Origin of the sequence: [Mycobacterium] stephanolepidis (assembly GCF_002356335.1) — a bacterium.
In the GTDB taxonomy this organism is placed as follows: domain Bacteria; phylum Actinomycetota; class Actinomycetes; order Mycobacteriales; family Mycobacteriaceae; genus Mycobacterium; species Mycobacterium stephanolepidis.
Genome location: NZ_AP018165.1, coordinates 2,802,338 through 2,917,680, shown reverse-complemented (window position 1 = coordinate 2,917,680; position 115,343 = coordinate 2,802,338). Strand labels below are relative to the sequence as shown.

General features: G+C 64.2%; 104 protein-coding genes, 4 tRNA genes and 5 pseudogenes (2 of these 113 running past the window's edge). 66 read left to right on the top strand and 47 right to left on the bottom strand.

Going from position 1 to position 115,343, the window contains the following annotated elements; genetic code table 11:
- From MSTE_RS14430 to MSTE_RS14420, 3 genes and pseudogenes are all read right to left on the bottom strand, one after another.
- Positions 1-872 (bottom strand): annotated as a pseudogene (locus tag MSTE_RS14430) (hypothetical protein); its annotated part reaches 1,177 nt to the left of the window's first position; the annotation flags it as partial.
- A 160-nt stretch (positions 873-1,032) separates the two neighbouring features.
- On the bottom strand, positions 1,033-1,602 hold the full coding sequence (locus tag MSTE_RS14425; RefSeq protein WP_096502194.1) for a GNAT family N-acetyltransferase: 570 nt from the start codon (positions 1,600-1,602) through the stop codon (positions 1,033-1,035).
- A gap of 37 nt (positions 1,603-1,639) precedes the next feature.
- The gene (locus MSTE_RS14420) at positions 1,640-3,142 is read right to left on the bottom strand and encodes an MFS transporter (protein WP_096502192.1); all 1,503 of its coding nucleotides are present in this window, start codon (positions 3,140-3,142) and stop codon (positions 1,640-1,642) included.
- A 107-nt stretch (positions 3,143-3,249) separates the two neighbouring features.
- On the opposite strand from MSTE_RS14420, the gene MSTE_RS14415 reads away from it, so the two are divergent.
- Positions 3,250-3,918, top strand: a complete 669-nt coding sequence (locus tag MSTE_RS14415) for a TetR/AcrR family transcriptional regulator (RefSeq protein ID WP_096502190.1) — start codon at positions 3,250-3,252, stop codon at positions 3,916-3,918.
- Here MSTE_RS14415 and MSTE_RS14410 read toward each other — a convergent pair.
- From MSTE_RS14410 to MSTE_RS14395, 4 genes are all read right to left on the bottom strand, one after another.
- A complete protein-coding gene (locus tag MSTE_RS14410) occupies positions 3,913-4,281 on the bottom strand; it encodes a GatB/YqeY domain-containing protein (protein WP_096502188.1) in 369 nt (122 codons plus the stop codon). The genes MSTE_RS14415 and MSTE_RS14410 overlap by 6 nt on opposite strands.
- A 64-nt stretch (positions 4,282-4,345) precedes the next feature.
- Positions 4,346-4,729, bottom strand: coding sequence for a hypothetical protein (locus MSTE_RS14405; RefSeq protein ID WP_096502186.1), 384 nt, complete (start codon positions 4,727-4,729; stop codon positions 4,346-4,348).
- A gap of 15 nt (positions 4,730-4,744) precedes the next feature.
- Positions 4,745-5,824 carry a M48 family metallopeptidase gene (locus MSTE_RS14400; RefSeq protein WP_162291431.1) on the bottom strand — a complete coding sequence of 360 codons (1,080 nt, stop codon included), beginning with the start codon at positions 5,822-5,824 and terminating at the stop codon, positions 4,745-4,747.
- A gap of 174 nt (positions 5,825-5,998) precedes the next feature.
- Positions 5,999-6,508, bottom strand: a complete 510-nt coding sequence (locus MSTE_RS14395) for an SMI1/KNR4 family protein (protein ID WP_193442096.1) — start codon at positions 6,506-6,508, stop codon at positions 5,999-6,001.
- Between the two features lie 284 nt (positions 6,509-6,792).
- On the opposite strand from MSTE_RS14395, the gene MSTE_RS14390 reads away from it, so the two are divergent.
- The 5 genes from MSTE_RS14390 (at position 6,793) to MSTE_RS14370 (ending at position 22,869) form a co-directional block, all read left to right on the top strand.
- Positions 6,793-7,707, top strand: a complete 915-nt coding sequence (locus MSTE_RS14390; RefSeq protein ID WP_096505895.1) for an SDR family NAD(P)-dependent oxidoreductase — start codon at positions 6,793-6,795, stop codon at positions 7,705-7,707.
- Between the two features lie 29 nt (positions 7,708-7,736).
- Positions 7,737-9,317, top strand: coding sequence for a DHA2 family efflux MFS transporter permease subunit (locus tag MSTE_RS14385; protein ID WP_096502182.1), 1,581 nt, complete (start codon positions 7,737-7,739; stop codon positions 9,315-9,317).
- Between the two features lie 181 nt (positions 9,318-9,498).
- Positions 9,499-10,437 carry a methionyl-tRNA formyltransferase gene (locus MSTE_RS14380; protein WP_096502180.1) on the top strand — a complete coding sequence of 313 codons (939 nt, stop codon included), beginning with the start codon at positions 9,499-9,501 and terminating at the stop codon, positions 10,435-10,437.
- 79 nt (positions 10,438-10,516) lie between these two features.
- Positions 10,517-10,726: an MbtH family protein gene (locus tag MSTE_RS14375; protein WP_096502178.1), complete on the top strand. Its 210-nt coding sequence runs from the start codon at positions 10,517-10,519 to the stop codon at positions 10,724-10,726.
- 89 nt (positions 10,727-10,815) lie between these two features.
- Positions 10,816-22,869, top strand: coding sequence for a non-ribosomal peptide synthetase (locus MSTE_RS14370; protein ID WP_096502176.1), 12,054 nt, complete (start codon positions 10,816-10,818; stop codon positions 22,867-22,869).
- Here the strand turns inward: MSTE_RS14370 and MSTE_RS14365 are convergent.
- The 7 genes from MSTE_RS14365 to dctA form a co-directional block, all read right to left on the bottom strand.
- On the bottom strand, positions 22,866-23,822 hold the full coding sequence (locus MSTE_RS14365) for an alpha/beta fold hydrolase (RefSeq protein ID WP_096502174.1): 957 nt from the start codon (positions 23,820-23,822) through the stop codon (positions 22,866-22,868). The two genes, MSTE_RS14370 and MSTE_RS14365, sit on opposite strands and share 4 nt — an antisense overlap.
- Positions 23,823-25,300: 1,478 nt before the next feature.
- Positions 25,301-25,687, bottom strand: a complete 387-nt coding sequence (locus MSTE_RS14360; protein WP_231896888.1) for a YbaB/EbfC family nucleoid-associated protein — start codon at positions 25,685-25,687, stop codon at positions 25,301-25,303.
- 14 nt (positions 25,688-25,701) lie between these two features.
- The gene (locus MSTE_RS14355; RefSeq protein ID WP_231896887.1) at positions 25,702-26,208 is read right to left on the bottom strand and encodes a hypothetical protein; all 507 of its coding nucleotides are present in this window, start codon (positions 26,206-26,208) and stop codon (positions 25,702-25,704) included.
- Entirely contained in the window at positions 26,205-27,539 is a 1,335-nt protein-coding gene (locus MSTE_RS14350; protein ID WP_096502170.1) for a hypothetical protein, read from the bottom strand. The genes MSTE_RS14355 and MSTE_RS14350 overlap by 4 nt, the downstream gene beginning before the upstream one ends.
- Positions 27,540-27,894: 355 nt before the next feature.
- Positions 27,895-28,911 (bottom strand): allantoicase, encoded by a 1,017-nt coding sequence (gene alc, locus MSTE_RS14340; protein WP_096502166.1) that lies wholly within the window; start codon positions 28,909-28,911, stop codon positions 27,895-27,897.
- Positions 28,908-30,185 carry a DUF6986 family protein gene (locus tag MSTE_RS14335; RefSeq protein WP_162291429.1) on the bottom strand — a complete coding sequence of 426 codons (1,278 nt, stop codon included), beginning with the start codon at positions 30,183-30,185 and terminating at the stop codon, positions 28,908-28,910. The genes alc and MSTE_RS14335 overlap by 4 nt, the downstream gene beginning before the upstream one ends.
- A 25-nt stretch (positions 30,186-30,210) precedes the next feature.
- On the bottom strand, positions 30,211-31,572 hold the full coding sequence (gene dctA / locus MSTE_RS14330) for a C4-dicarboxylate transporter DctA (protein ID WP_096502164.1): 1,362 nt from the start codon (positions 31,570-31,572) through the stop codon (positions 30,211-30,213).
- A gap of 92 nt (positions 31,573-31,664) precedes the next feature.
- Between dctA and MSTE_RS14325 the strand changes: the two genes are divergently transcribed.
- Positions 31,665-32,231 carry a nucleotidyltransferase family protein gene (locus MSTE_RS14325; RefSeq protein ID WP_096502162.1) on the top strand — a complete coding sequence of 189 codons (567 nt, stop codon included), beginning with the start codon at positions 31,665-31,667 and terminating at the stop codon, positions 32,229-32,231.
- Here MSTE_RS14325 and MSTE_RS14320 read toward each other — a convergent pair.
- Positions 32,219-33,901 carry an NCS1 family nucleobase:cation symporter-1 gene (locus MSTE_RS14320; protein WP_162291428.1) on the bottom strand — a complete coding sequence of 561 codons (1,683 nt, stop codon included), beginning with the start codon at positions 33,899-33,901 and terminating at the stop codon, positions 32,219-32,221. The two genes, MSTE_RS14325 and MSTE_RS14320, sit on opposite strands and share 13 nt — an antisense overlap.
- Before the next feature lies 1 nt (position 33,902).
- On the opposite strand from MSTE_RS14320, the gene puuE reads away from it, so the two are divergent.
- Entirely contained in the window at positions 33,903-34,868 is a 966-nt protein-coding gene (gene puuE, locus MSTE_RS14315; protein WP_096502160.1) for an allantoinase PuuE, read from the top strand.
- Here puuE and MSTE_RS14310 read toward each other — a convergent pair.
- On the bottom strand, positions 34,823-35,563 hold the full coding sequence (locus tag MSTE_RS14310) for an aspartate/glutamate racemase family protein (RefSeq protein ID WP_096502158.1): 741 nt from the start codon (positions 35,561-35,563) through the stop codon (positions 34,823-34,825). The two genes, puuE and MSTE_RS14310, sit on opposite strands and share 46 nt — an antisense overlap.
- Before the next feature lie 157 nt (positions 35,564-35,720).
- Here MSTE_RS14310 and MSTE_RS14305 point away from each other — a divergent pair, with 157 nt between their 5' ends.
- The 5 genes from MSTE_RS14305 (at position 35,721) to pucL (ending at position 40,279) form a co-directional block, all read left to right on the top strand.
- On the top strand, positions 35,721-36,431 hold the full coding sequence (locus MSTE_RS14305; protein ID WP_096505889.1) for a GntR family transcriptional regulator: 711 nt from the start codon (positions 35,721-35,723) through the stop codon (positions 36,429-36,431).
- A 121-nt stretch (positions 36,432-36,552) separates the two neighbouring features.
- Positions 36,553-38,505: a solute carrier family 23 protein gene (locus tag MSTE_RS14300; RefSeq protein ID WP_096502156.1), complete on the top strand. Its 1,953-nt coding sequence runs from the start codon at positions 36,553-36,555 to the stop codon at positions 38,503-38,505.
- A complete protein-coding gene (uraD, locus tag MSTE_RS14295; RefSeq protein WP_096502154.1) occupies positions 38,492-39,034 on the top strand; it encodes a 2-oxo-4-hydroxy-4-carboxy-5-ureidoimidazoline decarboxylase in 543 nt (180 codons plus the stop codon). Before MSTE_RS14300 ends, uraD begins: the two co-directional genes overlap by 14 nt.
- Positions 39,031-39,354, top strand: coding sequence for a hydroxyisourate hydrolase (gene uraH / locus MSTE_RS14290; protein WP_096502152.1), 324 nt, complete (start codon positions 39,031-39,033; stop codon positions 39,352-39,354). Before uraD ends, uraH begins: the two co-directional genes overlap by 4 nt.
- A gap of 16 nt (positions 39,355-39,370) precedes the next feature.
- Positions 39,371-40,279, top strand: a complete 909-nt coding sequence (gene pucL, locus MSTE_RS14285) for a factor-independent urate hydroxylase (RefSeq protein WP_096502150.1) — start codon at positions 39,371-39,373, stop codon at positions 40,277-40,279.
- On the opposite strand, the gene MSTE_RS14280 is transcribed toward pucL, so the two are convergent.
- Complete coding sequence (locus MSTE_RS14280; RefSeq protein WP_096502148.1) at positions 40,276-41,685, bottom strand: amidohydrolase family protein; 1,410 nt, start codon at positions 41,683-41,685, stop codon at positions 40,276-40,278. The two genes, pucL and MSTE_RS14280, sit on opposite strands and share 4 nt — an antisense overlap.
- A gap of 77 nt (positions 41,686-41,762) precedes the next feature.
- On the opposite strand from MSTE_RS14280, the gene MSTE_RS14275 reads away from it, so the two are divergent.
- The 4 genes from MSTE_RS14275 to MSTE_RS14260 are packed head-to-tail and all read left to right on the top strand — an operon-like array spanning position 41,763 to position 47,705.
- Complete coding sequence (locus MSTE_RS14275) at positions 41,763-43,118, top strand: 8-oxoguanine deaminase (RefSeq protein WP_162291648.1); 1,356 nt, start codon at positions 41,763-41,765, stop codon at positions 43,116-43,118.
- On the top strand, positions 43,118-43,930 hold the full coding sequence (locus MSTE_RS14270; RefSeq protein WP_096502144.1) for an FAD binding domain-containing protein: 813 nt from the start codon (positions 43,118-43,120) through the stop codon (positions 43,928-43,930). The genes MSTE_RS14275 and MSTE_RS14270 overlap by 1 nt, the downstream gene beginning before the upstream one ends.
- Positions 43,927-46,635: a molybdopterin-dependent oxidoreductase gene (locus MSTE_RS14265; RefSeq protein ID WP_096502142.1), complete on the top strand. Its 2,709-nt coding sequence runs from the start codon at positions 43,927-43,929 to the stop codon at positions 46,633-46,635. The genes MSTE_RS14270 and MSTE_RS14265 overlap by 4 nt, the downstream gene beginning before the upstream one ends.
- Positions 46,632-47,705 (top strand): XdhC family protein, encoded by a 1,074-nt coding sequence (locus tag MSTE_RS14260; RefSeq protein WP_096502140.1) that lies wholly within the window; start codon positions 46,632-46,634, stop codon positions 47,703-47,705. The genes MSTE_RS14265 and MSTE_RS14260 overlap by 4 nt, the downstream gene beginning before the upstream one ends.
- Before the next feature lie 10 nt (positions 47,706-47,715).
- On the opposite strand, the gene MSTE_RS14255 is transcribed toward MSTE_RS14260, so the two are convergent.
- Both MSTE_RS14255 and MSTE_RS14250 read right to left on the bottom strand, forming a co-directional pair.
- Positions 47,716-48,606, bottom strand: coding sequence for an aldo/keto reductase (locus tag MSTE_RS14255; RefSeq protein ID WP_096502138.1), 891 nt, complete (start codon positions 48,604-48,606; stop codon positions 47,716-47,718).
- Positions 48,607-48,869: 263 nt separating this feature from the next.
- Complete coding sequence (locus tag MSTE_RS14250) at positions 48,870-49,595, bottom strand: sensor domain-containing protein (protein WP_157997690.1); 726 nt, start codon at positions 49,593-49,595, stop codon at positions 48,870-48,872.
- Positions 49,596-49,833: 238 nt separating this feature from the next.
- On the opposite strand from MSTE_RS14250, the gene MSTE_RS14245 reads away from it, so the two are divergent.
- Complete coding sequence (locus tag MSTE_RS14245; protein ID WP_096502134.1) at positions 49,834-50,076, top strand: three-helix bundle dimerization domain-containing protein; 243 nt, start codon at positions 49,834-49,836, stop codon at positions 50,074-50,076.
- Here the strand turns inward: MSTE_RS14245 and MSTE_RS14240 are convergent.
- The 4 genes from MSTE_RS14240 to MSTE_RS14225 all read right to left on the bottom strand — a co-directional run bounded on the left by MSTE_RS14240 (position 50,057) and on the right by MSTE_RS14225 (position 50,695).
- A complete protein-coding gene (locus MSTE_RS14240) occupies positions 50,057-50,299 on the bottom strand; it encodes a hypothetical protein (RefSeq protein WP_231896886.1) in 243 nt (80 codons plus the stop codon). The two genes, MSTE_RS14245 and MSTE_RS14240, sit on opposite strands and share 20 nt — an antisense overlap.
- Positions 50,300-50,438: 139 nt before the next feature.
- A tRNA-Val gene (locus MSTE_RS14235) sits at positions 50,439-50,513 on the bottom strand.
- Positions 50,514-50,522: 9 nt separating this feature from the next.
- Positions 50,523-50,596 (bottom strand) — tRNA-Cys (locus MSTE_RS14230).
- Between the two features lie 26 nt (positions 50,597-50,622).
- Positions 50,623-50,695 (bottom strand) — tRNA-Gly (locus MSTE_RS14225).
- A 169-nt stretch (positions 50,696-50,864) separates the two neighbouring features.
- On the opposite strand from MSTE_RS14225, the gene MSTE_RS14220 reads away from it, so the two are divergent.
- Positions 50,865-50,939: transfer RNA gene (locus MSTE_RS14220), tRNA-Val, on the top strand.
- A 230-nt stretch (positions 50,940-51,169) separates the two neighbouring features.
- On the opposite strand, the gene MSTE_RS14215 is transcribed toward MSTE_RS14220, so the two are convergent.
- Positions 51,170-51,544 (bottom strand): hypothetical protein, encoded by a 375-nt coding sequence (locus MSTE_RS14215; protein ID WP_096502132.1) that lies wholly within the window; start codon positions 51,542-51,544, stop codon positions 51,170-51,172.
- Positions 51,545-51,686: 142 nt separating this feature from the next.
- Between MSTE_RS14215 and MSTE_RS14210 the strand changes: the two genes are divergently transcribed.
- Both MSTE_RS14210 and MSTE_RS14205 read left to right on the top strand, forming a co-directional pair.
- Positions 51,687-51,851 (top strand): hypothetical protein, encoded by a 165-nt coding sequence (locus MSTE_RS14210; RefSeq protein WP_157997689.1) that lies wholly within the window; start codon positions 51,687-51,689, stop codon positions 51,849-51,851.
- Positions 51,852-51,985: 134 nt separating this feature from the next.
- Positions 51,986-53,170: a geranylgeranyl reductase family protein gene (locus tag MSTE_RS14205; protein WP_096502128.1), complete on the top strand. Its 1,185-nt coding sequence runs from the start codon at positions 51,986-51,988 to the stop codon at positions 53,168-53,170.
- Between the two features lie 825 nt (positions 53,171-53,995).
- On the opposite strand, the gene MSTE_RS14200 is transcribed toward MSTE_RS14205, so the two are convergent.
- Both MSTE_RS14200 and MSTE_RS14195 read right to left on the bottom strand, forming a co-directional pair.
- Positions 53,996-55,042: an alpha/beta fold hydrolase gene (locus MSTE_RS14200; RefSeq protein WP_096502126.1), complete on the bottom strand. Its 1,047-nt coding sequence runs from the start codon at positions 55,040-55,042 to the stop codon at positions 53,996-53,998.
- A gap of 297 nt (positions 55,043-55,339) precedes the next feature.
- A complete protein-coding gene (locus MSTE_RS14195; RefSeq protein WP_096505885.1) occupies positions 55,340-55,759 on the bottom strand; it encodes a very short patch repair endonuclease in 420 nt (139 codons plus the stop codon).
- Between the two features lie 120 nt (positions 55,760-55,879).
- Between MSTE_RS14195 and MSTE_RS14190 the strand changes: the two genes are divergently transcribed.
- From MSTE_RS14190 to MSTE_RS14180, 3 genes are all read left to right on the top strand, one after another.
- Positions 55,880-56,968 (top strand): DNA cytosine methyltransferase, encoded by a 1,089-nt coding sequence (locus tag MSTE_RS14190; protein WP_096502124.1) that lies wholly within the window; start codon positions 55,880-55,882, stop codon positions 56,966-56,968.
- 35 nt (positions 56,969-57,003) lie between these two features.
- Entirely contained in the window at positions 57,004-58,116 is a 1,113-nt protein-coding gene (locus MSTE_RS14185) for a NaeI family type II restriction endonuclease (protein WP_231896884.1), read from the top strand.
- A 297-nt stretch (positions 58,117-58,413) separates the two neighbouring features.
- The gene (locus MSTE_RS14180; RefSeq protein ID WP_096502122.1) at positions 58,414-59,538 is read left to right on the top strand and encodes a GGDEF domain-containing protein; all 1,125 of its coding nucleotides are present in this window, start codon (positions 58,414-58,416) and stop codon (positions 59,536-59,538) included.
- Positions 59,539-59,548: 10 nt separating this feature from the next.
- Here the strand turns inward: MSTE_RS14180 and MSTE_RS14175 are convergent, their stop codons facing one another.
- The gene (locus MSTE_RS14175; RefSeq protein WP_096502120.1) at positions 59,549-60,178 is read right to left on the bottom strand and encodes a TetR/AcrR family transcriptional regulator; all 630 of its coding nucleotides are present in this window, start codon (positions 60,176-60,178) and stop codon (positions 59,549-59,551) included.
- A 253-nt stretch (positions 60,179-60,431) separates the two neighbouring features.
- Here MSTE_RS14175 and MSTE_RS14170 point away from each other — a divergent pair, with 253 nt between their 5' ends.
- The 7 genes from MSTE_RS14170 (at position 60,432) to MSTE_RS14140 (ending at position 67,176) form a co-directional block, all read left to right on the top strand.
- A complete protein-coding gene (locus tag MSTE_RS14170) occupies positions 60,432-61,247 on the top strand; it encodes a class II aldolase/adducin family protein (RefSeq protein WP_096505881.1) in 816 nt (271 codons plus the stop codon).
- Positions 61,248-61,272: 25 nt separating this feature from the next.
- The gene (locus MSTE_RS14165; protein WP_096502118.1) at positions 61,273-62,316 is read left to right on the top strand and encodes a dipeptidase; all 1,044 of its coding nucleotides are present in this window, start codon (positions 61,273-61,275) and stop codon (positions 62,314-62,316) included.
- A gap of 33 nt (positions 62,317-62,349) precedes the next feature.
- Positions 62,350-62,742 (top strand): RidA family protein, encoded by a 393-nt coding sequence (locus MSTE_RS14160; RefSeq protein ID WP_096502116.1) that lies wholly within the window; start codon positions 62,350-62,352, stop codon positions 62,740-62,742.
- Positions 62,743-62,744: 2 nt separating this feature from the next.
- Entirely contained in the window at positions 62,745-63,614 is an 870-nt protein-coding gene (locus MSTE_RS14155; RefSeq protein WP_096502114.1) for an MBL fold metallo-hydrolase, read from the top strand.
- Positions 63,611-64,624, top strand: a complete 1,014-nt coding sequence (locus MSTE_RS14150) for a 2-dehydropantoate 2-reductase (RefSeq protein WP_096502112.1) — start codon at positions 63,611-63,613, stop codon at positions 64,622-64,624. Before MSTE_RS14155 ends, MSTE_RS14150 begins: the two co-directional genes overlap by 4 nt.
- Positions 64,625-64,717: 93 nt before the next feature.
- Entirely contained in the window at positions 64,718-65,809 is a 1,092-nt protein-coding gene (locus MSTE_RS14145; protein ID WP_096505879.1) for a phenazine antibiotic biosynthesis protein, read from the top strand.
- A 2-nt stretch (positions 65,810-65,811) separates the two neighbouring features.
- Positions 65,812-67,176 carry an aldehyde dehydrogenase family protein gene (locus MSTE_RS14140; protein ID WP_096502110.1) on the top strand — a complete coding sequence of 455 codons (1,365 nt, stop codon included), beginning with the start codon at positions 65,812-65,814 and terminating at the stop codon, positions 67,174-67,176.
- Between the two features lie 2 nt (positions 67,177-67,178).
- Here the strand turns inward: MSTE_RS14140 and MSTE_RS14135 are convergent, their stop codons facing one another.
- The 3 genes from MSTE_RS14135 to MSTE_RS14125 all read right to left on the bottom strand — a co-directional run bounded on the left by MSTE_RS14135 (position 67,179) and on the right by MSTE_RS14125 (position 68,763).
- The gene (locus MSTE_RS14135; protein WP_096502108.1) at positions 67,179-67,610 is read right to left on the bottom strand and encodes a PPOX class F420-dependent oxidoreductase; all 432 of its coding nucleotides are present in this window, start codon (positions 67,608-67,610) and stop codon (positions 67,179-67,181) included.
- A gap of 109 nt (positions 67,611-67,719) precedes the next feature.
- A complete protein-coding gene (locus MSTE_RS14130; RefSeq protein WP_096502106.1) occupies positions 67,720-68,031 on the bottom strand; it encodes a hypothetical protein in 312 nt (103 codons plus the stop codon).
- Positions 68,032-68,265: 234 nt separating this feature from the next.
- Positions 68,266-68,763, bottom strand: coding sequence for a DUF1990 family protein (locus MSTE_RS14125; RefSeq protein ID WP_162291427.1), 498 nt, complete (start codon positions 68,761-68,763; stop codon positions 68,266-68,268).
- Between the two features lie 19 nt (positions 68,764-68,782).
- On the opposite strand from MSTE_RS14125, the gene MSTE_RS14120 reads away from it, so the two are divergent.
- Positions 68,783-69,412, top strand: coding sequence for a PaaI family thioesterase (locus MSTE_RS14120; protein WP_096502104.1), 630 nt, complete (start codon positions 68,783-68,785; stop codon positions 69,410-69,412).
- Entirely contained in the window at positions 69,409-69,822 is a 414-nt protein-coding gene (locus tag MSTE_RS14115; RefSeq protein WP_096502102.1) for a TIGR02611 family protein, read from the top strand. The genes MSTE_RS14120 and MSTE_RS14115 overlap by 4 nt, the downstream gene beginning before the upstream one ends.
- Here MSTE_RS14115 and MSTE_RS14110 read toward each other — a convergent pair.
- Positions 69,805-70,539, bottom strand: a complete 735-nt coding sequence (locus MSTE_RS14110; protein ID WP_096505875.1) for a DJ-1/PfpI family protein — start codon at positions 70,537-70,539, stop codon at positions 69,805-69,807. The genes MSTE_RS14115 and MSTE_RS14110 overlap by 18 nt on opposite strands.
- Positions 70,540-70,632: 93 nt before the next feature.
- Here MSTE_RS14110 and MSTE_RS14105 point away from each other — a divergent pair, with 93 nt between their 5' ends.
- The 10 genes from MSTE_RS14105 (at position 70,633) to pdxT (ending at position 80,588) form a co-directional block, all read left to right on the top strand.
- Positions 70,633-71,643, top strand: a complete 1,011-nt coding sequence (locus tag MSTE_RS14105; protein WP_096502100.1) for a GlxA family transcriptional regulator — start codon at positions 70,633-70,635, stop codon at positions 71,641-71,643.
- Positions 71,644-71,735: 92 nt separating this feature from the next.
- Positions 71,736-73,790, top strand: coding sequence for a threonine--tRNA ligase (gene thrS / locus MSTE_RS14100; protein WP_096502098.1), 2,055 nt, complete (start codon positions 71,736-71,738; stop codon positions 73,788-73,790).
- Complete coding sequence (locus MSTE_RS14095) at positions 73,783-74,331, top strand: HIT family protein (protein WP_096502096.1); 549 nt, start codon at positions 73,783-73,785, stop codon at positions 74,329-74,331. Before thrS ends, MSTE_RS14095 begins: the two co-directional genes overlap by 8 nt.
- Positions 74,328-74,990 (top strand): phosphatidylinositol phosphate synthase, encoded by a 663-nt coding sequence (gene pgsA, locus MSTE_RS14090; RefSeq protein ID WP_064409017.1) that lies wholly within the window; start codon positions 74,328-74,330, stop codon positions 74,988-74,990. The genes MSTE_RS14095 and pgsA overlap by 4 nt, the downstream gene beginning before the upstream one ends.
- Entirely contained in the window at positions 74,987-76,000 is a 1,014-nt protein-coding gene (locus MSTE_RS14085; protein WP_096502094.1) for a phosphatidylinositol mannoside acyltransferase, read from the top strand. Before pgsA ends, MSTE_RS14085 begins: the two co-directional genes overlap by 4 nt.
- Entirely contained in the window at positions 76,000-77,127 is a 1,128-nt protein-coding gene (locus MSTE_RS14080; RefSeq protein ID WP_096502092.1) for a glycosyltransferase family 4 protein, read from the top strand. Before MSTE_RS14085 ends, MSTE_RS14080 begins: the two co-directional genes overlap by 1 nt.
- Complete coding sequence (locus MSTE_RS14075; protein WP_096502090.1) at positions 77,124-78,146, top strand: NUDIX hydrolase; 1,023 nt, start codon at positions 77,124-77,126, stop codon at positions 78,144-78,146. Before MSTE_RS14080 ends, MSTE_RS14075 begins: the two co-directional genes overlap by 4 nt.
- 85 nt (positions 78,147-78,231) lie before the next feature.
- On the top strand, positions 78,232-79,146 hold the full coding sequence (pdxS, locus tag MSTE_RS14070; RefSeq protein WP_030093622.1) for a pyridoxal 5'-phosphate synthase lyase subunit PdxS: 915 nt from the start codon (positions 78,232-78,234) through the stop codon (positions 79,144-79,146).
- 9 nt (positions 79,147-79,155) lie between these two features.
- Complete coding sequence (locus MSTE_RS14065; RefSeq protein ID WP_096502088.1) at positions 79,156-80,010, top strand: acyl-CoA thioesterase; 855 nt, start codon at positions 79,156-79,158, stop codon at positions 80,008-80,010.
- A gap of 8 nt (positions 80,011-80,018) precedes the next feature.
- Positions 80,019-80,588, top strand: a complete 570-nt coding sequence (gene pdxT / locus MSTE_RS14060) for a pyridoxal 5'-phosphate synthase glutaminase subunit PdxT (RefSeq protein WP_162291647.1) — start codon at positions 80,019-80,021, stop codon at positions 80,586-80,588.
- Between the two features lie 74 nt (positions 80,589-80,662).
- On the opposite strand, the gene MSTE_RS14055 is transcribed toward pdxT, so the two are convergent.
- Positions 80,663-81,190, bottom strand: coding sequence for a hypothetical protein (locus MSTE_RS14055; RefSeq protein ID WP_096502084.1), 528 nt, complete (start codon positions 81,188-81,190; stop codon positions 80,663-80,665).
- Positions 81,191-81,269: 79 nt separating this feature from the next.
- Between MSTE_RS14055 and MSTE_RS14050 the strand changes: the two genes are divergently transcribed.
- On the top strand, positions 81,270-82,025 hold the full coding sequence (locus MSTE_RS14050; RefSeq protein WP_096502082.1) for a YebC/PmpR family DNA-binding transcriptional regulator: 756 nt from the start codon (positions 81,270-81,272) through the stop codon (positions 82,023-82,025).
- Positions 82,026-82,052: 27 nt separating this feature from the next.
- On the opposite strand, the gene MSTE_RS14045 is transcribed toward MSTE_RS14050, so the two are convergent.
- Positions 82,053-82,646 carry a phosphatase PAP2 family protein gene (locus tag MSTE_RS14045; RefSeq protein ID WP_231896883.1) on the bottom strand — a complete coding sequence of 198 codons (594 nt, stop codon included), beginning with the start codon at positions 82,644-82,646 and terminating at the stop codon, positions 82,053-82,055.
- A gap of 171 nt (positions 82,647-82,817) precedes the next feature.
- Here MSTE_RS14045 and MSTE_RS14040 point away from each other — a divergent pair.
- Positions 82,818-83,279: pseudogene (locus tag MSTE_RS14040) on the top strand (methyltransferase family protein); the annotation flags it as partial.
- A gap of 89 nt (positions 83,280-83,368) precedes the next feature.
- On the opposite strand, the gene MSTE_RS14035 reads toward MSTE_RS14040, so the two are convergent.
- A complete protein-coding gene (locus MSTE_RS14035) occupies positions 83,369-83,941 on the bottom strand; it encodes a TetR/AcrR family transcriptional regulator (protein WP_096502078.1) in 573 nt (190 codons plus the stop codon).
- A gap of 120 nt (positions 83,942-84,061) precedes the next feature.
- Here MSTE_RS14035 and ruvC point away from each other — a divergent pair, with 120 nt between their 5' ends.
- The 9 genes from ruvC to MSTE_RS13990 all read left to right on the top strand — a co-directional run bounded on the left by ruvC (position 84,062) and on the right by MSTE_RS13990 (position 94,453).
- Complete coding sequence (ruvC, locus tag MSTE_RS14030; RefSeq protein WP_044103943.1) at positions 84,062-84,619, top strand: crossover junction endodeoxyribonuclease RuvC; 558 nt, start codon at positions 84,062-84,064, stop codon at positions 84,617-84,619.
- Positions 84,616-85,215 carry a Holliday junction branch migration protein RuvA gene (ruvA, locus tag MSTE_RS14025; protein WP_096502074.1) on the top strand — a complete coding sequence of 200 codons (600 nt, stop codon included), beginning with the start codon at positions 84,616-84,618 and terminating at the stop codon, positions 85,213-85,215. Before ruvC ends, ruvA begins: the two co-directional genes overlap by 4 nt.
- A complete protein-coding gene (gene ruvB, locus MSTE_RS14020) occupies positions 85,212-86,282 on the top strand; it encodes a Holliday junction branch migration DNA helicase RuvB (protein ID WP_096502072.1) in 1,071 nt (356 codons plus the stop codon). The genes ruvA and ruvB overlap by 4 nt, the downstream gene beginning before the upstream one ends.
- A 149-nt stretch (positions 86,283-86,431) precedes the next feature.
- On the top strand, positions 86,432-86,770 hold the full coding sequence (gene yajC / locus MSTE_RS14015) for a preprotein translocase subunit YajC (RefSeq protein ID WP_096502070.1): 339 nt from the start codon (positions 86,432-86,434) through the stop codon (positions 86,768-86,770).
- Positions 86,771-86,837: 67 nt separating this feature from the next.
- Positions 86,838-88,598 carry a protein translocase subunit SecD gene (gene secD, locus MSTE_RS14010; RefSeq protein WP_096502068.1) on the top strand — a complete coding sequence of 587 codons (1,761 nt, stop codon included), beginning with the start codon at positions 86,838-86,840 and terminating at the stop codon, positions 88,596-88,598.
- Between the two features lie 17 nt (positions 88,599-88,615).
- Complete coding sequence (gene secF, locus MSTE_RS14005; protein WP_193442094.1) at positions 88,616-89,851, top strand: protein translocase subunit SecF; 1,236 nt, start codon at positions 88,616-88,618, stop codon at positions 89,849-89,851.
- Positions 89,851-91,527: an ABC transporter substrate-binding protein gene (locus MSTE_RS14000; protein ID WP_096502064.1), complete on the top strand. Its 1,677-nt coding sequence runs from the start codon at positions 89,851-89,853 to the stop codon at positions 91,525-91,527. Before secF ends, MSTE_RS14000 begins: the two co-directional genes overlap by 1 nt.
- Positions 91,524-92,057 carry an adenine phosphoribosyltransferase gene (locus tag MSTE_RS13995; RefSeq protein ID WP_408645794.1) on the top strand — a complete coding sequence of 178 codons (534 nt, stop codon included), beginning with the start codon at positions 91,524-91,526 and terminating at the stop codon, positions 92,055-92,057. Before MSTE_RS14000 ends, MSTE_RS13995 begins: the two co-directional genes overlap by 4 nt.
- 29 nt (positions 92,058-92,086) lie before the next feature.
- Complete coding sequence (locus MSTE_RS13990) at positions 92,087-94,453, top strand: RelA/SpoT family protein (RefSeq protein WP_096502060.1); 2,367 nt, start codon at positions 92,087-92,089, stop codon at positions 94,451-94,453.
- Positions 94,454-94,478: 25 nt separating this feature from the next.
- On the opposite strand, the gene blaMAB is transcribed toward MSTE_RS13990, so the two are convergent.
- Entirely contained in the window at positions 94,479-95,348 is an 870-nt protein-coding gene (gene blaMAB, locus MSTE_RS13985) for an MAB family class A beta-lactamase (protein WP_096502059.1), read from the bottom strand.
- Position 95,349: 1 nt separating this feature from the next.
- Complete coding sequence (locus tag MSTE_RS13980) at positions 95,350-96,270, bottom strand: peptidylprolyl isomerase (protein WP_096502057.1); 921 nt, start codon at positions 96,268-96,270, stop codon at positions 95,350-95,352.
- A 101-nt stretch (positions 96,271-96,371) separates the two neighbouring features.
- Between MSTE_RS13980 and MSTE_RS13975 the strand changes: the two genes are divergently transcribed.
- Genes MSTE_RS13975 through MSTE_RS13965 form a run of 3 tightly spaced genes read left to right on the top strand, consistent with a single transcriptional unit; the run spans position 96,372 to position 98,742 of the window.
- A complete protein-coding gene (locus tag MSTE_RS13975) occupies positions 96,372-97,040 on the top strand; it encodes an MBL fold metallo-hydrolase (RefSeq protein WP_096502056.1) in 669 nt (222 codons plus the stop codon).
- On the top strand, positions 97,040-98,314 hold the full coding sequence (gene hisS / locus MSTE_RS13970; protein WP_096502055.1) for a histidine--tRNA ligase: 1,275 nt from the start codon (positions 97,040-97,042) through the stop codon (positions 98,312-98,314). The genes MSTE_RS13975 and hisS overlap by 1 nt, the downstream gene beginning before the upstream one ends.
- A gap of 5 nt (positions 98,315-98,319) precedes the next feature.
- Complete coding sequence (locus tag MSTE_RS13965; RefSeq protein ID WP_162291646.1) at positions 98,320-98,742, top strand: hypothetical protein; 423 nt, start codon at positions 98,320-98,322, stop codon at positions 98,740-98,742.
- Between the two features lie 4 nt (positions 98,743-98,746).
- Here MSTE_RS13965 and MSTE_RS25325 read toward each other — a convergent pair whose 3' ends face one another.
- Entirely contained in the window at positions 98,747-99,007 is a 261-nt protein-coding gene (locus MSTE_RS25325) for a hypothetical protein (RefSeq protein ID WP_193442025.1), read from the bottom strand.
- A 61-nt stretch (positions 99,008-99,068) separates the two neighbouring features.
- Here MSTE_RS25325 and MSTE_RS25320 point away from each other — a divergent pair, with 61 nt between their 5' ends.
- The 3 genes and pseudogenes from MSTE_RS25320 (at position 99,069) to MSTE_RS25540 (ending at position 100,890) form a co-directional block, all read left to right on the top strand.
- On the top strand, positions 99,069-99,215 hold the full coding sequence (locus MSTE_RS25320) for a hypothetical protein (protein ID WP_193442024.1): 147 nt from the start codon (positions 99,069-99,071) through the stop codon (positions 99,213-99,215).
- A 146-nt stretch (positions 99,216-99,361) separates the two neighbouring features.
- A pseudogene (locus tag MSTE_RS13955) lies at positions 99,362-100,427 on the top strand (IS630 family transposase).
- Positions 100,354-100,890, top strand: a complete 537-nt coding sequence (locus tag MSTE_RS25540; protein ID WP_269458213.1) for a transketolase family protein — start codon at positions 100,354-100,356, stop codon at positions 100,888-100,890. The pseudogene MSTE_RS13955 and the gene MSTE_RS25540 overlap by 74 nt, the downstream one beginning before the upstream one ends.
- Positions 100,891-101,365: 475 nt before the next feature.
- On the opposite strand, the gene MSTE_RS13945 is transcribed toward MSTE_RS25540, so the two are convergent.
- The 4 genes from MSTE_RS13945 to MSTE_RS13930 all read right to left on the bottom strand — a co-directional run bounded on the left by MSTE_RS13945 (position 101,366) and on the right by MSTE_RS13930 (position 104,802).
- On the bottom strand, positions 101,366-102,244 hold the full coding sequence (locus MSTE_RS13945; RefSeq protein WP_096502050.1) for a haloalkane dehalogenase: 879 nt from the start codon (positions 102,242-102,244) through the stop codon (positions 101,366-101,368).
- Positions 102,245-102,593: 349 nt separating this feature from the next.
- Positions 102,594-103,397 (bottom strand): alpha/beta hydrolase, encoded by an 804-nt coding sequence (locus MSTE_RS25880; protein WP_408645793.1) that lies wholly within the window; start codon positions 103,395-103,397, stop codon positions 102,594-102,596.
- On the bottom strand, positions 103,394-104,266 hold the full coding sequence (locus MSTE_RS13935; RefSeq protein WP_096502048.1) for an alpha/beta fold hydrolase: 873 nt from the start codon (positions 104,264-104,266) through the stop codon (positions 103,394-103,396). Before MSTE_RS13935 ends, MSTE_RS25880 begins: the two co-directional genes overlap by 4 nt.
- Positions 104,263-104,802: a peroxiredoxin-like family protein gene (locus MSTE_RS13930; RefSeq protein WP_331712796.1), complete on the bottom strand. Its 540-nt coding sequence runs from the start codon at positions 104,800-104,802 to the stop codon at positions 104,263-104,265. The genes MSTE_RS13935 and MSTE_RS13930 overlap by 4 nt, the downstream gene beginning before the upstream one ends.
- Positions 104,803-104,871: 69 nt before the next feature.
- On the opposite strand from MSTE_RS13930, the gene MSTE_RS13925 reads away from it, so the two are divergent.
- Together MSTE_RS13925 and MSTE_RS25535 are read left to right on the top strand one after the other, a co-directional pair.
- Entirely contained in the window at positions 104,872-105,489 is a 618-nt protein-coding gene (locus tag MSTE_RS13925; RefSeq protein ID WP_096502046.1) for a TetR/AcrR family transcriptional regulator, read from the top strand.
- A 218-nt stretch (positions 105,490-105,707) separates the two neighbouring features.
- Positions 105,708-105,842: pseudogene (locus MSTE_RS25535) on the top strand (alcohol dehydrogenase); the annotation flags it as partial.
- Here the strand turns inward: MSTE_RS25535 and MSTE_RS13915 are convergent.
- Together MSTE_RS13915 and MSTE_RS13910 are read right to left on the bottom strand one after the other, a co-directional pair.
- Positions 105,839-106,189 (bottom strand): gamma-glutamylcyclotransferase family protein, encoded by a 351-nt coding sequence (locus MSTE_RS13915; RefSeq protein WP_096505869.1) that lies wholly within the window; start codon positions 106,187-106,189, stop codon positions 105,839-105,841. The pseudogene MSTE_RS25535 and the gene MSTE_RS13915 sit on opposite strands and share 4 nt — an antisense overlap.
- Before the next feature lie 43 nt (positions 106,190-106,232).
- Positions 106,233-106,656 (bottom strand): annotated as a pseudogene (locus MSTE_RS13910) (VOC family protein).
- Positions 106,657-106,734: 78 nt separating this feature from the next.
- Here MSTE_RS13910 and MSTE_RS13905 point away from each other — a divergent pair.
- Positions 106,735-107,742 carry an Rv2578c family radical SAM protein gene (locus tag MSTE_RS13905; RefSeq protein WP_096502044.1) on the top strand — a complete coding sequence of 336 codons (1,008 nt, stop codon included), beginning with the start codon at positions 106,735-106,737 and terminating at the stop codon, positions 107,740-107,742.
- A gap of 24 nt (positions 107,743-107,766) precedes the next feature.
- Here the strand turns inward: MSTE_RS13905 and ypfJ are convergent, their stop codons facing one another.
- Positions 107,767-108,654, bottom strand: coding sequence for a KPN_02809 family neutral zinc metallopeptidase (gene ypfJ / locus MSTE_RS13900; RefSeq protein ID WP_046253938.1), 888 nt, complete (start codon positions 108,652-108,654; stop codon positions 107,767-107,769).
- A gap of 111 nt (positions 108,655-108,765) precedes the next feature.
- Here ypfJ and MSTE_RS13895 point away from each other — a divergent pair, with 111 nt between their 5' ends.
- The 3 genes from MSTE_RS13895 (at position 108,766) to MSTE_RS13885 (ending at position 113,141) form a co-directional block, all read left to right on the top strand.
- Positions 108,766-110,316, top strand: coding sequence for a carboxylesterase/lipase family protein (locus tag MSTE_RS13895; RefSeq protein ID WP_231896881.1), 1,551 nt, complete (start codon positions 108,766-108,768; stop codon positions 110,314-110,316).
- A 102-nt stretch (positions 110,317-110,418) separates the two neighbouring features.
- A complete protein-coding gene (gene aspS, locus MSTE_RS13890) occupies positions 110,419-112,227 on the top strand; it encodes an aspartate--tRNA ligase (RefSeq protein ID WP_096502040.1) in 1,809 nt (602 codons plus the stop codon).
- A 5-nt stretch (positions 112,228-112,232) separates the two neighbouring features.
- Positions 112,233-113,141: a DUF389 domain-containing protein gene (locus MSTE_RS13885; RefSeq protein WP_096502038.1), complete on the top strand. Its 909-nt coding sequence runs from the start codon at positions 112,233-112,235 to the stop codon at positions 113,139-113,141.
- On the opposite strand, the gene MSTE_RS13880 is transcribed toward MSTE_RS13885, so the two are convergent.
- The 3 genes in view from MSTE_RS13880 to MSTE_RS13870 are tightly spaced (at most 11 nt apart) and all read right to left on the bottom strand, a layout consistent with a single transcriptional unit that may run on beyond the window.
- Positions 113,138-113,815, bottom strand: a complete 678-nt coding sequence (locus tag MSTE_RS13880; RefSeq protein WP_096502036.1) for a haloacid dehalogenase type II — start codon at positions 113,813-113,815, stop codon at positions 113,138-113,140. The genes MSTE_RS13885 and MSTE_RS13880 overlap by 4 nt on opposite strands.
- Positions 113,816-113,826: 11 nt before the next feature.
- On the bottom strand, positions 113,827-114,543 hold the full coding sequence (locus MSTE_RS13875) for a TIGR03943 family putative permease subunit (RefSeq protein WP_096502034.1): 717 nt from the start codon (positions 114,541-114,543) through the stop codon (positions 113,827-113,829).
- Positions 114,540-115,343 carry the 3' portion of a permease gene (locus tag MSTE_RS13870; protein WP_096502032.1) on the bottom strand. Its footprint extends 186 nt past the window's final position, so 804 of the gene's 990 nt are visible here — the last part of the coding sequence; the start codon falls outside the window, past its right edge; the stop codon is at positions 114,540-114,542. Before MSTE_RS13870 ends, MSTE_RS13875 begins: the two co-directional genes overlap by 4 nt.

Genomic DNA, 115,343 nt, shown 5'->3' with positions numbered 1-115,343 from the left:
GATCGGTCATAGCCCCAGCGGTCATAGCCCCACCGGTCATAACCCCACCGGTCGAACCCCATGAAGTCGTATCCGTATCGGTTGAAACCGGATAGGCCCCAGTTGAACCAGTCCAGGACGTTGTATCCGTACAGCAGTGACCACGACGGGTCGTAGCCGCCCAGATCGAGCAGGTTGGGCGTCAGCGGTGGGGCGAGCGGAGCCGGCCAGTCGGCGACGGGATCGACCGGAATCCCGGGCGGCGGCGGAGCCGAGTAAGCCTGCGGCGCATTGGCGACAGGTGCGCTAGCTGCGGCCGCATATCCCCAACTCGGCGGCGGTGATGCCGGTGCGGCGGGTCCCACATTGGCAGCCAGGTTCGCGTCGGTATTCACTTCCGGAGGCGCGGGCAATGCGGGAAGCTGCTGGGCCTGTTCAGGGGTGTACTGACGTAGCTGCTGAGTCAGTTGCAGATAAAGGTTCTGCAGCGTGGTGCGCTCGTTGGAGGCGGAGATGAATTCCAATCCCTGTTTGGCCTCGTTGAGCGAGGTTCGGGCCTCGGTGAGCTGATCGGGGGAGGGTTGCTTGCCGGTGCTCAGGATGTCCTGAGCGTTCTTGAGTGGGGAGACCACGGCACGTATCGCGACGTCCTGGGAGTGGCCGGCGAAGACGGTTTTGTTCAATGCCCACAGCGAATCGCCGGGTTCGGCACCGTAGGCCGCGCCCAGAAGTACCGCGACCAGCAGGCCGATCAGCGTCCCGAAGGCCGCCCCGCGCAGCTGCGGTTCGCCGGGCACGTACTTGCCCCACCGGTCGGCCGGTTCGGGATTTTCCTCGGGGTTCTCCCAAGCCCGCATCGCCGTGTCCTCGACGGGAGGCGGAACAATCGTCATGTCAACCCTCTGCACTACCGGCGCCCCTGCCACGTCGGGCGGGGACAACTATCAGCACTAATAGATACCGAACTCTAGGTATTCCATCGCCAGGGTAGTCATGGTCGTTACCGATTCTCAGTAGTCCTGCATGTCTGCCGTCAGCGATGTTGGGACGCAATCAGTCTCGGTACATCGCCCACAGTGTCGGGCCGTCGGCCACCGGTTTGATCTCATCGACCACCGTGAAGCCGAAGCGTTCGTACAGCGGGTTGTTGCGGATGTTCGAGCTCTCCAGATATGCGGGTCCCTCGATCTGGTCGATCTGGTGTTTGAGAAGTTCGGACCCAATGCCCTTGCCGGGGATGGCGGCGCCGATGGTCGCCAGATACCAGTGCGGGTGTGTGGGCCGGACCGCGGCAGCGGCACGCGCCAGGGCAACGCCACGCACCACACCCAGCCGGATCGCTCCGAGGAGCAGCGGGATGGCCCGCATCCGCTGTGCGGCGGGCGGCTCCCAGCTCGGAGGATCCCAATGTGCGGCTCCGACCGCTACGCCGTCCTCGTAGAGCAGGTACTCGCCTTGGCCGGAGCCGTGCAGCGTCAGCGAGATGCCACGGAAGGTGGCCACGTCTCGTCGGGGGTCGGAGTTCACCCATCGGACCACGGGATCCTCTGCGAACGCCGTCGCGATCACGCGGTGGGCAACGGCTTCATTGGTGGAGTCGATGTCTCGGATCTCGCGGGTCATATGTGTTCTACGAGCCCGGGGCGCCGAAGGTTCCCGATCAGGTGTCGGTGTGACGCATCACGAGGGCGGCCGCCAGCGCGGTGGCGACCAGGAGCAGTGTCGACATCCCGGCGACCGCATGGATTCCGTCGGTCCATCCGGTTCTGGCGAGCTCGGCCGCGGCGGCACCAGCCTCGCCGCCGAGATCCTTGGCGTGCGCCATCGCCTGCCCGAGTGTCTCGTGCACGTGGGTGCGTGCGGCGAATATCGCCGAGGCGAGGGCGCCGAACAGCGCGAGCCCGAAGGCAGTCCCGAGCTCGAAGCTCATCTCCGAGATGCCCGTGGCCTGCCCGGCGCGCTCGGTCGGGGCGGCATTGAGCGCCACCGCGGAGACGAAGGTGAACATGACGCCGGCTCCGGCACCGACGATCACCGTTGCCGCGATGTAGACGCCGACCGGCCCATGTGGGCCCAGCGCGAGCAGTACCGCATTGCCCACGGCCATGGCCAGCAGAGACGTCACGAATGTCCAGCGCTCGCCGAGCAGCCGCTCGATGCGTGCGGCGTCCATCGAGAAGTAGGCGACGGTCAGTGCCATCGGCAGTCCCAGGAACGCGGCGGCCAGCACGTCGAAACCGAGCACGGACTGCAGGTAGAGCCCGGTGAGGTAGGTAGACGCACCGAAGGTGGCCATCGCGGCGATGGTGCCGACGATCGCCACGGTGAAGGTCCGATTGCGGAACAAGTCGAGTGCCAACAGCGGATGAGGATTCCGCATCTGCTGGCGGACGAATACCGCGAGGGTCAGTACGCCGATCGCTCCGGTGATCGCCACCGCAGGCGAGAAGCCATGTGTGGCCATGGCTTTCACGGCATAGACAAAGGTCATGATGCCGACCATGGACAACGCGACGCCGGCGAGATCGAACGGCTCCAGGACCGGGTTTCGGTATTCGGGGATGAGCGCGTTCGCGGTGAGCAGCAGCACGATCAGCACCGGGACGTTGATGAGGAACACCGAGCCCCACCAGTAGTGGTGCAACAGCATGCCGCCGATGACGGGGCCGACCGCCGCGCCGAAGGAGAAGGCTGCGGCCCAGATGCCGACCGCGAGGGCCTTCTGGCGAGCATTGGGGAACATGACACCGATAAGCGCCAGGCTGGCAGGCAGCAGGGTGGCTCCACCGATGCCCATCAGCGCGCGGGCCGCGATCAGGGTCAGTGGTGTGGGTGCGAACGCCGCGATCACCGATGCGAGGCCGAAAAGCGTCGCCCCCCACAGCATGAGGCGCCGACGCCCCCACCGGTCACCCAGATTGCCCATGGTGATCAGCAGGCCGGCGAGTAGGAATCCGTACACGTCCAGGATCCAGAGCTGTTCGGCCGCGGTCGGGTTGAGTGACTCGGACAGCCGTGGCATCGCCAGGAACAGCACCGAGACATCCATGGAGACCAGGAACACGGGCAGTAGCAGGGTGGCGAGCCCGAACCAGGTACGGCGTCCAGCGCGGGCGCCTTCGGGCGTCGCGTTTTCGGTCGCTGTGCTCTTGCAGCTGGTCATGGGGTATCGCTCCGGATGATATTTGTGTGCGTACGGCGTACGCAGTAGACTGGGTACACTGTACGCAAATTGGCGAAGGTGGTCAATCGAGTTATGACAGGAGCGCTGTGACCGATCCGCGTCTGACGCTGGAATCGATTGTTGCCAAGGCCATTACGATTGCCGATTCGGATGGCTTGGCCGGTGTCTCCATGCGCAAGATCGCCGATGCCCTCGGGGTGGGAGCGATGTCGCTGTACCGTCACGTGGCCGACAAGGATGCGCTACTGGTCGAGATGACCGCTGAGGTCACCCGGCGGTTCGCCTACCCCCAAGAGATGATGGGCGACCCGGACTGGCGTACGCGGGTACGCGTCGCCGTCGAGTACGACTTCAATCTGTACAGCACTCACCCCTGGGTGCTGTTGGCGTACGCGGTGCCGCGCAACGGCATGCAACCCGAGACCCTGGTGTGCTTCGACTGGTTACTGGAGACCTTCAGCCACCTCGGGGTACCCGTGCCCGAGGCGGCGGAGTTGGCGTTTCAGGTGTGGAGCTATTCGCAGGGTGTCGGCCTGGGTGCGGTCGGCGGGCAGCTCGTCTCCCCGGGCGCACGTACGGACTTTTCGGGTTTGTCGGAACTGATCGATGGCAACGTCGGTGTACCGGAGTCCCCGCGACTGGCCGCGCTGGTGGGGGTGGGTGACCTGCCGCAGGTGACCAATCCGCGCGAGGTGATCGTCAAGGGTGTCGAGATCCTGTGCGACGGCATTGCCCGGCGCTACGCGTCGCTATAGATAGCCGGCGATGATCGCCGCTTCCTCACGCAGCTGCGCCGCTGCCTGGGCCTGGCCGAGCACGTCGTAGCGTGCGGCCTCGGTGGCCCGATCGTCGATCTGCGCGCGCAGAATCGCGCGAACATCCGTGGGGGAGAGCACTCGACGGGCCGCTTCCGCTGATCCGAGACCGCTTGCCGCACCGGCGATATGAGTGGTGTCCCGCACTGTCTGGGCCGTGTCGTCCACCGACTCGGCGTTGTCGATCGCGGCGATCGCCGTCCGTAGTGCGCTGACGGTCCGGCTGTTGCGGGTCTTCATCGCTACGGAGAGATCTGCGCGCATGGTTGAGCGCAGCACGTAGGGGTCGTGGAACGATGTCATGGGATCTGGAGCCTATGGAGGATGATCGGCATCGGCCACCGAATATCCGACGGTGCCACTGTGGTCAGGCGAGGCCGACGCCGTCCTCGTACTCCACGATGTCGACTGTCGAGACCGCGCCGTCGGGCATCGCGAGGATCCATCGTTCACCCGAATCGGTGCTGGGATCCTCGATGTCGAAGAGCACCCGCTGGCGCAGTTCACGAGCGATGGCCTGTGCCACCGCCTCGTGGGACCGGGTCACCGGCACGTCGGGCGCCGCGATGATGCACAGCCCCATCCTGAATCCTTCTGTGTATTCGGTGATCTGAACATATCCCTGCGGATCATCGATGGTGTGGCCGTCTGACTCCAGTGCACATCCGCTTGCCCTGGTGCAGGCCGCCAGCACCGCCGCATCGGAGGTGGCCCGCTCCACGAAAAAGTTCATGTAGTTCGGGTCGTTCACGGTTGGTGCCCGAGGTCAGGCGTCGCCATCGCGTGGCTCATCGTCGGAGTTGTTGCGCCACTGCGAAAATCGGCGGCGCACGTCGCTGGCGACATCGTTGACCCCTTGCCCGACGACGTTCACGACGCCATCGAGGGTGGACCCGAAGTTACGCAGTGCGGAGATCAGCGGATCGGCCGACGAATCGAAATTGTCTTTGTATGATCTTGCCGCGGAACGGAAATCAGAGCCCAAATCGGACTGTGCGTCGTCTTCGCGCCGCGGGTAGTTGCCGCCGAGTATCGCGCCATATTCGCCGCGGTCGATCCACTTGGTCAGTTCGGCGGCCCGCAGCACCGAGAAGGGGTGCGATTGCAATTCCAAATTGAGCAATTTGAGCACGCCGTCACGCATGTCCCCGGTGCGCTCGTACTCGGCGGCCTGCGCCAGGAAGCGCTGCGTATCCATCTCGTCGAGGCGTGACCCGCCGGCCAGCTTCATCTCCACGCGGATCGCGGTATCCACGTCTTGCCCGCAGAGCATTCCGGCGCGGTCGCCGGAGAGCTCGGACTTGCGCTGCCATTCCATGAGCGCGGCGACGACGGCGCGCAGCGCCCACCCGCCGATCGGCATCCAGCCGAGATTCCCGGCCAGCCGCATCAGGTGCAGCAGCATTGTGCGATACACGGCATGCCCGGACAGTGCGTGCCCGAGTTCGTGGCCGACGACGAAGCGCAGCTCCTGTTCATTCATTAGGTCCAGTAGGCCGGAGGTGAGCACGATGAATGGTCGGTCCATCCCGATGGTGAACGCGTTGGCGTACGGCCCTTGAATGACGTACAGCTCGGGGATTTCGGGGGCGTCGAGGACGCGGGCGCAATCATTGAGGGTGTCATTGAGCGAGCTGAACTGACGATCGTCGACGCGGATGGCGGTGGCCAGGTACATCAGCCGATGCTGGCGTTCGCGCAACAGTGTGGCCAGCGCCTTGAGGACGGTGTCGAAGCCCTTGAGGCTGCGTAATGTTTGCAGAGCGGCCCGGTCTGCAGGGTGTTCCCAGGCGCGGGTGCTGATTCCGGGAAACTCGATATAGGTGCGGGTGGGCAGATCGGACATGATATTCAACCTATCTGGTTACCTTATTGAGCGCGTGGATCCGGCGAAATCAGGATATGCGGCAGCTGTTAGCGGATGCCGTGCAGGCAACGCCGGCGCCGATGTCATGTGTCCCCCCGGAAGTGCTTCTTGTCAGGTCAGACGATTGTGCATTCGTTTTGGTTCCCGCCAGGGCTATCCGTTCTTGCTCCGCAGCTCCTTCTGGTACCACTCCGACTTGCTCCTCACCGCGTCCATCAACGTCGGGTACTGGCCGATCCCGTTGGGACCGTCACCGCCGAGCTCGAAGACGGTGCCGGGTTCATCACTGAAGTACGAGTGGGCAACGGCGATGGTCATGACGTAATCGTCCTCGGTGCCGAGGACGGGAATCAGTTGGTTGAAGGAGTGGGCGCCGAAGTATTCGGGAGTCAGCGACGCGCCCTCGATGTACGCCTTCATGCCCTCCCAGTTCTTCGAGCCGGGCATCGAGTCCGCGAATGAGAACAAGTCATCGAAGCCGCAGAAGGAGCGCAGGCCGTCGGAGACCTGGAGCAGCTCCCGGTGATCGGCGTCGAGGTACAGGCCCCGCTGGCGTTCCTGTACGCGGATGTCTTTGCGTGTTGCCGGCTGGAGCGGGCCGGGAAGGTCGTACACAGGGTCCTTCTCGTGCAGGGCCTTCTGCTGGTCGGCGAGCATCGCCACGAGTGAGGACCATTGGTCGTGCCGGGCTGAGCTACTGGGGGACACGCACGCACACAGGAGTGCCGTGAGGAGAAAGACTGTCGCGCTGAATCGCATACGACCCCTAGGGCTGGCACCTATCGGAAACGATAGCAAACAGTACGACGGTGAGATGCCCAAACTGGCCAGGCGAACGTCATGTTGACAACAGGTGATGTCAACACCATCATTGCCATGGTTCGAGACGCCGCGGTCCTTCGGCGTAACGCGAAACAGTCAGCAGCACACGAATTATGGGAGACCCGATGCGGGCCGTCAGGCACATGATCAATGTTCTTACGAAGCCGGTCAGGGTCAGCTACCTGTGGACTCCCTCGCTGGCCGAGCGTGTGAGCGGCCGGACGGTATTGATCACCGGCGCCTCCAGCGGGATCGGGCGGCGACTGGCAGAGAGGGTCGCAGAGGCCGGGGCGATCGCGATCGTCACCGCACGCCGGGCCGACGAGCTCGACGACGTCGTGCGGGGAATCACGGCGCGAGGCGGAACCGCGCACGCCGTTTCCGGTGACTTGTCGACCGGTGACGGCGCGGCAGCGGTGGCCACCGAGGTACTCGAACGCTTTGGGGCGCCGGATATCTTGGTGCTGAACGCGGGGCGGTCGATCATGCGGTCGTTCGCGGAGTCCGAGCATCGGCTGCACGACTACGAGCGGACGGTGGCGATCAACTACCTCGGCGGTGTGGGCTTGGTGCTGCGCCTGATGCCGGGTATGCGCGCCCGTGGCTCGGGGCATATCGTGCACAGCTCGTCGATCGGTGTGCTGGGTAACCTCCCCGAATTCTCCGCCTATGTCGGATCGAAGGCAGCGATGGACGCGGTGCTGCGTATCGCGGACATCGAAAGCCGAGCCGACGGAGTTCGGGTCACTAACGTGCACCTACCGCTTGTCACGACGGACATGATCGCCCCGACCGACTGGAGCCAATACGCGTCGCTGACTTTGGAGGAGGGCGTCGACATGGTCGTCGATGCGATCAGACGGCAGAGTCGTGAGGTCAACAACCCCCTGGGCATGTTGTACCGGGATTCGTACCGAATCCTCCCCGGGATCGTCAGCCGAGTGCAGAGCGATTACTACCGTTGGTATTCCGGCCGTGGCAGGGGTGCGGATACCGCTGCGGAAGTGGTGTCGGGCCGGTTGGTGGTAGACCCCAACTGAGTCCTTCGCGTCGATATACTCGCCGACTTATGGACAGCGTGCCTACGACCCTCTCGGTGCCGAGCGGGCCTGCTGAGCGGCCGGGTGTGGACACGCCCGCCCACCCCGACAAGCTGGACGCCTCGTTACTCCGGATCGCCGGCATATGCGGTCTGGCCGGTGTGATGGCCTTCTTGGACAGCACGGCCGTCACCGTTGCCCAACGCACGTTCGTCGCCCAATTCGGGGCCAGTCAGGCCATGGTCTCCTGGACCATCGCCGGTTACATGCTTGCTTTCGCGACGGTGATTCCGATGAGCGGTTGGGCAGCCGACAGGTACGGCACCAAGCGACTGTTCCTGGGCGCGGTCCTGGTCTTCACGATTGGCTCGCTGTTGTGCGCAGTAGCGCCGAACATATTGCTGCTCATCGTCTTCCGTGTAATTCAGGGTATTGGCGGCGGCATGTTGATGCCCCTGAGCTTCATGATCCTGACCCAAGAGGCGGGCCCGAAGCGCCTTGGCCGTGTTGTCGCGATAGGGGCGATTCCCTTCTTGCTGGGCCCGATCGGTGGGCCGATCCTGGGTGGATGGCTGATCGGCATCTATGGCTGGGAATGGATCTTCCTGATCAATCTGCCGATTGGATTGAGTGCATTTCTCTTGGCGGCGCTTATGTTCCCGAAAGATCGTCCCGAGCCTTCCGAGAAACTCGACGTCATCGGCGCGCTGTTGCTCTCACCCGGGGTGGCCGCGTTGCTTGCCGGCATGTTGGCGATACCCGGGCGCGACAGCCTCGCCGACCTGCATGTCCTGCTACCCATAACTATCGGCGCTGCATTGATTTTCGCCTTCGTAGTGCACACCAGGAACCGTGCGTCCTACCCGCTCATCGACCTGGGGCTGTTCGAGAACCCGGTGGTCCGATGGGCCAATATCACCCAGTTCGCCTTCGCCGCCACGTTTGTCGGGGCCGGACTGCTCGTGCCGAGTTACTTTCAGGTGGCGCTGCATCAGACACCGATGCAGTCCGGGATGTCCATGGTGGCCATGGGAATCGGTCTCGTACTGACCGTGCCTCTGGCGGGGGTGTTCATGGACAAGCGTGGCCCGGGCACGATCGTCTTGATCGGGCTGCCCCTGATCGCGGTGGGCCTGGGGGTATTCACGTACGGCGTCGCGCAGCCCGCGGGCCACTCGGAGATATTGCTGATCGGATTACTGATCATGGGGATGGGTGTCGGCTGCACATCGACACCGCTTTCGGCGGCGTGTGTCCAGTCGCTGGCACCGGCGCGAGTAGCGCGCGGTACCACGCTGCTGAGCGTCAACGACCAAGTAGGGGGCTCGGTTGGGGCCGCGTTGATGGCAATGCTGCTGACCAATCAATTCAATCGCGCTGGAGGTGGAATCGAGCGGGATCCGCTGGCGGTATCGGGTAGTGAAACCGGTAGCCGTGGAATAGCGGGTGGCTCGCCGATGAACTCGCATTCAGATTTTGCGGGTGATGCATCTCAATTGCTCTTGCACGCGTACACAACGGTATTTCTCGTGGCTGTCGCATTAGCGGTAGTCACTGTTATCCCGGCGATTTTTCTACCGCGGGCAGTGGTGGTAAATATCAACCCCTGAGGTGTGTGGCGCTTCTTGTTCACCCGCGGGTAATTGGGCGGCCGGCGACGGGGTGTTAGGGTCCTTGCGCGGCTTAGGGAAGGCTTGCATAACCTGAGAAAACCCTTAAGCTGATCTGCCAGTGGTGTTCAATTGTGGGCTCAAGCCCCTGACCAGCGCTTAAGAGCTAAGGGGTCGTGTAATGCGCGTCGTGTCGTTTGGGTATCAGGTCTGGGGTTACCGGACTTTGCAGGCGTTGATCGATCTGGGGCATGAGGTGGTGCTTGCGGTTACGCATCCTTCCTGTGAGGAAGCGTATAAGGCGATTTGGTCGGCGCCGGTTGATGAGCTTGCGCGTGAGCACGGTATTCCGGTGCATTTGGCGACGCGGGTGGATGCTGAAACCATTGAATTGGTCAAGGGTGTCGAGCCCGATGTCATTGTGGTCAATAGTTGGTATAACCGGATGCCGGTGGAGCTCTATGATTTTCCGCGGCATGGCACGTTGAATTTCCATGATTCGTTGTTGCCGAAATTCACTGGGTTTTCGCCTGTTTTGTGGTCGTTGATCAGTGGTGAGTCCGAGTTCGGGTTGACGGTGCATCGTATGGATAGCGGTTTGGATACCGGTGACATTTTGGTGCAGCATTCGCTGCCGATCGGTCCGGCTGATACGGGTACCGAGTTGGTGTTGCGGGGGATGGATCTGATTCCGGGGGTTTTGGCTGAGGCGTTGGGTGCGTTGGAATCTGGTGAGGCGTTGTGGCGTCCGCAGAACAAGGCGGAGCGAACGTATTGCCATAAGCGTTCTGAGCGTGACAGCGCGATCGATTGGAGTTGGCCGGCCGAGGATCTGGAGCGGTTTGTGCGGGCGCTATCGGATCCGTATCCGCGGGCGTTCACGTTCTATGACGGTGCGCGTATCGAGGTTTTGGAGGCGCGGATTTCCGAGGCGCGTTATGGCGGTACGCCGGGGCGGGTGATCGTGCAGGAAGAAGGCGGAGTGGTGGTGTGTGGCTCTGATGCCTACCGCGTGGGTAATCGTGGGCTGGTGATCACCCGTATCCGAGACGCGGACGGCAACGAGCGCAGCGGCCACGAGTACTTCCGACGCGGGGGATATCTCAACAGCCACAACTAATCTCGAGGCGATAGAACCGGTGCTGCTCGGCAGGCTCGCAGCGCCGTCGCGTTTCAGATCGTGATGATGAGGAAAATCGATGCAAACCAACCCCTTTGACGATGACAATGGCAGTTTTCTCGTTCTGGTCAACGACCAGGAGCAGCACAGCCTGTGGCCATCATTCGCCGATGCACCGGCGGGCTGGCGCGTGGTCTACGGAGACGCGGGCCGCGCGGCATGTCTTGAATACATCGACCAACATTGGCCCGACATCCGGCCGAAGGACCTGCGCCAACGACTCGCGTAGAGGACGTGTTCGCCCAGCGCGACAAGTCATCTCAACGCTGACATTTCAGACGCCAGTATGCAGGCCCAAGTAGGGAGTTCGTCGTCCTCATGCTCAATTACGGAACGCAGCCAGAAGTTCTCGGACCCCTGACAGCCGCGCAACTGTCGATTTGGGTTGCCCAACAACTGCGGCCCGAGGTTCCCTACAACTTTGCCGGATTTGTCACGATCGACCACGACGTGGACGCCGAAAGGCTCATGGTCGCCTGCGAATCGATGGCCGCGCGATTCGGCACACCCTGTGCCCGGCTGTCCCTCGAGGACGGCGAACCGGTCTTCGTCATCGACCGTTCGTTCCCGCAGACCATGCACTGCATCGATCTACGTGCCGAGCCCGATGCTGTCGCTGCCGCTCGCCGGTGGATGGACGACGAATACCGCCGGCCCATCGACTTGCTCGGTGAACGGCTCACGCACTTCACCTTATTGCGGATTGCCGACGATCTGTCGTACTTCTACATGCGTACCCATCACGTTCTCCTGGATGGGTACGCCACCAACAATCTGCTGAGGCATGTCGCAGATGTGTACTCGGGATCGGTGGCGCCGGAGACCGATGTCGATTTCTCGGAGTTCTCCGTGATTCGCGACGCCGACCAGAAGTATCAGCAGTCCGCGCGCAGCGATGCGGATTTCGAGTACTGGAAGAAGGTCTTAGCCGAGCCCGTGGAGACGGCTGACCTTGCGGGCATGGAGCGTGTGGTCACGCCGCGCCACCCCCAGGTGCGCGATTTGGTCTGCGACGAGCTGTTGTCGCAGAACGGATTTGGCCAGATCGAGGTGGCCAGAGTCATCGCAACACTGGCCACCTTCATCGCGAAAACGACGGGACGCCGAAATGTGTCGCTGTCGCTGCCGGTATCGGGGCGCACGACGGCGGCGCTGAAAAGATGCGGCGGCATGGTGTCGAACCTGGTGCCCCTGTCCGTCACCGTCGATGCCGCGGACACCATCGGAGCGCTCGACGACCAGGTCGCCAGAGCCGTCGTGGGCGCGTTGCGGCACCAACAGTTCCGGCGCTGGCCGGAGCTGGTGGCCGATGCGGGTCGCCGCGACACCAACATCGAGTTCGGTCAGGTCATCAACGTCTTCGATTTCGCCGATGTGTTCTTCTTCGGGCCGTCGGAGGCGGTGGTCAATGTGCTGACCACCTTCCCGGTCCAGGACATCGCGATCAACATCTATCCGCGACCGGGTGGTGGCACCTCACGCATCCAGTTCGCGTGGAACCCCGACAGGTACACGACCGCCGAGATCGACAGGCACATAACCCGTTTGGAATCACTCCTGGCGCGTCTGCTGGGTGCCGACCCCACGGTGGTGGTGGGTGAGCTGCCGCTGCTGGATCGGCGGGAGCACGATCTGGTGCTGTCACAGTGGTCTGGCGCGGGAGTGCAGACACCGGTTGGGGTGGCGCCGCAATTGCTGGCCGCGACAGCGGCCGGCAGCCCGGATGCAGTGGCCGTGGTCGACGGCGCCCGGGAGCTGACCTACCGCGAACTCGATGAATGGTCGACGCGGTGGGCGCGGGTGTTGATCGAGAACGGGGTCGGCCCGGAACGTGCGGTGGGCGTGGCGATGGATCGCTGCGCCGAGCTGGTGGTGGCGTGGTGGGCCGTGGCCAAGACCGGCGGCGTATACGTGCCGGTGGACGGCGCTCATCCGGTCGAGCGGATCGCCACGGTGCTGGATTCGGTGGCAGCGGTGTGCGTTGTGACCCGCGGCACCGAAGAGGTTTCCTGGGCCGGCGCGCGCCCCGTGCTGCGTATCGATGGCTACGACGTGTCCGGGCAATCGTCCGAACCCATCACCGATGCCGATCGGTCAGCGGCGCTGCGGGCCGAGAACACCGCATACGTAATTTTCACATCGGGCTCCACCGGTACCCCCAAGGGCGTGGCCGTTGGTCACGCGGGGTTGCCGGGAGTTGCTGCAGCACAACGCGATCTACTCAAATTGGACGGCGATGCGCGGGTGCTGATGGTGGCCTCGCCGACATTCGACGCCTCGGTCTTCGAGATGGTGTGGGCAGTGAGTGCGGGGGCAGCGCTGGTGGTGACACCGCGCGACGTCTACGCCGCAGACGCATTGACCGAGTTTTTACAGACTCAGCACGTCACCGCCGCGGTGTTGACCCCGACGGTGTTGTCATCGCTGGACCGGACGCGGTTGGCGGCGGTACGTACGGTGGTCACCGCAGGTGAGGACTGCCCGCGTGAGCTGGGGGACGCGTGGGCACCTGATCGGCGGTTGATCAACGCGTACGGCCCCAGCGAGGCGACCATCTGGGCAACCTCTGCACCGACGACAGCCGGGCAGCCCGTGGGTATCGGTGCCCCGATTCCGGGCATGCAAACCTTGGTGCTGGACGCGGGGCTGAACCCGGCGCCCATCGGCGTGGTGGGCGAACTGTATCTAGCCGGTCCGGCACTCGCATCCGGTTACGTGGGCCGCGCGGTGTTGACGGCGGAACGGTTCGTGGCCAACCCGTACGGTCCGACCGGGCAGCGGATGTATCGCACGGGGGACCTGGTGCGCTGGAACGCCGATGGCGCGCTGCAGTACATGGGCCGCGCCGACGAGCAGGTCAAGATCCGCGGTAACCGCATCGAACTCGGCGAAGTACAAGCAGCACTCGCCGATGTACACGGCGTGGAGCAGGCCGTGGTGACTGTTCGCCAGGACCGTCCCGGCGATCGGCGCCTCGTGGGCTACGTCACCGGTGCCATCGATCCCGCCCAGGCCCGGGCGGCGCTCGGTGATCGGTTGCCGGCCTACATGATTCCGTCTGCGATCATCGTCCTGGACGCGCTTCCGCTCAGCCCCAACGGCAAGCTCGACATCCGGGCACTACCGGCGCCCGAACTCGCGGCCGGCGCGTACCGAGCACCATCAGACGAGGTAGAGCAGACGCTCGCCGCCATCTACGCACAGGTCCTCGGGCTCCCGCGGGTCGGCGTGGACGATTCGTTCTTCGACCTCGGCGGGGACAGCATCATGTCGATGCAGGTGGTGTCGCGGGCGCGCGCTGTCGGGGTGCTGTGCCGACCGCGCGATGTCTTCGTCGAGCAGACCGTGGCACGGCTGGCCCGCGTGGCCGCCCTGGTCACCGGCGATGAGGATGCGGCCGATGACGGGGTGGGCGAGGTGCTCGCGACGCCGGTCATGCGATGGCTGCAGGGCGTGCAGGGCGAAACCGGCCACTTCAATCAGACAATGGTCGTGTCGGTCCCGGCCGCGGTGACCGAAGCCGATGTGACGGTGGTGCTGCAAGCGCTACTGGACCACCACGCGATGTTGCGGCTGCGTGCCGAGGACACCGGTGCGGATGAGTGGTCATTGACAGTCCCTGAGGCGGGGGCGGTGGACGCGCGGGACTGCCTGCGGTCCGTGGATGTGTTGTCCGACGAGGCATTGTTGCAGGCTCGGACCCGACTGAATCCGGCCACCGGGACGATGCTGAGCGCACTGTGGGTGCGCTCCACAGCGCAGCTGGCATTGGTTGTACACCACCTCGCCGTGGACGGAGTGTCCTGGCGAATACTGCTGGAAGACATCAACATCGGCTGGGCTCAGCATCAGGCCGGGCAACCGGTGGCCTTACCGTCGACCGGTACCTCCTTCGCCCGGTGGGCGGCGCTGATGGATCAGCACGCGCGTACTTCCGAGGTGGCCGGGCATGCCGAGGCGTGGACGCGGGTGCAGACGACCCCTGCGCTGCTGCCCGCCGTGCAGCCCGAGGTGGACACCTACGCCACCGCCCACATGATGTCGGTGTCTGTGGATGCCGACACCACCCGCATCTTGCTGGGTGAGGCCCCTGCGGCGTTCCACGCCGGGGTGGGCGACATCCTGTTGATCGCGTTCGGGCTGGCAGTCGCGCAGCTCACGGGTAACACCGGAGCGCCGGTCGGTATCGACGTGGAAGGCCATGGGCGCCAGGAGGACTTGGGTCCGGGCGTGACCGCGCCGGTGGATCTGTCGCGCACGGTCGGGTGGTTCACCAGTAAGTACCCGGTGGCCCTTGGCCTCGGCAGGCTGGACTGGGCGCAGGTGAGCGCCGGCGACCCCGCGTTGGGTGCGGTGATCAAGGAGGCCAAGGAGCAGCTGCGTGCGCTGCCCGACGGCATCACCTACGGTCTGCTGCGATACGTGAACCCCGAGGTGGATCTCGCTGGGGGAGAGCCGGTTATCGGGTTCAACTACCTGGGGCGGCTGGGCGGTGTCGGCGATCAGAGCGGCGAGTTGTGGCTGCCGAGCCCAGACGCTGTCGCCGCGGCCGCGGTGACAGCTGCCGTGCCGCTGGCATTGGCCCATACCGTGACCCTGAACGCTGGCGTCTGGGAAACGGGCACCGGCACCGAGCCTCGTCTGCAGGCCAACTGGACCTGGGCGTCCTCGATGGACGATGCGCAGATCGGCCGGTTGAGCCAGCTCTGGATCGAGGCACTCACAGGTATCTGCGCACATGTGCGTTGCGGCGGAGGGGGATTGACGCCGACAGATATCCTGCCCGCATCCCTCACTCAACATCAGATCGACGAGCTGGAGCGCCAGCACCGAGTTGTCGATGTGCTGCCGCTGACGCCGCTGCAGCAGGGGCTGCTCTTCCATGCCACCGCCCATGCCAACAGCGATGATGTGTATGCGGTGCAACTGGAGCTCACTCTTGCGGGTGCGCTCGATGCGCAGGGGCTGCGCGACGCGGTGGATACGGTCATCGCCCGACATCCCAACCTCGCGTCCCGCTTCCACCCACAGTTCGATCCGCCGGTGCAGAGCATCCCCGCCGATCCTGAAACACCTTGGCAGTACATAGAACTCGGCGGCATCGATATCGACGACCAGATCGAGCAGGTGTGTGCGGCCGAACGCGCAGCGGTCTGCGATCTGACCAGCCCGCCCCTGTTCCGGGTGGCGTTGATCCGGATCGGACACGACCAACACCGCTTTGTGCTCACCAGCCACCACAGTGTGCTCGACGGTTGGTCGTTGCCCATCCTGTTGCAAGAGGTCTTCGCGACTCTGGGCGGGCACGCGCTGCCGCCGGCCGTCCCGTACCGCAGGTTCGTGACATGGCTGACCGAACAGGATCATGACGCCGTGCTCGCCGCTTGGCAGGACGCGCTGGCCGGGTTCGAGACACCCGCGCTGGTGGGCCCGTCGCACAAGCTGGGATCGGGGCGCCGCGAGACTCAATCACTGCGACTGTCCGAGCCGGCCACGCGCGCACTGACCGACCTCGCCCGCACATATCACACCACCGTCAACACTGTCCTGCAGGCTGGCTGGGCGCAGCTGCTGGTCTGGTTGACCGGCCAGCACGACGTGGCATTCGGGGCCGCCGTCTCCGGCCGTCCTGCCGAGGTGGCAGGCGCGGAATCGATGGTGGGCCTGTTGATCAACACGGTCCCGGTGCGCGCACGCATTACCGCCACCACTACCACGGCCGGGCTGCTGGAGCAGCTGCAGAGCCTGTCGAATCGCACCCTGGACCACCAACACGTCGCGCTTCCCGAGATTCACCGCGTCACCAGGCAGGACCAGCTCTTCGACACCTTGTTCGTCTACGAGAATTACCCGATCGACCCGGCGGCATTCGAGACAATCATGGGGACAGGCGAATTGGCCATCGCGGGGTTCTCCAGCCGGGAAGCCACCCACTACCCGCTGGCACTACAGGTGACACCCGGTCGGGAACTGGCGCTGACCATCGAACATGACACCGAAGTGTTCGATGCCGAGAGCGCCGAGGTCTTGGTTCGTCGACTCGAACTCGTCTTGGCGGCAATGGCCGCCGATCCATCGCAGAGATTGTCCGCGGTGGACGTGCTGGGAGCCGACGAGCGTGAACGTCTGGACGCGATGGGCAACCGGGCGGTGCTGCTCCGCCCGGCGACGGGGACGTCGATTCCGGCGTTGTTCGCGGGACAGGTGGCGCGGACCTCCGATGCGGCCGCGCTGACCTGCAGGGGTCGGTCGTGGACATACGGTGAGGTTGATCGGGACTCGAATCGACTGGCGCACTATCTGATTGGGTTGGGTGCCGGCCCGGGCCGATGCGTGGCGGTGATGTTCCCGCGCTCGGCACAGGGCATCATCGCGATCTTGGCGGTGCTCAAGACCGGGGCGGCATACGTGCCGATTGACCCGGCGGTGCCCGATGCCCGGATCGATTTCGTGATCGGTGATGCGGGGCCGGTGGCCGTGGTCACGACCGCCGAACTGGCGAGCCGATTCGCGGCACAGAATGTCGTGGTTGTGGACGTCGATGACCCGGTGATCGGCGATCAGTCCGACGCGTCTCTGCCGTCTCCTGCCTCTGACGATGTTGCGCATGTCATCTACACCTCGGGCACCACGGGTATTCCCAAGGGAGTGGCGATAACTCACCACAACGTGACGCAGTTGTTGGAGTCGTTGCACGTCGGTTTGCCGTCGGGGCCGGGGCAGGTGTGGTCTCAGTGGTACTCATACGCCTTTGACGCCTCGGTGGAGGAGATCTGGGGTGCGCTGTTCCACGGTTCGCGGCTACTGGTCATACCGGAGTCGATTGGTCCGGATGAGTTCCAGGCCTTGCTGATTGACGAACATGTCACCGTGCTGCACCAGACCCCGTCGGCGGTGTCGGCGTTGTCCGTGGAGGCGCTCGATTCGGTGGCACTGGTGGTGGCCGCCGAGGCATGTTCGGCCGAGTTGGTGGATCGTTGGGCACCGGGGCGTGTGATGACGAACGCCTACGGGCCTACCGAGACCACGATGTGCGTCACGGTCAGCAAGCCGTTGGCCGCGGGCTCTGGGACGCCGACGATCGGTGGCCCGGTGCCCGGAGCCGCACTGTTTGTGCTCGATGCCTGGCTGCGGCCGGTGCCGGTCGGTGTGGTCGGCGAGTTGTATGTGTCCGGGCTCGGTCTTGGACTCGGTTATGTGAGCCGCTCGTCGTTGACCGCTTCGCGGTTTGTGGCGTGCCCATTCGGCGGCCCGGGCCAGCGTATGTACCGCACGGGTGATGTGGTGCGGTGGCGTGCCGATGGAAACCTGCAGTACGTGGGCCGCGCTGATGCGCAAGTCAAGATCCGCGGCTATCGCATCGAACTCGGCGAGATCCAGGCGGCCCTTGCCGACGTCGTAGGTGTCGACCAGGCGGTGGTGATTGTGCGCGAGGATCGGCCGGGCGATAAGCGTCTGGTCGGTTACGTCACCGAGTCGGTAGCCGGACTGGTCGATACCGCCGGCGCGCGTGTGGTGCTGGGTGAGCGCCTGCCGCCGTACATGGTGCCGGCCGCGATCGTGGCGGTAGACGCCTTGCCGTTGACAGTCAATGGAAAACTCGACACCCGCGCCCTGCCGGAGCCGCAGTATCAGGAAACCCAATACCGGGCCCCGTCGAATGCGGTCGAGGAGATCCTGGCCGATATCTATGCGCACGTGCTCGGTCTGGTACGCGTGGGCGTCGACGATTCGTTCTTCGATCTGGGCGGGGACTCCCTGTCCGCCATGCGTTTGATCGCGGCTGTCAACAAGTCGATGAACACGCACCTGACCGTGCGCGCCCTTTTCGACACCCCCACGATCGCCCAGCTGGCTCCGGGCCTGCGCACCGAATCGGACGGCCGCGCGCCATTGGTGTCCATGCCGCGGCCCGCGGTCGTTCCACTGTCGTTCTCGCAGCGGCGGTTGTGGTTCCTTGACCAATTGCACGGTGCCTCATCGGTGTACAACATGGCGGTCGCGCTGCGACTGAGCGGGCAGCTGGACCTGGATGCATTGGGCGCGGCATTGTCCGATGTGGTGAGCCGCCACGAGTCGCTGCGTACCGTGTTCCGCGATGAGGAGGGCGTGCCGTACCAGCAGGTGCTGCCACCCGAGAGCGTGGAATTCGGCTGGGATGTCATCGATGCCAGCACGTGGCTGCCCGCCCAGCTGGACGACGCGATTGGCGCCGCGGCGTGCCACACGTTCGATCTCGCAGCCGAGATACCGCTGTACGCACAGCTTTTCACGGAGTCCGACGACGAGCACGTGCTCGTGGCCACGGTGCATCACATCGCCGCCGACGGCTGGTCGGTGGCGCCGCTCATGCGCGATCTGACCGTGGCCTACGCCAGCCGGTGTGGGGGACATGCGCCCGACTGGGCACCGCTGCCGGTGCAGTATGCCGATTACACGCTGTGGCAACGGGATCAGCTGGGCGATCTCGACGACAGCGGGAGCGCCATCGCCACCCAGGTCGCCTATTGGCAGGATGCGCTGGCCGGGATGCCCGAACATCTTTCGCTGCCCACCGACCGGCCCTACCCGGCGGTCGCCGATTACCGCGGCGCCAGTGTGGATCTGGACTGGCCGGAGCAGCTGCAGCAGGGAGTGCGTGCGTTGGCACGTGCGCATGGAGCGACCAGCTTCATGGTGATCCAGGCGGCGCTGGCGGTGCTGCTGTCGAAGATCGGCGCCACCTCCGATGTGGCGGTGGGGTTCGCGGTCGCCGGGCGTGATGAGCCGGCGCTCGACGAGCTGGTCGGTTTCTTCGTCAACACGTTGGTGCTGCGGGTCGATGCAGGCGGCGATCCCACGTTCGCGGATCTCCTGACTCAGGTCCGCGCTCGCAGCCTGGGTGCGCTCGAACACCAGGATGTGCCCTTCGAGGTGCTGGTGGAGCGGCTCAACCCCATCCGGTCCCGCAGTAGTCATCCACTTGTTCAGGTCGGGTTGACCTGGCAGAACCTTCCCGGGCAGGATGCCGCCGCATTGTCGCTGGGCGATCTGCGGATCACGCAGATACCGGTGCACACCAACACCGCTCGGATGGACCTGACGTTCTCCCTGGGCGAGCGTTTCACCGAGACCGGTGCACCCGCCGGGATCGGCGGCGCGGTCGAGTTCCGTACCGATGTGTTCGATGTCGAGAATGTGCAGTCGCTGATGGCGCGGCTGCGGCGGGTGCTTGAGGCTGTCGCCGCAGATCCTTCGCAGCGGTTGTCGGCGGTGGATGTGCTCGATGCCGCCGAAAGTGCCCGGCTCGATGAGCTGGGCAACCGCGCGGTGCTCTCTGCTCCGGTAACACCGACGTCGATACCGGAATTGTTTGCAGCGCAGGTGGTTCGCAATCCAGAGGCGATCGCGATGAGATGCGGGCAGCGGTCGTGGACCTATCGCGAGCTCGATGATGAATCGAGTCGTTTGGCGCACCTGCTCGTTGAGCACGGTGCGGGACCGGGTCAGTGCGTGGCGTTGCTTTCTGAACGCCGTGGTGAGGCGATCGTCGCCATTCTGTCGGTACTGAAGAGCGGGGCGGCGTATCTGCCGATCGCTCCGGCGGTTCCCGACTCGCGCATCGAATTCATGATCAACGATGCCGGTCCGATCGCCGCGATAACCAGTGCGGCACTGCGTTCACGCCTGGATGGGTACATGCTGCCGATCATCGATGTCGGCGACTCCGCGATGAGCACCCAGGCCGGCACCGCCTTGGCGGGGCCGGCTCCCGATGACATCGCGCACATTGTGTACACCTCGGGTACTACCGGTATTCCCAAGGGAGTGGCGACAACTCACCACAACGTGACACAAGTGCTGGGGTATGAGCATCTCGGTGTGCCGTCGGGGCCGGGGCAGGTGTGGTCTCAGTGGTACTCGTATGCCTTCGATGCCTCGGTGGAAGAGATCTGGGGTCCACTGCTGCACGGCGGAAGCCTCGTGGTGGTACCCGAATCGTTGGTCCCGGAAGACTTCCAGGAGTTCCTGGTCTCGGAGCGTGTCACCGTCTTGCATCAAACCCCGTCCGCGGCGGCAGCGCTGTCGCCGGAGGCGCTGAAGGGCATGGCTCTGGTGGTGGCTGCCGAGGCATGCTCGGCGGAGATGGTGGACCGGTGGGCACCCGGACGGTTGATGGTCAATGCCTACGGCCCCACCGAGTCCACACTGTGTGTGACGGTGAGTCCGCCGCTGGCCGCCGGCTCGGGCACACCGGCTATCGGTGTGCCGGTGGCGGGCGCGGCGCTGTTTGTGCTGGACAACTCGATGCGACGGGTTCCGATAGGGGTGGTCGGGGAGCTGTACATCGCGGGCCACGGGCTCGGGGCCGGATATCTGCACCGGTCCGGGCTGACGGCATCGCGTTTTGTGGCATGCCCATTCGCGGGCCAAGAAGGACTCCGCATGTATCGCACCGGGGATTTGGTGCGGTGGGGTACCGATGGGCAACTGCACTACATGGGGCGTGCCGATGATCAGGTGAAGATCCGCGGTTATCGCATCGAGCTCGGCGAGATCCAGACCGCGCTGGCCGATCTCGAGGGCATCGAGCAGGCAGTGGTGATCGTGCGTGAGGACCGCCCGGGCGATAAGCGACTTGTCGGATACGTCACCGGGACCGTCGAGCCGGCCCAGGCACGAGCCGCGCTGGCCGAACGGATACCGGCCTACATGGTCCCCGCGGCGATCGTGGTTATCGACGCTTTGCCGTTGACAGTCAACGGCAAGCTCGACACCCGTGCGTTGCCGGAGCCGCAGTATCAGGAAACCCAGTACCGGGCCCCGTCCAATCCGGTCGAGGAAGCCCTGGCCGGCCTGTATGCCGACGTGCTCGGTCTGGAACGGGTGGGCGTGGACGACTCGTTCTTCGATCTGGGCGGCGACTCCCTGTCGGCCATGCGCCTGATCGCAGCCATCAACAAGTCGATGAACACGGACCTGACGGTGCGCGCGCTCTTCGACACCCCCACGGTGAGCAGCCTGAGTGGACAGCTGGATAAGCATGCCAGTGACCCGCGCTATGTGGCCGTGCACGGCTCTGACGGTTCTGAGGTGCGTGCCGCGGACCTGACGCTGGACAAGTTCATCGACGCGGAAACCCTCAGCACCGCAACGATATTGCCGAAGTCCAGCGGGGAGGCGCGCACCGTCCTGCTGACCGGGGCGACGGGCTTCCTCGGTCGCTACCTGGTGCTGCAATGGCTGGAAAAGCTGGAATTGCTCGACGGCAAGCTGATCTGCTTGGTACGGGCCTCATCGGATGAGGAGGCCCGCCGCCGCCTGGAACAGATCTTCGACAGCGGCGACCCGGAACTGTTGCGGCACTTCCATGAACTGGCCGAAGACCATTTGGAGGTCATCGCCGGTGACAAGGGTGAAGCAGACCTCGGTTTGACCGAGCAGACCTGGCAGCGACTGGCCGATACCGTTGACGTGATCGTCGATTCGGCGGCCGTCGTCAGTGGCGCCCTGTCCTATGGCGAGTTGTTCGGGCCCAACGTGGCCGGTACCGCAGAGCTGATCCGGTTGGCCCTCACCACGAAGTTGAAGATGTTCACCTTCGTGTCGACGGCCAATGTGGGTGATCCGGTCAAAAAGGTGGCTTTCACAGAGGACGCCGATATCCGTGACATCTGTGCCACGCGTGTCATCAAGGACACGTACGCCAATGGCTACGGCAGCAGTAAGTGGGCCGGCGAGGTGCTGCTGCGAGAAGCCCATGATCTGTGTGGACTGCCGATCGGGGTCTTCCGCTGCGACATGATCCTGGCCGACACCACCTATGCGGGTCAGCTGAACTCATCGGATGTGTTCAGCAAGATGATTCTGAGCATCGTGACCACCGGCCTGGCGCCCAAGTCGTTCTATCGCCTTGACGCTGAAGGCAATCGGAGGCGTGCGCACTTCGACGGGCTGCCCGTGGAATTCGTTGCTGAGGCCATCACCACCATGGGTGTTCAGGTGGTCGACGGATTCCAGACCTATCACGTGATGAACCCGCACGATGACGGCATCGGTCTCGACGAGTACGTCGACTGGTTGATCGAGGCCGGGTACCCCATCGAGCGTGTCGATGATTTCCAGGACTGGTTGCAGCGGTTCGGGACAGGATTGCACGCGCTGTCCGAGAAGCATCGGCGAAACTCGGTGCTGCAGATGTATCTGACGCTGGTGCAGGATCCCGAGCGGGTCAGTCCCATCGTGCCGACCACGGGTTCATTCGCCCCGGCCGATCGGTTCCGTGCCGCGGTGCGGGAAGCCAAGATTGGCTCCGAGAGAGACATTCCTCAGGTCGGGGCGCCGAACATCGTCAAGTACGTCACCGATATGGAGCTACTCGGGCTGCTTTAGGCGTCGGCTGGCTGCAGTTCGGACGCGGGGCCGATGAATTCGAGACCGGCGTTGATCGCGGGACGATGCCGCAGGATTCGGAAGTGCGCCAGGCGCCCGAGTCCCTTGGTCGCCATGAAACGTGCACCGGGCCATGTCTGCTCCAGCCGCTCGCTCGACGCGTACGGCGTGTCCGGGTCGTCGGGGTCGTGGATCAGCAGCAGCGGAGGATGCCCGGCGGTCGCAGCGACGCGGACCAACTCGGTTTCGGGCAGCGTCATCTCGATGCGGCGCTCCAGCTGGCGCTGCAGTCCGGCGCGTATCCGCTTGCCGAAGCCATGGCGTGCGGCGAAGAGGTCGAGGTAGAGGGGGAAATCGCCCATCGGTGCCAGGTACACCAAGCGGCCCACCGATGCGCCATAGGAGGCCGCGAAGGTGGTCGCGTTGGCCCCCAGGGAATGGGCTACCACCGCGTGGGCGGGCCCGTGCTCCTTGATGACAGCCGCCACTGCGTGCGCGCACTCGATAAGCGTGGTGCGCCCCGGTGCGAGCGCGCCGCCAGCGGACTCGCTATGGCTGGGCAGGTCGAAGGCGATGACGCGGTAACCGGCCTGCAGCAGAGGCTTGATGAAGATCCCGAGGTGCGTGCGCTGCCCGCCCCAGCCGTGGACCAGGTAGACCGTCGGCCCCTCGCCCCATGACTCACCCGCAATACGGTGCCCGTCCCAGTGGGCCTCCAGCGGCTCGCCGGGGGGCACACCGGGCGGCATGCGCAGACTCGACTCGATGACCGGCGGGGTGCACCACAGCTCGACCGCCCATCGGGACCCGATGGCCGGTGCGAAGCGCTCCAACCACCAGAAAGCCCTGCGTATCCGGTCGGACACCGGGGGTTGGACACCGGAGCCCTCCACGTCGAGGGCGGCCCCCGCGTCCTTGGGGGGTGCGGAATCCGTCTTCTCTCGTTCGGTCACACGGAGGATTCTATTGACGCGCATTAAAGACTTGCGTCAGCGTATGCCTAGTGACGCTGACAGGCTATTTGAGTACGAGGGCCGTCCCTAGCGGGATCGCGCCGGGGCGAGCGTCTAGCTGTTCCATTGCCCCACGACAGATCGCCACGCATGCCGCGCTACGTTGTGATGCCTAAGGATGCTGTGTTAGACAACGCGCCCTGCCCGCTACTTGGAACAGTGTGACTGCCTGGCGGATTGGCCCCAGAGGATTCGATGAAGGCGGCTATAGGGACGTGCCGTCGTCTTTGGCCATAAAGCCGGTGTCTCGTGGTGATAGGCGTGATGGACGTCGTAGGCCACGATGCTATTCATGTAGACGCCGTCGGCCTGACGGTCCAAATGTTTTGTGTGTTCGTCGAGATAAGCCAAGACTTCTTCGCAAGACGCGCCCTCGGCGAGCCTCTGATTGATTTCTCGGTAGAGGAGTAGCGCGAGGGAACTCGCTAGCCCAGGGCTGTAGTTATGTCGCCAGAGTTCTCGGAAAACCCGGAGACCGGGTGTCACCTCGAAGTCCCGGAATACTGTCCAAGCGCCAGCGGGCAGCTTCCAGGCGTGGCGGCGACGCGATCTTGCCGCTCGCTTACGCCCGACTGCGTGAGCTGAGCCACGTACAAGGATCGGACCCGTGCTCGTGCCGAATTCGGGGCTGGCGAGCGTTGGCCATAGGTGGAAGTCCGCAGTGGCATTGGCGCCAGGCTCCAATCGGATCGGAACGGACAGATCTGGTCGTGCCTTCCTTTGTTCTTCGTCCTTATGTTCGAACTGCATCGGCTGGACTGTGTGACGTAGTTTCGTGTGCCAGCGGTACTGACTACGGACATCGAATGAGATGTTTTCGACCGAAACAGCAGTTCGGCCGATGTTGGTCACTCTTACTCGTCCGTATTCGATGCCGAATGGTGATGTGTGATCAAACATGTTGTCGCCAAATCGAACTGGATTTCGGAAGCCTTGGTGGCTCCATGTCCGGATACCATCCTCGGCGTACGAGAGCACTATCTGAACCTTCAGGCGCGCTCCCTGAAGTCGGTAAAGGAACAGCTGCCATGCGAGACCACTCAGTGTCACTGCGGCGCTGCAGATTGACACGACTAGGGCTGCAATCGCGATCTTTGGGTCGGCTGGAGGCACAGACACAGGCTAGGCGGTGAATTGTCATCAGCAGGATTCACCTGCCGACCCGATCTAGTACCGCGCGCTATGCGTTTATTGGGCAGCCGACTAGGCAAGCCACTGTTCAACACGTTTCTGGTCAGGGTCTAGGCGGGTGTCGATGTCCAATTCGCCAGCACCGGCCGCATCTCGGGCCCGGTCGGGAGATTCCCCTTGAGTGCAAGTTGGCGACTGGACGGAACTCTTAACGTCTCGTCCGAGGAGTACTCGGGAGGTGACTCTGCCTCCGATTGACGACGTCGTTTGTGGCAGCGTCGAATACGCTACGGGCGGACTAGCTGGCTAGCGTTTCCATCCGAGTGGGTCATCTCGGAATGACTCCCACGCTCTGGCGTCTTGTCTTCCTTCGCTCGCCGATCGGCCTCTAGCTGGGCATTGTGTGCCTCCAGCAGGCCGCGAACAGATGCCGCCAATGGGTCGGTCAGAACTTCTTGCGACACTTCCTGCGCTTTGGCTTCCGCTTCGGAGACTGCTTGCCGGTAGGCCTCCATGATCGCGGCACTGTCAGGTGAACGCACAGACAGCAGCTTTCCGGCCGCGTCGACTTCAACCTTGATGTGGCCCGAGAACCCGGTGCCGCGTATCTGTTCCAACTCGTATTGGGCCCGCTGTACCTTGCGGCCAAACTCTTCGATATCTGACTCAGTCACCAGTAGATCCCCGGCTACGGCTGAAACGAAGTGAGTACGAGTGTGGGGCGGTCTTGTAGAAGGAATGCCTTGCTGTACCAGTTATTCGCGGTGAGTGCGGCGTCAAGACTGTCACTTCGGAAGTAGGTACCTTTTGGTGTGAGTGATTGAAGTGCCGGCTTTACGTCCGGTTGTGTGGGCTGCGACGGCTGCCCATCAATGTGTTTGGTGCGCAGGCCGCTTGCTACCGCCGGGTCCAGTTCGATGACCGCTTCCAGCCAGTAGGACGATGGTCCCGGAAGGTCGGTGCGCCCGTTGTGGTCGGGAGACTTCGTGCCGCCAATCCAGCTCGCCGAGAGGGGTTGTCCCAGTGCCGCAAACCGTTTGGTTAGTGGCTCAAGGTCATGTCGGATCTCGTCAGGTTGCACGCTCGTTGTTTCCGTCCGGTCGCTGGTTGGCTGGTTCTTGTCAGTGCAGCCGCCGAGGACAATCAAGCTAAGGGACAGCGCTGTCACACCTAACGTGCGAGTTAGTGTCATCATTTCGGCCACATCGGTCCGCTGGCGTTCCGGTTGTCGATTCTGTCTTCTCCGCCAGGATTCCGTTGTGGCGTAGATACATCGGTGATGGTTCCGCTCTGCGGCGGCTGGCCCAGTTCCCATGAAATTGTCTTAGTGATGCTGCCGTGGGTGTCGAAAGGTTTGGCCCAGCCGAGTTCGGCGAATCTGCCGTTGGCGTTGTCCGGCTTGCCTGTTGCGATGTCCTCGGCACCCTTGTTGAAGTTGTACCGGTCGTTGGCCTCAACGGTTACGTCCATGTATACGCGGTTACCTTCAACGCGTACGTCGCCGTGGCTCCACTGTTGATATGCGCCGATAGCTTTCTGCCAATCCTCGGTTTTCGGGTACGGAAGATTCGGGTCACCATTGCCCACGGTCTGGGTGTCACCAGTTATCGAGAAGTTCGTGTGTCCGTCCCGCACCATCTGATCGGCGGCAGCTGCGGCGCGAGCGATTTCAGAATCCACGGATGTTTTGACGCCCGGATCTTCGCGGTAGGCCTCGGTGTAGTCGAATTCTTTTGGTGCGCCGTTGTTGTCCCAGTAGTGGGAGTACATGTCGGTGGCGTCATCAAGGTCTGGCCTCACTACCTGTGCACCTTTGAGCAGCGCTTGCCATTTGGTCGATTCCTGGTAGTCCTTCTCGGTGGGATTCTCAGAGCCGTACTTGAAGTCGTCAGTGAAGTTGTATTGCGGCTTCGTCGCTTCGCCCAGAACGTATCCCGGGCCACCAGTTTCGCCAGGATTCACACCGAAAGGGTGCGGGGTTGGCGAGTCTGGGTGTTTCCGCAGGGCCATCAGATCGTTGGCTCCCATGAGGATCGCCTGTGCCGCCTTGCTTTCGGTGTCGCCAAACGAACTGAGTGAGTCTTTGATTCGTGACTCAAGGCCAGCGGCCACCGAGTCTAGGAGCTGTTGCATCACCATCTGATCCAGCATCTTCCCGGTCGGCGGCACCCGCGGCGCTGCCACCTTGCCGTCATCGGCGACAGTCATCCCTGCGGCCGGAACCTCTTTGTCGACGATGTCCAAGAGCGCGCCTTTGATCCCGGATAGCTGTGTTCCGAATGTCTTGTACTTCTCGGACACGCCTTCCACGGCTTCATCGATTTGGGTTGCAGCGACTTGCTCGCTCCAGGCTCGTCCCGAAGCGGCTGATGCGCCGCTGCCTTGCCAGTGCAGCATCGTGTTGTCTACGGCGCTTCTCATACCGCCGATCTGCTCAGCGAACGTCCGATTCGCCGACGACAATGCGTCCCCGTAGGTGTTCATTGTTTCGGGCTGGCAGCCCCGCACGTGTGAGATGGTCGCCATTTACTGCCCCGCGCGGTAGACGCTGAGCTAGTCCGAGAAGGCCCGGTCAACGTCCTCGTATGTTGTTGCCGAGGCAGACGCTAGGCCACCCATATGGTCAACGCTTTTTGCCATGTAGCCATACGCCAACTTGACTTCGGTGGCGCAGTTACTGGACGCGGCTTCGACAGGGGAGCCTGGCATGACAACCGCCGTTGGCAGCTGTATACCGCTGATAGCGGCCGCTTCGCTTTGGAGTGTCTGTCCGAGCCTCCGCAACGCGTCAGCATCAACCTGTAACAGCCCGCCCATAGTCGCCCCCTAATTAACAGCTAACTACAGCAAAACTTTACACACGCGGTGGCGAAATGAGGCGTCAACGGTCTTCGAGGGAGGCCCGTCCTGCCGCCGTGAGGTCACCGAAGAGACGTAGGCGCGCCAGCCCACCGTCTGGGTAGATGTCTAGGCGCACGTCGGTGACGGGCTGCTGGCTCTCCAGCAGGAAACGGTGTCGGGTGTCGGGCTGTAGCTGGGTGCGTGGCAGCAGCGGAACCCAGTCGCCCTGGGCGGTCAGGCCTTGTAGCCCCGCCGCACCGGGACTGTTGCCCACGAAGTACGAGGTGTCGATCTCGGCCAGACGCAGTATCCCTTCACCGGCGAGCCGCACCTGCACCCAGTCGTTGGCGCCGTCGCGGCGGCGCGCGGTCTCCCACCCGTCGCCCATCACCCGCGCAACACCGGGGAACAACAGATTCTGCGGTGAGCTGTAGAAGCGGTTGGAGCAATCGGTCACCAGGCCGCCGTTCTCGATGGCGGCCAGATCGAACTGCCCGGCGTCAAGGAATCGCGCGTCGGGCCGACCGTGGCCATGCACGCGCAATCGTGCGACTCCGCCGTCCGGGTGCATGGTCAGCCGCACATGCGTCCACCGTTGTGTGGAGTGGACGTCGAAGACGTTGCGACTGTCGCCGTAGACCTTTGCGCGCCCGATAATGCTGTGCCAGTGAGTATTCCGCGCGATATCGTCGGCGGGCGGGTACCCCTCGATCCCGGCGGCATCGACGGATATCTCCGGCGGGTAGTTGCCCTTGAACCACGCGGTGTCGACGACGATGCCCGCGATCACACCGGGCACGCCCAGCCGGACGATGGCGGAGTCGTGGCCGGGCTCGCCCGCGGGGTCGCGCCGGCGCCGGGTCTCCCACCCGTCGTACACCTGTCCCTTGTGCCCGAAGGTCGCGGGCCGGTAGTCGGCGGGCCCGGGCTTGATCAGGTTCTCCTTCTCCGCGAAGAGGTCGTCGTTGGCCCAGATCACTGCTCCGCCGAGCGGCCGCAGCGCCAGATCAGGCAGCATGGTGAAATCTGGCAGCCCGGTGGGTGTATTGCCCGTCATTGCTGGTCGGTGTCTCCTGTCGTGGTGCGTTGCACGAGTTGGTCCAGTACCGCCCGGTCACATCCGGGGGCGATGGCGACCACGTCGTCGGGGGAATAGGCGCCGCAGTCCAGACCGCGCAGAACCCCGGCGGCCAATGCCTGCGCCGTCGCCGGTTCATCGATGACACCGCCGCCCTGCCGTTGCAGGTAGGCGACGATGCGCGGGCCGGCCACCGCGAGAGCGCGCCGATGGAAGCCGTAGGTCGCCAGCCAGCGGGTGATCAGATGTCCCGGGTGCATGTCCCAGCCCTGCCAGTAGCCGCGTTCGAGTGCGCGGGTGACCAGCCGGTGATGTCTGGTGAGTGCCGCCGCCTGCTGTTCGAGGGTGCCGTCGGGGATCACCTGGGTGGAGCCGTCGCATACCCATACCCCGGTCTGCGCGGCGGCGGCGAGCATCACCGCCTTGGCGTGATCGGCCACGGGATGCTCCAGCGACTGATACTCGGCGGCGACCCCGCATGCCGCGCTGTAGTCATAGGTTCCGTAATGCAATGCGGTGAGGCGCCCCTGCCCAAGGTGGATGGCCTTGGCCAGGGTGGCGGTGCCGTCGGCGCCCAGCACTGCTTGCGGGCTTTCGATCTGAAGCTCGAAACGCAGTGAACCATGGGGCAATCCATGTACCCGCTCGAGTTCGTCGAACAAACGCAGGGCCGCCTCGACCTGAGCCAGCGCGCGGAATTTCGGGATGGTGGTGACGAATCCGCGCGGCACGCCCGATGCGCCGTCCAGCACCAGTTCCAATGTGCGCACGCTGCGCCGCAGGTGTTGGGAGGTCAGGCCCTTGATCCGGATGCCCAGTACGGCAGGAGGATTCGCCGCGATCGACAGTGAGCGCAAGGTGCGTCCCGCCTTGCGTGCGTCGGCGTCCTCGGTGCCGTCGTCGCGCCAGCCGTAGCCGTCCTCGAAGTCCACCCGCAGATCCTGGATGGGGGAGGCGGCAAGCCGTTCCGAGACGCGAGGGAGGACGCCCTGTGTGTCGAGTGCCGCGAGCACGTCTTCGTGGCGCCCGAGGAGTTCGAGCGCGGACGCACCCCACTGCGCGGGGGTCTGCACGCCGGCCAGTGCCGCGCTGACGTATGCGGTGTGGATCGGTTGCGGTTCACTGTGGCCATCGGGATAGGCAGACGCCAGCTCGGCGTCCAGACCGGCCACCAGCTCTGCGATGGGAGCCAGCCAGTCGGGACCATCGGCCTCTGGCAGGTGGGACGTAGAAGCCGCTGACACGGGTCCCATGCTCGCAGACTCGCTGCGGCGGCGTTCAGGCGTGTGCAGCTGAGGATTCCTCCTCGGGCTCGTCGGCGACCCGTTCACCGGCGAGAACCGCGCGCATGCGGTCCTTGTCGAGTTGGCCTTCCCAGTTGGCCACCACCAGCGTCGCCACGCAGTTACCCAGCAGATTCACCGACACGCGCATCGAGTCCATGATCCGGTCGGCGCCCAGCAGTAGCGCCACGGCGGCCACCGGGATGGCGCCGTGGCCAATTGCAGCCACGGTGGCCGATAGCGCCAGGAACGATGAACCCGGCACGCCGGCCATGCCTTTGGAGGTGAGCATCAGCACCAGCACGGCGGTGATCTGTTCCCCGAGGGTCAGGTCGACCCCGAGTGCCTGCGCGAGGAACAGCACACAGATCGACAGGTACAGGGTGGCTCCGTCGAGATTGAAGGAGTATCCGGTGGGAATGACCAGTCCGGTGGTCGTCTTGGAACAGCCGGCGTAATTGAGCTTGGTCATGATGCGCGGCAGCACCACTTCGGTGGACGCGGTTCCGAGCGCCAGGAAGAGCTCGTCCTTGATGTAGACGACGAATTTCCAGAGATTCACCCCCGCGAAAATCCGCGCGATCACCGCCAGGACTCCGATGAACAGCAGCGCCGCCGCATAGCAGGCCGCGATGAGCTTGCCGTAGCTGCCCAGCGAGCCGATGCCGTATTGACCCACGATGTAGGCCATCGCCCCGAGCGCGCCCAGCGGCGCCAGCCGCATGATCCACCCGATGATGGTGAAAAAGATGTGACTGAGGTGGTCGATGAACTCGAGGACCACCGGCGGCCCCGACTCGCCGAACTTGGCCAGCGCCAGGCCGAACAGCACCGCGAAGAACAGCACCTGCAGCAGCGCGTTTTCGGCGAAGGCCGAGACGATCGAGGAGGGGATGATGCCGAGCAGGAACTCGACGGTATGGGGCAGCTCGCCGTTGTTGGTCTTCTTCGCGATGGCATCGGCCCCCGTCGCCAGGGTGCCCGCGTCGATGTGAAATCCCGCTCCCGGTTTGGCGAGATTGCCCACCAGCAGCCCGAACATCAGGGCGAATGTGGTGACCGCCTCGAAGTAGATCAGGGCCTTGACGCCGATCCTGCCGACGGACTTGAGGTCTCCGACATGGGCGATCCCGAGCACCACCGTGCAGAAGATGATCGGGGCGATCAGCATCTTGATCAGCTTGATGAAACCGTCCGCGAGGGGGCGCAGGTTGGCGCCGACCTCCGGCCACAGCCACCCGATAAGTACGCCCGCGATGATCGCCACCAGAAGCTGGACGAACAGCGATCGGTACCAGGGCGGCTTGTTCGCCAGGCGCACCATCTCACTGGCGGGTATCTCGATGGCGGTCGACATGTGCGCGACCGTAACGACGGCCTGTTTATCGGATGTGAACACGGTATTCAGCCCGTATTACGCACGGCGCGCCCGTGCGGTTCGATGGACGTATGCAACCGGATACCGGCACGGGCCTCGTCATCGGCGCGGTGCTGGCAGCTGGTGCCGGAAGCCGCTATGGCATGCCGAAGATCCTTGCCGAGAACGGACGCTGGCTCGAACTGGCCGTCGTGGCACTGGATCGGGGCGGTTGCGACGAGATCTATGTGACGCAGGGCGCTGCGTCGGCCGAGATACCTTTGCCCGCACGGGGTATCGACGTGGAGCGGTGGCGGGACGGCGTGTCGGAATCGGTGCGGGCGGTGCTGGAAATTGTGCACCCGCGCACAGATGTGGCCGGGGTACTCATTCATTTGGTGGATCTGCCGTCGGTGGGGCCGGAGGTGGTCGACGCCGTGCTGCGCGCCGGTGAGCGCCGCCGATCGGCGCTGGTCCGCGCGACATTCGGGGGTCGGCCGGGGCATCCGGTGTACATCGGCTCGGAGCATTTCGGGCCGTTGTCGAGCGCCCTGGCGGGCGACCGGGGAGCCGGGCCGTACCTGGCCGCACGCGGCGACGTGATCGAGGTGCCGTGCGGGCATCTCGGCGACGGTTCCGACCACGATTACCGGCCGTAAACCAGATGCCGCGGCGTGTATCGCATGCCGAGGAGATAGACGGCGAAACCGATGCCCGCGCCCACGAACCAGGTAAAGGCGGCCAGATATGTGCTGCCCCAGATCACGGTCGCGATGGCCACTGCGGCGCCGACCACCGTCGCGGTCACCGCGACCGGGTTGATGCCGCCGCGGTAGTAGTACGTCCCCGACGGGGACAACGTGAACAGATCGTCCACGATGACCGTGCGGTCCTGCACCAGATAGAAGTCGGCGATCAGGACTCCGAAGAGTGGGCCGATCACGGCGCCGAGAATGTCGAGCGTGTAGTGGATGGTGTTGGGGTTGTTGTAGAGATTCCAGGGCGTGATCAGGATCGAGCCGACCGCCGCGATCATCCCGCCGGCGCGCCAGCTGATCCGGGTCGGGGCCAGATTGGAGAAATCGAAAGCGGGCGAGACGAAGTTGGCCACGATGTTGATCCCGATGGTGGCGATCGCGAAGGTGAGCACGCCCAGCACCGCCGCGGTGGTGTTGTTGATCTTGTCCACGATCAGCACCGGGTCGGTGATGATGGCGCCGTCCTCGCCGCGGCCGATGACCGTTGCGCCGGCCGAGACCGTGCATACCGCCAACACGGCGAAGAACAGGAAGTTCAACGGCAATCCCAGAAAGTTGCCGCGTTTGACCTCGTCGAAGGTGCGGCCATATCGGGAAAAGTCACCGAAGTTGAGCATGGGGCCCGAGAAGTACGACACCACCAGTGCGATCGCGCTCAGCACCGTCGCCGCTGCGGCGAACCCAGTTTTGGGCGGGCCCGAGGCCAGGCCGAAATGCACGTTTTCCCAACCGGCCGCGACGACGAGATAGAGCGCAAGTGCCAGCATCACCGCGTACACCGCGGGCCCGCAGAAGTCGATGAATTTACGTATCGCCTCCATGCCGTTCCAGAAGACTGCGGCCTGCAGTACCCACATCAGCAGGAAGCCGCCCCAGCCCAGGAAAGACAGACCCAGAAAGCCATACTCGTCGGCATTGGTGTAGCGACCAAGGGAAGGCTCGAACTTCACCGCCAAAAGCACGAATGCCGTTGATGCCAAATAGGTTTGAATGCCATACCAGGCCACGGCGATGAGTCCGCGGATCACGGCCGGAAGATTGGCGCCGCGCACTCCGAACGCGATGCGTGTGGTCACCGGGTAGGGCACGCCGGTCTGTTGGGAGGGGCGAGCCACCAGGTTGCACAGCCAGTACACCGCCACGATGCCGACCAGCAGGGCGAGCAGCACCTGCGATGCTGAGATTCCCAGCGCGAAAAGACTTCCCGCGAAGACGTAACCGCCGACACTGTGTACATCGGACATCCAGAACGCAAAGAAGTTGTAGCTGGTCCAATTCTGAGTCCGCAGCGGTGCCAGGTCGCCATTGGTCAACGCCGGGTCATAGCCGGGCTTGATCACACTCTCCCCGGCAGCACCGTGTCCGCCGGTCGGGGCGATGGCCTCAGCCGTGAGTGCGCCGCTCACAGAACCTCCTCCGAATGTCGACCAGCCAGGAAAGCTGGTGACACCCGAAACTAAGCGGCCGGTGTTGCCACCGTGTTGCGCGGAAACAATATTTTCCCGGATCAGAATCGATCCACCGGAACGTGATTCGATGCGGTGGATCGGGCCGCCTACTATCGTGCGCACGATGGCTCATAACGAGGCTGGACAGGCGGCACCCCGCGACATGGTGGGTTATGGGCGCACGCCGCCACACCCGCGGTGGCCCGGCGAGGCGCTGATCGCGGTGCAGTTCGTGCTCAACTACGAAGAGGGCGCGGAAAACAACGTCCTGGATGGCTCGGCGGGTTCAGAGACATTTCTCTCGGAGATGGTCCCGGCCGAGGCATTCCCCAACCGGCACATGAGCATGGAGTCGCTGTACGAATACGGCTCACGGGCCGGTCTCTGGCGCGTCTTGAGGGTCTTCGAGCGCCGTGGCCTGCCGCTGACCATCTTCGCGGTGGCGCGGGCTTTGCAGCGCAATCCAGAGGCGGTGGCCGCGTTCAGTGAGCTTGGGCACGAGATTGCCTGCCACGGGCTGCGCTGGCAGTCCTATCAGTTGGTGTCGCCGGATATCGAGCGTGAGCACATGGTGCAGGCGGTTCAGATTCTGCGCGATCTCACCGGCGCGGCGCCCCTGGGGTGGTACACAGGGCGGGACTCCCCACAGACCCGGCAGCTGGTGGTCGAGCACGGAGGGTTCACCTACGACTCCGACTCGTACGCCGATGACCTGCCGTACTGGGTTCGGGTGGCCGCTCACGGCGGTGTGACGGACCACCTGGTGGTGCCCTACACCCTGGACACCAATGACATGCGGTTCGCCTCACCGGCCGGATTCCCCAGTGGGGAACAATTTTTCACCCATCTGCGTGATGCCTTCGATTGTCTGTACGCCGAGGGGGAGGCGGGCAGTCCGAAGATGCTGTCGGTGGGTTTACATTGCCGGCTGGTAGGCCGGCCGGCGCGCACGGTTGCGCTCGAACGGTTCCTCGACCACGTACAAGCGCATGAGGCGGTGTGGATCGCCAGACGCATCGACATCGCCGAGCATTGGCGTCGGGTTCATCCCGCCGGTATCGATCCGAACGAATCCAATAGTCCGGCATAGGGTTTGACCGGAGGTGCGGCGAACTCGCCGTGTCCGGATTTGCGCAGGCCCATCGATACCAACGATTGCACCAGGTTCACCGCGGCTGCCACGCCGTCGATTACCGGGAGTCCGATCTCTGCCGAGATGTCCCGGCACAGCCCGGCCATTCCCGCGCAGCCCAGCACGATCACCTCGCTGCCGTCGTCGCGCGCCGCGCGGCGGCATAGTTCTATGAGAATATCCTTGGTCTGGGGATTGGTTTCCAAGTCGAGCACCGCGATATCGCAACCGTGCACGCCTCGGCAGAAACGTGACATCCCATAGCGTTCGGCCAGATCCCAGGCGCGACCGGCGGTGCGTTCCAGTGTGGTGACCACACTGAACCCCCGGCCCAGGTGACTGGCCATGTGCATGGCGGCCTCGGCGATACCGAGCACCGGACCGGTGGCAAGTTCCCGGGCCGCATCGAGGCCGGGATCGCCGAAGCACGCGAGTACATACCCTTCGGCGCCTTCGGATTCGGCGCGACGGATTTCGGCCAGCACACCGGGCACACTCAACGCCTCGTCGTAATGGCTCTCTATCGATACCGGCCCTATCGAAGGGTTGACGGTGGTGATGCTGGTTCCCGGCCAGGCCGCCGATTCCGCCACCACGCCGACGGCCTTCGTCATGGCCTCGGTGGTATTGGGATTGATGACGCGTATCCGCATGGCCCACAGGGTACGTCGCCCGCGTAGGGTGCGGGGTGTGGCGCTGTCACAGCGCACCGCGCCATGAAACGTTCGCGTTAACTCTGTGTCGCCAGCGATGGCGGGCAGGCGCGAGCGCTGGGAAGATCGGGTGGTAGGCGACGGCGATGGAGGGCGAATGTCACGTACGTTCCGCTACCGGAGGCTGATCAACGAGCTGCGCGCCAACACGTCCGGGCATGACCAGACGAGCGTGCTCGACGGGCTGCGGCGTGCCATCCTGGACGGTGCCGCGCCACCGGGTTCGACGATCCCCATCAACGAAGTGGCCGACACGTACCAGATCAGTCCCATTCCGGTGCGGGAAGCGCTCAAGACCCTTGTCGCCGAAGGGCTTGTCAATCATCGCGCCAATGGCGGATATCGGGTGGCTCAACTCACGCTGCCGGAGCTTCGTGAGATCTATTTCACCCGAGGCGTTCTCGAGCGTGCCGCGCTGGCGCAGGCCGCGGCGCTGGCAACCTCGGAGGACCTGGATCGAGCGCTGGCCGAACACGAGCTGCTGCAACAGGCGACTGTCGAGGGTGATGCGCGGGCCTTTCACCTGCACTCCCGGCGTTTTCACCGCGCCTTGGTAGCCCCCTGCGGCATGCATCGCCTGTTGCACATGTTCGAGGCCACCTGGAATCTGACCGAACCGTTTCAGGTGATGCGGACGGTATCGGCGTCGGATCAATTGCAGCTGCATGCCGACCATGAGGCGATGATCACAGCGGTGGCAAGGCGCGATACCGACGCCCTGCTCGCGGTGGCGAGCACACACCACGACCGCTTGGAGTCGGCGATAGTCTCTGCCGCAGGGCAATTGGATGTGATCGTCGATACGTAGCGGGATTGACCGGTCGGCAAAATATAGACACCCGGCAACCTGGCCGCAACACGCTGGCTCTAGCGTCGCTTGCGCGGCCGGCGGGTGTGTGCGGACGCTCCGAGACCAGGGAGGTTCCGCGATGAGGAGAGTTCATCCCGTCGATGAGGTGCCGTCCGCGGGCAAGCTCGTCACGCTGGGCATTCAACATGTGATCGCGTTTTATGCCGGCGCGGTACTGGTGCCGCTGCTCATCGCGCGCGCCATCGACCTGGACGCCGAGGCGCTGACCATGCTGATCACCGCCGACCTGTTCACCTGCGGTATCGCCTCCATCCTGCAGGCGGTCGGGTTCGGGAAGATCGGCGTGCGACTGCCGCTGCTGCAGGGTGTCACCTTCGCGACCCTGGCCCCGGTGATCAAGATCGCCAATGACCACGGCGGCGGCCGGGTCGGGCTGCTCACCGTCTACGGCGCCGTCATCGCCGCCGGCGCGTTCACCTTTCTCATCGCGCCGTTCTTCGCCCGCCTCATCCGTTTCTTCCCGCCCATCGTGACCGGCTCGGTCATCACGATCATCGGGGTGTCGCTGTTGCCGGTGGGCATCGGCGACGCCGTCCGTAACCCGCACAGCCCGGTGGCCGCGCACGATCCCGGCAACGGGCGCTGGCTGGTGTACGCGGTGGGCACCATCGTGCTGATCGTGTTGATGCAGAGGTTCTTTCGTGGCTTCTGGAGCACCATCGCCGTGCTGCTCGGGTTGATCGCCGGTACCGCCATCGCCTGGATCGCCGGTGATACCGATTTCACCCGGGTGGGTGAGGCGGGCTGGATCGGATTCACCTCGCCGTTCGCCTTCGGCGCACCGCGTTTCGACGTCATCGTGGTGGTGTCTCTGATCGTGGTGCTGATGGTGACCGCTGTTGAATCCACCGGCGCGGTCTTCGCCACCGCCGAGATCGTCGGCAAGCGGGTGCGCGGGGCGGATATCGCGGCCACCGTCCGCGCCGACGGCATCGCCACCATGATCGGCGGCACCTTCAACTCCTTCCCCTACACGGCGTTCTCGGAGAACGTCGGTCTGGTGCGCCTGACCGGGGTCAAGAGTCGTTGGGTAGTAGCGGCCGCCGGGGTCATCATGATGGTGTTGGGAGTGTTGCCCAAGACCGCCAAGGTCGTGGAGTCCATCCCGGCCCCGGTGCTGGGCGGGGCCGCGATGACACTGTTCGCGACGGTGGCTGTGGTCGGCATCCAGACTCTCGGCAAGGTCGACTTCAACGATCACCGCAACTTGATCATCGCCAGTACCTCACTGGCCATGGGGATGTACGTACAGTTCTCCCAATCATCGGGCCCGTCGACGGTGCTGGATCGCGGACGTGAGGTTCAGGTTCCCGCGTTGCCGGGAATCGACCAGGCTGTGCCGGGCCTGCTGCAGATCCCGTTCAGCACCGGTATCACCATGGGCGCTATCACCGCGATCGCCTTGAATCTGTTGTTCTTCCACACCGGCAGCCGGGGTATTGCGGTGGCGGGCGGCGGCGCCATCCGGCTCGCACAGGTCAACGAGATGACGTTGGAAGAGTTCCGTCGCACCTTCGGCGCACTGGTCCAAGACGTGCACTGGGTTGTCGATCGTGCCTACCGCCAGCGTCCCTTCGCCGACGCACACGATCTACGCAGCGCCTTCCAGGAGGCGATGCTCACCGGTAGCGATGACGAACAGCTCGAACTCATCAGATCGTTCCCCGATTTGGGCGCCGAGGACGAAGCTGGAGAGATGACGGCCGTCGACCACACCATTTTGCAGACTCTCGATGAGGGGGAGCTGAACAACGTGGTGAGCCTGGCCAACGCTTATCGCGAACATTTCGGTTTTCCACTGGTGATCTGCGCGCGTGAGACCGAGCGCTATGAGCGGGTACTGCGCAACGGGTGGAGCCGCATGGAGAACTCGACGACCAGCGAGCGGTCCTTTGCCCTTATCGAGATCGCCAAGATCGCCAATTACCGGTTCGATGATCTGGTGGCCGATGCGAACCCCATCACGACGGCCCGCTTCGGGCGCTTCGAGGACTTCCATGCGGCGCGTTGACTGGCGGGGGATCGAGAGCTTCAACGAACTCAGCGACGGCCAGGCGATCCACTGGCTCTACGAGTGCTGCGCGTCGCGGATATGGGCGGTGCGGGTCGCCGCAGGCCGGCCGTTCCGCGATGAAGATGCGCTGTATCACCGGGCGGACTTGATTCTGGCCGAGCTCACCGACTCGGACCTGGATGAGGCTCTGGACGGGCACCCGAGGATCGGGGAGCGATCCGATAGCGCGGCGTCGCGCCGGGAGCAGTCCGGCGTCACCGGTGCCGACGCCGCGGTGCTGCAGCGTCTGCGGGAATGCAATGCCGAGTATGAGGAGCGGTTCGGCTACGTGTACCTGGTCTTTGCCAATGGTAGGCCCGCCGAGGAGCTATTGGCGATCTTGCAGGAGCGGCTCAAGAACGACCCGCAGCACGAGCGCCGTGTGATGAGAATGGAATTGGGAAAGATCAATCGCAGCCGCCTGGAGCGGATGCTGGGTCCGGCGGGCAGGCATGCTGATGATGTCGAGACGGAAGGTGGATTGTGACGGGTTTGAGTACCCATGTGCTGGACGCGGTATCGGGCCGACCGGCGCGGGGCGTGCGGGTGACGCTTCTGGACGGCGCGGGTACCGAGCTGGCCGGCAGCACAACAGATTCCGACGGCAAGATCGCCGACCTCACCGGCACGGTGCTGGCTGCTGGGCGGTATCGGCTGATCTTCGACACCGGCACCTGGTTCACCGACAACGGGATCGAGGGTTTCTACCCGGAAGTGATCATCAGTTTTCAGGCGGACGGTGGTGGGCATCTGCATGTCCCGTTGCTGCTGAGCCCGTACGCCTACTCCACCTATCGCGGCAGCTGAGAAAGGAAACGCACCAGTGGCAATCGTCCTCGGAGGCAATCAGTACGGCAAGGCCGAGAATCGGGTAGTCAGGATCTATCGCGACAGCCCGCGTCATGAGATCAAGGACCTCAACGTCGGCAGCGCGCTGCGTGGGGATTTCGCCGCCGCCTACACAGACGGCGATCAGCGCAAGGTGCTGCCCACCGACAGCCAGAAGCAGACCATCTATGCCTACGCCAAGGAGAAGGGCATAGAGACCATCGAGCGATACGGCCTGGACTTGGCGCACCACTTTGTGGACGAGTACGAACCGGTGACCGGTGCGCGCATCGAGATCGACGAATATGCCTGGGAGAGAGTTGTCGTCGACGGGCGCGAGCACGACCACAGCTGGGTTCGCAAGGGGCAGGAGGTGCGTACCGCGGAGATCACCGTCGACGGTGTGGGTGCGGCGCAGCGGACCTGGGTGATCGGTGGTCTCAAAGACCTGGTTGTGCTGAAGTCGACGGGTTCGGAGTTTCACGATTTCCTCGAGGACAAATACACGGTTCTGCAGCCCACCAGTGACCGGGTGATGGCCACCTCGCTGGTGGCCAAATGGCGCTTTGTCGGAGCCGATATCGACTGGGATGAGACGTATCTGGGGGTCAAGCGGATCATTCTGGAGCGCTTCGCCACCGTGCATTCGTTGGCTCTGCAGCAGACGCTGTACGAGATCGGCAAGGCGATCCTGGAGTCGTATCCGCTGATCGCCGAGGTTCGGCTCTCGGCGCCCAACAAGCACCACTTCGTCTACGACCTGTCGCCGTTTGGGCTGGAGAACCCCAACGAGGTTTTCCACGCCGACGACCGTCCGTACGGGCTCATCCAGGCCATCGTGGCGCGCGACGACGCTCCGGAGGCCGGGCCGGCCTGGGACCCGCATCTGGCCTGGCTGGTCTAGCGGTCGCGGTCGAGGTAGCCGGTGATATCGCGCCCACGCACCCGCACCGAGCTGATGGCCGGTTCGCGTAGCCCCATGAGGAGGCGGAACAGCAACTGTTCGGTGGCCAGCTGCTCATCGTCAGATCGGATGCCATGGGAGAGGGTGTCGGCCAACGGTTCCCATCGGTGCGGATCGATGATCAGGAAGTCCGCGTCCTTGCCTTTGTCCAAGTTGCCAAACGTTTCTTCGCGGTCCAACGCGCGGGCCCCGGCAAGGGTGGCGGTGAACAACAGCTCGGCGGGATGCAGGGACACCGCGGCCGACGCCGGCTCCGACATGTGGACTTTGAAGCAGTCGTTCAGCACGCGCGTCATCAGCCATTCATCGCCACCGCCCACATCGGTGCCCAGAGCGATGGTGACTCCGCTCTCGACGGTCCGGCGCCACGGCATCGTTCCGGAGCCCAGGAACAGTTGCGAGGTGGGGCAATGCGCTATGGAGGAACCGGTTTCGGCCATGCGCGCCAGTTCGGCATCCTGGCAGTGCACGGCGTGCGCCAGGATGCTCCTGCGGCCCAACAGGGTTGAGCCCCCCTTGCGAGAGCCGGGCAGGAAATGACCGTCGTAGGTATCCAGATAGCTGCTCACCCCGAACGTGGACAGAGTGACGTCCACCTCGCCGGTGCCCGGCCGAGCGTTCTCGTTGAGGTGGGAATGGAAGTAGACGCCGCTGCCGCGCACCCCGTCGTACAGCTCGCCGAGCGCCGTGAGGGTATCGGGCGTGACAGACAAGGAGAACCGGGGCACCAGCGCCACATCGGTGAGCGGGCCGCCATGCCAGCGCTCGATTTCGTCGGCACAGAGCTGGATTGCGCGCTCAGTGGTGGTGAGCAGTGGCGCGGCGCTGTCGGGCCCGGTGGTCTGCACGCCGCGTCCGCTGACCATCCGCAGGCCCGCGGTGCGCGTCGCCGTGAACAAGGCCTCCTGCGCGTCGGGGAACGCCGAACCCATCACCATCGCGGCCGTGGTGCCGGCGGCGATGCGGCGCCGGCAAAAGGTTTCGGCGGTGTGCTGGGCGAGCACCGGATCGGCCAAACGGGCCTCTGCAGGAAAGATGCAGCGCTGCAGCCACTCCAGCAGTTGGCCGCCGCCGTACGAATCGGTGCAGTAGGTCTGCGGGAAGTGCATGTGCGTGTCGACGAAGCCCGGAAGCAGGAAACCGGGGCGATGATCGCGCACCGGCCACGCGGAGTATGCCTGCGGCAGTTCGGTATAGGTGCCGCAGTACGCGATCACACCGTCGAAGCCGACCGCCAGCGCGCCCTCGGGGATCGACTGCAGGTGCGCAGCGGCATCGGCGATACCGGGGGAGCCCGCGATATGGAAGATATGTCCGCGGTAGACGGTGGCGGCAATCGGGTCCATCGCACCATAGTGCACATCGCGCGTCGGGTCCGCAGCCCAAGGGTTACCGGCAGGCCCCGCCCGTGAGTCCAATTACATTGATCGAGAACGTATTCGTGGCCACCGTGGATCGCGACGGTCGTGAGCTCGACAGTGCGACTGTGGTCATCGACGGTAACCTGATCGCCGCGATACTGCACGCCGGTCAGCAGAACCCGTGGCAGGCGCTGCCGGGCATCGAACATGTGGATGGTCGCGGCTGTCTGCTCACACCCGGGCTGGTCAACACTCACCACCACCTTTATCAGTGGATCACCCGCGGGCTTGCCGCCGATCACACGCTCTTCCAATGGCTTAGCGCCCTGTACCCGGTGTGGGAGGGTATCGACGCCGATGGTCTGCATGTGGCGGCGCAGGGTGCGTTGAGCTGGCTGGCGTTGTCGGGATGTACCACCACCACCGATCACCACTACGTGTTCCCCTCGGGCGCAGGCGATCTGCTGGAAGCCGAGATCGAGGCGGCGCGGGAGGTCGGCGTGCGGTTCGACCCGACCCGCGGGTCGATGGACCTGGGGCAGTCGGCCGGCGGCCTGCCGCCCGATGATCTGGTGGAGTCGATCGACACCGCTCTGGATGCCAGCGCCGCGGCCGTCGAACGCTGGCATGACCCGGCACCGGGATCGATGGTGCGCATCGGGCTGGCCCCCTGCTCGCCGTTCTCGGTGACAACCGAGCTGTTGCGGCAGACGGCGGTCTTGGCCCGCGAGCGCGGTGTCCGGATGCATACTCACCTGGCCGAGACGCAGGACGAGACCGACTACTGCGCCCAGCGGTTTGGCTGCAGCCCCTTGGACTACATGGACGAGCTGGGCTGGCTGGGACCCGATGTGTGGTTCGCGCACGGTATTCACTTCGACGATGCCGCGATCGCCCGGCTGGCCGGCACGGGAACCGGCATTGCGCACTGCCCGACCTCCAACGGACGCTTGGGCGCCGGTATCGCCCGTACCCGGGAGCTGCTGGCGGCCGGGGTACCGGTGGGTCTGGGCGTGGACGGCGCTGCTTCCAATGAGTCGGGGCGGATGCTGGAGGAGGCGCACCAGGCGCTGCTGTTCGCCCGCGCGGTGGGAGGGCCCACGGCGCTGAGCACGCGCACCGCGCTGGAGCTGGCGACGTTGGGAGGGGCCCGCCTCCTTGGCCGTGCCGCCGAGATCGGTTCTATCGAGGTCGGTAAGTACGCCGACCTGGTGTTGTGGGACCTGCGCACGCTGGGACACACTGGAATCGATGATCCGGTGGCCGCATTGGTGCTGGGTGAGGTACCGCCCGTGAAATGTTCGTGGGTGGGCGGTCGACCCGTCGTCAGGGACGGGCAGATGCTGACGGTGGACACCGATCGGATCGCGGCCGCGGTGCAGGCGGCGCATCATGGATTGATGGGCAGGGTGCGCTGATGGATTTGCACACCATCGACTCGGTGCTGATTCCGCGGGACCGCGCTGATCTGGGCGGTCTCGGGACGCAGGACGGCGTGCTGGCGGGCGGCACCTGGCTGATGAGTCAGCCGCAACCGGGGTTGCGGCGTTTGGTCGACCTCGCGGGCATGCGCTGGCCGGACTTGGTGGTGACCGAAGACGGCCTGCAGGTCGCGGCCACCTGCAGCATCGAACGACTGGTGAGTGCCTCATATCCACCCGAATGGCAGGCCACCGTCCTTTTCGGACAGTGCGCACGTGCCCTGCTGGCCTCCTTCAAGATCTGGCGCGCCGCGACAGTCGGCGGCAACATCTGCCTGGGCCTGCCCGCAGGGGCGATGATCTCGCTCTGCGCTGCCCTGGATGCCGAGCTACTCATCTGGCGCCGCGACGGAACCGACGAACGCTGCCCCGTTACCGACTTCGTGACCGATATCAACACGACGACATTGCGTCCCGGTGATGTGTTGCGTGCCATCACCTTTCCTGTCGCGGCGCTCACGCAACCGACAGCATTGCGCAAGGTCGCGTACTCGGTGCTGGGGCGCTCCGGTGCATTGGTGACCGGGCGCCTAGACGGCCGCGACATCGTGCTGGGGGTCTCGGCCGCAACGCGCAGGCCAATTGTGTTGCGGGTTCCCGCTGAACCGGAACGTGTCGCGCGGGCTGCGGCGGCAATCCCAGGTGCGCAGTTCCATACCGATGCTCACGGCACCGCGGAATGGCGGCGCGCGGTCACCGCCCAACTGGCCCGCGAGGTCACCGACGAGCTGGCCGGGGGCCGTCCGTGAAGGTCAACGGTCAGATCATCGACACCAGCCCCCGTCCCGGGCAGTGCCTGCGCACCTTCCTGCGCGAGCACGGCCACACCGAGGTCAAAAAGGGTTGCGACGCAGGTGATTGCGGTGCCTGCACGGTGCTGGTGGACGGGGCATCGCAACATTCGTGCATCGTGCCCGCACATCGCGTCAGCGATGCCGAGATCCTCACCGTGCGTGGCCTCGGGGACGAGCACGACCTGCATCCCATGCAGCGCGGCTTCATCGGCCATGCGGGATTCCAATGCGGATTCTGCACCGCCGGAATGGTGTTGACGGCGGCGACGCTCACCGAGGATCAGACCGAGGATCTGGGAAATGCGTTGAAAGGCAACCTGTGCCGGTGTACCGGATACCGGCCCATTCGCGCCGCCATCTGCGGTGCGGCGCCCCCGCAGGGGGTCGTCAGTGCCCCTGCAGCGACGAGAGTGGTGACCGGCACCGAGCCGTACACGATGGACCAGCTGCCTGCCGGGGTGGGACATATTGCGGTGCTGGGCAGCCCGCACCCGTCGGCCCGTATCACCCGGATCGACACCGAGAAGGCCCGCAGCCTGCCGGGGGTGCGCGCGGTGCTGTGTTATCGCGACGACCCCGGTGTGCCGTTCTCCACCGCACGCCATCACGAGCGCACCGACGACCCCGACGACACACTGATTTTCGACCGTGTACTGCGGTTCGCGGGACAGCGCGTCGCAGCGGTGGTGGCGGACTCGCCGACCATCGCGCACCGGGCGCTCGAGCACATCGACATCGAGTACGAGGTACTGCCGGCGATATTCGATCCGGAGCTGGCGCAGCAGCCCGGTGCGCACATCGTGCACGGGGACAAGGGGCCCGGCGCCAGGATCGCCGACCCCGCGCGCAATCTGGTCGCCGAGGTGCATGGTGAAGTCGGTGATGTCGAGGCCGCGGTGACCCGAGCCAGGGAATCGGGGGCGGTGGTCAGCGGCAGCTGGCAGACGGCGCGTGTGCAGCATGTGCACCTGGAAACTCACGGCGCGGTGGGCTGGCGGGACGAGCACGGGCGCTATGTGCTGCGCACCAGCAGCCAGGTCCCGTTCCTGGTGCGCGACGAGCTGTGTCACGTTTTCGGCCTTGCACGCGAACAGGTTCGGGTGTTCGCACCGCGCGTCGGTGGCGGGTTCGGCGCCAAACAGGAGATGCTCACCGAGGACTTGGTGCTACTGGCGGTGCGTGTCACCGGGGCGCCCGCGGTCTATGAGTTCAGCCGCACCGACCAATTCACCATCGCGCCGTGCCGTCACCCCATGCGGGTGAATGTGACCGCCGCGGCCGGATCCGACGGGGTGCTGACTGCCTTGGCCGTCGATGTGCTCTCCGATGCCGGGGCCTACGGCAACCACAGCGTCGGGGTGATGTTCCATGGCTGTAACGAGTCGATGGCCCAATACCGCTGTGCCAACAAGCGCGTCGATGCGCAGGCCGTGTACACCAACAACATTCCGTCTGGTGCGTTTCGGGGCTACGGGCTGGGGCAGGTGCTGTTCGGTATCGAATCGGCCCTTGATGAGCTGGCACGTGAACTCGGCATTGACCCGTTCGAGTTCCGGCGCCGCAACGCGATCGTCCCGGGAGACCCGTTTGTCAGCTGGGAAGTCGAGGAAGACGATCTGGAGTTCGGCAGCTACGGGCTGGACCAGTGTCTGGACCTCGCGCAGGACGCGCTGGCTCGCGGCGGCGCCGATCCGGCGCGTAACGGATCGGCCCTGTCTGCGGAGTGGAAGGTAGGGGAGGGCATGGCGATCGCCATGATCGCGACCGTGCCGCCGCGTGGGCATGTGGCCGATGCGCGCGCCGAGCTGGACGAGCAAGGGCGTTACCGGATTACCGTGGGTTCAGCCGAATTCGGCAACGGCACCACCACCGTGCACGCGCAGCTCGCGGCTGCGGTGCTGGGATGCGCTCCGGGCCAGGTCGACATTCACCAGGCCGATACCGACGGGGTGGGCCACGATACCGGCGCCTTCGGCTCGGCCGGCACCACCGTCGCGGGTCTGGCCGTGCACCGAGCGGCGGAGCTGTTGCGCGACAAGATTATCCGGTTTGCCGCGGCGAAGTTGGCGGTGCCGGAATCGCGGTGCGTGTTGGGACCCGACGGCGTGCGAATCGGCGAGGAGCTGCTGGGGCTGGTCGATATCGCCGGCTCGGCGCCGGAGCCGTTAGCCGCATTGGGCCGCCATGAGGGCACGCCCCGATCGGTCGCCTTCAACGTCCAGGCATTCCGCGTCGGTGTGCATCCGGGCACCGGCACCGTGCGCATCCTGCAGTCGATACAGACCGCCGACGCGGGGGTGGTCATCAACCCGCAGCAGTGCCGTGGCCAGGTGGAAGGCGGTGTCGCGCAGGCCATCGGTTCGGCGCTCTACGAAGAGATTCTGGTGCAGGACGGCTTTGTCAGCACCACAGCGCTGCGTAACTATCACATTCCGCGGCTGGTGGATCTGCCCGACACCGAGGTCTACTTCGCCGACACCTATGACGCGTTGGGGCCGCTGGGTGCCAAGTCGATGAGCGAGTCGCCGTACAACCCGGTGGCCCCCGCGCTGGCCAACGCGATCCGTGACGCCGTCGGGGTTCGGATGCACAGTCTGCCGATGAACGCGGCACGGGTGTGGCAGGCCATCGACGCATCCGGTGCGGGAGTGTCCTCATGAAGAACGTGCTCGGTGATCTGATCGACCTGCTCGAGGGCGGTGGCGCTGTCGCCATGGCTCGCGTCGTGGAGGTCAGCGGTGCGGCTCCGCGTGAGCCCGGCGCGGCGATGCTCGTGACGGCCGATTCGGTGGTCATCGGGTCGCTGTCCGGTGGATGTGTGGAGGCCGCGGTCATCGAGACCGCACGCGACGTCCTGGCGACAGGGCTGTGTGTCAGTGAGCGGTTCGGTGTCGACGACGGTATCGCCCCGGGTCTGACGTGCGGGGGCGAAATCGAAGTCGTCACCGAAAGTGTGGGCGCCGAGAAACTACCGCTGCTGCGCCGGTTGCGTGGTCTGATCGAGGCGGGGGAGCCGGTGGGGTTGGTGAGCACGCTGTCGGGGATTCCGGATTGGGCGCTGGTGCGGCCGGGTGATTCGGCGCCGTGGCCGCAGATCGACGGCACCATCGCGTCGTTGGTGCGGGCGGGACGCAGCGCGGTGGCGGGTGCCGATCGCTGTGAGCCGGATCAATCCGCGCGGCCGCGCGTGTTCGTGCAGGCGTTCGGAGCACCGCCGCGGATGATTCTGGCAGGGGCCAATGCCTTCGTGCGGGCCTTGAGCCACACGGGGAGCCAACTGGGTTACCGGGTGACGGTCGTCGATGCGCGTGAGGTGTTCGCGACGTCGGCACAGTTCCCGCACGCCCATGAGGTGGTGGTCGACTGGCCGCACCGATACCTGGGCGCCGAAGTGGCGGCCGGGCGCATCGACGGGCGCACCGTGGTGTGCGTGCTCACCCACGACCCGAAGTTCGATGTGCCGATGCTGGCGGCGGCACTGACGACAGCATCGGTGGCATTCGTCGGCGCGCTGGGCTCGCGCCGCACCCACACCGAGCGAGTGGTCCGCCTGCGTGAGGAAGGCGTCACCGACGACCAGCTGCGGCGGCTACGCAGCCCGCTGGGCCTGGACCTCAATGCCCGCACACCCGAGGAGACCGCGATATCCATTGCAGCGCAAATCATTGCAGAAACCTCGGGAGGATCAGGGCGGGCGCTGAGCGACACCGAGGGACCGATCCACCGGTGAGGACTACCGGCTAGGCGGCGCGCCTGGCCAGCTGCTCCCGGTGCCATCTGCTCCGCGCCGAATGGTGCGCCGAAAATCCCTCGTTGGGATGTGTCCCCAGCCGGCCGTTGGGCTTATCGAACTGAACAAAAACGTCGAGATCCTCTGGGGAAAAACTGAAATCGAAGATCTGAAGATTCTCCGCCAACCGGCTCGGCGAGCAGGTCTTGGGGATCACCACATGTCCCAATTCGATATGCCAGCGCAGGATGAGCTGCGCGGGCGTCTTGTTGTACTTTGCGGCCAGCGCAGCCAGTGGGGAGTCCTCGGTGGTGCCGATTCCCTGAGCCAGGGGGCTCCATGCCTCGGTGACGATTTCCCGATCGGAGTTGAACTGCCGCAACTTTCGCTGCTGGAAGTACGGGTGTAACTCCACTTGGTTGATCACTGGTAGCACGCCGGTCGCGTCGACGATGGCGTGAACGTGCTCGGGCTCGAAGTTGGATACCCCGATGGCACGGATGCCGCCGGACAGATAGAGCTGCACGATCTGCTGCCAGGCAGTGACATACTGCCCGTGATCCGGTGCGGGCCAATGGATCAGGAACAAATCCACGTAGTCGGTTCCGAGCATGTCAAGGCTGCGCGCGAAAGCGGCAGCGACATCAGAGAAATCGTCTACCCACAACTTCGTGGTGATGAAGACGTCCTCGCGGGGTATGCCCGAGCGGGCGATGCCCAGGCCGACGCCTCGCTCATTGCCATATCTGGTGGCGGTGTCGATATGTCGGTATCCGGCGTCAAGTGCTTGCCGGACAATGGTTTCCGCTTCATCATCGGGGATTGCGGCGACGCCGAGCCCGAGCTGGGGGATGTCCACACCATTGTGGAAACGAACTTTCGGGACAGTGCATGATTGCATGACGGACTCCAATCACTCTGCGGCTGAAGGAGCAGTGGAATTGATACCCGGGAGCGACACGTCCTTGTGACAGTTGAAACTGTAGAACTGTCAGTTGAATTCAGCATCTATGACGCTGCTCACAAACTCGCTGTGAGGTTGCTGAAATCGCTGAACAGCAAGGGGTTTTGGTGTCCGTAGGACTATTCGATTTACACGATCCTTACGTCCCGAGTGTCGCGAAAGGTCCGTATGCGATGACAGAAACGCGCGTAGGAGGGCGCTTATGCGGTGGCGTTGGCTTTGACCAGCCGAGCCACGGATTGAGCCTTGTTGCTCGTGGTGTCGCTGCGTCCGTGGACCGATACATCGATGATGTACTGCGATGTTTGGATGGCAGCGCGTTGTGTTTGGCGTGGCGCCAGATGCTGCGGTCCGGTCGATTCGGTGACAACCGCATGCACAAAATCTGATGAAATACGATCCCCTGCAACATTTTTGATTTCCACATTGGTTACCGCACCGGTCCCGGTGCCTTTTGTGGTGAACGGCTTGTCCTGGCAATGGCGCCAGTTGGCCTCCAGGTTGGTGAACCAGGTTCTGGCACTGCCCGGAGAATCCAGCTCAACAATCTGGATCTCTATCGTCGTTCCCGAACCAGTTCCCCGAATTTTCCAGCGTGTGGACCACTGCTGCTGTATCGCCTGCCGTACCGGAGCTTCGGCGAATGTGGTGCCCCAACTGGGTGAGGCAACGCCCAGGCACTCGACAGAACTTGTGCGGGTATCGGCGCTGTGGGCATTGGCTGCCGCGAGGTCGAGTCTTTCGACGCGCGCATCCGAATGAAGCCGGAGCGCCAGTAGTGAAGACATCTGGGCATCATCGGGCAGGATCTCGGCGGCAGAACCAACATGTCCTTGACCCACATTTGCGGCGCCGGGAACCACACACCCGGCCAACAACCCGCCCGCGATGAACAGGCCAGTCAGCTGCACTCGTAGCGCTTGCACCAGCAATTTCTAGTGCGGAAAAGACAGATGGTCAAGCCGCAAAAATCGCCAGATTCTTAGTAGTTCAGCTACCGATAGGGCGAGAAAGTGAATGCCTACTTCACCCGGATGCAATGAGAAATGAACACCTAGCGGCGAACTGTTCGCAGGTCAACCCCGCGACGAGACGGGCGCTCGGTGGTTAATGGCATCTGAACTCCCAGTTGACGGGTCAGATGTGGTGGCTCACTCTTATGCCATGTCTGGAATGAGTGAGCAGGCATTAGTGGCGGCGGTCCAGCAGCGACTGATAGCGATGTACTCGTGGTTGTCGCCCGAACACGTCTCGGCCGTGGTGCAGGGTGCGCACGTACAGTTCGTCGACTGCCGGGTGCGTGAGTTTGTGCCGTTGTTGGTCGAGCGACGTGCCCGTGCGGAGTTGGCGAACGCGAGTTCATCGAGTGCCGTGACGGCCGAGGGGACTACCGCGCGTCTCGCGTAGCGGGGTACCGGTGATGTAGGCCGTCGATGAGGCGGTGGGCCTCATAGAGGTCTCTACGCATCGCGGCCGCCCGGCGATGGTGATGTCGGTGGGTTGAGCTGTGCTGCGGGGTATGTCGGATGAGGTGCTCGGTCTTGGCCATGTTTTGTGACACTTCACTGACATGCTCGTACAGCGATGCCAGGAGTGTCCGGGCCTGTGCCACAGAGGCATCCTCAGTCACGTGCGCATTTTTACATCTGATCACTCACGTGTACAGCTATCTGCCAGCTCCGGCGACAGGGCCTCAACTGCCTGTTGAATGGCCAGCGTGGCTGGTCCTGTGAAGGGTGCTTGTGCAGTCATCGGCCTGCAGAAAACATTGGTGCGCGATACTGGGATTGAACCAGTGACCTCTTCCGTGTCAGGGAAGCGCTCTCCCGCTGAGCTAATCGCGCGGGTCTTTATGGAGGTGGAGACGGGAATCGAACCCGTGTGCACGGCTTTGCAGGCCGTTGCCTCACCACTCGGCCACTCCACCGCTAGGGATGCCTGTCTACCCCTTCGAGCGGATGACGGGATTCGAACCCGCGACCCTCACCTTGGCAAGGTGATGCGCTACCAACTGCGCTACATCCGCGCGCAACGGATGAGATCGTCACCCGGTGCGAAGTGAAACAGTAGTCGAACGAGAGGTTTAATCACAAATCCCTTGCGTGCGCGGCCCGTAGGCTGCCGGACTGCGGTGTTTCCGGCGTCTCGTGCTAGCCTTTCACCTCGGTTGATCAGCCATCAACGATCAACATTGCGGTCTCGTAGCTCAGTGGAAGAGCACTCGCCTCACACGCGAGGGGTCGCTGGTTCGAACCCAGCCGGGACCACCAGTTAGAAGTACTTTCTCGCCGATCAGGTGCGACATACGTGCAATACGGGGGAGTTCTAGGGCAAGCGGGACACGCAGTCGAGGTTCTCCAGACCGCAGGGTCGAGTGCTGATGCGCCGATGGTGACATCGTCGGGCGCCGGCACACCGACATCGGCGACCCGCACAATCACGGGCTCGTCGACGGTCGTGGTCGTCGCTACTACGTCTCCGCTTAGTACTGCGCGCGGACTCAGTAGTTGTGGCAGTTGTTGACAGCTCTGCCTACCGGTCCCGAAGACGAGTCCATGATGTCGTCGCTGATGCCCGTCCACTGTTGGTGGCCAAGGGTCTGTTCGAGCGCATTCAACTGCTGTTGACGCTGACCTATGGGGGCAGCCAGAACCCCGGCAAGGCCGATCCGCAGCTCATTCTCCAGTTTTGGATCGCGACTGATCTTCCGCCAGATCAAGGGATCATTCTGCTGCAACGACGACATGACCTGCTGCTCAGAGCATGTGGTGGTGTTCAAATCGTCGGCATATGCCTGCCCTGCCATCGCAATGGCAAGACAGGAGAGTCCTGCCGCCATGCTCACACGCAAAAGCCCCCGGCCGCCCTTGCTCATTCCATTCATGCCCAGCAGCTTAGAAATATTCCGATTCGAGCGCGGCGAGTTGCCGGTATGCGTAGCGGCCAATCGATAGGTGACGCCATATCACGTGCTGACGATGGAGATCGCCCCTTTTGGGACAGTTGAGAGGTGCCTCGTGCGCGATGTCGAGGACGCCGCCGCGCTGAAGGTCGATGCGGACCGGGAATTCATCGGCCCCGCCCCGAAACCACAACCAGCCGAGCCCCAAAGCAACCCCAGCAGTGGTTGCTGCCTCAAGTTGAAGATTTCTGTCCGGCAGCCAATCCAGGCCCTGGCTTAGCTACGAATAGTCAGTGAATGACGCGACGAGGTGGCGGTCTGCCGCGACAAGGGGTCAGGACTTGATCATGGTTCAGAGTGCAAGGGTTGTGGCCACAAGTTTGCCGACGGTGTCGGGAAGCTAGGACCAAACACATGTCGAACCGATACGACCTCGTCATTGTTGGTGGTGGTCCGTCGGGCTCTGCCGCGGCGTGGCAGGCCGTGCGAACCGGCGCACGTGTGGTGGTGCTTGACAAGGCCGAGTTTCCGCGGGATAAACCGTGCGGTGACGGTTTGACCGCACGCGCCGTCAGCTATCTGCAGGGCATGGGGCTCGCCCAGCAGCTCGCCTCGTTCCATCGCGTGAACCGGGTCACTGTGCACAGTCCCAGCACGTGGAGTCTGTCTTTTCCGCGGCGACCCGGCATGCCCGATTACGGTCTTACCGTAAGTCGAAGTGAACTCGATGCCCTCCTGCTCAAGCATGCGGAGTGTGCAGGCGCCGAAATCCGCCAGGATACCGAGGTCGCCGGGCCAGAACTGGCCGCCGACGGCCAGGTGGTGGGGGTCGTACTCAAGGGCGGCGAGAAGGTTTATGGCAGCGCCGTAATCGCAGCCGATGGCGCGTACTCCCCGATCAAGCGGGCACTCAAACTTGATTCGCGGTGCAAGGGCTACTCGGCAATCGCCATCCGCGCCGAGATGCACGCCAAACGTCCGGACAGTGACAGTCTCGACATCTTTCTCAAGCTCCTTTTTCGGGGCGATCAACTGCCAGGGTATGGCTGGGTGTTCCCCATGGGCAACGGCGCCTTGAACATCGGTCTGGGATATCTCAACAGCTACCGGAACTGGCACTCCATTAACGCAGCCCAGTTCTTCGACGAGTTCCTGCGAACGCTGCCCTCTGAGTGGGACCTACCACTGATCGCGGACCTCAAGAGAAACAAGAGCGTGCAGGCCTGGCGACTGCCGATGGGCTTCACTGCATGGCCTCCCTGGCGGCCTGGCGTGCTGTTTACAGGGGACGCACTCGGTGCCGGGAAGCCAGCGTCAGGAGCTGGTATCTCGAAAGCCCTCGAGTCCGGTCTAGCGGCCGGCGAGTGCGCCATCGAGGCGCTCACAAACGGTGGTCCGAACGACTTCACAAATTATGGGCAGCGTATGGAAGCCGCGTGGGGGCGGGAGTATCGCTGCGGTCGTTACATGCACAAATTGGTGGGTCACCCATATCTCGCGCAAGCGGGTGTGAAGCTGGTCGACAACGCCACGTTCCGCGATCGGATGCTCAAGGCGATGTACAAGAAGTCCCAAGGCCCGCGGCACACGTACGACTGAACAGGGCATTCTCCTTCGCATGTGGCCGATTCGGTTGTGGGAATCGGACTTCCGCAAAAACCCATGCTGGGAGCCGAAAGAAGCACAGATCCACCGTGTACTCCGCCGAGCAGACAGAGAGGTGATTGGGTGGCCAGTCCTATTTTTTTGAATACGCCACGCTCTGTATCGCCTGGCGAAAGGCCTTCCCATACAGTTTCCGGCAAAATAGCGCCGTTTCTCGGGCGCCGCATGCAGGTAATTGAGGGCGCTATCTGTCTTCTGGCTGCTGTAGGAGACCGCGGGGTCTCCTACAGCAGAGTCGACGCGGCCGCGAATGTTCCGCGGGGCACCACCTCGAATCACTTCAGAACACGTGATGCGTTGATCCTGGGGGTATGCGAGGAAATCGAGTCCCGGCGACAGTGCTTCTGGACAGATCCCAATTTTTGTACGGCCTGTTTCACGGTGGACACGCTCGCTGAACTACTCACCCAATACCTCGTTACCGTCACCACCGAAGGAACCGCACAAAATGTTCTCGCGCGTGCTCACACGGCGATTATCGGCGCATCGTAACATTGCTCACAGCTGCAGGACATAACGGCCCGCACCCAGCAGGTCCAGCTCAGCCAGATACACGCCTGGCTGCGCCAAATCCACCCCGGAACACCTGAACTAGATGCCCAGATCATCACCGATTACATGTCCGGCTCAGTCAGTCAGCAGCTCTTGGCTCCCAGGGAGGTGTTCCAACCCGAACCGGGCGTAACCGCATTGCTGAACAGCCTTAAGTCGCCCTGATAGGGCAAGGGAAGACTGCCTTTGCGGCCAGATGTCGCTTGACTAGCGCTGGTCCAACTCGGCCAAGAAGTTGTCGATGGCCGGCCAGGTCTCGTTGACACCGGCCGACAATGCCACGAGCCCGAGGTGGCTCGCCTCCACCGTGGTGAACCGAACGTCCGCAGACTTGAGCATCGCCAGGCCGTGATGCACGCACTGCCACGGTGCGATGGCGTCACGATGGCTGCCGAACAGCTGGATCGGCAACGTCAGTGCCGTCAGATCGAGGGTGTAACCGGCCACATTGACCACGCCCGCGGCGATTTCATCGTAATAGATGAATCGGCCCCACATCTGCGAGACCGCCCGACCTGGATAACCGGGGAAGGCGTCCTGAAACCGGTCGATCACTTCAGCCTTGGCCAACGCTTCGGTGTTGTCCAAATTGTTCAGGAGGAACCAGGGCCGTTTGATCTCTCGGTCCCATGAGGTGGCGCGGTAGGCGGCCTGTACCACCGGTGCGGGAATGCCGCCGAGCGCTCGTAACACCGTGGTGACGGCATAGCCGTTGGTGCGTTTGGTGATTCGGCGCGCCTCGGGATATCCCGGGATTTGTCCGTAGTCCAACGGGGTGCCGATGGCGACGATCGAGCGGATCGGCAATCCGCGGTCGGCTGCGGCGGTCAACAGGCTCAGGGTGCCGCCCAGGCTCCACCCAATCAGGTCCAGCTGCGCCTTGCCGGAATCGATAAGTACCCGCTCGATGGCCTGCGGAATGATGTCGGCGAAGAAGGCCTCTAGGCCCAGATGTCTATCTGCCCAGCCGATTTCACCGTAGTCGACGACGTAGGGAGTACGGCCCTCCTCGAGCAGATGCGCCACCAGTGATTGACCCGGTGCGAGGTCATAGCATGTCGCCGACGCCGCTAGCGGCGGAACCAACAGGACTGGGACAGCGCTGGACTCACGCGGATCGTCAGTGCCGTAACGGCGCAACTGGCGATGTGGCTCGTCGAACAGTGCTACATGGCTGGTCGGTGTGCGTGGGCGCACCCCGTCGCCGAGAGTGAGGGCGAACAAGTTCCTCGCCGAGACCGGAATCGAGACCATAGTGAGTTCGTATGCTCCTTTTGATTAGCTTTCGAAAAGGCTTTCAGTAGACCGGTCGGATACACAACGGTTTGTGGCATGCACGACATGTGGGTGCACTATCGGCAGAGTTGGACGTAGCGCACCTGGTGGATTGCGGCGCCTACTATGCGGCCGCGCCGGGTCGTCTTCGTGTGAGGGCCTATCCTTCGATCAGCCCGGTTGGTTAGCGGGAGAACGCGCTAGTCTGGGACGAATTGGTCCCCCACTGAAAGCGCTTCTCGAATCCGTATGAAGGGGCGCTTGGTCGAAGATGGCTCAACACTGACTCCGTAACGTATCCACGATCTTGGAGGCGACATCGACTGCAGGCTCGTGTTCCCAGAACCGCAGCACCGTCCATCCCGCGGCGGTCAGTAGCCAGGTCACCAGTTCGTCACGTTCGCGATTTTTTCTGACCTTTTCGGCCCAGAACTCGGCGTTTGTCTGTGCGATCGTGTGATGCAGTCGGCATCCGTGCCAGAAGCATCCGTCGATGAAGACCGCGACCCGCGCGCGAGTGAAGACGAGATCTGAGCGCAGGCGGCGCTGATCCGACAACGGGGGGAAGTCGACTCTGTAACGCAGGCCCGCCGCGTGGACCAGCCGTCGCACTGCAAGTTCAGGCTTCGTGTCCCGTCGTGTATTTGCGCGCATCGAAGCACGCGTAGCGGGACTAGACGCCCAACTGTTCGTCATGGGCTCAGTCTTGTCCATATCGTCGATGGTCGTGGCCGCGGAGCCGCAATCAGATCGCCGGAACAGGAGGTGGCGGCGGGTCTGCAGGGACATGTCGGTGACAGCCGATAACATCACCGCGTGGCGGATGTGATTGACCTGTTCGCGGGTTGCGGAGGCATGACCGCGGGCTTTGCCGCCGAGGGATACAAACCCGTCCTATCGGTTGAGTTCAATCTGCACGCGGCTGCAACCTACGCGGCGAACTTCGGTGAGGACCACACCGTCTTCGGCGACATCAAGTCGGTCAAGAAACGTCAGATACCCGAGGCTGACGTCGTGATCGGCGGACCGCCATGCCAGGGCTTCTCGAATCTCGGGTCGAAGGACATCGGCGACCCACGTAACCAGCTCTGGCGTGAGTACCTGAGGGTAGTCGGCGCGGCCAAGCCCAAGGTGTTCGTCATTGAGAACGTAGACCGATTCATGAAGTCGCCCGAGTTCGACCTGTTACGAGCGGAGGCGGACGGAGGCTCTCTCAAAGGCTACGAACTGAGCTACGGCCATCTGAACGCCGCTGACTTCGGTGTGGCTCAACGGCGTATTCGCACCATTGTCATCGGCTCGCGCATCGGCAAGATCGAGCTGCCGACGGCGACGCATGCCAGGCGTCCCGAGCAAGGTTCGGATCTGCTGCCGTGGAACGGAACCAAGACACGGATCAAGGGGCTGGCTGTGCGGCCATCGACGACCAGCCTGCCCGCGAGCAGGGCCGAATTCTTCGGCGAGATCGTGCCGGGTGTGTTCAAAGCATCGGAGCTGCATATCGGCCGCAACCCCACCCCGCTATCGCTGGAGCGATACGACCACGTGCCGCCAGGAGGGGGCCGGTTCGACGTGCCGGATCACCTGCTGCCTCGATGCTGGCGTGAAAAGCCCACGGGCACTACCGATGTCATGGGCCGGATGCAATGGGACTTCCCCTCGCACACGATCCGCACGGAGTTCTACAAGCCGGAGAAAGGTGCATATCTCCATCCGCAGTGGGACTCTCGGGGACGTAACCGAGTGAATCGCCCGATCACGCATCTGGAGGCAGCGCTGTTACAAGGATTCCCCGACGACTTCCTGTGGTGCGGCACCAAGATCGAGATCGCCCGACAGATCGGAAACGCGGTCCCGGTCAGACTCGCACAGGCCATCGCGAAACACCTGCTTCAGTACCTGTGAACGGTTCGAGCATGCTTCCTTTCGAGGATTTACCGGTGGCTGCCACGGTGAGTGCCGAGGCGGCTCAGAACTCCCGCGAGGCGGCGATGCGCCGCCGCCGCAACATCTTCCGTGAGCACCCTGTGCCGACAGCTCCCATGGGCAAGATGCCTGGCGCATGGACTTTCACAAGCGAAATGGAACAGCAACTAGCAGCCGAGTTGGCGCCCCTGGTGGAGTGGTTCAACGGCGAGCCGGAATGCCGCGAGCGGCTTAGGTGGGCGTTACGCGACTCCTTGGACGAGTTGCTAGACGGTCAGCGCACCGGTAGGTGGGCGTACCACCACTTGTCGAAGACGGAGAAGACTCATCTGGGGACTGTTGTCGAGGTCAACTTGACCAAGGAGTTCGAGTTCGCAAACGGTGTTCATCTCGACTGGCAGATCGCCGGCACCGACATCGACTGCAAGTTCTCCAAAGACCTCGGTGGGTGGGAGATCCCTATGGAGATGTATCTCTGCGCCGATCACGGTGAGCGCGAAGGTAAGGCGAACCATCCGGCGCTCCTGACTTGGTTTGATGATACCTCGAATCGATGGGCTGCCGGGCTGATCACGATCACCGATGAGCGGTTGCGCTGGAAAGTCGGCGGTGGCGAACGTGCCTACAACCGCGACAACAAACGGAACCTCGGTAACCCAGCGGCGGGATGCGTCTACTGGTTGTGGGGCGGTCTGCAGACCGACCTTCCGCAGAATTTATTGCTGCACATGGACTCTGAGGTTCGCAACCGCATCCTGTCGCCCGATCTTTCTGGTCAGAAACGTGTCACCCAGCTATTCTTCGAGATTCAGGAACGGATCGTGGGGCGTCCGACCGTGCTTACGGTCGGACAGCAGGACGATGCCCCCAAGCGTGTCCGCGACGCCCGTAAAGCGCTGAGGAAGGGGGGCATCGTCATCCTCGGACACCAAGACGCACATCCTAAGATCGCTGCCGCATTGGAGCTCCCGGTTCCGGTGAAGGGCGAATGGATCGCAGCGCGCATTGTGCCGGTATCCGAGACTGACTCACGTCCCTTCATCTCCATGCATGGGCAGCGATGGGGGAGGGCGCACGATGGCGAGCCCGAAGTTGCGGTGACGTTCGACTACCGCTACCTCAAGTAGGCATCGGAGTGGGGGTTACGGCTGACACGGTGGCGGTGAGCCGGTCGAAGGGCCACATCAATGACGTGACCGCTGGTCGGTCCCGGGCGCCGCGCATGCGTCGAACTTGCTACGTCCGCTGGTCCGAACCGGCCGGGACCACTCTCCTGTCGTTTGCGACTCTCTCCGCATACAACGAATCTGCTGACGTTCGACCACGCCAGATCCTCTTCGCGTGAGGGCAGTCTTGCGACTCTGGGGATCGTGTGTTGCCATACTTGCCTCGGTTGGGATGAACTGAAGCACGATAGGGGATACATGGGTGCGTTCACCGGCACCGGAGGAGTCACGAGCGCGCTGCCTCTCGGTGACCTAACACGGTGGTGGAGCTCGCCGTCACGCTACGACCAGATGATGGGCTACTTTTCGACGCGCTCCATGCGTGTGGCGCTGCGTGCTGCCGTCGGCGGATGCGCCGGCGCACTGGCCCTCATCCCACTGGCGATGGAGTTTTCGCCGATGGGGCCGCGTACCGGTGTATGGCGTTGGCTCGACATTCTGGCGAGCCTGCTCGCATTTTTCTGGATGCTGCGCTGGTGGCTAGGGCCGCTGCCGAAGGAATCCGAATCTGTGGTGTTTTCGGTTACTTCGGTTGCCTCCGTGTGCATCGCCTGCTTCGCGGACTCCGACAGGGGCACCGGCATGCACGGCCTTATCTCCTTGTCTCTGATGGCGATCTACATATGTTCCTTCCATGGCGCTCGACTCATCGTTCTGTACTTGCTTGCATCTCTGGCCACACTGACCTTCCTTGCGATTGCCGTTGACCTGCAGCAGGGTTGGGCCGTGGCCATGGCGGATTCGGTGGTCACCGCGACGCTGCTGGTCGGGGTGCCACCGATCATCCATTTCGCACAGTTGGCGCTCACCAGTGATGCCAGGGCGGCCGGGATCGACCCGCTCACCGGCCTGCACAACCGGCGAGGATTCGATGATCAGTCGATGACCCTGGCCCAGGCGGCACGCGCTGATCGGTCTGAGCTGAGCATCATCATGATCGACATCGACCGGTTCAAACAGATCAACGATCGTTTTGGGCACGGTGTTGGCGATCAGGTGATCGCCGATGTGGGCTCCCACATCAAGGCGATCTCCGGCAGCGCCGCCGTAGTTGGGCGTGTTGGCGGCGAGGAGTTCTGTGTTGCGCTACTCGGTCCCGCCTCGCAGGCGCGAGAGGTCGCCGAGCAGATCCGGGCAGGGTCGGAATCGCTGGATGGCATGGTCACGGTCACGGTCAGTGTCGGGCTTGCCGCCAGCGCGCTGCCGTCGAATGCCGATCCGGACAACCTCATTGGGCAATTAGTGGCCGATGCCGATCACGCGATGTACTCCGCCAAGCGGCAGGGCGGCAACCGGCTTGAGGTCTGGGGCGTCACCGGGTAGAGCGGCGCCGTTATTCGATACCGGCCATCGCCCCTGCGGGCTGAGAGAACGCGCGCAGCATGGCGGGGAAGGCCAGGCGTTCCAGCATGCGTGTCTCGGCCAGCTCAGGTTCGACGTAGAACTGTGCGGCCACACCTTCACGCAGGGCGGTGGCAAGCCGGGCGATGAGCTGGGCATCGATGACCAGTTCCCGTTTCGCGATCGTCATCAGTTCGTTGATGATGCCGGCGGCCTCGCGCCGCAGCCGTGCGTCGTGCTCGGCCAGCACCGCCGCGGCGCTGGGCTCACGGATCGCGTACAACGTGAACTCCATGCTGATGAGATACCAGCGGCGTTGCGCAGGCCCCTTGTCGTCGATGGTGGCGATGAAGGTGCTGATGGGGTCGGGGCTTGTGCGGCATTCATCCAGCGCTGCCCGCAGCGCGGCGATCAGTTGGTCGCTGCTGGCATCGAACAGGGTGAAGAAGAGTTCATCCTTACCCGTGAAGTTCGAGTAGAACGCGCCTCGGGTGAATCCTGCCTTTTCGCAGATGTTCTCGATGCTGGCGCCATGGAATCCGCGGTCGGCGAACACATCGAGTGCGGCCTCCATCAGGCGGGCGCGGGTCTGTTCGCGTCGGCGCGTTGAACCAGTCGGCATGGGCGCCCCTTCTGTGGTGTGATCGGCAAAGCGTATTTTCGATACGGATATGTATCCTACAGCGGGCGCACGCAAAATAGCTGGAGAAACCGCGAGATGGCGGTAGGGCGATTCGCAACGATCAGCCATCTGGTTGATCTGTAATCAAGCATTATTCGTGCCAGCATTTCGGATGCTGCTCCTCTTGACGGGTTTTCCGCAGCGGGGGTAACTTGTGATCATCAGATACATATATGTATTGAAAGGTGAGTACATGACCTCCGGAGATGTTGTGGTGGACGAGGGGTTGTCCGCGTACATGGTCGGTTCCGCAGATGCCGTCCCGATGAGTCCGGCCCCGGCGGCGACGGTCGAGCAGGAGCGTGATCGCCGACTGCGCGAGTTGGCAGCCGCATTCCGCATCTTCGGGGCATTCGGCTTCTCCGAAGGGGTGGCGGGGCACATCACCGTCCGCGACCCGGAGTTCCCCGACACGTTCTGGGTGAACCCCTTCGGCATGAACTTCCGGCACATCACGGTGTCCGATCTGATCCAGGTCGATCACGACGGCAACGTGATCACCGGCAGCCGACCGGTGAACAGGGCGGTGTTCTGCATTCACTCCGAGGTGCACAAGGCCAGGCCCGATGTGATCGCCGCGGCGCATGCGCACTCGATACATGGCAAGGCGTTCTCATCGCTGGGGCAGCCGCTATTACCCATCACGCAGGATGCATGCGCCTTCTACGAAGACCACGCCGTGTACACCGACTACCGCGGTGTGGTCAGCGACCTCGAAGAAGGCCGGGCGATCGGATCCGCGCTCGGGTCCACCAAGGCGGTGATCTTGCAGAATCACGGGCTGCTTACCGTGGGCCACTCTGTGGCGGAGGCCGCCTGGTGGTTCATCACGATGGAACGCTCCTGCCAGGCGCAGCTGCTCGCCATGGCCGCCGGTGAACCTCGATCGATCGACCACGACACGGCCGTCTCGGTCTACAACCAGATCGGCACCCCCGTTGCCGGATGGTTCCAGTTCCAGCCGCTCTGGGACGACGTGATCAAAACGGCCCCCGAGGCCCTCCAATGATGCCCGGAATCGAGGGGCGCCGGATATGAATACCACGGTCGAGCAAGCCAGGAAGCTCAACGACACCGCGCTGACCATCGACATGCACACCCACGGCCTGAGCATCGTGCCGAGATGGCTGCGCACATTGGGCGCCAAGACAATAGACATGCAGTCCGAACCGTTATCGCAGTTGCCCAAGGGCAAGGTAAACCTCGCTATCGTCACCGCGGTCGGGGATGCATTGCTGGGTACCGCGTGGCGACTGCGCTCGCCATGGAATGGCGTGAAGGCCCAGTTGGAGTTGGCTCGGGCCGAGGCCTCCGCGGCGGGTATCGCGGTGGTGGAGACCGTAGAGCAGATCGAAGCAGGCGACACCGCGACAGTCATGCTCGGTGTCGAAGGCGCCGATGTCGTGGGAGCGCAACCGGATCGGTTGATCGACCTTCATCGCATGGGAGTGCGGGTGCTGGGTCTGGTGCACTACGCGGACAACGCCCTTGGAACGATCGGTACGTCGGTATCCGGGAGCAGGGGCAGCAGGGCAGTGCGGGCCGGACGCTACTCCTCGGGCCTGACCGCCCTTGGTAAAGAGGTTGTCGCAGAAGCCAACCGGCTGGGCATGCTGATAGATCTTGCGCACGCCGACGCGGCTACCACCTTGGCCGTCTGTGATCAGACTTCCGCGCCGGTGGTCAGTTCGCACACCGGGGCATTGGCGGTTCATGAATTCCCGCGCTACATCAGCGACGAGGAGGCGCGTGCGATATCCGCCACCGGCGGCCTGATCGGATTGTGGCCGATGGGGTTTCGCGGCGTCGGCATGCGAGACCTGGATGAGTTCGCTCGGCATACCTCTCACCTGGCAGAGCTGGTCGGCCCCGAGCACCTCTGCATTGGAACGGATATGAATGGCATACCCAGGTATGTCCCGGGGTTCGACGGGCCCACCGGATTTCCGTCGCTGATCGACGCACTGTTGCGCACCGGCTTCGATGCGTCCGGGGCAGCCGGGGTTCTCGGCGGTAATGCCCTGCGCGTCCTGAAAGAAACCCTTCCCGGTCCGTCCGCGAGCGAACCTACCTCATAACCCTCTCATTCATTGGGCAACAAAGGAGTTCGGATGGTCAAGGCTCAGATCGAAACCAACGCGGCGCCAGATCCCGTGGGCGCCTACTCGCAAGCCGTACGCATTGGTGACACCCTGCAGGTGTCCGGGCAAGTGGGGATCAATGCTCAGACCCGTTCCCTGGCCGGAGAGGCCGTCTACGCGCAGACTGTCCAGACATTGCGCAATATCGAGGCGATCTTGAATGCAGCCGGCGCCGATTTCGGCGATGTGCTGATGCTGCGGGTATTCCTTCATGCCCCAGAAGGATTCGCCGAGCTGAACAAGGCGTTCGAGGACACCATCAGCAAGCCCTACCCGGCCCGGACCACCCTTTTCGGTGGGCCCCCGCCCGGGCTGCTGGTGGAGATAGATGCGCTCGCGAAGCTGTCCGGGACAGGGGATTGACCATGCGCATTCATCACCTGAACTGCGGCACGATGGCGCCCGTCGGGAAACGGCTCATGGAAGGCGCGGGAGCGCCCTGGCAGCGCGGCCGGCTGATCTGCCATTGCCTGCTCGTCGACACCGGAACGCGGCTGCTACTTGTCGACACCGGATTCGGCCTGCGCGATATCGCCGATCCGTTGGCAAGGATCGGCCGTCCCCTCAAGCTTCTGCTCAACCCTCGGTTCGCCGAATCGGAGGCAGCGGTGCGCCAGGTACAGGCACTCGGTTATGACCCTGCCGATGTCACCGACATCGTGCTCACCCATCACGACCACGATCACGTCGGCGGAGTCGACGACTTTCCCAACGCGCGTTTGCATGTGCACGCGATCGAAGCAGAATCCATACGCTCACAGCTGACGCTTCACGACAAGGTGCGCTACAGCGGGCAGCCCGAACTCATGGGACGTAGAGAGGGGGACCGCTGGTCCGAGTATTCGATCGGTGGCGATCAGTGGTTCGGTTTCCGCGCCGTACGGCAACTCCACGGTCTGCCGGAGGAGATCGCGATCATTCCGCTTCCGGGGCATAGCCGCGGGCACGTCGGCGTGGTGATCGACACCGGCGGCATCGGCCGCCCGCGGTGGCTCGTACACGCGGGTGATGCCTTTATGCACCCCGACGAAATGCTCACAGATCCGCGATGCCCGGTGGTGTTCAAGGTGTTTCAAAGCCTGGTGCAGGCCGATGCCACCTCACGGCTGTACAACGCGCAACAGCTACGCGAGCTGGCCACGCGCGACGATGTGGAGGTCATCAACTCGCACAATCCGTACTATTGGGACCGTGCCCGCGCGACCGCGCTGAGCATTGAGGTTGGAGCCCAATGAGAATCGCTGTCGCGGGAGCCGGAAGCATCGGATGTTATGTGGGCGGCAGGCTGCAGACCGCCGGGCATGACCTGGTGTACATCGGCCGGGCCGCCCTAGGCGAGTCGATCACCGAGCGTGGTCTCGCTCTTTCGGACTATCTGGGTTGGTCGGCGACGATTCCCGGAGAAAAATGCGTGTTCGCCGACGACATCGATGCGGTGCGCGCCGCCGATGTGGTGCTGGTGACGGTGAAATCGGCCGCGACCGCGGAGATGGCGGCGTCGCTGGCCGACAGGCTTCGCCCCGGAGCTGTGGTGGTCAGTTTGCAGAACGGGATACGCAACCCCACCGAGATATCGCGATACGTCACGCAGCACCGCGTGATCACCGGAATGGTCGGCTTCAATGTCGCGCAGGTCGGGCCGGCGCACTTTCACCAGGGCACACAGGGAAAACTGTCGATCTCTACGGGTGCAGAGTCCCTGGCACAGGCGCTGACCGAGAGCGGGTTGCCTACCGCCGTGCGTGAGGACATGTCGGCGGTGCAGTGGGGAAAGCTCGTGGTCAACCTCAACAATGCGGTCAACGCACTCTCGGGCTTGCCGCTGAAAGCCGAACTGGGACAGCGGGACTACCGTCTGGTGCTGGCCGCCGCCCAACGCGAGGCACTGGGGCTACTGCGCCGCGGTAACCAGCCGGTGGTCACTCCTCTTGCGGCGCCGCTCGCGTTCATGCCCTGGGTGCTGCGGATGCCGGACGCCGTGTTTGCCCGGGTGGCGCGGCAGATGGTCGAGATTGACCCTCAGGCGCGTTCGTCCATGCTGGACGACCTCACCCGTGGCAGACCGACCGAAATCGACTACATCAACGGGGAGGTTGTCGAGCTCGCCGAGAAGCTCGGCGTGAGTGCGCCCGTCAACGCTGCGCTCGTCAGCCTGATCCACCAGGCAACCGCATCCGGTGAGAAGTGGTCGGGTTCGGAGCTGCGCCGGGAAATCGACGATCGGACGGCGGCGAAAGTCCGCTAGTAGACAGCCCCACAGCGATCCGGCAGGGTTAACGCGCCGCGAACGGCGGTGAAACTCCTTCTAGGATCGCGTTTCCTGCGCCAGGATGGCCGCATGGCTGAGATCGACCTCTCGCTGTTGGACGTCCCGCGAACTGGGCCCGTCACAGATCCCGAGGCCTACCTGCGTGCCGCGATCGCCTGGCATTTCGGCGAGGACACCGGGTCGGCGTTCTGGTTGCGCACCGCGCAGACCCTGAACTTCGACCCGTTGGCCGACGTGAAGGTTTTCGAGGATCTTCGGCTGTTCCCTAACCTGGTCAACGAGCTGCGTGATGCACCCGTCGAGGACCTCATCCCGCGCGGTTACGGAACCCCGGCGCCGGTGCCCAAGATCTTCGAATCAGGTGGCACCACCGGTGCACCCAAACGCACGGCGCAACTACCCGATTGGGTTGAGCAGGTCACGCAATGGCAGATCGAGGACTTCACCGCAGGCGGCTTCGTGGCAGGACAGGGTCTGTTGTTCCTCATGCCCAGTGGCCCGCACGGGGTCGGCCATTTCTCGCGTGCGGTCAGCGAGCGGCTGGGTTCGGTGTTCTATCCGGTGGATCTCGATCCACGGTGGGTCAAGAAACTCGCCGCACGCAACGCCACGGCCGAAGTGTCTGGTTATGTCGAGCACGTCCTGGAGCAGGCGAGGTTCGTGCTGCAGACCCAGCGGGTTGCCAACCTGCACACCAGCCCGCCGCTGCTGGGCGCCATTGCCCGCGACGACGCCATGGTGGACCTGGTCAACCAGAAGATCCGCTACATACTGATCAGCGGTGCCCACGTAGACCTGGATACTCTCGATCTGCTCCGCGAGATCTTCCCGACGGCCGAGATCGCGATGGCCTTCGGCAGCACAATGATCTTGTCCCAGGCTAAGACTCGCGTTGACGGGGACGTCTTTGTTTTCGATCCGCGGTCACCCTACGTGGTGTTCTGGGTGATCGATCCCGACACGGGGGAGCGTGTGCCCTACGGTGAGCGCGGCCAGGTGGTGATGAATCACATCAGCAAGGGCATGTTCATTCCGAACAATCTCGAACGCGACACCGCGATCCGAATGAATGGCCCGGACAATCAGATTGGTGATTCCGTCAGTGAAGTGGTCCCGGTCGCCAGCTTTGAGGGCGAGCCGGTGATCGAGGGCGTTTACTGATCGTGATCGCACTTGACGCTCTTGGCCCCGGTGGCGAGTACCGCACCCGAAACCGTGAGGTGATCACCGATGTGGCCGGAGCGCCGGTCGCCGAGCTGAGCATCGTGCCCCCGCTGTATGTGAGCCGCAGCATTCAGGCGCAGCGCAAGGTCAAGTCCCTCCCACGTGATCGGTGCAACGCCGCGCTGGCAGACGCTGCCTCGATCTTCTTAGACGCGCACCTCGGCGGCCTTGGCTTCCAGCAATACGTCGAGGTGGTCAGCCGGGTGTCGGGGCTACCGATCGCGATTGCGCGGACCAGTGCCCGTGGTGTCGCAGACGCGGTACGGGTCGCCGCCGATTCGGTGGCGCCCGCCCGCCCGATGGGCGCCGCCATCGACTGGCGCGACGAGCGCACCCGGCGAGGAAGCGCGGTGTGGGCGCGCCGCGGTGAGGTGCTCGCCGTGCACGCGTCCGGGAACAGCCCCGGTGTGCACAGCACGTGGGCGCAGGCGCTGGCGCTGGGTTACCGGGTGGCCATCCGTCCATCGCGGCGCGAACCCTTCACCGGACACCGGCTTATCAATGCCTTACGCCAGGCCGGATTTCGGCCCGAAGATGCCCTCTATCTACCCACCGACCATGCGGGCGCGGCCGAGATAATCACCGCGGCCGACCTTGCTGTCGTCTACGGCGGCCAAGACGTCGTAGACCGCTATGTCGACGACCCGACAGTGCTGACGAACGGGCCGGGCCGCACCAAGATCCTGATCACCGCCGAACAGGACTGGCGCGACTATCTTGACGTCATCGTCGAGTCGATCAGCGGGCAGGGCGGGATGGCCTGCACCAATGCCACCGCCGTTCTCTACGAGGGCGATCCGCGACCGTTGGCCGAAGCGATCACCGCCAGGCTGGCGACGATCCCGGCGCTTCCGATCCACGACGAACGTGCTGCGCTACCGGCTCAGCCCGTAGCGGCGGCCAGGCGCTATGCCGAGCACCTCGCGGCCGTATCTCTCGGCACCACAGCGCTGCTGGGTGCCGACCAGGTGGTCGCAGACCTCGGCGATGGCTCGGCGGTACTGCGACCGGCGGTACATCTGCTGGTACGCCCCGACGGCGGCCCACTCAACACGGAGCTGGCGTTCCCGTGCGTGTGGATATCACCGTGGACACGCGCCGACGGCCTTACCCCGCTGCGGCATTCCTTGGTGGTCAACGCGATCACCAAGGACGAGCAGCTGATCGATGATCTTCTGAACGAGCCAACGGTGGCGAACGTGTACAGCGGCAGGCATCTCACGTCGTATGCGGCTTTCGATGTCCCGCACGACGGATTTCTCGCGGACTTCTTGATGCGCACCAAGGGCGTCGTCCGCGACTGATGTCAGGGTTGCGGCGCCCAGGGGCCCTGTCCGCCAACCGACTCGATACGGACGCGCGTCAGAAATCCATCCGGGGAGCCGGGCGGCGGGAAGTGTTCATCGGAGCCCAGCAGGGCAATGGCCAGCTGACTGAGCAGCTCGGGCGCGCCGCCTTCGACCACTCGCGCGGACCCGGTCACAGACAGGTACTGACGCTGCTGTCCCGGTTGGCTGGGCGTCAGGATGGTCAAGGCGACGTGGGGATCGCGTCGGATGTTGCGCAGCTTCTTGTAATTGCCGGACAGATGCGCGGCCACCAGTTCGTCGCCCTCGGGTGTGGATTGCAGGGCTACCCACACCACCGACACCTGTGGGGAGCCGTCGGGATTGATGGTGACGAGCGTGGCATCAGCACCCGCCCCGATGAGTGCGCGTGCGGCGTCGTGGAGTTCCATGTCGGCTTTATACCTCGCGGTGGCGGGTCTTATTCCCGTGAGCGGAATCTGCTGGCGACCGCGGTGCCCGGCCGACGACGTTGTCAACCGGGCACCGTGCCGAAATCTTTTATTGCAGAACGGTTGTGGTATTCGTGCCGTAGGGGGCCTGCGGGTTGGTGCCCAGCGGCGTGCGTGGGTTGGCGCCCTCATGGGTGGGCTCGTGAAATCCGCGGTCGTACAGGTTGGTGCCGGGTTGAGTGCAGGCCCCGCCGACGCGCGGTGCGCCGCCCGCGCACGCGGTCCGGCAGCTGTGGTTGTACGGCGTCTCGCCGGCGGAACACACCGGGAGGTCTGCAGCCGCCACGGGGGCGATGAACATCGCGGCCGAGGCACCCAGGGCTCCGGCGAACAGCGCGATGCCAGCGGGCAGGGAAACCATGAGGTTCAGAGCTCCTAAAAAGCATGAATCGAAGTTGAACAAAAGGTTACACATCATAACGATTCAAATGCTCGGAGTATTTGCTGTAGATCATTTCGCGTGGCGCATCAAGGCGGAAAAGCCCAAGACTCGCCTAGATACCCCGGCACGCCGGGGCATAGCTATATCCATCACCCAGCTAATACGTAGGTTACCGGGGGAGGGTTAGGTGTGGAGCTACTGGACGTGCATCGCTCACAGTGCGTGCAGGTAGCGCTGAGTTACCACTCGTTGTAACTGCTTGACCACTAGATTGCCCACCCGGACCCACCAGTAAGACGGCCTGGAGAATGCGGTTATCTCCACGGAGACAACGTCATTGGATGGATCAAAGCGCACGATGAAGACCTCTTCGCCGGTTTCCGGGTGCCCTCGAAGCGTCCCGTATGCGAAGCCGCGCCGATTCGGCTCGTCCACCACGTACACGATGCGGCACAGCGCCCAGAACGGCCACAGCCGCGTCATCACGTTCACGCCGACGGCGGCCTCCGGTGCTGAGGTCTGCACGGGCAGCCCGATCCCACGTTGGATACCGAATTGCATGAGGCTTGCGGCGGCCTCGTCGAACCGCGCCCTACCCGTTCCGATCTGCCGAGATTCGCGCACATGGTGATATCCGGCGGGCAGCTCGGTAGCCGTTGCGCCGATCTCGGAGTAGGTGAACGGGAGCTGGCTCAGCCGTGCAATATCCACCCCAATAACGTAGGGGAGTATGACCACCGAGGAAGCAGTAACAGCGCATGAGGGTGGCGGGTTCAATCCGCCCGATCCCACCCTCAAGGGCGGCCCCGACTACGGCCGTTTCATCGATGCGCTGCGGACTCTGCAGGATCGCGCTCGCGCCGCCCTGCCACCTGATGAGGTGATCACCGGTCTGGCCAACCAGCTCGAGGCCATGAACGAGCTGCTGGCCCCGCACGAAGTTTCGGAATGGGACTCGCCCTCAGGCCGTCGCACCGATCTTCCGCTGCGCGGAAACATCCTGCTGGTCCCGATGACGATCGATAGTTTCGACAACGGAGTCCTCACCGGCACAGCCACTTTCGGGCGTTACCATCTGGGGCGAAACGGTGCGGTGCATGGCGGATGCCTTGGATTGCTCTTCGACACGATCATCGGTACCGGCACGATGCTGCTCACGGATCTGCGCAAGCTGCGCACCGCGTACCTGAACATCAACTACCGCAAGGTCACGCCGATCGAGAAGGAGCTGCAGTTCGACTGCACCCTGGACCGCGTCGAGGGTCGCAAGGTGTACTTGACCAGCAGATTGCTCGATGGCGAGGATATTCTCGCCGAGGCCGACGCCCTCTTTGTGAAGCTCAATCCCGGTCAGCCATGAGCGGACGCACCCGTCGGTGGGCCCGGTGGCGCGACGGGGTGCGGGACCGTCCGGCGTTGAACATCGTCTACCGCATGGCGGTCGGGGTCATCGGTCTGGCGGTGCTCGGCGCGGGCATCATCGCGATCCCCTATCCGGGGCCCGGCTGGGCGATCGTCTTCCTCGGCCTGGCGATTCTAGCCTCCGAGTTCTCCTGGGCAAGAAAGCTTCTCCATGTTGTCAGGGCCCGATACGACAGATTCATGGCCTGGTTTTCCACTCAACCGCAATGGTTGCGGGGGATCGGGGTGCTGTTCACCGCGGCATTGGTGATGGTCACCCTGTGGGTACTGGGTGCGGTCGGCTGGGTCGCCGCGCTGGCCGGAATCGAGGCGCACTGGTTCAAGAGCCCGCTAGGGCTTGGCAGCTGACCTTCGCCGCACCCGGTCGATGACGTTGGTCCACAGCACTTTCGAGCCCGCCACGAATTCCGCACCGGCATCGCGTGCCGAGATCATGCCCTTCATCATCAGCACAGCATCTGTCTTGTTGCGGGCGGAGGCCTTGCTCATGTGACCGGTATCGAACGGTGGCCGCGGGTCGTACTCGATGCACAGCTGAGTGGCTTCGGCGCGTGGCTGTCCGGCGATCTCGCCGACGAGCCACAGCCCAAGATCGAGCCCCGCGGAAACGCCTGCGGCGGTAATCACCTTGCCGTCGCGCACGATTCGCTTGTCCCGCTGGGGGTTGGCCCCGAAGGCGGCGAGCACCCGCTGCCCGGCCCAATGGCAGGTGGCGTCCTTGCCCTGCATGATCCCGGCGGCGCCGAGAATGAGCGACCCGCTACATACCGATGCGGTCCACGTCGTGCTGAGGTGAACCTTCCGCAGCCAGGTGAGAACGCCTTCGTCGGCGGCGGTGCTCATGGTGGCCGGTATCGAGCCGCCGATCAGGACGATGTCCGGTGCCGGGGTCTCCTCGAAGGAATGCGTCGCGCCGAGTGCCAGGACACCGCTATCGGTCACTATCGGCCCGGGCTCGTGCCAGACGAATCGAAACTCGGCATCGGGCAGCCCCCTCAGCATTTCGTACGGGCCTATCGCGTCGAGCGCCGTCATTCCCGGGTACGCCAGGATCGCTATCTGCATGATTGCCATGCTTGTCGACCGACCGCGAGGGTAGAAGTGGCCAGATAGCCAGTATCCAACGATATATTGCCAATCGCGAGTTACGCTCGCCGCATGCACTCCGTACCGTCGCGTCGTCCGGGGGAGCCTCACTCGGTGCCCGTGGGCCGTTCGGGCGAGCCTCACTCGGTCCTGGTTCTTGCCCTTCCCGACACCATCGGATTCGATCTGGCGACCGCTGTGGAGGTGTTTCGGCGTGTGCACCTCGCCGATGGCACCCGGCCCTACCGGGTGCGGGTGTGCGGCACGGCGCCAGTGGTCTCTGCCGGACCGTTCGGCATCGCCACAGATCTTGGGCTTGAGGCTCTTTCGAATGCCGACACGATCGTGGTTCCCGCGCGCAACGACGTGACCGCGCCCACCCCCGACGGCGTTATCGAGGTGCTGCAGGCCGCGTACGCCCGCGGTGCGCGCCTCGCTTCGATCTGCGCCGGAGCCTTCACGCTCGCCGAGGCCGGAATTCTGGACGGCAAGCGCGCCACCACGCACTGGCTGGCCGCTGACCTGTTTCGGCAGATGTATCCGGAAGTGCGCCTGGATGCCGATGTGCTGTACGTGGACGAGGGTCAGGTGCTCACCTCCGCGGGCGCCTCGGCGGGGCTCGATCTGTGCCTACACATCGTCACGTGCGATCACGGCACGGCGGTCGCCTCCGAGGCGGCGCGGGTGGCCGTGGCGCCGCTACACCGGGACGGCGGTCAGGCCCAGTACGTCATCCGGAACCGTCAGCGCACCGAGGCCGGTCTCGGCGAGATGCTGGCGTGGATCGAGCACAACGCCCATCGGGAACTGTCTCTAGAGGACCTCGCGGTCCAGGCGTCCACCAGCGTGCGCAGCCTCAACCGGCGGTTTCGGGCCGAAACGGGGCAGACGCCGATGCAATGGCTCACCGGCGTGCGGGTCCGTCATGCCCAGCAGCTACTGGAATGTTCGGCGGACTCGGTGGAGTGGATCGGGCGCGAGGTGGGGTTCGGTTCACCTGCGAATTTCCGGGAGCAGTTCCGCCGACTCACCGGGGTCTCCCCGCTCGCTTACCGGAATACCTTCCGGGCACGATCGGCCTGAGTGCTCTCGGTGCCCATCGGCTGGGAAGGCGCTGGTGCGGACCGATAGCATGAGTTCGCAAACCCCCCCGTCCCTGAAGTGGAGAACTGCTGATGACTGCGCCCAACCCGTCTTCCCCTGTGCCCCCTATCCGGGTGCCGGCCGGGACGACGGCGGGGACCGCGGTGCGTGAGGCAGGTCTGCCGGGGAAGGGCGAGGACGCCATCGTCGTCGTCCGGGTGGACGGTGCGTTGAAAGATCTGTCCTGGACCCCCGAGGTCGACACCGAGGTAGAGCCGGTCGCGGCCAACACCGAGGATGGGCGCAGCGTCATCCGGCACTCGGCCGCCCACGTGCTGGCGCAGGCTGTGCAAGACCTCTTCCCGAAGGCCAAGCTTGGTATCGGTCCACCGATCACCGATGGCTTCTACTACGACTTCGGGATCGATCATGCCTTCACTCCCGAGGACCTGGCCGCCCTCGAAAAGAAGATGAAGCAGATCATCAAGGAGGGGCAACGCTTTTCACGCCGGGTGTACGGCTCGGTGGAAGAGGCACAGGCCGAGCTTGCCAACGAGCCGTTCAAGCTGGAACTTGTCTCCGATAAGTCGGGCGCCGACGACCCCGAGGTGATGGAGGTCGGTGGCGACGAGCTGTCCGCCTACGACAACCTGAATCCTCGTACCGGGGAACGGGAATGGTTCGACCTGTGCCGTGGCCCGCACATTCCCACCACCAAACACATCCCGGCGTTCCGGCTCACCCGCAGCTCGGCCGCCTACTGGCGCGGCAATCAGGCCAACGCCAGCATGCAGCGCGTCTACGGCACCGCCTGGGAATCCCAGGAAGCGCTCGACAAGCACCTCGAACTACTGGAAGAGGCGCTGCGGCGTGACCACCGCAAGCTCGGTGTGGAGCTCGATCTGTTCAGCTTTCCCGACGAAATCGGTTCCGGTCTGCCGGTTTTCCACCCCAAGGGTGGCATCATCCGCAAGGAGCTGGAGGACTACTCGCGCGCCAAGCACTCCGCCGCCGGGTACGAATTCGTCAACACTCCGCACATCACCAAGGAAAACCTGTACCAGACCTCCGGGCACCTGGACTGGTACTCCGATGGCATGTTCCCTCCGATGCACATCGACGCCGAACTCAATGACGACGGCACCGTGCGCAAACCGGGGCAGAACTACTACCTCAAGCCCATGAACTGCCCGATGCACCACTTGATCTACCGGGCACGGGGTCGTTCATACCGTGAATTGCCGTTGCGGCTCTTCGAATTCGGATCGGTGTACCGATACGAAAAGTCCGGCGTGGTGCACGGCCTGACCCGGGTGCGGGGTATGACGCAGGACGACGCGCATATCTACACCACTCGTGAGCAGATGCATGAGGAGCTGACGTCCCTGCTGCGGTTCGTGCTGGATCTGTTGTCCGATTACGGGCTCGACGACTTCTACCTCGAGCTGTCGACCAAGGACGAGACGAAATTCGTTGGATCCGATGAGGACTGGGATCAAGCGACCAAGACCCTGGAGCAGGTGGCGCTCGATTCCGGGCTGCAACTGGTTCCGGACCCGGGCGGCGCGGCGTTCTACGGCCCCAAGATTTCGGTGCAGGCCAAGGACGCGCTGGGCCGGTCCTGGCAGATGTCGACCATCCAGCTCGACTTCAACATGCCGGAGCGATTCGAATTGGAGTACACCGCCGCCGACGGAACCCGTCAGCGCCCTGTGCTCATCCATCGCGCACTGTTCGGGTCCATCGAGCGGTTCTTCGGTGTGCTCACCGAGCACTACGCCGGTGCCTTCCCGGCCTGGCTGTCGCCGGTGCAGGTTGTCGGAATCCCGATCGCCGACGCCCACGCGCCGTACCTGAGCGGCATTGTCTCGCAGCTCAAATCGCAGGGCATCCGGGCCGAGATCGATGTCAGCGATGACCGCATGAACAAAAAGATCGTCAACCACACCAACCAGCGCGTGCCCTTCCTGCTGCTGGCCGGCGATCGTGACGTGGAGGCCGGCGCGGTGAGCTTCCGCTTCCGCGACCGTACCCAGGTGAACGGAGTGCCCCGCGACGAGGCCGTGGCCGCCATCATCGATTGGGTGAACAGACACGAGAACGTTTCTCCTACCGCTGAACTGCTGAAGTTGGGGACCCGTGACTGACGAGAACTCGACCATCACGGATCGGGGAGTGGGCGACCCCGATCACCTGCAGCGGCTCTGGACACCCCACCGGATGACCTACTTGGTCGAGGCGGTGAAATCGAGCGGGGCGGAGTCCGCTCCGTTCACCGACATCCCCGAGATGGCCGATGAAGACGGACTGGTGGTGGCGCGCGGGGAGCATGTGTATGCGGTGCTCAACCTGTACCCGTACAACCCGGGACATCTCATGGTGGTGCCGTATCGGCAGGTCGCCGAGCTCGAAGACCTGACCGAGAATGAGAGCCGCGAGCTGATGGCGTTCACCCAGAAGGCGATTCGGGTGATCAAGAAGGTATCTCGTCCGCACGGCTTCAACGTGGGGCTCAACCTGGGCACTGCGGCAGGCGGATCGCTGGCCGAGCACTTGCATCAGCACGTCGTGCCGCGCTGGGGTGGCGACGCCAACTTCATCACCATCATCGGTGACTCCAAGGTGCTGCCGCAGCTGCTGCGGGACACACGCCAGTTACTGGCCAGCGCTTGGGAGCAGCTGCCATGAGCGGCTTCTTGTCCCGGGAGACGTTCGCAAAGATCATCAACCCGCTAGCCGGCGCGGTGCTGCGCGCGGGATTCACCCCGGACACCGTCACCATCTTCGGGACCGCGGCAACGGTCGTCGCCGCGCTCACCTTGTTCCCGACGGGCCACCTGTTCTGGGGCGGCATGGCGGTCTGGCTGTTCACCATGTTCGACATGCTCGACGGAGCGATGGCGCGGGCCCGTGGTGGTGGCACCCGATTCGGCGCGGTGCTGGATGCCACATGTGATCGTGTGGCAGACGGCGCGGTGTTCGCCGGACTGCTCTGGTGGGCGGCATTCGGTTGGGGATCAACGTCATTGGTCGTCGCCACACTGATCTGCATGATCACCTCGCAGGTGATCTCGTACGTGAAGGCGCGGGCCGAGGCCTCCGGATTACGTGCCGACGGTGGGCTGATCGAGCGACCCGAACGGCTCATCATCGTGCTTGCCGGAGCGATCTTCAGCGGTGGCTTCGGGTTACCGGAGCCGCTGCATGTGGCGATGTGGGTACTGGCGATCGCGAGCCTGGTGACGGTGGCGCAGCGCATGCATGCAGTGCGCACATCTCCCGGCGCACTTGATCTGCTTCCCAATTCCGATGCCGGACAGGACACCGCGGAGACGAATCAGTCATGAGTGTGTGGGGTGAACGCGCTGCTGACTGGGGGTATGCCGCCGGCTGGAATCTGACGCAGGTGACGCCAGATCTGCTCGCGCGCGCCATTTTCGACGTCGGTGCCATGGTCGGTGCCCGCAACGGCGGACCCGAACAGCTGCGCAATAACCTGGCCCGCGTGCTCGGCGTGCATCCCCGCGAGGTGCCCGACCGGCTGATGATCGACTCGATGCGTTCCTACGCCCGGTATTGGCGCGAAGCCTTCCGGCTGCCGTCGCAGAATATGGAGCGTCTTGCCGGCCGCCTGGACAGCTGCGCATTCGGGCGTCGGAACATCGACGCGTCCCAGGAGCTGGGCAAGGGCACAGTGATCGCCCTGCCGCACAGCGGAAACTGGGATATGGCGGGGGTGTGGCTGGCTCAAACCTACGGAACCTTCACCACGGTGGCTGAGCGTCTCAAACCCGAGTCGCTGTACCGCCGATTCCTGGACTACCGGGAAACCCTTGGCTTCGAGGTGCTCGCATCCAGTGGCGACTCCACCGGGCCGTACGAGACGTTGGCAACGCGGCTGAGGGAAAACCGCGTCGTCTGTCTCATGGCAGATCGCGATTTGAGTCGAAGTGGTGTGCCCGTCGACTTCTTCGGCGCAGAAGCTCGGATGCCCGCGGGGCCGGCCCGGCTGGCGATCGACACTGGAGCACGCCTGCTGCCGGCACACTGCTGGTTCGAGCCACACGGTCAATGGGGGGTGCGGATTCAGGCGCCCATCGATACATCATCAGGCGATGTTGCGGTGGTCACCCAGGCGCTCGCCGACGAGTTCGCCGCCAATATCGCCGAGCGTCCGGCGGACTGGCACATGTTGCAACCGCTGTGGCTTGACGACCTGTCCGAAGAGCGTCGCACTCGGTTGCGGACCTCGCCGGCACGACCGGCGTCGGAGAACCATCCCGAGCCCGTCCGGGAATCGGATACCGGCGATCGGGCGGCCCCCCGGGAGACTGATCCCGTTGGCGGGCAGGCGTAATGCGCATCGGGATGGTCTGCCCGTACTCCTTTGACGTACCGGGCGGTGTCCAGTCCCATGTGGTGCAGTTGGCGGAGGTCATGAGGGACCGCGGTCACCACGTCAGCCTGCTCGCACCGTCCTCATCGGACGTGGAGCTGCCCGAGTTCGTGGTGTCCGGCGGCAAGGCCGTCCCGATTCCGTACAACGGTTCGGTGGCGCGGCTGCGATTCGGCCCGGCCACCTATGCCAAGACCAGGCGCTGGCTGGTCGACGGGGACTTCGATGTGTTGCACCTGCATGAACCGAACGCGCCGAGTCTGTCCATGCTGGCGCTGATGGTGGCCGAGGGCCCGATCGTCGCCACCTTCCACACGTCCACCACGAAGTCGTTGACACTGAGTGTCTTTCAGGCGGTACTGCGCCCGTGGCACGAAAAGATCGTCGGCCGGATCGCGGTCTCCGAGCTCGCCCGGCGCTGGCAGATGGAAGCACTCGGATCTGACGCGGTCGAGATTCCCAACGGCGTCGATGTCCGGTCCTTTTCCGGGGCGCCGATGCTGGAGGGCTACCCGCGGGCAGGTAAGACGGTGCTTTTCCTGGGCCGGTACGACGAACCACGCAAGGGCATGGACGTGTTGATGGGGGCGCTGCCGAAGATCGCGGCCAGCTTCTCCGATGTGGAGATCTTGATCGTCGGACGCGGAGATGAGGCCGAACTGCGCACGCAAGCAGGGGCATTGGCAAAGCATCTGCGATTCCTCGGGCAGGTGGACGATGCCACCAAGGCCTCGGCCATGCGCAGCGCCGACGTCTACTGCGCCCCCAACATCGGCGGCGAGAGTTTCGGCATCGTGTTGGTGGAGGCGATGGCGGCGGGTACCGCGGTGGTGGCCAGCTCGCTCGACGCCTTCCGCCGGGTGCTGCTGGACGGCTCGGCGGGCCGGTTGACACCCACGGGTGATGCGGATGCCTTGGCGGCGACCATCATCGACGTGCTCGGAGACGACGAGGGCCGCGCGAAGCTGGTGGCGGCAGGTACCGAGGCAGTGCAGCGCTACGACTGGTCGGTGGTCGCACAGCAGATCATGCTCGTCTACGAGACCGTCACCGCTTCCGGTGCGCGTGTGAAGGTCGACAGTTGGTGACCTTCTCGGCGTTGACCGTCATCGTCATCGCCCTCATCGGCACGCTGGTCGCGCTGGGCCTGCTGTGGGCCTATCTGGTGGCCAACCGGCTAGACCGACTGCATGTGCGCAGCGACCTGTCCTGGCAGGCCCTCGATGCCGCGTTGGCGCGCCGTGCCGTCGTCGCACGGGCGGTGGGAGACGCGCTCAAGGACGATCAACTGATCAAACTCGCCGCGAAAGCCGAGCAGGCCGAACGCGACAGACGCGAGTATGCGGAGAACCAGTTGGCCTCGGCGTTGTCCACCGTCGACTCAGAGCGACTCCGTCCCGCGCTGGTGGCCGAGCTCGCCGATGCCGAGACGCGGGTGCTGATCGCTCGGCGCTTTCACAACGATGCTGTGCGCGACACTCTGGCCCTGCGGGTACGCCGGCCGGTGCGCTGGTTGCGTTTAGGCGGAACTGCGCCGATGCCAACGTATTTCGAAATCATCGACCGCCAGGGTGCGGGCACCGAAGACCCGGCCCTGGCCAACTTCCGTACGTCGGCTCGGATCATCCTGCTCGATGAGGACGGCCGGGTGCTGCTGCTGCGCGGCTTCGATCCCGCCGCGCCCAGCCCGGCGGTGCATTGGTGGTTCACCGTGGGCGGACAGACCTTGCCGGGTGAGAAGCTGTGTGACGGCGCGGTGCGCGAGCTGGTCGAGGAGACCGGATTATCGGTTCCCTCCGGGCGCCTGGTGGGCCCGCTGTGGCGTCGGGTGGCCGTCTTCGACTTCAACGGAACCACCATTCGCTCCGAGGAACTGTTCTTCGTGCACCGGACCAAGAGGTTCGAACCGGCGACGGACGGCCGCACCAATTTGGAGCAGCGCTACATCACCGGGCACCGCTGGTGCGACGCCGAAGAGATCGCCGCACTCGCGGCCTCGGGGGAGCAGGTGTTCCCGAATCAGCTGGGAGAGCTGCTCGGAGAGGCCGCCGCTGCCGCGGATGCGGTGGCCGCAGGTGGGCGCCGCGACCCGATCCTCATCGGGTGAGCCCGGTCACCGCACCTCCCGGGACAAAATCGCTGGTGTGGCCGCATTAGACTGGTGGCAGAAACCGACATCCAGGAGCCCTCAGTTGACTAGCACGACCAACGGAACGTCCCCCGAGACCGGAACCGGCACCGCGCGCGTCAAGCGCGGCATGGCCGAGATGCTCAAGGGCGGCGTCATCATGGACGTCGTTACGCCGGAACAGGCGAAGATCGCCGAAGACGCCGGTGCTGTCGCTGTCATGGCGCTGGAGCGGGTGCCCGCAGACATTCGCGCTCAGGGCGGCGTGTCCCGCATGAGCGATCCGGACATGATCGACGGCATCATCAGCACCGTCAGCATTCCCGTCATGGCCAAGGCCCGTATCGGGCATTTCGTCGAGGCGCAGATCTTGCAGAGCCTGGGCGTGGACTACATCGACGAGTCGGAGGTGCTGACCCCGGCCGACTACACCAACCACATCGACAAGTGGAAGTTCACCGTGCCGTTCGTGTGCGGTGCCACCAACCTGGGCGAGGCGCTGCGCCGCATCACCGAGGGTGCGGCCATGATCCGTTCCAAGGGTGAGGCCGGTACCGGTGACGTGTCCAACGCGACGACCCACATGCGCAAGATCGGTGGCGAGATCCGTCGGCTCACCTCGCTGTCCGAGGACGAGTTGTACGTTGCCGCAAAGGAACTACAGGCGCCGTACGACCTTGTGGTCGAGGTTGCTCGCGCCGGCAAGCTGCCGGTCACGCTGTTCACCGCCGGCGGAATCGCCACCCCGGCCGATGCCGCGATGATGATGCAGCTGGGTGCCGAGGGCGTATTCGTCGGATCCGGAATCTTCAAGTCCGGCAACCCCGAGCAGCGCGCCGCGGCGATCGTGAAGGCCACCACCTTCTACGACGACCCGGACGTGCTGGCCAAGGTGTCGCGCGGACTGGGTGAAGCGATGGTCGGTATCAACGTGGAGGACATCGCGCAGCCGCATCGGCTCGCCGAGCGCGGCTGGTAAAACCATCTGATGGCCGATATCGAAGAGATCCTGACGCTCGAGCAGCTCGAAAAGGACATCTTCCGAGGCAACGTGACCCGGAGCAGCCTGCGTCGCACCTTCGGTGGCCAGGTTGCGGGGCAATCGTTGGTCTCGGCGGTCCGTACCATCGAGCCGCAGTACCTGGTGCATTCCCTGCACGGATACTTCCTGCGTCCCGGAAATCCCAACGAGCCCACCGTGTTTCTCGTTGATCGGGTACGCGACGGCCGCTCGTTCAGCACCCGCCGGGTCACCGCCATCCAGGACGGACAGGCGATCTTCAGCATGTCGGCCTCCTTCCAGACGCTGGACACCGGCATCGAGCACCAGGACCTGATGCCGCCCGTACCGGCGCCCGAGGACCTGCCCGATGTGCAGGACGCGGAGGGATCGTTCAGCCACGATCTTTTCCGGCAGTTCGCCGAATGGGACATCCGGATCGTTCCCCACGAGCTGATGGACCGGAACCCGCGGCTGGCCGCGCAGCAGCGGGTGTGGTTCCGCTGCCGCAAGCAACTTCCGGATGATCCGGTGCTGCACGTCTGCGCGCTGGCCTACATGAGCGATCTGACGCTGCTGAGTTCTTCCAAGGTGCCGCACCGGGACGCGGTGCTGCAGACCGCGTCCCTGGATCACGCGCTGTGGTTCCTGCGTCCGTTTCGCGCCGATGAATGGCTGCTGTACGACGAGACGTCGCCGTCGGCCGGATACGGTCGGGCGCTGACTCAGGGCCGGATCTTCGATCGCGAGGGCCGGATGGTCGCGGCGGTGGTGCAGGAGGGGCTGACCCGGTACGAGCGCAATCCCGACGAGGCGTCGATCGCCAAGGGGAACATGGCGTGAGCCCGTTGATCGGCGTGCTGGCATTGCAGGGCGATGTCAGGGAACATGTTGCTGCTCTGGAAGATTCGGGTGCGGACGCGCTTGGTGTGCGCCGTCCCGAGGAACTCTCCAAGATAGACGGGCTGGTCATTCCCGGCGGGGAGTCGACCACCATGAGCAACTTGCTGCGGGTGTTCGAACTGCTGGACCCGCTCACCGAGCGTCTGCGTGGTGGTCTGCCGGTTTACGGATCCTGCGCGGGCATGATCCTGCTTGCCAGCGAGATACTCGATACCCGCCCGGATGCGGTGGCGCTGGGCGCGATCGATATGACGGTGCGGCGCAATGCTTTCGGGCGCCAGGTGGACTCGTTCGAGGGTGATCTGGATTTCGTGGGGCTCGATGGCGGGCTGCATGCGGTGTTCATCAGGGCGCCGTGGGTGGAGCGGGTCGGCACAGACGTCGAGGTGCTGGCCACTGTGCAGGGGCATCCGGTCGCGGTGCGGCAGGCGAGTGCGTTGGCGACGTCGTTTCACCCCGAGGTCACCGGGGACCGGCGAGTGCACCAACTGTTCGTCGACATGGTGCGCGCGTCCTAGGCGTCTTCGACCGCATACCAGGTGCAGCCGTATCGCCCGATTTCTCGGCGTGCGGTATGCGCTCGACGCGATGGCTACCAGCGCAGCATGGGCATCGGGCGCAGCGGATGCTTCAGCGTCCATTTTCCGGCCGTCCGCAATAAGAATCCGTGAAAACCGCCGTATGGCAGTGCTTCCACGACCTCGCGCACATCGGAGCGTTCCAAACCGGTCCAGGCGTACATGCCGCGGAAAGCGTCGATCCGATCGCCCAGCCGGAAGGTCTCGACCCACAGATCGTCGGCCGACCTGAGCTTGTGGTGGTCGGCCACCATCGCCCTGAGACGATCGATGTCGGTGATGCCGAATTCCGGTGCCAGTTGTTCGGCCAGATCGACCGAAGGGTCCAGATAGTCCCAGGTACCGGCCGTCCAGATGCCGATATCGTGTGTCGCCCATGCCAGGGCGATCTCCGGCGGAGCCTGGGTCATGCCGAGAAGGCGGAGCTGGTAATTCATGCCCCGGTACAGGTGATTGCGGTAATCGGTGAGGCTGTCTCCGACGGTTGACGCGTATCGGTCCAAGACCGCGTCGACAATCGGGTCGGCTACCAGGACAGTCATGTGATTCACCCTAGGTGCGCGAGTAGACTCGGGCAGCGCAGAAGTGCGACGGAACCTAGAGAAAGTAGTACAGGGGTACATGAGCGGCCATTCCAAGTGGGCCACCACAAAGCATCAGAAGGCCGTCAAAGACGCGCGCCGTGGCAAAGAGTTCGCCAAGCTGATCAAGAACATCGAGGTCGCCGCGCGTACCGGGGGCGGAGATCCGACCGGCAACCCGACGCTCTACGACGCCATCCAGAAGGCCAAGAAGACCTCGGTGCCCAACGACAACATCGAGCGGGCCCGTAAGCGCGGCGCCGGCGAAGAGGCCGGCGGGGCCGACTGGCAGACCATCATGTACGAGGGCTATGGCCCCAACGGCGTCGCGGTGCTTATCGAGTGCCTGAGTGACAACCGCAACCGCGCTGCCGGTGAGGTTCGGGTCGCGATGACCCGCAACGGTGGCAGCATGGCCGATCCGGGATCGGTGTCGTACCTGTTCTCCCGCAAGGGTGTTGTGACGCTGGAGAAGAACGGTCTGTCCGAGGACGACGTGCTCACGGCCGTGCTGGAGGCGGGTGCCGAGGAGGTCAACGACCTGGGCGAGACCTTCGAAGTCATCTCCGAGCCCACCGACTTGATCGCGGTCCGTCAGTCACTGCAAGAGGCCGGGATCGACTACGAGTCGGCGGAGGCCAGCTTCCAGCCGTCGATGAGCGTGCCCGTCGACGTCGACACTGCCCGCAAGGTGTTCAAGCTGGTCGACGCACTGGAAGACAGTGACGACGTGCAGAACGTCTACACCAACGTGGACCTGTCGGACGAGGTGCTGGCCCAGCTCGACGAGGACTGAGCGTGCCCGTCACGGGACCCGTGACTGCTAGCTGTCGACGCGTACCGGTGTCTTCTCCGTTGCTCCGGCAGCCCAGAACGCCATGGTCACGACCGCGGTGGTGACCAGGACGGCACCGATGGTGTCGGTGAAGTAGTGATACCCGCACGCGACCTGCCCGAGTAGTCCGAGCATGCTGACAATCCCGGCGGCGATGTACGCCCAGAGGGCTCCGCCGGCGACCAGCACCAGCATCCCCGTCACGGCCACCACGAAGGTGGTGTGGCCGCTGGGATAAGCGAGGTAGCCGCCCTTCTCACGCCCGACGAGCATCTTGGTGGCCTGGGTGGTCCAGTTCGCGATGAAGGGGCAGACCAGGACAACTGCCGCGACCCGCCAACGCCGCCGATACAGCTCGAACCCGACGCACACCACGAGCACCGGAACCAAGAACACCCAATCGGTGAAGAACAGCAGCCAGCGTGGCTGTACCCCGAACGCGACCTGGGTCGCATCGAAAAACCACCTGTCAAACGGCGTGGAACCCTTCCCGACGGAGGACCCGAGCACCAGCATCAAGATCACGCCGAGGGGAGGCCACCACTGAACCGTTTTCTCGCTGGGCAGTTTTCCGACAGACACTCCGACGACAGTAATCGGACCCAGACGTCGACCCGAATCGTGCCGGTGACCGGGAATCAAACGTCACCGGACGGCGTTACTGTGATGTCAACGAGTGTTGGTCAACATCTGTTGACTTGAATGTCAAGCAGGCGTACATATAAGACATCCACGAGTGAGGGGAGGCCGGTCATGGCCACACAAGCAGTCGCCCCGGCGCCTGAAACGACAACCCTGTGGCGCACTGCGCGCGCGGTTCTCGCGCTGCCGGTCACCGTGACGGTTCTGATTCCGCTGGTGATTCTCTACGGGTCCGGTGTTCAGGTGTCGTCCTGGATGTCGGATCAGATGTCGATGACGGCGACGTTGATCGGGACCCTACTGGTGGCTGCCGGCCTGTTCCTGGTGACGCGGACCGTCATGCTCTTCCACCAGACCGGCAAGGGGTCCCTAGCGCCCTTCGATCCGCCGATCCGGCTTGTCGTGCGCGGCCCGTACCGCCACATGCGTAACCCCATGATCACCGGCGTCATCGCCATCTTGCTGGGTGAGGCGCTGACGGTGAACTCCGTTGGTCTGTTGATCTACGCGGCCGTTTTCGTGACCATCAACGCGATCTACTTCCCGCTGGTCGAGGAGCGCGGCCTGTTGCGGCGATTCGGCCGCGACTACGCCGAGTATGCGCAGCACGTACCGCGGTGGGTGCCACGGCTGCGCCCGTGGACGCAGCCCGAGGGCGCGCGTTAAGGCGCCTCGCAATCACAGTCGCAGTCCAGGTAGGCCTGGATGGTCGGCGCGATGAGGTCGATGATCTGTTCGTGCGTCATCGCGGGCACGTTGCCGAGTCGGATGACGTAACGGCACATCGCCAATCCGATCATTTGGGTGCCGATGAGCGCCGCGCGTTCCATGGCGCGATCCGCGGTCAGCGATTCGATGATCGGCACCATCTGGCAGCTGAAAATCTCCTCCATGCGCGCCCGTGCGGACTCGTGGGACACCGCAGCCCGCAGCAACGCGACCATGGTGTCGTCGGCTTCCCATTGGGTGAGGAAGTGCTGGACCAAGGTTGCTCCGAGCTGATCGCGCGGAATCTCGGCTAGTTCCTCGGGGAAATGTATGTCGAAGTTGGCTGCGGCGGTGAACAGCTTGGCTTTGTTGCCGTAGTACCGCATGACCAGGGACGGGTCGATGCCCGCCGTCGCCGCGATGGCCCGTATGGTTGCCTTCTCGTAGCCGACGCCCGCGAAGTGTTCCTGGGCAGCCTCGAGGATGGCCGCGCGAGTGGCGTCCGATCGCCGAGGTTCGGTAGACATGCGCTGAGCTTAGGCCAACGGATGTTGACATTTGCAGAGCCCTCGCGTGTTGCTGTGCCGAATGGGCGAGCTCTCTCGATATGCTATCGAACAACTGTTCTACGGCGAGAGGGCTGGCGCGTGCGAGTGATGGGAGTCGACCCGGGGCTCACCCGGTGTGGTCTGTCCATGGTCGAGGCCTCCTCGGGTCGCAAGGTGGTGGCCCTGGATGTCGACGTCGTGCGCACCCCGGCCAATCAGCCTCTGCCGCAACGACTTTTGGCGATCAGCGAGGTCGTAGAGCATTGGATGGACACCCACCGTCCCGACGTGGTGGCCATCGAGCGCGTGTTCGCTCAGCAGAACGTATCGACGGTGATGGGTACCGCCCAAGCGGGCGGAATAGTTGCGCTCAGCGCCGCGAAGCGGGGTATCGAGGTGTATTTCCACACCCCGTCGGAGGTCAAGGCGGCCGTCACCGGCAACGGTCGGGCAGATAAATCCCAAGTGACCGCAATGATCACACGCATCCTGCAGCTGCAGACGGCGCCGAAGCCCGCCGACGCGGCCGACGCCCTGGCCCTGGCGATTTGTCACTGCTGGCGTGCGCCCATGCTGGCGAGAATGGCGAAAGCGGAGGCCGCCGCCGAAGAGCAGCGGAAAGCCTTCGCGGCCCGAATGAAGGCGGTAGCCCGATGATTGCTTCGGTCAATGGCGAGGTCATCGACATCGCGCTCGATCATGTGGTGATCGAGGCCGCCGGGGTCGGATACCGCGTCAACGCCACCCCGGCCACGCTGTCGACGCTACGGCGCGGCACCCAGGTGCGGCTGATCACGGCGATGATCGTCCGCGAGGACTCGATGACGTTGTACGGCTTCACCGATACCGATGCTCGCGATCTGTTCCTGACACTGCTCAGTGTCTCCGGTGTGGGGCCCAAGATCGCGATGGCCACGCTCGCGGTCTACGACGCATCGGCCCTACGCCAGGCGCTGGCCGATGGCGATGTCAATGCGCTGACCCGGGTGCCGGGGATCGGCAAGCGTGGCGCCGAGCGCATGGTGCTGGAGCTGCGCGAGAAGGTGGCAGCAGCTCCCGGTGGCACCACCGAGCTGGGCCGGGGTACCGCATCGCTGGTGCGCACGCAGGTCGTCGAGGCGCTCATCGGCCTCGGATTCGCCGCCAAACAAGCCGAACAGGCCACCGACACCGTTCTGGCTCAAGACAATTCCGAAGGGGATACCTCGACCGTGCTGCGGTCGGCGCTGACGTTGCTGGGTAAGACACGATGAGCCGCTTCGACGAGTTCGACGGCGCGGAGGACGACTTCGATGCCGGCCCCGAGATGTCTGGTGCGCTCACGGTCGGTGAGAACGATATCGACGCCGGACTGCGGCCCAAGTCGCTGCGAGAGTTCATCGGCCAGCCGCGCGTGCGTGAGCAGCTGGATCTGGTGCTGTCCGGCGCGAAGAATCGCGGCGGTACCCCCGATCACATCCTGTTATCCGGGCCGCCCGGGCTGGGGAAGACCTCGCTGGCGATGATCATCGCCGCCGAACTGGGCTCCTCGCTGCGGGTGACCTCGGGTCCGGCGCTGGAGCGGGCGGGTGACCTCGCGGCGATGCTGAGCAATCTCGTCGAAAACGATGTGCTCTTCATCGACGAGATTCACCGCATCGCCCGGCCTGCCGAGGAGATGCTGTACCTGGCCATGGAGGACTTCCGGGTCGACATCGTCGTCGGCAAGGGCCCCGGTGCCACCTCGATTCCCCTGGAGGTGGCGCCCTTCACGTTGGTCGGCGCGACAACCCGTTCGGGGTCGCTGACCGGGCCGCTGCGTGACCGCTTCGGATTCACGGCGCACATGGACTTCTATGAGTCCGAAGAGCTCGAACTCGTGCTGGCTCGATCGGCGGGAATCCTCGGCATCGAGCTGGGGGCCGACGCGGGCGTGGAGATCGCCCGGCGTTCGCGCGGCACCCCGCGCATCTCCAACCGATTGTTGCGCCGGGTCCGTGACTACGCGGAAGTGCGTGCCGACGGCGTCATCACCGTGGACGTCGCGAAGTCCGCTCTGGAGGTCTACGACGTCGATGAGCTCGGGCTGGATCGCCTGGACCGGGCCGTGCTTTCCGCGCTGACTCGCAGCTTCGGCGGCGGCCCGGTGGGTTTGTCGACTTTGGCGGTTGCCGTCGGGGAGGAATCGACCACCGTCGAAGAGGTATGCGAGCCGTTCCTGGTGCGTGCCGGGATGCTCGCGCGAACGCCGCGCGGGCGGGTGGCGACGGCGTTGGCGTGGACGCATCTGGGTCTCACCCCGCCGCCGCAAGTGCTGGGGCAGGCCGGGCTGTTCGATTGAGAGGACACCTGAGTCCAGGACGCGCAGGTCCGGGGTTCGCGTCAATTCCACAGAGTCGGATGGCACACTGGTGACTTGTCGCGTGCTTGTTTCACGCAGACCGTGCCTGCCCTCGTGAAGACCCAACGGAAAGAATCCCGAAAGCCGCCATGGAATCGATCATCGTCTTTTTGCCGCTCATCCTCGTTATGGGCGCATTCCTCTTCTTCGCGAACCGGCGGCAGCGCAAAGCTCTGGACGCCACCATCGAGCTGCACGACTCCCTGGCAATCGGTGACCGGGTGCACACCACCTCCGGCCTGCAGGGCACCATCGCCGCCGTCACCGACGACACCGTGGACCTGGAGATCGCGCCGGGTGTCGTGACGCGCTGGATGAAGCTCGCGATCCGCGACAAGATCGTCGATGAGGCCGCGGACGCTGATGACACCGCTGACGAGGCGTCGCGCGACGTCGAGAGCTCCGGGGTCGAGCTGACCAAGGAGTAACGGCTCCGCCGCTACTCAACCCTGAAAGCCTCCCGACCCGCCCTCGACAAGCAAGGAGACCGGACACGTGGCCTCGCCATCGGCCCCTGTGCACCCCGCGCGTTATCTAGCTGCCTTCCTGGTGTTGCTGATCGGCGCTTATCTGCTGGTGTTTCTGACCGGCGACAAGCACGCCAAACCCAAGCTCGGTATCGACCTGCAGGGCGGAACCCGCGTCACGCTGACGGCGCGCACCCCTGACGGTTCCAAGCCGACCAAGGAAGCACTGACGCAGGCGCAGCAGATCATCAACGCGCGCGTCAACGGACTCGGAGTCTCCGGGTCCGAGGTCATCATCGATGGCGACAACCTCGTCATCACCGTGCCGGGTAACGACGGCAGCGAGGCCCGGAACCTCGGTCAGACCGCCAAGCTCTACATCCGGCCCGTCATCCAGATGGTGCCGGCGCAGCCCCGGGAGAACCCCCAGGCCGGGGCCCCGCAGGGCGGTCAGCCCGGCGGCGCCGGCCAGGAGGCGACACCACCAGAGCCCGGTGGTGGAAAGCCCGCACCCGCGGCGCCTTCACCGAAACCGCAGCCGCGTCCGTATCCGGCGCAAACCACCACACCGCCGCCGCCACCCGCACCGGCGACGCAGCCCGCGACGCCGAATGCCACAACGTCTCCGGCCGCCCCTCCCGCCGATCTGCCGCCCAAGCCGGGTAGCGGTGAGGAACGCAAGCAGCTGATCGACTTCGAGAAGCAGATCAGACAGAGCGAGGATCCGCGGATTCAGATGCTGGCCCTCCAGGTCCAGTCCTCGCGCTGCTTCGACCCCGATGACCCGCTCGCGGGCAACGACGATCCGAACCTTCCGTTGGTCACCTGCGGTGACGACAGCCAGGGCGGCAAGGCCGCCTACCTGCTGGACAAGTCGATCATCAGCGGCGAAGAGATCAAGGACGCCAGTTCCGGACTCGACCAGCAGCGCGGTATCTATGTGGTGAGCATGGAATTCAAGCCCACCGGCGCGAAGATCTGGGCCGACTACACCTCTGCGCATTGGCAGCAGGGCACCCAAACGGCATTCACGTTGGACTCCAAGGTGATCAGTGCTCCGGCCATCCGCGAACCCATCCCGGGCGGCAAGACCGAAATCAGTGGGCAGTTCACGTCCGACTCGGCCAAGCAGCTTGCCGCGGCGCTCAAGTACGGCTCACTGCCACTGTCGTTTGAATCCTCCGATGCCGAAACTGTTTCGGCCACACTCGGATTGACCTCGCTCAAGGCAGGTCTGATCGCGGGTGCCATCGGATTGGCGATTGTGCTGCTGTACTCACTGATCTATTACCGCGTGCTCGGCATCCTGACCGCGCTGTCCCTGGTTGCCTCCGGCGCCATGGTGTTCGCCATCCTGGTCCTGTTGGGTCGGTACATCTCGTACACCCTGGACCTGGCCGGCATTGCCGGTTTGATCATCGGCATCGGTACCACCGCGGACTCCTTCGTGGTGTTCTTCGAGCGCATCAAAGATGAGATACGAGAAGGGCGTTCCTACCGTTCGGCGGTGCCGCGCGGTTGGGCCCGCGCCCGGAAGACGATCCTGTCGGGTAACGCGGTGACCCTGCTGGCCGCCGTGGTGCTCTACGCGCTCGCTATCGGGCAGGTGAAGGGCTTCGCGTTCACCCTCGGCCTCACCACCATCTTGGACGTCGTGGTGGTGTTCCTGGTGACGTGGCCGCTTGTCTACCTGTCCTCCAAGTCCGCGACCCTGTCCAAGCCCGTGTACAACGGGCTTGGCGCGGTCCAGCAGATTGCCCGCGAACGTAAGGCGGCGGCACACGCATGAGCACCAGCAACGACACCGTGAGCAACGGGAACGGCACCGAAAAGGACGTCGCGGACGGCACGGACAAGGCCACCGCAACGGAAGTCAAGTCCAGCGCGATCGAAACCGCCACTGCGGCACCAGAACACGGGTTCTTCTACCGCCTGTACACCGGAACCGGTGCCGTCGACGTCGTCGGCAAGCGCACCCTGTGGTTCGCGATCAGTGGCGCGTTCATGGTTGTCGCGATCTTGTCGATCGCGATCAAGGGATTCGTCTTCGGTATCGACTTCGAGGGCGGCACCAAGGTGTCGTTCCCGAAGGGCGAGGCCACCGTCCAGCAGACCGAGGACGTCTTCAGTCAAACACTGGGCCGCGACGCCGAATCGATCGTCGTCACTGGAACCGGCGACTCGGCCTCGATTCAGATTCGCACCGAGACGCTCGACAACGAGGAATCGGCGAAGCTCCACAAGGCGCTCTTCGACCGGTTCGCGCCCAAGGGATCTGACGGCAAACCGTCCATCAACGCCATCTCCGATTCGGCCGTATCGGAGACCTGGGGCGGGCAGATCACCAACAAGGCGCTGTGGGCGCTGGGCGTGTTCCTGGTGCTGTCCGGTATCTACATCGCGGTACGTTACGAGCGCTACATGGCCGTCGCCGCGTTGGCCGCGCTGGTCTTCGACCTGCTGGTCACCGCGGGTGTGTACTCGCTGGTGGGCTTCGAGGTCACCCCGGCGACAGTGATCGGACTGCTCACGATCCTCGGATTCTCCTTGTACGACACCGTGATCGTGTTCGACAAGGTCGAGGAAAACACGCACGGATTCCAGCACACGTCGCGGCGCACCTTCGCCGAACACGCCAACCTGGCCGTGAACCAGACCTTCATGCGCTCCATCAACACCAGCCTCATCTCGGTGATCCCGGTGCTCTCGCTCATCGTGGTGGCCATCTGGCTGCTGGGTGTGGGCACTCTGAAAGACCTTGCACTGGTTCAGCTTGTCGGCATCCTGGTGGGCACGTATTCGTCCATCTTCTTCGCGACCCCGCTGTTGGTAGCATTGCGTGAGCGCACCGAGCTGGTGGCGAGCCACACCAAGAAGGTGCTGAGCCGCCGCAAGCCGGACGCCGCAGCCCTGGCCGATTCCGGCTCGGGAACCAAGGCGGCGACATCGGCTACCGCCGACACCTCGACAACCACGGTGCGACCGGCGAAACCCAGGCCCGGTGCCCGCCCTCAAGGTAAGCGGAACGTTCGGCGGCACTGATGGATTCACGGAGTCCAGCACGGACCGGGGCAAGACGGATCGCTCGAATCGGCGCCATCGCGACCACGGTGCTACTCGCGGCGGGGTTACTGACCTCGTGTTGGACCTCGGCGGCAAAAACGCTCGACTACGCCGTCGATGGCCGGCTCACGACCTACAACGTCAACAGTGTTGCGGGGAATGCCTCGGCAGGGGCGCAGGCCTTCAATCGAGTGCTCACCGGGTTCGGCTTCCACGGACCCGACGGTCAGGTGATCGCCGACCACGACTTCGGCAGCGTCGAGGTCGTCGGCCGCATTCCGTTGGTGCTCGACTACACCATCAACGAAAAGGCCGTCTACTCCGACGGCAAGCCGGTGACCTGTGAAGACATGGTGTTGTCCTGGTTCGCGCAATCCGGCAGGCTGCCCGACTTCGATGCGGCAAGCACCGCGGGATACGCCGACATCTCCACGGTGGATTGCAAGCCCGGGCAGAAGACCGCACGGGTGACCTTTGCGCCGGATCGAGCCTTCACCGACTGGACCCAGCTGTTCGCCGCCACCACGATGTTGCCGTGGCATGTGATTGCCGACAAGCTCGGTGGGGGCGTGGACCTGATCGGCGCCATCTCCGCCAATGACGTTCCGACACTGCAGAAGATCGCCGAGTTCTGGAACAACCAGTGGAATCTCGGCTCCGATCTGGACCTCTCGAAGTTCCCCTCGTCGGGGCCCTACAAGCTCGACGGATACAACGACGACGGTTCGGTTGTGCTTGTCGCCAACGACAAGTGGTGGGGGAGCCCGCCGGTGACCAAGCGGGTCACGGTGTGGCCCAGCGGGATCGACGTGCAAAAGCGGCTGTCCGACGGTGATCTTGAGGTTGTCGACGTCGCTGCCGGATCAGCCGGGACGCTCACCGCGCCTGACGGGTTCGCGCGTACCGAGGAGCCCGGTTCCGGTGTGGAACAACTCGTCTTCGGCGCCGGGGGATCGGTCGGAGCTCCCGACCTGCGCCGCGCGGTCGCGCTGTGCACGCCGCGTGATGCCATCGCGGGAATCGCCGGGGTGCCGGTGATGAACGCGCGACTGGATACCAGCATCGGGGACTCGTTCGCCTCGGTGGAGGCCGCCGCCGAAGCGGGACGGTTCATGCGTTCGGACCCCGTCGCGGCCCGTGCTGCCGCGGCCAATCGTCCGTTGACAGTCCGGGTGGGGTACCAGGCGCCCAACCCGCGCCGCGCGGCCATCGTGTCTGCCATGGCGCAGGCCTGCGAACCCGCCGGAATCACCGTGCAGGACGTCAGCTCACCCGAGATCACCCCACAGTCGTTGCGGAACAATCAGATTGATGCGCTGCTCAGCTCCATCGGCGGAGCCCCCGGAAGTGGGTCGACGGGTTCGTGGCTCATGGATGCGTATGCTCTGCGTTCCCGCGAGGGGAAGAACCCGGCGAACTACGCCAACGGCCAGATCGACGGCATCATCGCTGCTTTGGCGGTGACCACCAACGCCCGGGATCAGAGCAGGCTGCTCGCCGATGCTTCGGCGATTCTGTGGAATGACCTGCCGACACTGCCGCTGTACCGGCAGCCGCGCGTACTGATCGCACCCAAGACGATGTACGCCGCCACCCCGAGCGTCACCAGATGGGGTGCCGGCTGGAACATGGATCGTTGGGTGTTGCCCGCGTGACCTCTGCCGACGCCGTGACGGCGCTCATCGACGGGCTGACCCGTAAGGTCTCCGACTTCCCCGAGCCCGGGGTCCAGTTCAAGGATCTGACGCCGTTGTTCGCCGACGCCGATGGCCTCTCGCAGGTCACCGATGCGTTGGCGCAGGCGGCCTCGGGCGCCACGCTCATCGCCGGTATCGACGCCCGGGGCTTTCTGTTGGGTGCGGCCGTGGCGATCCGCCTGGGAGTGGGCGTCCTGGCGGTACGTAAGGCCGGAAAGTTGCCACCGCCGGTGCATTCCCAGACCTATCAACTCGAGTACGGCACCGCGGCGCTGGAGATTCCCGCTGACGGGGTGGACCTGACCGGCCACCGCGTGGCGATCATCGACGATGTGCTGGCCACCGGAGGCACACTCGCGGCGACGGTGAAGCTCTTGAGCGGCGCTGGAGCAGAGGTCGTCAGTGCCGGTGTTGTTCTGGAACTCGCTGATCTTGGCGGCCGGGCGGTCGTGGCGCCGCTGCCATTAACTGCGCTCCGTGTGATCTGAGCGTTAATCTAGGCGGTAGGAGGTGAACCGTGGCTGACGAGCAAGCGCCCAGCGAGAATCAGGTCGCGGTCGAATCCCTGCCTGTCGTGAGCGATCCAGCCACGCCGACGTCAGATTCGCTGCGGGTCAGCGGCACCATGAGTGCATCGCGCCGGGTGCGGGCCCGGCTGGCCCGCCGGATGACAGCCCAGCGTGGCGCCGTCAGCCCGGTCCTGGAGCCGCTGCTTGCCGTCCATCGTGAGTTCTACCCCAAGGCCGACCGTTCGGTGCTGCAGCGCGCGTACGAGGTGGCAGAGAGCCGGCATGCCGAACAGTTCCGCAAGTCGGGCGATCCCTATATCACCCACCCGATCGCCGTGGCCAACATCCTGGCGGAGCTGGGCATGGACACCACCACCTTGGTTGCCGCGATCCTGCATGACACCGTCGAGGACACCGGCTACAGCCTGGAGCAGCTGACCACCGAATTCGGCACCGAAGTCGCCCACCTGGTCGACGGCGTGACCAAGCTCGACAAAGTGGTGCTGGGCAACGCGGCCGAGGGCGAAACCATCCGCAAGATGATCATCGCGATGGCGCGCGACCCGCGAGTGCTGGTGATCAAGGTCGCCGACCGGCTGCACAACATGCGCACCATGCGGTTCCTGCCTCCGGAGAAGCAGGCGCGCAAGGCCCGCGAGACGCTCGAAGTCATTGCGCCACTGGCGCATCGCCTGGGTATGGCAACGGTCAAGTGGGAGCTCGAAGATCTGTCCTTCGCGATTCTGCACCCCAAGAAGTACGAGGAGATCGTGCGGCTGGTCGCCGACCGGGCACCGTCGCGCGACACCTATCTGGCCAAGGTGCGTGCGGAAATCGTTGCCACGCTGAATGGTTCGCGAATCAGTGCCGTCGTTGAGGGGCGCCCCAAGCACTACTGGTCGATCTATCAGAAGATGATCGTCAAAGGCCGTGACTTCGACGATATCCACGACCTGGTGGGTGTCCGGATTCTGTGCGACGAGATTCGTGACTGTTACGCCGCGGTCGGCGTGGTGCACTCCTTATGGCAGCCGATGGCCGGCCGGTTCAAGGACTACATCGCTCAGCCGCGTTTCGGTGTCTACCAGTCTTTGCACACCACCGTCGTGGGCCCCGAGGGCAAGCCGCTGGAGGTGCAGATCCGTACCCGCGATATGCACCGCACCGCCGAATACGGCATTGCCGCGCACTGGCGGTACAAGGAAGCCAAGGGCCGCAACGCGGTACCGCAGTCTCACGCGGCTGCCGAGATCGACGATATGGCGTGGATGCGTCAGCTGCTCGACTGGCAGCGTGAGGCCGCCGACCCGGGCGAATTCCTGGAATCGTTGCGTTACGACCTGGCGGTGCAGGAGATATTCGTCTTCACCCCCAAGGGTGACGTCATCACCTTGCCCGCCGGGTCGACCCCCGTCGACTTCGCGTACGCGGTGCACACCGAGGTGGGGCATCGCTGCATCGGCGCGCGCGTCAACGGACGGCTGGTGGCGCTGGAGCGCAAGCTCGAAAACGGGGAAGTGGTCGAGGTTTTCACCTCCAAGGCCGCCAACGCCGGTCCCTCACGCGACTGGCAGACCTTCGTGGTGTCGCCGCGCGCGAAGGCGAAGATCCGGCAGTGGTTCGCCAAGGAGCGCCGCGAAGAGGCCCTCGAGGCGGGTAAGGACGCCATCGCGCGCGAGGTACGCCGTGGTGGACTTCCGTTGCAGCGCCTGGTCAATGGCGAGGGTATGGCCTCGCTGGCTCGCGAGCTGCGCTACCAGGACACCTCGCAGCTCTACACCGCGGTGGGCGAGGGGCATGTGTCGGCGCGGCATGTGGTGCAGCGCCTGGTCGCTCAGCTCGGTGGTGTGGACAGTGCCGAGGAGGAATTGGCCGAACGGTCCACTCCGTCGACCATGCCCATTCGCCAGCGGCGTTCCGATGATGTCGGCGTGGCCGTGCCGGGCGCACCGGGTGTGCTGACCAAGCTCGCGAAATGCTGCACCCCGGTGCCCGGGGATCAGATCCTTGGATTCGTCACGCGCGGCGGGGGAGTCAGCGTGCACCGCACCGACTGCACCAACGCCGAATCTCTGCAGCAGCAATCGGAACGGATCATCGAAGTGAATTGGGCGCCGTCGGCGTCCTCGGTCTTCCTGGTCGCCATCCAGGTGGAGGCGCTGGACCGGCACCGGTTGCTCTCCGATGTGACGCGTGCCTTGGCCGATGAACGGGTGAACATCCTGTCGGCCTCGGTGACCACCTCGAATGATCGCGTGGCCATCAGCCGCTTCACCTTTGAGATGGGCGACCCGAAGCATCTGGGACACGTTCTCAACGTTGTGCGCAACGTCGAGGGCGTCTACGACGTCTATCGGGTGACGTCGGCGGCCTAACCCGGTCTACCGGCGTGTCAGACGACTAGGCGCCGAATGCCTTCAGCGCGATCCGGGTGGCCGCGGCGATGGTTGGCTTGCCCTGAGTGGACTTCGGATCATCGGGGACCGTCAGCACGGCGACGACAATCGGCGCACGCCCGGTCGACCAGATCACCGCGATGTCATTGGTCTCGCCCTTGAACCCGCTGCCGGTCTTGTCCCCGACCGTCCATCCGGTCGGGACTCCCGCCCGAATCGACTGGTCGCCGGTGGTGTTGCGCTTCAACCAGTCGGTGAGCAGATCGCGGCCCTGCGCGTCGAGCCCCTCGTCGAGCACCAGCCTGCGCAGATTGGTCACCAGCTGCTGAGGGGTCGAGGTGTCCAGATCGCCGTCCGGGATGTTCAGCTGATCTTCGGTGCGATCCATGCGAGAGACGTTGTCGCCCAGGCTTCGAACGAACTTCTCCGTCTGCTTCGGGCCGCCGAGCTGCGCGATCAACAGGTTGGCGCCGGTGTTGTCGCTGTAGCGCAGGGTCGCATCGCACAGTTCCGAGACGGTCATGCCCTCGGCCACATGCTGGGACGTGATCGGTGCCCACTCCATGAGGTCGGACTGCGCGTACTGAATCCGCTTGTCCAGCAGCCCCGGTTCGCTCAGGCGGCGGTGCAGGATGGCCGACACGATGAAGGTCTTCACCGTGGAGCACATCAGGAAGCGTTCATTTGCCCGGTGCCCCAGCGTGGCACCCGATCCGGTGTCCAGCGCGAACACGCCGACACGTCCACCGAAATCCTTTTCGAGGGAGGCGAGTTCGGATGGTGAAGTTTGGTTGTCGGTGCTTCGTGAACAACCGACAGCCGCCAGAGTAACTGCCGACAAGCCGCCGATGAGCACTGTGCGACGCGAGATCATGTCAGTCGAGCTGCAGATCGATGATCTTCACTTCTTGCGCGGGTGCGCCATCGCCCGCGCCACGCGGCCCGGGTTTGATCCCGTTCTTGGCGATCTTGGCGAGGGTGTCCATACCGGTCTTGTCGATGGTGCCGAACACCGTGTACTGCGGCGGCAGCTTGGAATCCTTGTAGACCATGAAGAACTGGCTGCCGTTGGTCCCTGGGCCCGCGTTGGCCATCGCCAACGTGCCGGCCGGATAGACGACGGCTTGCTGGGCGGCCGGATCATCGGCCTTGTACGCAGTGGTGGGGTACTCGTTGTCGAACTCGTATCCCGGACCGCCCGAACCGGTGCCCTTGGGGTCGCCACACTGCAGTACCGACAACCCGCCGCTGGTGATGCGGTGGCAGACGGTGTCGTCGAAGTACCCGCCCTGTGCCAGGCTGGCGAAGCTGTTCACCGTGCACGGCGCCTTGGCGTTGTCCAGGACAAGGCCGATGTTGCCCTGGCTGGTCTTCACGCTGGCGGTGAGAGTCGCCGGCTCGGTGGGGATCTTGCCGGACCGCGGCATCTGCTTCTCGATGGTCTTGGCGGGCGCGTCGGCCGGCCGGTACTGACAGTTGGCGCCCACCTCGGCGGACGGTACGAACTTCGGAAGCGCGGGGCCGGTGACGGGCGGCTCATCGGGTGTCGGCAACGAGGACGTCGGTGGCGCGTCGACCGTGGAGACCGGGGTGGTGGAGGTGTCCAGAGCCGCATCGGTCTTGTCGCTCTTGCTGATGGCCAACCACGCGGTGATGGCCACTGCGACGACGACTGCGACGACCGCGGCACCGCTGATCGCCCAGATCCGCTGCTTACGGGCGCGCTCTGCACGGTTCTCCAGCTGTCGCTCCAGCTTGCGCTTGGCAGTCTGGCGTCGCTGCTCGTTGGTCGGCACCGGGTTCTCCTTTAGGGCTTCCGTTGAAGAATTTGGGTCGCCAGAGAGTGTGCCAGCCACACCTGAGAGATGGGGCAGGACCCGCCGCCTAAGCTGGTCGGGTGCTGATCACCGGTTTTCCCGCGGGCATGTTCGCCACGAACTGCTATATCGTGGCGCCCCACGAGGGCGGCCCCGCCGTCATCGTCGACCCCGGCCAGGAGGCGATCCCTGGCGTCAAGGAGATCCTCGCCGAGCGCGACCTCATCCCTGAGGCGGTGCTGCTCACCCATGGGCATCTGGATCACACCTGGACCGCGCAGCCGCTGGCCGATGAGTACGGGATTCCCGTCTACATCCACCCCGACGACCGCGTGATGCTCGCCGACCCGCTTGCCGGCATCGGTCCGGGTCTGGCTCAGTTCATCCAGGGCATGGAGTTCACCGAGCCCAAGGAGCTCGTCGAGATCGGTGACGGGGACAAGCTCGAGCTCGCCGGGATCACTCTCACCGTCGACCACACGCCGGGGCACACCCGCGGTTCTGTGGTGTTCGGCATCGAGGTCGACAGTGACAACGGGCCCATCGACGTGGTGTTCAGCGGAGACACGCTCTTCCAGATGTCGATCGGGCGCACCGATCTACCCGGCGGAAGCCACCAGCAGCTGCTCGATTCGATTGCGGCCAAGTTGCTTACCCGCGACGACTCCACCGTCGTGCTGCCGGGGCACGGCAACGCCACAAGCATCGGCGATGAGCGCCGCGCCAACCCGTTCCTCGAGGGAATCTAGTGAGCGAGAAGACTTTTAGTGCCCCCAAGGGCATCCCGGATTATGTGCCGCCGGACTCCGCGCAGTTCCTGGCTGTCCGTGACGGGCTATTGGAGCAGGCGCGGCTGGCCGGGTACGGCTACATCGAGCTGCCCGTGTTCGAGGACACCGGGCTGTTCGCGCGTGGAGTGGGCGAGTCCACCGATGTGGTGAGCAAGGAGATGTACACCTTCGCCGACCGGGGTGATCGGTCGGTGACCTTGCGTCCGGAGGGCACTGCCTCAGTGATGCGTGCGGTCATCGAGCATGGCCTGGACCGTGGCCAGCTTCCGATGAAACTGCGTTACGCCGGTCCCTTTTTCCGGTATGAGCGACCACAGGCCGGTCGCTACCGTCAGCTGCAGCAGGTCGGTGTGGAAGCCATCGGTGTGGACGATCCGGCCCTGGACGCCGAGGTGATCGCTATCGCCGACGCCGGTTATCGCTCCCTGGGCCTGACCGGCTTCCGGTTGGAGATCAGCTCGCTGGGCGATGCCTCCTGCCGCCCGCAGTACCGAGACTTATTGCAGGAATTCCTCTTCGGCTTGGATCTGGACGAGGCGACGCGAGAGCGGGCCCGTATCAACCCCATTCGGGTGCTCGACGACAAGCGCCCCGAGGTGCGAGAGATGACGGCCGATGCGCCACTCATGCTCGACCATCTCTCCGAGGAGTCCAAAGCGCATTTCGATCAGGTTCTGGGCCATCTGGATGCGCTGGGCGTGCAATACGTGGTGAACCCCCGGCTGGTGCGCGGCCTTGACTACTACACAAAGACCACATTCGAGTTTGTGCATGACGGTCTCGGTGCGCAGTCCGGGATCGGTGGCGGTGGGCGCTACGACGGCCTGATGGCGCAGCTTGGTGGACAGTCGTTGTCGGGTATCGGATTTGGGCTCGGCGTGGACAGAACCCTGCTCGCCCTGCAGGCCGAGGGCGTGACGGTGGGTGATAGCGGTCGCTGCGAGGTGTTCTGTGTGCCCCTCGGGCAGGACGCGAAATCGGCGCTCGTCAAGGTGGCGGCGCAACTGCGCACAGCGGGTATCCGCACCGATATCGCGTACGGCGACCGCGGGCTCAAAGGAGCGATGCGCGGTGCGGACCGCTCCGGAGCCTCGATTGCACTGGTCGCCGGAGACCGCGAAATCGGTGATGGAAACGTCGAGCTCAAGACGCTGGCGGACGGAGTTCAGCAGCCTGTGCCGATCGGTTCGATTGTCGACGAAGTAACGGCGCGGCTAGCATCGCGGATATGACACGTATGGGACGTATCACATCAGCTCTGCTCGCCACGGCCAGTACCGCAACGTTGACGCTGTCGCCGATGGCCATGGCCCCGATGGCGCAGGCGGCACCGCACCAGGTGAAGTATGTGATCAGTTCCGATCGTGACTTCCTGTCGCAGACCCTTGTGCTGCAGAACGAGCCGCCGAGCGCGTCGGCGTACGACACGGAATCGAGCAAGTACCTGGTGCGTGCATCGACCCGCATCGCACCCGATGCGCCATTCGTCGTGGAGACCACGCTGAACGATCCGACTCAGTGGGCATATGTGAGCGCGAGCGCGGCGGCCAAGGCCGTTACCGGCGCACCCGTCTTCCACTGCGAGGTGTACGTGGATGGTGCCCTGGCCACCCAGGCCAACGGCGAAACCGCCGTCACCTGCTCGCTGCGAAAGTGGTAATCCGCTAGCCCCTAGTCAGCGCCCGGTATAGCTCAGGCCGGACACGCTCGGCCACGGCCAGCCCGGACACGAAGATCGCCACGATGAGCCCGCCCAGCATCGCCGCCGTCGTGGTGTCGCCTACCAGCAGTGGGAAGTTTTTGACCACCAGCAACAGCACCGCCGTGAGTCCGATGAACGAGAGTCCCGGCGCAATGGTGCTGTGCCAGAGATTCGGCGCACGCTCGGAGTTTCCGAAGAACACGATTACCGCCAAGCTGGTCATCGCCACGAGGGCGACAAGTCCGAGTGTCGATGAGACCGTACACCGCACATATGTATGTGTGATGGGGTCTCACCCGATGATGCTGATGACGACCATCGCGATCAATGAAATCGTCGTGAAGGTCAATGACGATCGCGATGGTGTGCGGAGCCGGTCGATCACGGCCAATGTGCTGGGCAGTAAACCCTTTGTGGCCAAGGTAAATTGATATCTGGTATCCAGATTGTGGAAGGACAGCAACGCACGCGAAGAAGCTTGTCGCCAGCAGTACCTGGATCACATCGGTCAGTATCGGTGATACCTAGTGGCGCGTGTTTGAAGTGGCTTTACGGTGTTGCTTTGGGGCAATGATGTATGCGAGTGGCTCCGTTGGGTTTGTGGGATGGGGACCGGGAGAAGTTGGTGTCGTTGACGCGGTCCTCGACGGTGATGGCGGGGTTGGCGCAGCGGGCGCGGATTGTGTTGCTTGCCGCCGATGGTGTTTCGAACACTGAGATCGCTTCGCGGACAGGGGTTTCGCGTCCGACGGTGATTTCGTGGCGGGCTCGGTACGGTGAATCGGGAATCGTCGGGCTGGTTGATCTGGCGCGTTCTGGCCGTTCGCGCACGCTAGATCATGGCGAGATTGTGTCTGCGACGTTGCGGCCTTCACCTGCGACACTAGGTGTGACACATCGGAGTTCTCGGCTGTTGGCCGATCATTTGGGGATCAGTTTTTCGGCGGTGGCCAAGGCGTGGCGTGAGTATGGGGTGGCGCCGTGGCGCGTCGAGACGTTCAAGTTCTCGACCGATCCCGAACTGGTCGCCAAGGTCACCGATGTGGTCGGGTTGTATCTGGCGCCACCGGAGAATGCGGTCGTGCTCTGCATCGATGAAAAATCGCAGATCCGGGCGTTAGATCGGAGGGCGCCGATGCTGCCCATGCAGATCGGGATGCCCGAGCGTCGGACCCACGACTACGTCCGTCACGGCACCACCACCTTGTTTGCGGCCTTGGAGGTCGCCACCGGGAAAGTGACCGAAGTGTGCAAGCCCAGGCACCGCCATCAGGAGTTTCTCGCCTTCCTGCGTCACCTCGCACGCGCCTATCCGGATCAGGAACTTCATCTGGTGATGGACAACTACGCCGCCCACAAAAAGACCGAAGTTCGCGACTGGCTGGCCCAAAACCCCAGGATCAAAACATATTTCACGCCGACGTCGGCATCGTGGATGAACCTAGTCGAGGTATGGTTCGGCGTTCATCGAACGCCAAGGCATCCACCGTGGCGCCTTCGGCAGCGTCCGCGATCTGACCACCGCAATCCGCACCTTCATCAACGGCTGGAACCCTCGCGCGCATCCGTTTGTCTGGACCAAAACCACCGATCAAATCCTCAAAAAAGCAGAACGTCAACAGACTTCAAACACGCGCCACTAGGTTCGAGCCAGATTCTGCACGACTGCCTCTGGTTCAGCTGTCGCGGCGCCAACCGCTTTTCCGGTTTCCAGTACTGCCCTTCGCGGCGACCTTCGCCTCATTCTCGGCGTTGTTGTGCGCCGAGCAGATTCGCACCGACTACGCCAGTCCACGGATACCGGTGCGGGTTGTCGGCCACCGCTCGGGCATGTCGATGGGGTTCTACGGCACGAGCCATCACGCGCTGGAAGACCTTAGTGTGTTGCCCACATTCACTGAGTTGGCGGTCGTAAACGCCACCGATGCGAACCGCCTGCGTGCCATCTTGCGCGCCGCTGTGGACCACCCCGGCGCGACGTACAACCGGTTGGGCCGCAGTCGTGCCCCGGAGGTCTATCCGGCGGTCTCGCAGATTGCCTTCGGCAGGGCCATCAGAGTCCGGGAAGGCGCGCGAATTCCGTCCCTTTTGGTTTGGTGGCGATGACTCGCCAAAGGCAACGGGGTATATCGCCCTCGTCGAAGGGCTCGCAGTCCGTAAAAGGAAGTGCACCACGAGCCACCGCGCTCGAAGATCTCATCACTGCAGTCGCATCCGGCGCGGTAGTGGGCATTACCGGTGTTTTTGACTGTGTAGACGAGCTTCCTGTCCGGTTTCGGCGGGCGCGAGATTCATCGGTCATGTCGTGGATCATTTTGGTAGGCAAAGCCATAACGGCGCGATGTGTGCGTGTACGCCATCAACTGATCTGGTTTTCGAGTGGGAGAGACCCCCGCGGGTCGTTCACGATTTGGGAGAGGCTGGCGCCAGCTGCTTGCCTGCACTTTGAGGGTGCCGATCGATTTGGTGCACCGCAATGAGCGGTCCGCCGAGATTGATTGACTCACTGGTGATCTGACTTCGCGGCGCTATTCATCAACGTGATTCCCAGTGCGGTTGGCAACGTCGACCGTGAGGCGTTTTATCGCAGCGTGCGCACAAAGGATGCTAGGGCCGCTCCGATTTCGTCGGGGCTGTCTTCTTGAATGAAATGGGTTCCCGGAACCGTGATTTCGGTCTGGTTGGGCCAGGTGCGGGCAAAGTCTCTGACGCGCCCCCGTGTGATGGCGCCTGGCTCAGCGTTGATGAACAGTTTGGGTATATCGCTTTCAGTGAGCCATTTCCCGTAGTTCTTGACGACCTGCACAACATCGGTCGGTTCTCCGTCGATTGGCAAGTTGCGCGGCCATGACAAGGTGGGCCGACGATCCTCGCCACGGCTGCGGAAGGGCCGGCGGTAATGTTCCATTTCTTCGTCGCTGAGCGTGCGCTGAATGGCACCAGGCAGAACTGCCTCGACGAAAAGATTTTGGTCCAGCACCAACGATTCCCCCTCCGATGAGCGAAATCCCTTGAATGCGCTCCGTGCCGCGCCGGGGAAGTCCGACCAATCTATTGGCATGACAATGGATTCCATGTAGGCGATACCGGCGACGCGATCACGGTTCTGGTTAGCCCAATCAAAACCCAGCGCCGAGCCCCAGTCATGCAGTACTAGCGTCACGCGGTCGCCGAGCTCGAGAGCGTCCCACAATGCGAACAGGTAGTCGCGGTGCTCGGCGTAGTGGTATCGCTCTGGCCCCGAGTTCTGGAGCTTGTCTGAGCCGCCCATCCCGATAAGGTCGCAGGCGACAAGGCGGCCGAGTCCTTCAAGATGGGGCAGTACGTTGCGCCACAGATATGAGGAGGTGGGGTTGCCGTGTTGAAAGATGATGGCATCGCCCTCGCCCTCGTCGATGTAGGCCATCTTTTTGCCGTTGATTTGCTTGTGCTGCAGACGCCCGTACGGAACAGGTCCCATGGTCGTGCCTTTCTCAATCTTCTTGGTTATGAACTAGATTCGAAGCAGCTGCGCGAGCAACCCGAAGAATCCGTGCTGAGAATCCCTGGTCAACGACAGCGCGGGGCAGCACCATTCCTCCGGCACACGCCGCCATCAATACGATTGCGTCATCGAGCCGATTGCCAGATTCGCCGCCGCCACAGATCGCGGACAACGACGCGCGTAGCTCGCGCTGGTAGTCGATTCGAAACTCTTGCGGTGCCGGGGTGGTCGGCAGACTCCTCACGCGTCGCACGAGCTGACGTGGCGGGCCAGGAAACTCATCTGGTCGGCCACGGACTGCTCGAAGGCCTCACCTACGTAGATGTCAAAGTGGCCCATCGGGTAGCGCAGTAACTCGCCCTGAGGTGCACTTAGGGCCGCCCGCACGGCGGGTGCTGGAGGGGTGGGATGGTCGCCTGTAGCGACCTGCGCCCGCGTCGCGGCCCGCCTCGGTGAGTAGAAGGAGGCAGTCAGCAAGTTGCGCGCGGTGATCTCGTTGCGCCAGGCGAACTGCTCGGGATATATTGCCTGGTATCCAGGGAGGGCACCGGGGCTGGTCAGCGCCCCTAAACTGCCGGGGGGCGACGACGGGCACGTAATAGGGCGGCCGCCGCAACAATGCCCCGAGCATGTCACGGTCCCCTGCCGCGGCTGTCCGTAAGCCCGCGGCGGCTCCCGCTGCGCGTGCCGACGCAGGACCGCTGGTGTGAGGAACCTGGGCGATCACAGCGACGATTCTTGGGTCCCGTGCGGCCACTCTGATCACGTGCCCTCCGCCGAAAGATGAGCCCCAGACCGTGAGCCGAGAGTCATCGACGTATTCGAAGCTTCTCGCGTAGTCGATGGTGCTGGCCCAATCCTCCAGCTGGGAACCGACTCTTAGCAATTGACGGGGCTCGCCAGTGCTGGCACCGAAGTATCGGTAGTCGAATACCAGTACGGCGAATCCGCTGCGCTGAAAGCGTTTCGCGTAGGCGTCGAGACGGCCCTCCTTTACCCCGCCGAACCCGTGACCCATCACTACGCATGGTGCCGGCTGCTCAACACTGCCCGCTGGATACAACCAGCCAGCACAGCGCGCGTCGCCCGATCGGAAACCGATATCGGCCCGCTCAACCGGAGACCTCATCGGGCGATCCCCGCTACGGCATCGGAGATTTGCTTGGGGTATTCTTCCTGCACAAAGTGCTTGCCCGGCAACAGAATCGCATCATCGATCCCGGTCGCCAATTGCGCTTGCACGCCATAGCGACGCCAGGTCAGCCCCGGATCATTTGCTCCCCACACCACTTGCACCGGGTACGGCGTGTCGCGCACCGCTGCCAAGTAGCAGCGCTGTTTGGCCGCGGTCAGCTCAAAGCCCCGCATGATCTTGAGGAAAGCGCGGCCGCCGTCATCGCCGAGCAATAGCGGTACGTAGCAGGCGATTTCAGCAGCCGGTACCCGCCACGTCACACCGGCATACCGCATCAACGTCGCGAACGACCCGGGCAGCTGCGCAGACTTCAACCATGCCTCGCCCAGACGTGGATGTGCGAACGGCTCCATCATCCACGGTCTATGAAACGACTCTACGGCAATAGGAGCGTTGAGCACCGTCAAAGACCGGACCCGCCGTGGATCCGCCGCAGCAACCTCGAACCCGATCGGGCCGCCGATATCGTGCACCACCAGGTGATACCGATCTAGCTCCAACGCGTCGATGGCAGATGTCAACCAGCGGCCGAGTCCGGTCCAGCTGTAATCGGCGTCCACGGGCCGATCGGCGAAGCCCAGTCCGGGCAGATCAACGGCGATGCCACGCAAACCCCGAGCAGCCAGCTCGGGCACCACTTTGCGATATAGATAGGCCGAGGCGGGTACCCCATGGACACACACCACCGCCTCGCCGTCGCGCGGCCCCTCATCGAGCGCGAAGGAGCGGATTCCAGCAGCGGAGAATGTGTAGCCCGACGCACGGTATTTCTCCAGAAGTCGACTCGCCCGCGTCACGCTCATCGCGTCGTGGCTAGCTGTAGCAGCTGGTCGACCGACCACTGATCGTCGGCGTGCTCGCCGTATTTGCGGTTCACCACTTCTCCGTTGGGGCCGATGAGAAAATCTGCCGGCATGCTCAAGTGATTCTCCGTAGGTCCCAGGCTGGCGACTATCGATCGAGTCGACAGCGTCTGTCCCATACCGCGTCGGACGGCCCGCGCTACGTCTCGGTTGAAGACCCCGCGTATCGAGTTGTGGATACCAAATTCCTGGTAAAGCCGGCGCTTCGGATCGGCCACCACGGCGAACGGGAAGTCATCTAGGTAACGGCGCAGCCGATCGGCAGAAGAATGGAACAGCACCACCTCGGTGACCCCGGCGTCGGCGATTTCATCGAGCCGGGACGCCACCTCGCGCAGGTGCAGGTTGCAGATCGGGCAACCGGCGAACCGTCGAAACTGCAAGTGCACGAGTCCCTCAACGGCGGGAAGCGCGATGTGGACGCCCTCTATCGTCGTCAATGTCCGCGTACCGATCGTGTCACCGGCGTTCAGCACAACGTCCTCCAATATTGAGTCAAGCTACTCCATATCCTTGTCGCCGAGTATTGAGTAGACTCACTCTAAATGTCAAACACTGTTGATACCGAGGTCCGACGCCCCGGACGCCCACCGCAGTTCGACCGTGACCACGCGCTGACATCGCTGTGCTTGCTGCTATGGAGCAAGGGGTACGACGGAGCCACCCAGGAGGAGATGCTCGCCGCGACCGGGCTCTCCGCCTCGTCGCTGTACCGTACGTTCGGCACCAAGGCCGACATCCTCGAGGCAGCGCTGGCGCGGTATCTGGCCTGGGCCGACGAGATGTTCGCTCCTCTGGAGCACGGCCATCATGGCGTAAGCGACGTCAGAGCGTTTTTCGACTACTTCCAAGCGCAGCTCGACAGTCCGTTGGGCAACGCCGGGTGCCTGGTGTGGAACACCATGCAGAACACGATTGGCGCAGATCCGCGCATCAAGACCCTTACCGAACGTCACATGCAACGACTGCGCGAAGGCCTGGCGGCCGCCCTGCAGCGCGCCGCGGATGCGAAGGAACTGCCAGCCACGGCACCGAAACGTCTTGCCGATGCGCTGCGCGCCGGTGTACTTGGCGTACAGGCCCGCGCGCGAGCCGGCGACACTGCCGACGCCCGGGCGCTGCTCGACGGTATCAAGGCGCTGCTAGATCATGACGAGCCTTGAGGTACAACAGCTAGCGGACCTTGCTGTGTCGAATCGGTCGCGAAGACTCGGGCGATCAACACTGCGATGTTGCTGGGCATTAGCGTCGACAGTCGCACGGTGCGCCGGTCCTGATCGGCGCCACCGTTACTGCAGGCATCCCGGCCTTGTGGCTCGACCGCCACTGCCTACACCGGCCGGTTGTGAGTACGGCTCGATGGATGACATGCTGATGGGCGAGCCAACTGTGGCGAGCCGGGAAACTGCCCGTAGACAAACTCATCTCGTCCAGGATCGAACTCGGGAACATCAACGAGGCGATGGACCTACTGGCCGAAGGCCTGGCAATCCGTCAGGTGATCATGTTCGATTAGCTGGCGAATATGTAGACCCAGGCCGTCGCCCCTGAACGTAACGGCACCGAAATACGTTGGTAGTCATCGACTTCGTACTCGTCGGCGGACGCCAGCTGCTCGGCGGTGATCGAGAAGACCGTGCCCGCGACCTGCGCGGCGGAATCAGCCGAAGGGCGCAGGATGGGGTGGCGGTCGCTGCCGCTGGTCGCGATGACATGCGGATCGGTGATGGCCACGTAGTCCAGATCGAATCCCACGATGGCATCGGCGTGGCCGTCCAGTTCCTGTCCGAACGTGGTGCGTTGGACCTCGGCCTGCTGCAGGGTGCCGTAGGAGAACAGGAGCTCGGTTGCGGTATCCGTCACGCGGTTAGTCAACCAGGGCATCACCCGAAGTGCATCTGGGTGTTCAGCCGCCGAGGTGCACGGCACCGTCTGGGCCTATCCGCCAGCCTGGGTTATGGGCGATTTCCCAGATCAGTCCGTTGGGATCCTGAATGTGGGAGTGGAACACCCCGCCGAATTTCCCGGGCTGCGGCGGCTTGAGAACCGTGCCGCCGGCGGCCGCCAAGGTGTCGGAGAGGGCGGTCACGTCCTCGGGAGAATCGACGTTGTGGGCCAGGGTGATTCCGGAGACTCGGGAATGGTCACCTGGTGTGGCGAGATCCTCGTTGAACTTGTCTGCCAGGAAGAAGCCCAGCAGCTGCCCGGGTGCTGAAGATGATTTCGCCTTCCACGTCGAGCAGTGGAGTCCACTCCAACGCACCATAGAAACGTCGCGTCGCATCCAGATCCGTTGCGGCAATGGTGACAAAGTGCAACTGCTGCTTCATGAAACCCAGCCTAGATTCGCGTTCCGACACGGGCTGAGGGGATTGACAGAGGTATCGAACATATGTTCGCATAGGGGTATGCGGTGGGACGGTCAGACGCTAGCGGCCGACGACGGTGCGCTCCCCGGCTTGGAACGTATCGGCCTGGTGCGCAGCGTCCGTACGCCCGAGTTCGAGGACATCACCTTTCATGAGGTGTTGTGTAAGTCCGCACTCAACAAGGTGCCCGCGGTATCGATGTTGCCGTTTCGGTTTACTGTCAACGCTTTTCGCGGCTGCGCGCATGCCTGTCGCTACTGTTTTGCGCGTCCGACCCATGAGTATCTGGAGTTCGACAGCGGTGCTGACTTCGACAGTCAGATCATCGTGAAGACGAATGTGGTGTCGGTGCTCAGAAAGGAACTGGGGCGCAAGTCCTGGAATCGTGAGACGGTCGCACTCGGTACCAATACCGATCCTTATCAACGGGCCGAGGGGCGCTATCGGCTGATGCCGGGAGTCATTGCGGCGCTGGTAGATTCGGGAACTCCGGTGTCGATCCTCACCAAGGGCACCCTGTTGCGCCGGGATCTGCCGCTGCTTGCCGAGGCGGCGCAGCAGGTCCCGGTGAGTCTGGGAATTTCGCTGGCCATCGGTGATGAGACGCTGCACCACGAGGTGGAACCGGGCGTGCCGACACCGCAGGCGAGGCTGTCGCTGGTCGCCTCGGCGCGTGAGGCCGGGTTTGAACCGCATGTGATGGTGGCGCCGGTGCTTCCGTTCCTCACCGACACGGTGGAGCATCTTGATGACCTGTTGGGCCGCATCGCCGATGCCGGTGCCGCGGGTGTCACCGTGTTTCCTCTGCACTTACGCGGGACGACACGTGGCTGGTTCATGTCATGGGTATCGCAAGAGCACCCCGAGCTTGTCGGTCGATACCGGGAGCTGTACCGCAAGGGCGCATATGTACCCGCCGAGTACCGGGCGTGGCTGCGTGAGCGGGTGGGGCCATTGGTGAGTAAGTACGGGCTGGCATCGCATCGCGAGGAAACTCCAACGAGGGCAACCAAGTTGATGCCCGCGCTGGAGCCCACACTGTTCTGAGCGCCCTGTGTCCGGGTGCCGGGGCTAGTTCAGGTTGTCGGCGTTGAAGGTGTCGCAGGTGCGGAAGTCGCCGGTGTTGTACCCCTGGGTAAACCACCGCTGACGCTGCTCGGATGAGCCATGCGACCACGCCTCGGGGTTGACCCGGCCCGTGGCCCGCTTCTGGATCCGGTCATCGCCCACGGAGGACGCTGCCGACAACGCATCCCGGATGTCTTGTTCCGTCAAAGGTTTCAGGAACGGAACGCCGCTGCCTTCCTGGACGGTGGTCGAGGCATGCTTTGCCCAGACGCCGGCGTAGCAGTCGGCCTGCAACTCGGTGCACACGCCGCCACCCGCCTGTCCTTCGGCGCAACGGTGGTTCTTACCCAGCACGCCGAACAGGTTCTGCACGTGATGCCCGAACTCGTGCGCCACCACGTACTCCTGGGCCAACGGGCCGCCGCTGGATCCAAACTGGTCCACCAGCACCTGGAAGAAGCTGGTATCGAAGTACGCGGTTTGGTCGGCGGGGCAGTAGAAGGGGCCGACTTCCGTGGAAGCGGCGCCACATCCGGTATTCACCTGACCGCTAAACAGCTTCACTCCCGGCCGTGGGTACTTGGGCCCGAGGATCTGCGTCCACACGGCATCCACCGAGTTCCCGGTGGCGATGATGCGACAGTCCAACGACTTGTTCGCGTCGGCGCCGGTCTTGCAATGGCTGAAGTCCTGTGTCTGCTCCTGCGCGGGGCCTGCCTGCTGCTGGCCTTGTTGTTGCAGAACCTGGCTCGGGTCGCCGCCGAGCAGCAACACCACCACCGCGATCAGCAACCCGCCGACGCCACCGCCGATGGCCATCTTGGGGCCGCGACCCATGCCGCCACCCGAGGTGGTGCTGGTGTCGATCTGCATGCCTTCGTTGAAGGTCATTGGTCTGTCACTCCCGTGTCGTAGCTCTGCCACTCAGCTATTGGCTGCTGCCGGCTGCCGATACCTTTGCATACTCCACAGACGCACGTACCGCTACATGGCGAAGAGTTCATGTCGGGTCCGGGACTTTCCGGCGGGGCCATCGGCTCTGCAGCGCCCTTCCGCATTACGATTCGATGCGTGGCCGTTGACGTCGCCCTGCCGACCGTCGTGCGCACGCCGTCGGGGGATCTGCGCGGAACCACCGAAGGCGGTGTTTCGGTCTGGCGCGGGGTGCCGTATGCGCGTCAGCCGGTCGAGCAGCTCCGGTTCCTGGCACCTGTCCCCTTGGAACCCTGGGACGGCGTGCGTGACGCCATCGAGCACGCGCCGTTGCCGCCGCAGGGAAGATCGTTCGTGGGTGCCGGCCGGGACGACCCCAAGGTTCGCGGCGAAGACTGCCTGACGGTCACGGTCTGGTCGCCGGACGTCCACGCAAAACTGCCCGTCATGGTGTGGATTCCGGGCGGAGCCTTCGTTTTCGGCGCCGGGCAGCTGGAGTTGTACAGCGGGGCACGGCTTGCCGCCAACGGAAACGTCGTCGTCGTCAACGTCACCTACCGGATCGGAGCCTTGGGCGGGCTGGAACTCAGCGCCCTGGGTGAGGGTTTCGACGACAACCTGTCGCTGCGTGATCAAATCGCGGCACTGACATGGGTACGTGACAACATCGCGGCGTTCGGCGGCGACCCTGACCGCGTCACGATCTTCGGTGAGTCCGCCGGGGCGACCTCGGTACTGGCGCTGCTGGCGACTCCGGCGGCAGGGGGTCTGTTCGGGCGTGCCATCGCGCAGAGCCCGGCGTTGCCACTGATTGCCGACAAGGCCCTGCGGGATCGGCGTGCACATCGATACCTGGAACTACTCGATGTGACCGATCCCAGTCGGCTCAAGGTCTTGCCGCAACGGGAGCTGCGTCGGGGCGCAGCCAAGTTGCAGATCGAGAGCGCGACCGAGACTCCTGTCCTGGGCTACGGACTGACGCACGGCACCGACCTGCTGCCGCATCACCCTGTTGAGGCCGCGCGGCGCGGCGAGGTGCATCAGGTGCCGCTCATCATCGGGTCAAACAGCCACGAGGCGTCGATGTTCGCGCGCGTGAAACCGCCGATGCTGCCCACCACCGAGCCGACCGTCAACGGTTACTTCAACCGGATGGGCCCGGAGTACCACGACGCGATCATCGCCGCGTATCCGCGGTACCCGAGCCGTTCGGCGCTGGTGGCGGTGGGTTCCGATGCCATGTTCGCCGCGCCCATGTGGGCCTTCGCCGATGCCTACAGCGCCTTTGTCGACACTTACATGTACAGGTTCGACCACACGGCGTGGGGCCTCCGGCTCCTGGGTCTCGGGGCCACCCACGGCAGCGAAATCGTGCATGTGCACCACAGCTACGGTTCCTTCGTCGGGATGCTGCTGAGTCCACTGGGCGCACGGATGATGCCCTCGGTCGGGCGCCGCATGCAGCGAGCGTGGCTGGATTTCGCCACCGGGGGCAGCCCCGACGACTGGCCGCTCTACGGTGCGGACGGCAGGCGCACCCGAATCATCCGGTCTCGCTCCGATGTCACCATCGAAGATCCAGACTCGGTGCGCCGTATCTCGTGGGCGCAGGTGCACTGAGTCTCGACACGGCGCCCCGACAAGGCAACGAACGCGGGCCGCTAGGCTCAAACGGCTAACACTGGCCTTTTTGTACAACAAGCACTGTCGAAGGGATGTTTTGTGCTGCGCACTCACGACGCGGGGACGTTGCGGGAGTCGGACGCCGGACAGCGTGTAACGCTTGCCGGCTGGGTGGCTCGACGGCGCGACCACGGCGGTGTCATCTTCATCGACCTGCGTGACGCCTCCGGCGTGTCCCAGGTGGTGTTCCGAGACGACGCGGTGCTCGAACAGGCGCATCGTCTGCGCGCCGAATTCTGCGTCGAGGTCACCGGGGTGGTCGAGGTCCGGCCCGAGGGCAACGCCAACGCCGAGATCCCAACCGGCCAGATCGAGGTCAATGCCGCAGACCTGATCGTGCTCAACGAGAGTGCGCCGCTGCCGTTCCAGCTGGACGAGACCGCAGGTGAGGAGGCGCGCCTGAAGTATCGCTACCTGGACCTGCGCCGGGAGGGGCCGGGTAACGCAATCAGGTTGCGCTCCAAGGCAAACGCCTCGGCACGCAGTGTGCTGGCACGCCATGACTTCGTCGAGGTGGAAACCCCGACGCTGACGCGGTCGACGCCTGAGGGCGCGCGCGATTTCCTGGTGCCGGCGCGTCTGCAGCCGGGCAGTTTCTACGCGCTGCCGCAGAGCCCACAGTTGTTCAAGCAGTTGCTCATGGTCGCGGGCATGGAGCGGTACTACCAGATTGCGCGCTGCTATCGGGACGAGGACTTCCGGGCAGACCGGCAGCCCGAGTTCACCCAGCTCGATATCGAGATGAGCTTCGTGGACCAGGACGACATCATCACGCTCGCCGAGGAGATCCTGGTCGCGCTGTGGGATCTGATCGGCTATCACGTGCCGACCCCGATCGCCCGCATCACCTACGCCGAAGCGATGCGCCGCTATGGCAGTGACAAGCCGGATCTGCGATTCGGGCTGGAGCTGGTGGAATGCACGGAGTACTTCTCCGACACCAGCTTCCGGGTGTTCCAGGCGCCCTATGTGGGTGCGGTGGTTATGCCCGGCGGTGCGGATCAGCCGCGCCGCACCCTGGATGGCTGGCAGGAGTTCGCCAAGCAGCGCGGACACAAGGGTCTGGCTTACGTGCTGGTGGGTGAGGACGGCACCCTCGGCGGTCCCGTCGCCAAGAACTTGACCGACGCCGAACGCGACGGGTTGGCGGCCCACGTCGGCGCCAAACCGGGTGACTGCATCTTCTTCTCTGCCGGCGGGGTCAAGTCCTCGCGCGCGTTGTTGGGCTCGGTGCGCGGCGAGGTCGCGCAGCGTCTCGGATTGATCGATCCGGACGCCTGGGCATTCACCTGGGTGGTGGACGCCCCACTGTTCGAGCCTGCCGGCGACGCGACCGCTGCCGGTGACGTAGCCGTTGGTTCAGGCGCCTGGACCGCGGTACACCACGCCTTTACCTCACCGAAGCCGCAGTCGGAGAACACTTTCGACACCGATCCGGGCACCGCCCTCGCCTACGCCTACGACATCGTGTGCAACGGACACGAAATCGGCGGCGGATCGATTCGTATCCATCGCCGAGACGTGCAGGAACGCGTGTTCACGGTGATGGGCATCAGCAATGAAGAGGCGCAGGACAAGTTCGGCTTCCTGCTGGACGCCTTCGCCTTCGGTGCGCCTCCGCACGGCGGCATCGCCTTCGGGTGGGACCGGGTGACCGCATTGTTGGCGGGTACACCCTCGATCCGCGAAGTCATCGCCTTCCCGAAGTCCGGTGGCGGTGTCGATCCGCTCACGGATGCTCCGGCGCCGATCACGGCGGCCCAGCGCAAAGAATCGGGAATCGACGCCAAACCCGAGAAGGACGCCAAAACAGAGAAGACGGACAAGCCGGCCACGCCGGACGCGTAGCGCACATGCTGCATGTTCGGGTCATCGCACCTGCCGATCTCTCCGATCAGGTGGTGGAGTTCCTCGCCACCACAGCGGGCGTCGCGCATATCGTGCGGGTGACCGGGGCGGCGATCAGCCCGGCGGGCGACGTGATCACCGCCGACGTGGCGCGGGAGACGGCCAACGACGTGCTCAACGGGCTCAAGGCAGTCGATATCGACAAGCGGGGATCGATCACCGCCGAAGTGCTCGATACGGTGATCTCGCAGACCGCCTACGAGGCCGAGGACGACGCCGAAGGCGACCCCGCCGACGCGGTCATCTGGGATGAGCTGATTGGGCGCACCCGCGAAGAATCCACCCTCAATCTGACCTTTCTGGCCTTCTTGTGTCTCGCCTGCCTGATCGCCGCGGTCGGCGTGGTCACCGATTCGCCGGTCACCATCGTCGGTGCCATGGTGGTCGGCCCGGAGTTCGGTCCGCTTGCCGCGCTGGCGGTTTCGATTGTGCGCCGGAAATGGTCGCTTGCCCGCCGGTCGCTGCTGGCGTTGGTGGTGGGATTCCCCGTGGCGATGGCGGTGACTGCCGTCGGGGCGCTGGCCGCCGAGGGCGCCGGGTGGGTGACCTTGAAGAGTGTGCGTGAACTGCAGCAGGTCGACTTCATATTCCAGGTTGGGCCGTTCTCATTGGTGGTCGCCTTGTTGGCAGGCGCGGCCGGCATGTTGTCGTTGATGTCGGCGAAATCAGCTGCGCTGGTGGGTGTCTTCATCTCGGTGACCACCGTGCCCGCCGCGGGTTTCGCGGTGGTGGCAGCGACCGTGGGGGAATGGGAGATCGCGGGGCTGTCCGCCCTGCAACTGGCGGTCAACCTCTTCGGCATCGTCCTGGCCGGGGTGCTGGTACTGCTGGTGCGGCCGCGGGGGTTGCGCTAGGCGATAGCGCCGATATCGGCGACTCGCTGATCGAATTCCTGGTCGGGGTCGTCGTGAGCCAGCGCGGGATCTCCGTACTCGTGGGGCCGTGAGACGAAGACGGTACCCATACCGATCTCTTGTGCGGCACGCAGGTCGTACGGGTGTGCGGCCACCATCGCGGCCTCGTGGGGCTCCACGCCGAGGTAACGGAGCGCGCGCCGGTATACCGCCTGGTCCGGTTTGAAGCTGCCGAACACCTCTGCGGTGAGCACCGCGTCCCACGAGATGCCCAGACGTTTGAACAGATTCACCATGGTGGCCATGTCGGTGTTGGACAGCGTGGCGATGACGGCCTGCGAACGCAGACTGGGCAGTCCGGTGGGTACGTCCGGCCAGGGAACGAGGCGCTGCCAGCCAGATGCGACTAACTCGGCAGTCGCAGAGTCGGGGCGCGGCAACCCGAAGCTCTCGCAGACATCGGCGAAGCCGTGCGCGTACAGATCCTGTACCCGCGTCCAGTCATCAACCGACTGTGCCAGGTTGGCGACGCGGTCGAAATAGTCTGCGCGCCAGGCGCGGGTAAAGGCGGCTGCGTCCACGTTGGGGTCGTACTCGGCAACCGCGTGCGACACCGGCTCAAAAAAGTCCAGCAGCGTGCCCTGCACATCGAACAGATATGCCTTGTACCGCAACGTGACTCCGTTCAGTAGGTGCTCTTGGGTGGGTCGGTGCGGGTGATGCCGACGACCTCGATAGCGGGAATCGACGAGGGTCCGCGGTAGCTCTGTCCGCCGGGCACGGTCCCGGTCACCGAGATCCAGGTGTTCTCGGGAAGCGTCGATGCCGATGCGGCAGCGGGTCCCGTCATGTGCAGCCGAGCCAACTGGGCGTCGGCGGCACAACAGACGATGACTATCTTGGCCAGGTCGGTGCGTTCGCCGTCCTTGAAGGTAAAGCCGGTGACAGTGATTGTGCGTCCGCTCAAGGTGTCCGAGGAACCAGCGGCAATGCGCATCAGAATCTCGGGCAGCGGCACCGACGGTGCATCGCCGGGTGGCAGTGGGGGAAAGGCCCGCCGGGGCGTGTTGGCCGAGGCGGAGATGTTGGCCGGCGCGATGGATCGAGCACTCAGGGCCGGGGGCACGATGAAGATCAGTAGGACGATTGGTAACACCAGAAACCATGTGGCGCCGTGCTTGTGGCTGTGGTCTCCGTGGCCGTCATGGTCGTGTTCGGTGTGGCCGCGGCGCACATCGCGAATGATCGCAGCCAGGCCGAGGCCGATCACGACGACCGCCGAACAGGCGAGCCACGGCAGCAGTCCGGGTTTGACGTAGCGCGTAAAGGTTCCTGTAACCGCGATCATGGCCACACTGACGCCCAACAGGATCAGCAGGGTGTTCTCCGTATCGCGCCTCATGAGGTTCCCAGCACCGCCAGTCCGACGGACGTCGCGACGGCGGTGGCCACCACGAATGTCACCGGTGCGAACCGGGCCGCGAACGCTCGCCCGAACATCCCAGACTGCATCGCGATCAGCTTCACGTCGACGGCCGGTCCGACCACGAGGAATACCAAGCGCGGGATCAGCGGCATCATCGTGATGCTGGCGGCGACGAAGGCGTCGGCTTCCGAGCACAGTGCCAGCACCACGGCCAGAAGCGCCATGGTCACCACACCGACCACAAGGTTGCCCGCCAGATGCTCGAACACCCAGGCCGGCACGAGCACGTGCAAGGCCGCCGCGGCCACCGCCCCGATCGCCAGGTACGAGGCCGCCTGCAGAAAGTCGTGCCGTGCCGCCTCGGTGAATGTCGTCCAGCGGGAGCCGGATCCGGAGTGTGCGGAGGGCAGCTTGCGGGTGACCCAGCTGTCTCGCCCCCACCGCGACCACACCATGCCCATGATCATCGCGGTGAGCAGTGAGGCCACCGCACGCGCCAGCACCATCTTCGGCTGGCCGGGGAATGCGACCGCGGTGGCGACCAACACCACCGGGTTGATCGCCGGTGCCGACAACATGAAGGTCAGTGCGGCGGCACCGACCGATCCCGGTCCGTACAGCCGGCGTGCCACCGGCACAGATCCGCATTCGCAGCCGGGCAGCGCGGCGCCACTGACTCCCGCCACGGCCACAGCGGCAACGGACCGGTTCGGCAGCCACCGCGCCAGACGTTCCGGGGTGACGAACGTCGCGACGAGCCCGCTCACGATCACGCC

Bases quoted from the DNA above. Each gene is read 5' to 3' on its own strand.
- MSTE_RS14120 (WP_096502104.1), top strand. From the start codon at position 68,783: ATGACCACCGAGGAAGCAGTAACAGCGCATGAGGGTGGCGGGTTCAAT.
- MSTE_RS14155 (WP_096502114.1), top strand. From the start codon at position 62,745: ATGCGCATTCATCACCTGAACTGCGGCACGATGGCGCCCGTCGGGAAA.
- dctA (WP_096502164.1), bottom strand. From the start codon at position 31,572: ATGTCGACCGCCATCGAGATACCCGCCAGTGAGATGGTGCGCCTGGCG.
- MSTE_RS14380 (WP_096502180.1), top strand. From the start codon at position 9,499: ATGCGCGTCGTGTCGTTTGGGTATCAGGTCTGGGGTTACCGGACTTTG.
- MSTE_RS14255 (WP_096502138.1), bottom strand. From the start codon at position 48,606: ATGCAATCATGCACTGTCCCGAAAGTTCGTTTCCACAATGGTGTGGAC.
- MSTE_RS13965 (WP_162291646.1), top strand. From the start codon at position 98,320: ATGGGACGTATCACATCAGCTCTGCTCGCCACGGCCAGTACCGCAACG.
- MSTE_RS14305 (WP_096505889.1), top strand. From the start codon at position 35,721: ATGTCACGTACGTTCCGCTACCGGAGGCTGATCAACGAGCTGCGCGCC.
- uraD (WP_096502154.1), top strand. From the start codon at position 38,492: ATGCGGCGCGTTGACTGGCGGGGGATCGAGAGCTTCAACGAACTCAGC.
- MSTE_RS14150 (WP_096502112.1), top strand. From the start codon at position 63,611: ATGAGAATCGCTGTCGCGGGAGCCGGAAGCATCGGATGTTATGTGGGC.
- MSTE_RS14200 (WP_096502126.1), bottom strand. From the start codon at position 55,042: ATGGTCTCGATTCCGGTCTCGGCGAGGAACTTGTTCGCCCTCACTCTC.
- MSTE_RS14165 (WP_096502118.1), top strand. From the start codon at position 61,273: ATGAATACCACGGTCGAGCAAGCCAGGAAGCTCAACGACACCGCGCTG.
- MSTE_RS14350 (WP_096502170.1), bottom strand. From the start codon at position 27,539: ATGGCGACCATCTCACACGTGCGGGGCTGCCAGCCCGAAACAATGAAC.
- MSTE_RS13875 (WP_096502034.1), bottom strand. From the start codon at position 114,543: ATGAGGCGCGATACGGAGAACACCCTGCTGATCCTGTTGGGCGTCAGT.
- MSTE_RS14310 (WP_096502158.1), bottom strand. From the start codon at position 35,563: ATGCGGATACGCGTCATCAATCCCAATACCACCGAGGCCATGACGAAG.
- MSTE_RS14135 (WP_096502108.1), bottom strand. From the start codon at position 67,610: ATGGAACTCCACGACGCCGCACGCGCACTCATCGGGGCGGGTGCTGAT.
- MSTE_RS14420 (WP_096502192.1), bottom strand. From the start codon at position 3,142: ATGACCAGCTGCAAGAGCACAGCGACCGAAAACGCGACGCCCGAAGGC.
- MSTE_RS14085 (WP_096502094.1), top strand. From the start codon at position 74,987: ATGAGTGTGTGGGGTGAACGCGCTGCTGACTGGGGGTATGCCGCCGGC.
- MSTE_RS14105 (WP_096502100.1), top strand. From the start codon at position 70,633: ATGCACTCCGTACCGTCGCGTCGTCCGGGGGAGCCTCACTCGGTGCCC.
- MSTE_RS14080 (WP_096502092.1), top strand. From the start codon at position 76,000: ATGCGCATCGGGATGGTCTGCCCGTACTCCTTTGACGTACCGGGCGGT.
- MSTE_RS14260 (WP_096502140.1), top strand. From the start codon at position 46,632: ATGAAGAACGTGCTCGGTGATCTGATCGACCTGCTCGAGGGCGGTGGC.
- MSTE_RS14245 (WP_096502134.1), top strand. From the start codon at position 49,834: ATGTCTGGAATGAGTGAGCAGGCATTAGTGGCGGCGGTCCAGCAGCGA.
- MSTE_RS14110 (WP_096505875.1), bottom strand. From the start codon at position 70,539: ATGCAGATAGCGATCCTGGCGTACCCGGGAATGACGGCGCTCGACGCG.
- MSTE_RS14160 (WP_096502116.1), top strand. From the start codon at position 62,350: ATGGTCAAGGCTCAGATCGAAACCAACGCGGCGCCAGATCCCGTGGGC.
- MSTE_RS14035 (WP_096502078.1), bottom strand. From the start codon at position 83,941: ATGTCTACCGAACCTCGGCGATCGGACGCCACTCGCGCGGCCATCCTC.
- MSTE_RS14390 (WP_096505895.1), top strand. From the start codon at position 6,793: ATGCGGGCCGTCAGGCACATGATCAATGTTCTTACGAAGCCGGTCAGG.
- MSTE_RS14115 (WP_096502102.1), top strand. From the start codon at position 69,409: ATGAGCGGACGCACCCGTCGGTGGGCCCGGTGGCGCGACGGGGTGCGG.
- puuE (WP_096502160.1), top strand. From the start codon at position 33,903: ATGGCTCATAACGAGGCTGGACAGGCGGCACCCCGCGACATGGTGGGT.
- MSTE_RS14280 (WP_096502148.1), bottom strand. From the start codon at position 41,685: ATGGACCCGATTGCCGCCACCGTCTACCGCGGACATATCTTCCATATC.
- ruvA (WP_096502074.1), top strand. From the start codon at position 84,616: ATGATTGCTTCGGTCAATGGCGAGGTCATCGACATCGCGCTCGATCAT.
- MSTE_RS14370 (WP_096502176.1), top strand. From the start codon at position 10,816: ATGCTCAATTACGGAACGCAGCCAGAAGTTCTCGGACCCCTGACAGCC.
- MSTE_RS14050 (WP_096502082.1), top strand. From the start codon at position 81,270: ATGAGCGGCCATTCCAAGTGGGCCACCACAAAGCATCAGAAGGCCGTC.
- MSTE_RS14300 (WP_096502156.1), top strand. From the start codon at position 36,553: ATGAGGAGAGTTCATCCCGTCGATGAGGTGCCGTCCGCGGGCAAGCTC.
- blaMAB (WP_096502059.1), bottom strand. From the start codon at position 95,348: ATGATCTCGCGTCGCACAGTGCTCATCGGCGGCTTGTCGGCAGTTACT.
- MSTE_RS25325 (WP_193442025.1), bottom strand. From the start codon at position 99,007: ATGACCAGCTTGGCGGTAATCGTGTTCTTCGGAAACTCCGAGCGTGCG.
- ruvB (WP_096502072.1), top strand. From the start codon at position 85,212: ATGAGCCGCTTCGACGAGTTCGACGGCGCGGAGGACGACTTCGATGCC.
- MSTE_RS25320 (WP_193442024.1), top strand. From the start codon at position 99,069: ATGGGGTCTCACCCGATGATGCTGATGACGACCATCGCGATCAATGAA.
- yajC (WP_096502070.1), top strand. From the start codon at position 86,432: ATGGAATCGATCATCGTCTTTTTGCCGCTCATCCTCGTTATGGGCGCA.
- MSTE_RS14270 (WP_096502144.1), top strand. From the start codon at position 43,118: ATGGATTTGCACACCATCGACTCGGTGCTGATTCCGCGGGACCGCGCT.
- MSTE_RS14000 (WP_096502064.1), top strand. From the start codon at position 89,851: ATGGATTCACGGAGTCCAGCACGGACCGGGGCAAGACGGATCGCTCGA.
- MSTE_RS13945 (WP_096502050.1), bottom strand. From the start codon at position 102,244: ATGGGACCTGTTCCGTACGGGCGTCTGCAGCACAAGCAAATCAACGGC.
- MSTE_RS14355 (WP_231896887.1), bottom strand. From the start codon at position 26,208: ATGATGACACTAACTCGCACGTTAGGTGTGACAGCGCTGTCCCTTAGC.
- MSTE_RS14410 (WP_096502188.1), bottom strand. From the start codon at position 4,281: ATGACATCGTTCCACGACCCCTACGTGCTGCGCTCAACCATGCGCGCA.
- MSTE_RS13935 (WP_096502048.1), bottom strand. From the start codon at position 104,266: ATGAGCGTGACGCGGGCGAGTCGACTTCTGGAGAAATACCGTGCGTCG.
- MSTE_RS14425 (WP_096502194.1), bottom strand. From the start codon at position 1,602: ATGACCCGCGAGATCCGAGACATCGACTCCACCAATGAAGCCGTTGCC.
- MSTE_RS13925 (WP_096502046.1), top strand. From the start codon at position 104,872: ATGTCAAACACTGTTGATACCGAGGTCCGACGCCCCGGACGCCCACCG.
- MSTE_RS14175 (WP_096502120.1), bottom strand. From the start codon at position 60,178: ATGCCGACTGGTTCAACGCGCCGACGCGAACAGACCCGCGCCCGCCTG.
- MSTE_RS25880 (WP_408645793.1), bottom strand. From the start codon at position 103,397: ATGAGGTCTCCGGTTGAGCGGGCCGATATCGGTTTCCGATCGGGCGAC.
- alc (WP_096502166.1), bottom strand. From the start codon at position 28,911: ATGACGGGCAATACACCCACCGGGCTGCCAGATTTCACCATGCTGCCT.
- MSTE_RS14180 (WP_096502122.1), top strand. From the start codon at position 58,414: ATGGGTGCGTTCACCGGCACCGGAGGAGTCACGAGCGCGCTGCCTCTC.
- MSTE_RS14215 (WP_096502132.1), bottom strand. From the start codon at position 51,544: ATGAGCAAGGGCGGCCGGGGGCTTTTGCGTGTGAGCATGGCGGCAGGA.
- MSTE_RS13895 (WP_231896881.1), top strand. From the start codon at position 108,766: ATGTCGGGTCCGGGACTTTCCGGCGGGGCCATCGGCTCTGCAGCGCCC.
- MSTE_RS14055 (WP_096502084.1), bottom strand. From the start codon at position 81,190: ATGACTGTCCTGGTAGCCGACCCGATTGTCGACGCGGTCTTGGACCGA.
- MSTE_RS14400 (WP_162291431.1), bottom strand. From the start codon at position 5,824: ATGTCCGATCTGCCCACCCGCACCTATATCGAGTTTCCCGGAATCAGC.
- ypfJ (WP_046253938.1), bottom strand. From the start codon at position 108,654: ATGACCTTCAACGAAGGCATGCAGATCGACACCAGCACCACCTCGGGT.
- MSTE_RS13885 (WP_096502038.1), top strand. From the start codon at position 112,233: ATGCTGCATGTTCGGGTCATCGCACCTGCCGATCTCTCCGATCAGGTG.
- MSTE_RS14145 (WP_096505879.1), top strand. From the start codon at position 64,718: ATGGCTGAGATCGACCTCTCGCTGTTGGACGTCCCGCGAACTGGGCCC.
- MSTE_RS14205 (WP_096502128.1), top strand. From the start codon at position 51,986: ATGTCGAACCGATACGACCTCGTCATTGTTGGTGGTGGTCCGTCGGGC.
- MSTE_RS14385 (WP_096502182.1), top strand. From the start codon at position 7,737: ATGGACAGCGTGCCTACGACCCTCTCGGTGCCGAGCGGGCCTGCTGAG.
- pgsA (WP_064409017.1), top strand. From the start codon at position 74,328: ATGAGCGGCTTCTTGTCCCGGGAGACGTTCGCAAAGATCATCAACCCG.
- MSTE_RS14170 (WP_096505881.1), top strand. From the start codon at position 60,432: ATGACCTCCGGAGATGTTGTGGTGGACGAGGGGTTGTCCGCGTACATG.
- MSTE_RS14065 (WP_096502088.1), top strand. From the start codon at position 79,156: ATGGCCGATATCGAAGAGATCCTGACGCTCGAGCAGCTCGAAAAGGAC.
- MSTE_RS14325 (WP_096502162.1), top strand. From the start codon at position 31,665: ATGCAACCGGATACCGGCACGGGCCTCGTCATCGGCGCGGTGCTGGCA.
- thrS (WP_096502098.1), top strand. From the start codon at position 71,736: ATGACTGCGCCCAACCCGTCTTCCCCTGTGCCCCCTATCCGGGTGCCG.
- MSTE_RS14375 (WP_096502178.1), top strand. From the start codon at position 10,517: ATGCAAACCAACCCCTTTGACGATGACAATGGCAGTTTTCTCGTTCTG.
- MSTE_RS13905 (WP_096502044.1), top strand. From the start codon at position 106,735: ATGCGGTGGGACGGTCAGACGCTAGCGGCCGACGACGGTGCGCTCCCC.
- MSTE_RS14335 (WP_162291429.1), bottom strand. From the start codon at position 30,185: ATGGGACCCGTGTCAGCGGCTTCTACGTCCCACCTGCCAGAGGCCGAT.
- MSTE_RS14195 (WP_096505885.1), bottom strand. From the start codon at position 55,759: ATGACGAACAGTTGGGCGTCTAGTCCCGCTACGCGTGCTTCGATGCGC.
- MSTE_RS14130 (WP_096502106.1), bottom strand. From the start codon at position 68,031: ATGGTTTCCCTGCCCGCTGGCATCGCGCTGTTCGCCGGAGCCCTGGGT.